The sequence below is a fragment of the Agrobacterium sp. NPDC090283 genome (assembly GCF_044769685.1).
In the GTDB taxonomy this organism is placed as follows: domain Bacteria; phylum Pseudomonadota; class Alphaproteobacteria; order Rhizobiales; family Rhizobiaceae; genus Agrobacterium.
Map to the genome: position 1 here is coordinate 1 of NZ_JBIVYG010000016.1, position 112,758 is coordinate 112,758.

Consider the following 112,758-nt stretch of genomic DNA (forward strand, 5'->3'; position numbering starts at 1 on the left):
CGATTGCTTTCGCGCATGGGCGAGACACTGTCGCCAGCCGTGACGGCGCCATCCGATCCGGCCCGTCAGCGGCTGGAAAGCCTGCACACGCGCCGGGATCAGCTCGTCGCCATGCGCCAGCAGGAAAGGTTGCGCCTTTATACAGCCGATCCCTCGGAGCGCGACAGCCTCAAGCGCCACCTTGACTGGCTCGATACCGAGATTGCGGCGATCGAAAAAGAGTGCCAGTCCCATGTCCGCACAAACGCGGCGCTGAACGGGCAAAGCGAAAGACTTCGCTCCATCCCCGGCATCGGCCAGGTCACGGCGTTCACGCTGATGGCGCATATGCCGGAACTGGGTGACAGTTCTCCTGCAAGTATGGCAGCCCTTGCAGGGCTTGCCCCCTTCAATGCCGATAGCGGCATCCATCGGGGCCAGCGCCATATTCGCGGCGGACGAAAGCGCGTGCGCGATGCCCTCTATATGGCAGCCCTGGTCGCCTATCGAATGCGGGCACCATTCGCGCGGCTGGTCCAGGCCATGCAGGCAAAGAACAAACCCTTCAAGGTCATGATCATCGCCATCGCCCGCAAACTGCTCGTCATCGCAAACGCCATTCTCAGGGACAAAACCACATTCAAAACATCCTGAGAATAATATCCACCAATACAGTTGCCAGCGCGATCAAGTCCTTGATCGTAGAAGAGTCCTTTCACGGCGCAGACGCGCCGTGGCTGGATGCCGGATCAAGTCCGGCATGACGGAAGAAGGGGCGCGCAACTCTCAATGCGGTCGAGTGTGCCGCTCCCTCGCTTTTTTCGCCTAGCCCCCAGCCTCTCAGGCCGCCGCTGCACCCTTCGCAACGAGTTCTTCGAACAGCGCCGGCGTCAACTCAGCGAAATCATCGATCACCACATCCGGCTCAAGTTTCACCATCGGCACATCCGTGTAACCGAAGGTCACACCGATCGACGGTACGGCGGCGTTCTTTGCGGCGAGAATGTCGTTGATGCTGTCGCCGACCATGATCGAGCGCCTGATATCGCCGCCGGCTTTTTCGATGGTGCCGAGAATATGGCGGGCATCCGGCTTGCGGAAGGCGAAGGTATCGCCGCAGGTAATGGCGGCGAAATATCGGGTCAGACCGAGTTTTTCGAGCAGCGGCACAGCCAGGATTTCGGTCTTGTTGGTGCAGACGGCAAGCGTGATGCCGGCTTCCGAGAGTGCATCCAGCGTGTTGATGATGCCGGGATAGGGGCGGCTTTCGCCGGGCATTTCGGCGCGGTAATGGGTGATGAAGCGCTCGTAGAGCGGCTCGATCTCGGCTTCCGGCAGTTCGGTCTCGCGAAGCGCAAAGGCCCGCTTGATCATCACCCGCGCGCCCTGGCCGACGAGATGGGTCAGGTCGTCATAGGTGACGGGCGCAAGACCGGCTACGGCAATGGTGTGGTTGAGGCTCGAAACCAGATCGGCGGAGGTATCGACCAGCGTGCCGTCGAGATCGAAAATGGCGAGCGGGGAGAGCGGGCGGGATGTCACGGGAACGGGCCTCTCGGGAATGCGTGTAACTGATGTATCGGTGCTTTCATTCGCGCCAAGCCTAGGCAAACGGGCCTGTCTTTGCAACCGCGTCACAACGTTCTGTTCGTTGGCTTGAAAAAGGCTTTCGTTTGGCTTTCGACCCGTGTAAACAGCACGGCGACGACAAAGCTACCGGAGTTTCAGGCACATGGATGCCCGCCAGATGAAGATCAAGGCCGCCGAGGCCGCATTGTCCCATGTGCAGGATGGGATGCGGCTTGGTATCGGCACGGGTTCTACGGCCGAGGAATTCGTCCGGCTTCTGGCCGAAAAGGTCGCCGCCGGTCTGAAAGTCGAGGGCGTGCCGACATCCGAGCGCACCGCGCGTCTTTGCGTCGAGCTTGGCGTGCCGCTGAAATCGCTGGATGAATTGCCGGAACTCGATCTGACCATTGACGGTGCGGATGAGGTCGATCATGGGCTGCGCCTCGTCAAGGGCGGCGGTGGCGCGCTTTTGCGCGAAAAGATCGTTGCGGCGGCGTCCGCCCGCATGATCGTGATCGCCGACCAGAGCAAGGTGGTGGAGACGCTGGGCGCTTTTCCGCTTCCCATCGAAATCAACCCGTTCGGCCAGGTGGCGACGCGTATCGCCATCGAAAAGCTGGCGTCGCGGTCCGGGCTTTCCGGCACGCTCACGCTGCGTTCTTCCGGCGACGGCGCCTTCATGACGGATGGCGGACACCTGATCCTCGACGCATCTTTTGGCCGTATTCCTGATGCAGAAGCGCTAGCACGCGATCTGCACACGATTCCCGGTGTCGTTGAGCACGGACTTTTCATAAATTTGGCATCGCTTGCCATTATCGCGGGTCCTGAAGGCGCCCGCGTGATGCAGGCAGTATAACAGGAGCGAGATTTTCATGGTCAAATTAGCGGGACTGGGCAAAGCTGCCGCTGCTTCGATCCTCATTTCCGGCATCGTGTTCGGTACTGCCGCACGCGCTCAGGAAATTTCCGAAGCGCATATCGCTGCCGCACGGCAGGCGATCACCTCTCTTGGCGTTACCGACCGTTTCGACGACATTCTGCCTGGACTGGCCGAGCGTCTGAAGGCCGAACTCATTCAGGCCTCGCCGAACGTTCAGGACGCGATCACCGAGACCGTTGACGCCAAGGCTCTCGAGCTTGCGCCGCGCCGTGCCGATCTGGAGCGCGAGGCAGCACTCACCTATGCGCGCGCCTTCACTGTCGAAGAGCTGAACGCCATTTCCACCTTCTACAGCAGCGAAGCCGGCAAGAAGCTCCTGAAGGACGGCCCGATCGCCACGCGCGAACTGATGAAGGCCGCCGACATCTGGGCCGCCGGCATTAACCGCGACCTCAACGCTTCCAGCATGACCGAGCTGCAGAAGGTTGCCGGCGCCGATCTGAAGCCGCTTCCGGCCGATCAGAACGCCACGGGCGGCGCTCCGGCGGCTCCCAAGCCCTGATTGAACAGGGAGAGCATCGGACCGGAACGTCTCATACGGTTTCCGGAAAATCCGATGCTCTGGCATAAAAAGCCCACCTTCAGAAATATTCAAAGCCCGGCCGAAAGACCGGGCTTTTCATTTGTGCGTCGCAGCACCTATATGTGGCGTGAATGCACCGCCGCCCGTCTTGAGGCCTGATGGCGGTTTTGATCAGGGGTTTTGACTATGACAGCTTATGACTACGATCTTTTCGTCATCGGTGGCGGTTCCGGCGGCGTGCGCAGCGGCCGCGTGGCGGCCTCGCTCGGCAAGCGCGTGGGGATTGCGGAAGAATACCGCTATGGCGGAACCTGCGTCATCCGCGGCTGCGTGCCGAAGAAGCTGTTCGTTTATGCCTCGCAATTCCCGGAGCATTTCGAGGATTCGGAAGGGTTTGGCTGGAGCGTCGGTGAACGCAGCTTCGACTGGAAGAAACTGATCGCAGCGAAGGACAAGGAAATCACCCGTCTGGAAGGGCTCTACCGCAAGGGGCTTGAGAACGCCAAGGCCGATATTTTCGACAGCCGGGCGGAACTGGTCGATGCCCATACCGTGAAGCTGACGAAAACCGGTGAGACCTTCACGGCCGAGCGTATCGTCATTGCCGTCGGCGGTACGCCGAACGAGCACAGGGCGCTGCCCGGCCACGAGCTGACGATCTCGTCCAACGAGGCCTTCAATCTGGAAGAACTGCCGAAATCGATCCTGATCGCCGGCGGCGGTTACATCGCCGTGGAATTCGCCAATATCTTCCATGGGCTCGGTGTGGAAACGACGCTGATCTATCGCGGCAAGGAAATCCTGTCGCGGTTCGATCAGGATATGCGCAAAGGCCTGCACGAGGCGATGGAGGCCAAGGGCATCAAGATCCTGCTCGGCGATGTCATCGAAGAAGTGACGAAGGGTGAGGGCGCGTTGCAGGCCCGTACCAAGAACCACGGCACGCTTGCCGTCGAGACGGTGATGCTGGCGCTTGGCCGCGATCCGAGCACGAAAGGTCTCGGTCTCGAAAACGCCGGTGTGAAGGTGGATGCGCGCGGCGCGATCATCGTTGACGATTATTCGCGCACGAACGTGCCTGGTATCTTCGCGCTGGGCGACGTCACCGACCGGGTACAGTTGACGCCGGTGGCGATCCACGAGGCGATGTGCTTCATCGAGACCGAATACAGGAACAACCCGACCAAACCGGATCACGAGCTGATCGCGACGGCGGTGTTTTCGCAGCCGGAAATCGGCACGGTCGGTCTTTCGGAAGAGGAAGCCGGCAAGAAATATCCGGAACTGGAAGTCTATCGCGCCCAGTTCCGGCCGATGAAGGCGACGCTTTCCGGCCGTCAGGAAAAGACGATCATGAAGCTGATCGTCAATGCTAGCGACCGCAAGGTTGTCGGCGTCCATATTCTCGGCCACGAGGCAGGCGAGATGGCGCAGCTTCTAGGCATCACGCTGAAGGCCGGCTGCACCAAGGATGATTTCGACCGCACCATGGCGGTTCATCCGACGGCCGCCGAAGAGCTGGTGACGATGTATTCGCCGAGCTACCGTGTGGTGAATGGCGAGCGTGTGTAACGCCGATAGAGGCGTGATATAATCGCTGTCCTATTTGCCCGCCGCCCTCTCGAAGCCGGTGTTTTTCGGATGGCGGCGGGTTGTTAAATCGTTTGAATTGACTTTTGTGCGTCTGGAGCGCTCAAAACCGGCAGAATGAGCCTGTTAGCTCCGGGATCGGCTATGCAAAGCCGATGCTTGGAGCTATAAGCCGCTCAATTTTTCGAGGCGGTCGCGCGGCAGTCGCGCGGGCGAGAAAAGGGTAAGAACATGGCACAGAATTGGACCCCCGGCAGCTGGCGGCAGAAACCGATCCAGCAGGTTCCCGAATATCCTGACGCGGCCGCCCTTGCGGCGACGGAAGCCACGCTTGCGACCTATCCGCCGCTGGTCTTTGCAGGTGAAGCCCGCCGCCTGAAAAAACAGCTCGCCAATGTGGCCGAAGGCAACGCCTTCCTGCTGCAGGGCGGCGATTGCGCCGAAAGCTTCCTCGAGCATGGCGCCGACAATATCCGCGACTTCTTCCGCGCCTTCCTGCAGATGGCCGTCGTGCTGACCTATGGCGCCCAGCTGCCTGTCGTAAAGGTGGGACGTATTGCCGGCCAGTTCGCCAAGCCGCGCTCTTCCAACGTGGAAGTGCAGGATGGCGTGTCGCTGCCGTCTTACCGCGGTGATATCATCAACGGTATCGAATTCAACGAGGCTTCGCGCATTCCGAGCCCGGAGCGCCAGCTCGACGCCTACCGTCAGTCGGCGGCGACGCTCAACCTGCTGCGCGCTTTCGCCATGGGTGGTTATGCCAACCTTGAAAACGTTCATCAGTGGATGCTCGGTTTCATCAAGGACAGCCCGCAGGCGGACCGCTACCGCAAGCTGGCCGACCGGATTTCCGAAACCATGGACTTCATGAAGGCGATCGGCATCAGCGCGGACAGCAATCCGAGCCTGCGCGAGACCGATTTCTTCACCAGCCATGAGGCGCTGCTGCTCGGTTACGAAGAGGCGCTGACCCGCGTCGATTCTACTTCCGGCGACTGGTACGCCACGTCCGGCCACATGATCTGGATCGGCGACCGTACGCGCCAGCTCGACCATGCGCATGTGGAATATTTCCGCGGCATCAAGAACCCGATCGGCCTGAAATGCGGTCCGTCGCTGACGCCTGACAATCTGATCGAGCTGATCGATGCGCTGAACCCGGCAAACGAGGCCGGCCGCCTGACGCTGATCTGCCGCTTCGGCCATGACAAGGTGGCTGACAGCCTGCCGAAGCTCATCCGTGCTGTCGAAAAGGAAGGCCGCAAGGTCGTCTGGTCCTGCGATCCGATGCACGGCAATACGATCACGCTCAACCACTACAAGACGCGCCCGTTCGAGCGCATCCTGTCGGAAGTCGAAAGCTTCTTCCAGATCCATCGCGCCGAAGGCACACATCCGGGCGGCATCCATATCGAGATGACCGGCAAGGACGTGACGGAATGCACCGGTGGCGCCCGCGCCGTGACGGCGGATTCGCTGTCCGACCGTTACCACACCCATTGCGATCCGCGCCTCAACGCCGATCAGGCACTGGAACTGGCGTTCCTGCTGTCCGAGCGCATGAAGAGCGGCCGCGATGAGAAGCGTCTGGCAATCGCCAACGCCTGATCTGGCGCAATAACAAAAAAGCCGCCGGGAGACCTTCCGGCGGCTTTTTCATGCGCAGTGCTAAATTATTGCACCAGCGCCGGCTGCTGGCAGCGGACATCGGTGACCCGCACATCGGCTTCGCCGATCTTGACGCCGAGAACCAGAAGCACGTTGTAGAGCAGCTGATCGACCGGAGCGGTGACCACCGCAAGCGTGTTGGCAAGCGCCGCCTGGATGCCCGCCAGACCTCCCAGATCGAGGTTGAGGAAGAGAAGCCGGATATCCAGATTGAGGTTCTTCAGCAGCGAGCTGACAAGAGTGGTGACGGTGTCCTTGGTCGAGACGCTCTTGATCTTGGCCTGGGTAATATCCGACTGGGTGAAGGTCAGCTTGGTCTTCGTCATGTTGGTGGCGTTGATGAGGGCGCTGCCATTGATGGCGAGCAGTGCTGAATCCACGATGGCCGCCTTGGTGACGCGTGGGTCCTTGCCGAAATTGGCGAAGGCCGTGGTATCGACATTGCCAAGGGCGATTTCGGCGACGCCGGGAACGACCTCGACATCCACCGTGCCCTGTCCGCCGCCCGTGCAGCGAATATCGGCAAGCCGCGCTTCGGCATGGGCGACTTCCACATAGAGCGGAATATTGACCTTGAGGCCGGCAATGGCCTGCAGCCCGTCCACCACGACATTGACCGCCAGCCGGGTCTGCGCGGTGCGCACGATGGTGCCCTGACCCCCGACGGCGAGCGACGGCGTTTCAACGGGCGGTTCGCCAATGGCAAGCGTTGCCTTGACCGAGGCGAGACCGAGGACATTGGCGTTGAGATTAAGCCCCAGCTGGTTGCCGCCATTGCCCGCCACGGCTGCGGCATTGATGAGGTCGAAGACGCCGGCGGTCACCTTGAGGTTTTCACCCGTGCCGATCAGCTTATCGGAGAAGGGGCCGAGATTGAGGATTTCCTCAAGCTTGAGGTTGACATTGCTCTTGTTGACGGTTTTTTGCAGCGTCTTCAGGATGTTGGCGACCGCCGGCTGCAGGCCGGTGGTTTTCGTCAGCACGTCGAGGAATTTGCCGTAGCTGATTTCCGTCTTCAATACGTCCTTATAGGTGCCGGCGGTGAGGTTGAGATCGATGGCCAGCGCCTCGACGATCTTCAGCGCATTGACATCGGCGGCGAGAAGCGCCTGGTAATCCATGAGCTTCAGCGACACCGTGGTGCCGAGCAGGCCGCCGAGCAGGCTGTTGAGAATTCCCTCATCGAGGCTCGCCAGCCGCGATCCCACCGAAAATGCGGCTATCTTCTGGGCGGAGGCCGTTCCGACCGCCGAGACCTTGGGCGGCTTGGTGAAGGCGGAAGCGAAGAATATCTGCCCCTGTTCGACGATGTTCACCTTGATCGCATTGGTGGGCAGGGCATTGTCGACGAAACGCTGGCCGACCGGCACGGTCGCATCCGGTTCGTAGTGACCCTTGATGACTTCGGCGTAACCCTTGCTGCTGGCGAATTCATTTAGGGGATCGAAAGGCTGCAACCCATTGGCGGTCAAGAGACCCTTGTCCGTCTTGACGCCGAGATCCATGCCATTGAGGGCAAAATATTGCTGGACCGCCTTTTCGGCGTCCGTGGCATTGGCTGCCGCCGAGATGGCCGCGAGATCTGCGGTCTGCTGCAATTGCCGTTTCTGCAATGTCAGGTAACCGTAGTCGACGCCGAGCGCCAATATGCCGATGAAGAGCGGTGCGGTGAGCCCGGCCGAAATGGCGATGTTGCCCGTTCTATCCTTGAGGAAGCGGGGAAGCAGGGAATGGATATCTCGCATGTCATGCTCCTCCGATCCGGATGGTGGAAAAACGCCGGATGACCGGCTCGGGCAGGGTGTAGCTGTAGAGGCTCCAGATCGGCAGGTTGCTGGCGTCGTATTCGACCTTCACCGTGAACTGGTTGGCATTGGCGGGATCGGTGGCGACATTGACGGTGAAGCGGCTCTTGTCCATGAAAGCGTAGCTGAGATCGCTTTTGGTGACGAAATCCCGGGCAAGCTGCTGACGTTCGGTCGTGTTCAGCCCGGCAACCGCCGTTCTCGCCGCATCGGCGGCGATCTGCTGCACCGAATAGGCCGCCATCAGATAGATGCCGTAGGCGATCATGGTCAAAAGGACGAGAAAGAAGATCGGTGCGACGATGGCGAACTCGACAGCGTTCGAGCCGGATCGATCGCGAAGGAAACGCACTGCACTACGCATAAAGCACCCCCGTTCCTTAAGGCATCAAGGTTCGATGCCTTGATTTATTATTTTCGGAAATGCTAATTTATAGGTGTTAATTTTTTGTTGATGCCGCTCTTATGGGTTGCAGCCCTTCTTAAACATTCGCGTCTGCTTCAGATCAGCCGAAGGCCCTTGAAGCTGGCGTGGCCGTCCTTGCCGATGATGATATGATCGTGGACGGTGATGCCGAGCGGCTTTGCCGTATCGATGATGGTTTTGGTCATCTCGATATCCGCACGCGAAGGGGTCGGGTCTCCACTTGGGTGATTGTGGATTAAAATCAAGGCTGTAGACGATAATTCCAGCGCGCGCCGCACGATTTCGCGCGGGTAGACCGGCGTGTGATCGACGGTTCCCTGACCCTGCACCTCGTCGGCGATGAGCACATTGCGTTTGTCGAGGAAGAGGATGCGGAACTGCTCGCGCGTCTCGTGCGCCATGGCGGCATGGCAATAGTCGATCACCGACGACCAGGAGCTCAAGACCTGCTTGTTGCGGATTTCGCTTTTCAGCATGCGCTGCGAAACGGAGGCGACGAGCTTCAGATCAAGCGCCACGGCCTCGCCCACGCCCTTCACTTCCTGCAACAGCGGCAAGGGTGCGCCGAGCACGCCGCCGAGCGTTCCGAACCTTGCAATGAGGGCCTTGGCAATGGGTTTGGTGTCGCGTCTCGGGATCAGCCGGAACAGCAGGAGTTCCAGCAATTCATAATCGGCAAGCGCTGCATCGCCGCCATCGCGGTACCGTGCCCGCAGCCTGTCCCGGTGGCCGTGATAGTGAGCGGCATCCGCTTCCTGTTCCGTCGCGGTTGCGGCGCGCGCGGCCTTCTTCGGTGCGCTTCGCGGTTCGGCGAAAAAACCACGTTCATCCGTCCCGTCGAACAGATCGCCTTCGCCCGCCTCAAAGCCGGACGTCATGGAAAGATCGGCGGGAGGCGGGGCAGGGCGTTTTGCCATAGGCGGTGTGGCCTTATGCGAGCGGCGGCAGGCCCGGACGATCGAAGCCGCCCGGCGACAGCGTGAAGATTTCGCAGCCGGTGGCGGTGACGCCGACGGCATGTTCATATTGGGCGGAGAGGGAACGGTCACGCGTCACCGCCGTCCAGCCGTCGGAAAGCACCTTCACATGCGGCTTGCCGAGGTTGATCATCGGCTCGATGGTGAAGATCATGCCCTCGCGGATTTCCGGGCCTTCGTCGGGGTGGCCGTAATGCAGGATGTTCGGCGTATCATGGAACAGGCGTCCGACGCCGTGGCCGCAGAAATCACGCACCACCGAGCAACGTTCCGCTTCCGCATAGGCCTGGATTGCCGCGCCGATCGCGCCGGTGCGTACGCCGGGCTTCACGGCCGCGATGCCGCGCAGCAGGCATTCATAGGTCACTTCCATCAGCCGCTCGGCGGCGCGCTTGATCTGGCCAACCGGATACATGCGGCTCGAATCGCCGTGCCAACCGTCCAGCACATAGGTCACGTCGATATTGACGATATCGCCTTCGCGCAGCGGCTTTTCATCCGGAATGCCGTGGCAGACCACATGGTTGATCGAGGTGCAGACGGATTTCGTGTAGCCGCGATAATTCAGTGTCGCCGGCAGCGCGCCATGGTCGGCGCCGAATTCGAAGACGAAACGGTCGATGGCGTCGGTCGTCACGCCCGGCTTGACGATCGCCGTCAGCTCATCGAGGCAACGCGCCGTCAGCTGGCACGCCTTGCGCATGCCATCGAAATCCTCGAGCGTATAAAGGCGGATGACGCCCGTGTTCTTGAGGGGGGCGGAGGCTGCGTCGATATAGGTGACCATCTTGATGCTTTCTGTGTCTTTACGTCCCTGTTCATAAAACAGCAGGACGCCATTCGTCCATCTTAACCGTCCCGCTGACCGAAATTTGTGCCGGCGAGACCGTGCATTTCACCGCATAGGCCTCCACACCGCGCGCCATCGCCCGTTGAAACGCCAGTGCATAGACGGGATCGAGATCGTCGCAGATGCGCATCCGTTCGCAATCGTCGCGCTGGATGAGATAGAGCATCACTGAACGGTAACCAGCTTCCGCAGCGTCACCCAGTTCCTCCAGGTGTTTGGCGCCGCGTTTGGTGGCGGTATCAGGAAATTCGGCAAGGCCCTTTTCGCGCATGAAATGCACGTTCTTGACTTCCACATAGGCATCGGGCCTGCCGGGTTGCGACAGCAGGAAATCGATGCGGGAATTGCGGCCATATTTCTGTTCGCGGCGGATTGTTGAATAGCCGGCAAGTTCCGGGATATGGCCGGTGAGGATCGCCTCTTCCGCCAGCCGGTTGGGCATGCCGGTATTGATGCCGACTACGGTGCCATCGGCCTCGACCATTTCCAGCATGTGGCGATATTTGCGGGTCGGGCTGTCATGTTCGGAGAGCCAGATGCGGGAGCCCGGTGTCGTCAGCCCGCGCATGGAGCCGGTATTGGGGCAGGAGCCGGTGATCGTCGTGCCGTCCTCCAGGACGGCATCGAAGAGGAAGCGTTTGTAGCGGGAAATGAGCGTGGCGGGCATAAGCGGGGGCGTGAAGAACATGGGGCCTTGAGGGTAAGCGTGTGTGTTTTGCGGGATCTGTTTTACACTCTCATCCCTGTGCTTGTCACAGGGAGCCAGCCAGCCCAAGTCCTTGGGCTGAAAGGGCACTTCTCGCCGCGCAGACGCGCGTCGGCTGGATTCCTGTGACGAGCACAGGAATGAGGGTGAGGGGAACGCCGGTGGAAGAGACTTTTCTGCCGCGCACTGGTCATCTTTTTCACCGATATCCTAGGAAAGGACGTATGTCCCCGGCGCATCGCCGAGCACGGGCCGCTTGCCATCTTTCGGCTTGCGCGCTTTCACCTTCTCGGCACTCTGGCTTTCGATCCAGTTCTGCCAGTGCACCCACCAGGAACCCTTATGGGCCGTGGCGGCGGCCTGCCAGGCCTCGAAGTCTCCGGTCGGTGACGGTCCTGTCCAATATTGGTATTTCTCTAGCTGCGGCGGATTGACGACGCCGGCGATGTGGCCGGACGCGCCAAGCACGAATTCCACCGGCCCGCCGAACAGGGCAGCCCCCGTAAAGACCGATTTCGCCGGTGCTATATGGTCATCGCGGGTGGCGAGATCATAGACGGGTATGGTGATATCGCCGAGATTGATGCGCTTGCCGGCAACGCGCATCAGCCCGCGGGCGAGATTATTCTCGAGATAACAATTGCGCAGATAGAAGGAATGGCTGGCGGCGGTCACCCGGGTCGAATCGGAATTCCAGTAAAGCAGGTCGAAGGGCAGGGGCTCGGCGCCGCGCAGATAATTATCGACCACATAGGGCCAGATGAGGTCGGAGGCGCGCAGCATGTTGAAGACGGTGGCCATGATCGAGCCATCGAGATAACCGACCGCCTGCATGTGCTTGTCCAGCGCCGCCAACTGGTCTTCATCGATGAAGACCTTGAGATCGCCGGCATGGATGAAATCGGTCTGGGCGGCGAGCAGCGTCGCGCTGCGGATACGTTCATTGCCTTGCTGCGCATGCAGCGCCAGCGCCGAGGATAACAGCGTGCCGCCGACGCAATAACCGATGGCGTTGATGTCCTTCTCGCCGGTTCGTTCCTCGATGGTATCGAGCGCGAAATCGATGCCTTCCCTGATATAATCGTCCCAGCCCTTGTCGGCGAGGCGCGCATCCGGGTTGATCCAGGAGACCATGAACACGCTGTGGCCCTGTTCCAGGCACCAGCCGACAAAGGATTTCTGCGGGTTGAGATCGAGAATGTAGAATTTGTTGATCCATGGCGGCACGATCAGCAGCGGCCGTTTGAAGACCTTGTCCGTCGTCGGGGCGTAATGGATGATTTCGCAGAGCGGGCTTTTCGCCACCACCTTGCCGGGTGTAACGGCGATATTCTGGCCGATGACGAATTTGCTGTAATCGGTCTGGCGCAGTTTCAGATGGCCATTGCCGGCCGCGACATCCTCCGCCAGCTGCGCCATGCCCTTGACGAGATTGGCGCCGCTGGAGGCGACCGTTTCGCGGAAGACCTGCGGGTTGGTGAAGACGAAATTGGCCGGCGAAAGCGCTTCCGTCACCTGCCGCATGTAAAACAGCGCCTTGGTGCGGGTGTGCTCGTCAAGCCCGTCTGCCTCCGTCACCATCCGGTCGGCGAAACCGACGGTGGTCTGGTAGGCTTTCAGGAGGAAATCGAAGAACGGGTTGGCCTGCCAGTCGGCATCGGCAAAACGCTTGCTTCTGCGTTGGGCGGGGCCGCTTTCGGCCGCATTTTCCGGGGACGAATCGGCATCGCCGGAAAATTGCGCCAGCGATTTTGCCCACAGGTCGTAATAGCTGGAGAGAAGATGGGTCTGCGCTTCCAGCGAGCGCTTCGGTTCGGCCATCCAGTATTCGGCGACATCGGAGAGCGTCTTGACGAGATCGGTCACCGGATCGGCGCTTGTCTGGGGGATTTCGCCGCGTTCGCGTGGCGCCAGCCATTCGGAGGCGGCCTTGCCGAGGTTTTCGAGTGCGCGGGCGATGTTGATCGCGAAGGTTTCCGGGTCGCGGATCAGGTAGGCCTCGGCGGAACTGGCGTCGAAGCCGGGCGTTTTGCCACCCTTTTTCGCCCCCCCGCCGTCAACACCTGCCATGCATGATCCTCCGCCAAATTTGTGTTTGCACATTCTGCATGAAAACGAATACAAGTTCCACCAGCAAGGGGAGGCGCGTAAAGCGCCGAACCGCGGTCGAATTCGATATCGGCAGATATCCTTACAGGCGGAACATGACGATGGGCAAGCAGATGGGCACATTCGGAAGATATGCGGAAAATGCCGCGAGAATCGCTGTGCTTTCGCTCTCCGGCGCCATGTTCGCCACCACGCTTGCGGCCTGCAAGGCCCCGGAGCCCATCGTCGCCCCCGCCCATATGCGCCGCCCGACGGCCGAAATCGTCGGTCCGCGCCCCGTCAGCGACACTGCGGTGAGCCAGAAGCGCGACACCGGCACCTATCCGACCTTCTCGCAGCCGCTGACGGCCGCCGGCACCCAGATGGGTGAGGATGAAGCCTCCAAGATGGAAACAAGCCTTTCGCGCCTTGGTGCGGCCCGGCGCAACGGCCAGATTTCGGAAGCCGAATACAAGCGCCGGGTGGCCGAGCTGCGGGCGCTTGCCGAAAACCAGAAGCCGGTTGCGACGCCCGCCGCCTCGCAATAAAACCTCGATCCGGTCGATGCGGCGATTGTCGGCGCATCAACTCGCTGAACGTCCATCACCAATTTGGCATTGATCCGAATGCGCAATCCCAAAGTGCTTCTGACGTCTGCAATCTTTCTGGGCTTATTGCCCGCCATCTTGCGCGCCTTGGAGATCATGCCGACTTTTCTTCTCGGCTTCTCTGTTTTTGCCCTGAATATCGTCGTCTGCCTGCTTGGCGCGACCTCGCAATATCGCCTGTGGTGGCTGCTCTATGCGGCCGCCTGCTTTGCCGTCTTCGTCCTGTTTGGCATGTCCAGCCCCGTCTCGCTCGTCGTGCGCATGCTGGTGGGCCTGACGAATGGATTCTCCGCGACGAGCTGTTCCTACTGGAGAATGGCGGGCGATATCCTAACCCCTTCTTTACCCTGCCTCTGAACCATCCGCTTACCCAAGATGTTAAGCGGATGGAGGCGTTTTGCCGCTTAGGATGAAGCCATAACAAACAGGCCGCTGAAACAGCGGGGCACGGGGTGAAATATCATGAAATGCATCGCCGCTTTGCTGGTTCTTGCCGGTTTTGCGCTTGCACCCGCTCAGGCGCGGGCGCCGCACATCAATTTCGGGGCATCCGCGCTTCAGGGGCGGTGACAGGGGAAATTGCGTCAGTCGTTCCCGGCGGCTTCGCTCAGAACGTCGAGATTGGGCACCGTGATATGGCGGTTGTTCTCGATACGGATAATGCCTTCCTTGCGCAGCTTTGTCATTTGCCGGCTAACGGTCTCGATGGTGAGACCGAGGAAATCGGCAATATCGGCGCGTGAAAGCGGCAGGTCGAAGCAGGATTTGTCCTCGTTTTCCGGGTCGATATGGGTGGCAATCATATAAAGGAAGCTGGCGACCTTTTCCTGCGCCGATTTGCGCCCCAGCGTCAGCATCCAGTCACGCGCCTCGTCCAGTTCCTTCAGGGACTGGCTGTGCAGCTTGCGCTCCATGTCGGGCACTTCGGAGACCATGCGGTCGACGACGCGGCGCGGGAAGAGACAGATTTCCACATCGGTCGCTGCTTCCGCCGTCATCTTGCTTTCCGCGAGGAAAGGACGACCGAGAAAATCCGGTGCGAATTGCAGGCCGACGATCTGCTGGCGGCCATCCGACATCATCTTCGACAGCTTCACCACGCCCTTGAGGATATTCCCATAGGACGTGACGAGTTCACCCTGGCCGAGAAGCTCGATGCCGGCTTCCATCTTCTTGCGGCTGGAGTGACGGTTGAGGTCGCAGAGCTGCTGCGGTGTCAGCGTGCTGCAAAGACCGCCGTGACGCGCCTCGCAGGAGCGGCAAACAACGGGCTCTTCCGAATTGTGGATGGTCTTCTGCAGCGTGTCCATAAGCCTTTTCCAGTGCTGGCTTTTCGGGACGATTGCGACCGTGGGTATCAAATACGGTCTCTTTAGAGGCTTGCGCCATGTAGCCGTCGTCCCCGCGTCTACTTTAGCAAGAACTTATGGCGCAATTTGATTGAAGTCAAAGTTGCAAACTGTCGCAGCGGTTACTGAAAGAGAGGAAATCGACATTTTCTTGATAAAAGGCAAATCCGGTGATGAATACCGAACTTCTTCGCAAATATTCGGGTGCAGTGCCGCGTTACACGAGCTATCCGACCGCGCCGCATTTCCACGAGGGAATCGATAACACGACCTATCGCGACTGGCTCGGCGCGCTTGGCCACAGGAACCGCATATCGCTTTACCTGCATATTCCCTATTGCGACCGCCTGTGCTGGTTCTGCGCCTGCCACACCAAGCACACGCTGAAATACGAGCCGATTGCCGTTTATCTGGAAGCACTTAAGCAGGAAATCGAAGCGGTGGGCCGCCTTGTTTCACCTGATGCCGTGGTGAGTGCCGTGCATTTCGGCGGCGGCTCTCCCACCATGCTGAAACCCGAGGACATGCGGAGCCTGATGGACTGTCTGCGGCGTCACTTCACCTTCGGACTTGCGCCCGAGATCAGTGTGGAGATGGACCCGAACGATCTGGATGACAGCCGTTACGATGCGCTTGCCGCCATCGGCATGTCGCGGGCGAGCCTTGGCGTTCAGGACTTTGATGACAAAGTGCAAAAAACCATCAACCGCATCCAGTCCTTCGAGCAGACGAAATCCGTGGTGGATGCGGTGCGGGCGAGGGGCGTGCATTCGGTCAATTGCGACATTCTTTACGGGTTGCCGTTCCAGACCTGCGAGACATTGGAGAAGACTGTCAACCAGATCGTTTCGCTCGATCCTGATCGCATCGCGCTTTTCGGTTATGCCCATGTTCCATGGATGAAGAAGCACCAGTCGCTCATTCCCGAGCACGCCCTGCCTGACATTGCCGAGCGCTACCGGCAGATGACGATGGCGGCAGAGATGCTGAAACAGGCGGGTTACAAGGCGATTGGCATCGATCATTTTGCAAAGCCGGCCGATACTTTGTGCCAGTCCGCCGACGCCGGTGCGCTGCGGCGAAATTTCCAGGGCTATACGACAGACACGGCCGATGCGCTGATCGGGCTTGGCGCATCCTCGATCGGCAGGCTGCCGCAGGGTTATGTGCAGAACATGGTGGCGACGGGGGAATATCAGCGCATCGTGGGCGAGGGCGGGCTTGCCGTCGTCAAGGGCATAGAACTGTCGGAAGAGGATCATCTGCGCTCGCATGTCATCGAAAGGCTGATGTGCGATTTCACGCTCGATCTTTCCGAGTTGCAGCATCGTTTCGGCAGGGTGAGCCATTCCGTCAGGGATCAGGCGCAGCATTTTGCCGCAAGCGACAGGGATGGCGTGGTGCGGCTGGACGCCGATATTTTCGCCGTCACGGAGGCGGGAAAGCCCTTCGTGCGTAATATCGCGGCAATCTTCGACACCTATCTGGGCAATGGACGCGGCCGTCATTCGGTTGCTGTTTAGGCAACAGTTTTGGGGCAAATTTCAAAGTTACGTCACGAAACCATTGGCTTTTTTGTGCGACTTGCCTATGTGGTGCGTCAGACAGGATAATTCATACGAACGACAATAAGGATTATGGGCGTGACAGCTACATTCGACAAGGTTGCCGACATTATCGCCGAAACCAGCGAAATCGACCGCGAAACCATTACGCCGGAGAGCCACACGATCGACGATCTGGGCATCGACAGCCTCGACTTTCTTGATATCGTTTTCGCGATCGACAAGGAATTCGGCATCAAGATTCCGCTCGAACAGTGGACGCAGGAAGTTAACGAAGGCAAGGTTTCCACCGAAGAATATTTCGTGTTGAAGAACCTTTGCGCCAAGATCGACGAATTGCGCGCAGCCAAGGGCTGATGTGACAATGCCCGCTTCAGGCGGGCATTTTCTTTTGATGCCGCCTGCGGGCAAACCATGACTAACCGACCAGAGACGGGCCGGACGAATGCTGCTTGAATATTTTCAGATGATCGACAAGGTCGAAGCCGTGGACATGACGGCGCGCACATTGAAGGCGCAGTCCGTCGTTCCCGACAAAAGCCCTGTATTCGAAGGCCATTTCCCCGGCATGCCGCTGGTTCCGGGTGTGCTCCTGATCGAGACCATGGCGCAGGCTTCCGGCATGCTGGTTCTGGCATTTTCCGATTTTGCCTCCATGCCGTTCCTGATGTCGGTGGATGGCGCCAAGATGCGCACCTTCGTGGAGCCGGGCGCCGTTCTCGACATCGAGGCCGTGCTGGAGCATGACGGTTCGGGCTTTGCCGTCACCAAGGCGAAGATCACCTCTGCCGGCAAGAAGGTCTGCGACGCGCAGCTGAAACTGCGCACCATGCCGTTCAGCGAAATCCCGCTCGGTCCCATCGTCAAGAAGCGGGCCGAGGAAGTCGGCCTGATGGCGGCCATTGCCGCGGATGCGCAGAAATAAGCGCTTCCGCCCGTTTCGAAAGAGGGCGTTTTTCCCGTCGGCCCGGTTTTGACGGATGAAAATCGTGGGCTCGCGACGGCGGATCGGGCCTTCACCATTGCCAATCCGCATCGCGCGCTTTATTCCGCAACGCATGACGTGGTTGTTCGCAACCGCTGTGGATAGCCGTGACCGTTTCGGCGGGGCCGGCTGCAAAGGATGACAGACGATGAAATCTGACAATGATGTGGTGATAACAGGGGTCGGCATCGTGACCTGTCACGGCGTTGGCAGCCAGGCGCATGTGGCGCTTCTTTCCGGAGCCGCCGTGCCGGAGCCGGTTGTCGAGACCGAAAAGTTCAAGCCCTATCCGGTCCATCCCATGCCGGAGATCGACTGGTCGGCCCAGATCGCCAAGCGCGGCGACCAGCGCCAGATGGAAAACTGGCAGCGCCTCGGCGTTTTCGCCGCCGGTCTCGCACTCGACGATGCCGGGCTGAAGGACAATGCCGAAGCCTGCGCCACCATGGACATGATCGTGGCGGCCGGCGGCGGTGAGCGCGACATCAATGTCGATACGCTGATCGTCGATGAAGCCCTGAAGCGCAATGACCGCGAAAAGCTGCTGAACGAGAAGCTGACGACGGAACTGCGCCCGACGCTGTTTCTCGCCCAGCTTTCCAACCTGATGGCCGGCAATATCTCCATCGTGCACAAGGTTACGGGTTCGTCGCGCACCTTCATGGGCGAAGAAGCGGCGGGCATTTCCGCCGTCGAAACCGCGTTCCACCGTATCCGTTCCGGCGAATCGAGCCATGCGCTGGTCGGCGGTGCCTTCTCGGCTGAGCGTCCCGACATGATCCTGCTGTTTGAAGCCATCGGCGCACATGCGCAGGGCGGCTGGCAGCCGCTGTGGTCGCGTGGCGACCAGGACGGCGGCGGCATGATTTCCGGTTCGCTCGGCGCATTTCTCGTGCTGGAATCGCGCAAGCATGCCAGCGCGCGCGGCGCGCGCATTTATGCCCGTATCGACGCCATTGAAGGTGATCGCGGCAGCCGCGATGACGGCAAGATGGAAAAGCGTATGAAGCGCCTGCTTGCGCCTGCAAAGGACAGTGCTGCGACCGTCGTGTTTTCCGGTGCCAGCGGTTATGACGATGTCACGGCCCGCGAGAAGGACATTCTCGAAAAGGCCCTGCCGAATGCCGCCATTCGTGGTTTCGGTGGTGTCACCGGCCATGGACTTGAAGCACAGTTTCCGCTCGGCCTCGCGCTCGCGGCGCTCACGCTTGAAAGCGGCGCCAAGGTTCCTACCTTCGATGCGGCTGCGGAAAAACCCATGGGCGAAGCGGCCACCGAAGCCGTCGTCACCACCGTCGGCCATGTGCGCGGCGAAGGTGTCGCCGTTCTGTCCCGCGACGTTTGAGGAGAAAGACCATGACTTCCAATTTCAGGGATCATCTCGGTCGTCCCATCGTCGCCGTCACCGGCATGGGCATCATCACGTCGCTCGGGCAGGGGCTTGCCGATAACTGGGCGGCGCTGACATCGGGCAAATCGGGCATTCACAAGATCACCCGCTTCCCGACCGAGGGGCTTTCGACCCGTATCAGCGGCACGGTGGATTTCATCGACATCCCGGTTCCGAATTCCGTCGAGCGTTCCTATGCTTTCGCCCGCGAAACCACCATCGAGGCGCTGGCGCAGGCCGGTATCTCCGGCGATTTCGACGGCCCGCTGTTTCTCGCAGCGCCGCCTATCGAGCCGGAATGGAGCGCCCGTTTCGAGCTTGCCGACCGGTCTCCGCCGGCCGCCCAGCCGGGTGACGCCTATGAACGGTTCCTGACGGCTTTCCGCCAGCGTCCCGACCCGGCGTTTCAGGAAGCTGCCCTGTTCGGCGCGATCTCCGAGCGTCTTTCCGACCGTTTCGGCACACGCGGCCTGCCGGTAACGCTTTCCACCGCCTGTGCATCCGGTGCAACCGCGATCCAGCTTGGCGTCGAAGCCATCCGCCAGGGGCGTACCGAGCGGGCGCTGACGGTTGCGACCGACGGTTCGGTCAGCGCCGAAGCGCTGATCCGCTTCTCGCTGCTGTCTGCGCTTTCGACCCAGAACGACCCGCCGGAAAAGGCCTCCAAGCCGTTCAGCAAGGACCGCGACGGTTTCGTGATCGCCGAAGGCGCTGCGACGCTGGTGCTGGAATCGCTCGAAGCGGCGGTCGCACGCGGCGCGAAGGTGCTCGGCATCATCAAGGGTGCGGGTGAAAAAGCCGACAGCTTCCACCGTACGCGGTCTTCGCCCGATGGCGGGCCGGCGATTGCGACGATCCGCGCGGCACTGGCCGATGCGGGCGTGGCCGAAAGCGATATCGGCTATATCAACGCCCACGGCACCTCGACACCGGAAAACGACAAGATGGAATATGGCTCGATGCTGGCCGTCTTCGGCGAAGGCCTGAAGGATATTCCGCTGTCGTCCAACAAGTCGATGATCGGTCATACCCTGACCGCAGCAGGCGCCGTGGAAGCGGTATTCTCGCTACAGACCATGCTGACCGGAACGCTGCCTCCGACGATCAACTACAATAATCCCGATCCGACCATCACGCTCGACGTGGTGCCGAATGTGAAGCGGGATGCTCAGGTGGGCGCGGTTCTCTCGAACTCCTTCGGGTTTGGCGGGCAGAATGCAAGCCTTGTCATGACGCGGGAACCGGCTTAACCGGTTTCGCCATAAACAGGAGCGTTTCCGAGGCAATTGCGGAAACGCTCTCGCTTCTTTGATTACGCATTCCGGCCGCAAAACGGTTACAGAGTTTTGCTGGAATAGCTTTTTAGATAACGCCCTCGGGCGAAGGACTGATACATGCGCGCTCTTCAACTCGTGGACGACCGGAAGCTCGAAAAAGTGGACCTGCCCGAACCGGATGCGCCGGCGCCGGGCGAGGTGACTCTGCGCGTCAAGGCGGTGGCGCTGAACCACATCGACGTATGGGGCTGGCGCGGCATGGCTTTCGCCAAGCGCAAGATGCCGCTCACCATTGGCGCCGAGGCTTCGGGCGTGGTCGAAGCCATCGGTCCGGGCGTTTCGAATGTGCTGCCGGGTCAGCTGGTTTCGGTCTATGGCGCGCGCACCTGCGGGCTGTGCAAGCCCTGTCGCGAAGGCCGCGACAATCTGTGCGAACATGTGCAGGGCGTGCACGGTTTCCACCTTGACGGTTTTGCGCAGGAAAAGATCAATATTCCCGCCCGCCAGCTCGTGCCGGCTCCGCATGGCATTGACGCCGTTGCTGCGGCTCTGGCGCCGGTGACCTTCGGCACCGTCGAGCACATGCTGTTCGACAATGCCAAGCTCGAGCCCGGTGAAACCATCCTCATCCATGCCGGCGGTTCCGGCATCGGCACGGCGGCGATCCAGCTTGCGAAGAAGATGGGCTGCACCGTCATCACCACAGTCGGTTCCGACGACAAGATCGAACGGGCAAAGGCGCTCGGGGCCGATCATGTCATCAACTACCGGACCGACCGTTTCGAAGGCGTCGTGCGCAAGCTGACGAAAAAGAAAGGTGTCGACGTTGTCTTCGAACATGTCGGCAAGGACACCTTCGTCGCCTCGATGTTCTCGCTGAAGCGCGGTGGCCGTCTTGTCACCTGCGGCTCCACCTCGGGCGTTTCCACCGAAATCAACCTGATGATGCTGTTCCAGCAGCAGCTGAAGCTGCTCGGCTCCTTCGGCTGCCGCATGGAAAACATGGCCAACGCCATGCAGAAGATGGCGCGTGGCATCGTTCATCCCGTCATCGACACCGAAGTCACCTTCGACGATATCGACCGGGCGCTGGAGCGCATGGAGACGCGCCAGGTGTTCGGCAAGATCGTTCTGCGGATGGACTGAGCATCTTGAAGCTGTTCCTGACACGGATTGTCCTGAAACTGGACCACTTCCGGCAGTGGCTGATCGCGACATTCGCCTTCGGCCTTCTCAATCTGCTGAAGCTTTTTCCTGCCGATGCGGGCATTCGCGCCGCCGACCGGCTGGCGCGCTTCGTGGGGCCGAAAACCGGCCGCCACAGGCTGATGCTCCATAATCTGGCGCGCGCCTTTCCGGAGAAATCCGAGGAGGAGCGGCTTGCGATCGCCATGGATAGCTGGGCCAATATGGGCCGGCTTGCGGCGGAATATGTGTTTCTCGACCGGCTGTTCGATTTCGATCCGGAAAAGAACGAACCGGGCCGCATCGAGGTCGAGGGTATTCCGACCTTTCTCGAACTGCGCGACAATCCGCGGCCCTTCATCGTCTTTACCGCCCATAGCGGCAATTTCGAGCTGTTGCCGGTCGCAAGTTCGGCCTTCGGTCTTGATGTCACGGTGCTGTTCCGGCCGCCGAACAATCCTTTCGTGGCCGACAAGGTGTTCAATTTCCGCAAGGAGCGCATGGGCAACCTCGTGCCCTCGCATGCCGGTTCCTCCTTCGCGCTGGCGCGGCAGCTGGAAAAGGGCGGCGGCGTCGGCGTGCTCGTCGACCAGAAGTTCGGCAAGGGTCTGACGACGAAGTTCTTCGGCCTTGAAGTTCGTACCAATCCGCTGCTTGCCAAGCTGGTGCGGCAGTTCAACTGCGATGTTTATCCCGCCCGTTGCGTGCGTCTTCCCGACAATCGCTACAGGCTGGAAATAGAGCCCAAGGTTGAAATTCCGCGCGATGAGAAGGGCAATGTCGACATTCAGGCGACGGCGCAGCTTCTGAACGACAAGGTGGAAAGCTGGGTGCGCGAATACCCCGGACAATGGCTGTGGTATCACGACCGCTGGGACGTGAAGCACCAGATTTGAGGTGACTGCCGTGCGGCCGGATTTTCCGCGATTTTCACGAAATTCGGCCGGGAAATTGTGCGTTTGGATGTTTTTCCATATTAGTGGAACCTCATTTTTCGTTCATGGATTATCGAAATTGAAAAATTAGCGGCTGCTGTGATATTTTGGACAACAATCCTCGCGGCGTTCCTGCGTTTCGTTACGTCATTTTTAAGCGCAAAGACGCTATAATCAGGGGGCAAAGGGTTAATCCGTTCGCATTGGGAACCGGGTTATGCCCGTTCAGGGAGAGTTGGGTTGAAAGATTTGATTGAGTTGTTCTGGCTGCGTTATACGGAACTGCAATCTGCCGTTGGTAAAAACGAAGCCGACAAGATCGCAGTGCTGGAGCGTGAACTGGAGCAGCTTCTCGAGCGGGTCGTCGGGCGCCAGACAGAAAACTCCGAGGATATTCGCGAACAGTTCCGTTTCGCCATCGACCTCCTGAACCACGAGGCGGAGGATCTCGGCTGCGTGCAGCGCAATTCCGAGCTTCTGAGAACCCTGGTCGACCGTTATGTCGGCATGCCGCCCAAGGCCAAGGTCATCGGTGACGAGGACGAGGACACACTGGAGTGGCATCACCGCCATCTGATCCTCGATGAAGACATGCTCAACGATCTGGATGAGCCGGTGGTCATCGTTTCTCCCGGCTACCGCGTGTCCTTTGCCAATGCGCTCGATGCTTTCCAGCGCAATGCGCCGGAAGGGCTTGTCGGCTGCCACATTGCCGAACTCGTCGGCGTCCACCGTTTCCAGAACGACCTCAGGGAAAAACTCGACAATTGCTTCAAGGGCGATACGTCGAAATATACCTATGCGGAAGATCAGAACGGTCGGACGATCGTGAAGTCGCTGGAAATGTCCCCCTGCTATTCCTCCGCCTACAAGCTCGTGGGTGCCATGGTGGTGATCCGGGAAATTGCCGATCGCAGACGCCGCGCCACGGCGTGACGGCAGGCGCTGATCTCTGACGACACTCTCCCGGCTTTGCGGTTTCCGGTTATTTCGGGAATATGGTTTCCCATATCGCGGCGATGGACCATGCGGATGATGCATCCGCAAGGAGCTTCGTCGCCATGGCGAGGCAGGAAAGCACCAGCAGCGGGCGGATGATCTTCGCGCCGTTCTTCATGGCGAAGCGGGAGCCGATCTGTGCGCCGATGAACTGGCCGACGCCCATGGCGAGGCCGAGCTTCCACAAGACCGCACCACCTATCGCAAACACAACGAAACCGCCGAAGTTCGAGCCGAGGTTCAGAAGCTTGGTATGGGCGGTTGCCTTCAACATGCCGAAACCGGCAAGCGCCACGAAGGCAAGCATGTAGAAGGAACCCGCGCCGGGGCCGAAAACGCCGTCGTAGAAGCCCACCAGCGGCGCGACGGTGAAGCCGAACACGAAGGGTGTGATGCGGCGATGGCTGTCGATATCGCTGAGCTGCGGCTTGAAGGCGAAATAGAGCGCAATCGCGATCAGCAGGAACGGCATGATGGTGCGCAGGAGGTCGGACGGCACGAAGGCGGCGGTGACCGCGCCGAGCCCGCCGCCGAGCATGGCCATGACGGCCATGGGCATTTGTTCCCTCAGATTGACATGGCCGCGCCGGGCATAGGCGATGGTGGCGGAGGCCGAGCCGAACTGCGATTGCAGCTTGTTGGTGCCAAGCGTATCGAGCGGCGCGATACCCATGATCAGCATCGCCGGAATGGTGATGAGACCGCCGCCGCCGGCGATGGAATCGATAAAGCCGGCAAAGATGGCGACGCAGAAGAGAACGATAAATACGTTAAGGGCGATGTCTTGCACTTGATATGTCCGGGCAGGCGGAAGGAGAGGGCTTCTTCTTTCACCGAAAGGGTGACCGCGCAATCTCTTTCTGTGCGTTCGGCTGCGGGCAGGGGATTGCGGTGTGGCCGCTTATCGCTATGTTTCCGTGGCGCGTCGCCGGAAGGACGGTTGACGCCTGAGACATATGGATGAGGGCATTATGCATAAAGTGATATTCGATACGGATCCCGGTGTAGACGACGCCATGGCGCTTCTGTTCCTGCACCGTCACCCCGATATCGATCTGATCGGCGTCACCACGGTTTTCGGCAACGCCCCCATCGATATCACCACCCGCAATGCGCTCTTCCTCAAGCGGGAATGGCAGATGACCGCACCGGTCGCGAGAGGCGCCGGCGTGACCTTCGATCCCGCCCGCAAGGAAGGCCACTGGCCGACCTTCATCCACGGCGAAAACGGTCTCGGCGATATCGATATCCCTGAGACCATCGATCTGCCGCTCGATCCGCGCCCGGCGCATCGCTTCATCATCGAGACGGTAAAGGCCAATCCCGGCGAGGTGACGTTGATCGCCGTTGGCCGCATGACCAATCTGGCGCTGGCGCTGCGCGAAGAGCCGGATTTCGCCGCGCTGGTGAAGGAGGTCATCGTCATGGGCGGTGCCTTCGACATGAACGGCAACGTGTCGCCGGCGGCCGAGGCCAATATTCATGGCGATCCGGAAGCGGCCGATCTCGTCTTCACCGCGCCCTGGCGTGTGGTTGTCGTCGGTCTCGACGTGACGACAAAAACGGTGATGACCAGCGCCTTCATGGCAGAGATGGCAGAGGCCGGCGGCAAGCCGGTCCAGCTGCTGTCCGACCTGTCGCAGTTCTACATTGATTTTTACAAGACCCGCACCGGCGACGGCATGGTGGTGCATGATAGCTGCGCCTGCGTTTATCTCGTCGCGCCGGAACTGTTTACCACCCGCAGCGGCCCGGTGCGTGTCGTCTGCGGCGGGCTTGCCGACGGCCAGACCATCCAGAAGCCTGACGGACGCGCCTTTCCGCCGGGTGATTGGGACGGGCATCCGAGCCAGCTCATCTGCACGGATATCGAGCCGGAGCGCGTGCTTTCGGTCATCCGCGCGGCAATTGTGAAGGGCGAGCGCGGCTGAACGAAAGGAATGGCCGTTCTTGAGCATGGCTTGCCTTGCATTTTCCAAGAATCTGGCGTTATGCAAGTTCCTTGATCCTATTGCGCGATCCGCCTTGCCAAAGGGGCCGAAAAGGCTGTTCCGAAGCGCAGGCGGATGATCGCGATGGCGTGTGGGCCGAGAAAAGCCTTGTAGGTTTTCCCGTGCTTTGCGCTACAATGAATAACGCCTGCCGGGTCGGTTCGTGTCGGCGGCGTTTAACAACAAAAAACGAACCTTCGTTATGGGCCGGCAGAACCGGTCCATTCCCATGAGGAAAGAGATGGAAGAGTTTCACAAGGTCCGGCGTCTGCCGCAATACGTCTTCGAACAGGTCAACCGTTTGAAAGCGAGCGCGCGAGCGGCCGGGGCCGATATCATCGATCTCGGCATGGGCAATCCCGACCTTCCGACCCCGAAGGCCATCGTCGACAAGCTCTGCGAGGTCGTTCAGGATCCGCGCACCCATCGTTATTCCTCGTCCAAGGGCATTCCCGGCCTTCGCCGTGCGCAGGCAGCCTATTATGCCCGTCGTTTCGGCGTGAAGCTGAACCCCGATACCCAGGTCGTCGCCACGCTCGGTTCCAAGGAAGGCTTCGCCAATATGGCGCAGGCCATCACGGCACCGGGTGACGTGATCCTGTGTCCGAACCCCACCTATCCGATCCATGCCTTCGGCTTCCTGATGGCGGGCGGCGTTATCCGCTCGATGAATGTCGAGCCGGATGAGAGCTTCTTCGGGCCCTTGGAGCGTGCGGTGCGCCACTCCATTCCCAAACCGCTGGCGCTGATCATCAACTACCCGTCGAACCCGACGGCGCATGTCGCCTCGCTCGATTTCTACAAGGACGTGATCGCGTTCGCGAAGAAGCACGAGATCATCGTGCTTTCCGACCTTGCCTATTCGGAAATCTATTTCGACGAAAACAACCCGCCGCCTTCGGTTCTCGAAGTTCCCGGCGCAATCGACGTTGCGGTGGAGTTCACCTCCATGTCGAAGACTTTCTCCATGCCCGGCTGGCGCATGGGCTTTGCCGTCGGCAACGAGCGGCTGATCGCGGCGCTGACGCGTGTGAAGTCTTATCTCGATTATGGCGCCTTCACGCCGATCCAGGTTGCGGCGACCCATGCGCTGAACGGCGACGGTTCCGACATCGCGGAAGTGCGCAATGTCTATCGCCGCCGCCGCGATGTGATGGTCGACACCTTCGGCAAGGCCGGTTTCGAGGTTCCGCCGCCGGCGGCGACGATGTTCGCCTGGGCGAAGATCCCGGAAAAGTTCCGCCATCTCGGCAGCCTGGAATTCTCCAAGCTTCTGGTCGAGAAGGCCGATATCGCCGTTGCTCCCGGCATCGGCTTTGGCGAGATGGGCGATGATTACGTCCGTCTCGCGCTCGTGGAAAACGAGCATCGAATTCGTCAGGCAGCGCGCAATCTGAAGCGTTTCCTGTCGAGCGCAGACGAAACGATGCACAATGTCGTTTCGCTTAACGCCCACAGATAAGGGCAACCGAAGGCGGCCGGGCCTCGGCCGCCACCATCACCAGCAAATCAGGAACATACCCATGGCAGATTCATTGAGAATCGGCATAGCGGGGCTCGGCACTGTCGGCGCTTCGCTCGTGCGCATCCTCCAGCAGAGAAGCAACGAACTTGCGATTACCTGCGGACGCGCGATTGAGATTATTGCGGTGAGCGCGCGCGACCGTTCGCGCGACCGCGGCATCGATCTCAAGGGTATTACCTGGTTCGATACGCCGGAGCAGCTGGCGAGCGAAGCCGATATCGACGTGTTCGTCGAACTGGTCGGTGGCGCTTCGGGGCAGGCGGAAAATGCGGTGCGGGCAGCGCTGGCACGTGGTCTCCACGTGGTGACGGCCAACAAGGCGCTGCTTGCCAAGCACGGTGTTGAACTGGCGACCATTGCCGAAGACAAGGGTGCGCTTCTCAACTTCGAGGCGGCGGTGGCCGGCGGTATCCCCGTCATCAAGGCGCTGCGTGAGTCTCTCACCGGCAACCATGTGTCGCGCATCTACGGCATCATGAACGGCACCTGCAACTACATCCTCACCAAGATGGAGAAGGAAGGGCTGTCCTTCGAGGCCTGTCTGAAGGAAGCGCAGCGGCTGGGTTATGCCGAAGCCGATCCGGCTTTCGATATCGAGGGCAACGACACCGCCCACAAGCTCGCCATTCTGACGACGCTTGCCTTCGGCAACAAGATTTCGGCCGACGACATCTATCTGGAAGGCATCACCAATATTTCCAGCGAGGACATTCAGGCGGCCGCCGAACTCGGTTACCGCATCAAGCTTCTCGGCGTGGCGCAGGTGACCGAATCCGGCATCGAGCAGCGCGTTCATCCGACCATGGTGCCGCTCGATTCCGTTATCGCCCAGGTGGATGGCGTCACCAATGCGGTGGCGATCGAATCCGACATTCTCGGCGAATTGCTGATGGTCGGCCCGGGTGCGGGCGGCAACGCCACGGCATCCGCTGTGCTGGGCGATATCGCCGATATCGCCAAGAGCCGTCCGGGCGCCCAGCAGGTGCCGGTTCTCGGCCGTCCGGCAAAATCGCTGACGGAATACCGCCGCGCCAAGATGAAGAGCCATGAGGGCGGTTATTTCATCCGCCTGACGGTGAAGGACCAGGCCGGCGTCTTCGCCTCCATCGCCACCCGCATGGCTGACAATAACATCTCGCTGGAATCCATCGTGCAGCGCCAGCGCGTGCATGTGGAAGGCGCGCCGCAGACCATCATCCTCGTCACCCATGCGACGATGGAAGATGCGATCCGCAAGGCCGTCAAGGCGATCAAGAACGAGAAATATCTCGTCAGCGAGCCGCAGGTCATCCGCATCGAGCGCACCTGAGACGCTTCTTTATCTTGATATTATCGAGGGCCGCGCTTCCGGATGGAGGCGCGGTTTTTCGTTGTATGACTGCCTTCATCATGCCGGTGGTCTCACGCCCATAAAATTTGGGGGGGACGGCGTCAGAACCGCTGGAAAACAAGGCGATTCGGCACTATGGTTAATCCTGTTCACCAAGCGAGGGAGGCGTGGCCGTGACATCGATCATCCTGTTCAAGGACAATAAGCGCGCAGGCGTTCTGGCAGCCCATCACCGGGCGCGGCCGCACACTGCCAATGACAATATTCGCAGCATGGAATTCGATATCGGGGAGCATGAGCGCAACTGGTGCTCGCTTGCCGTTTTCTCGCTGCTGCTGCTCGTTGGAGCCGTCTCGATCGTCAGCCCGTTCTTTTCGATTTTTTCGGTGTGAACCCGCGAATGCGCGTTTTTGCTTGAAAAACGCGCCACCGCCATTTAGCCCGTTCTAATCATTAAGGCGCGGATAGGCGCGCAGGACAGGACGAAGGGGCAGGATGGCAATGATGGAGCCGGCCGATACCGTGGCCCGCGCATTTTTAAGCGTGGAGCGGTCGGCGACAGAACAGCGCTGGGTGTCGCGGCTGGATCAGGCCGGTCAGAACCGCGCGCTGGCGATGTCCCAGATCCATGCCATTCCCGAACTGATCGCACGCGTGCTTGCCGGGCGTGGGGTAGGCGTCGATGACGCACTGGCGTTCCTCGATCCGACCATCCGTTCCCTGATGCCCGATCCGCATATGCTGACCGATTGCGAGAAGGCCGCCGGGCGGCTGGTGCGTGCCATCGAGACCGGCGAGAAGGTGGCGATATTCGGCGATTACGATGTCGACGGCGCCGCCTCTTCCGCGTTGATGTATCGCTTTCTTGCGCATTTCGGGCTGACACCTGAGATTTATATTCCCGACCGCATTTTCGAAGGCTACGGGCCGAACCCGGCGGCGATGCAGCAGCTTGCCGCCAATGGCGCGACGCTGATCGTGACGGTCGACTGCGGCTCCACCAGCCATGAGTCGCTCAAGGCTGCGAAAGACGCCGGAACGGATGTGGTGGTGATCGATCACCATCAGGTCGGCACGGAGTTGCCGCCGGCCGTGGCGCTGGTCAATCCCAACCGGGAGGACGATCTTTCGGGGCAGGGGCATCTCTGCGCCGCCGGTGTGGTGTTCCTGGTGCTGGTGGCCACGTTGCGGCTGTTAAAGGACAGACGCAACCGGCAGGCCTTCACGCTCGATCTGCTGTCGCTTCTCGATATCGTCGCGCTTGCGACAGTCTGCGATGTGGTGCCGCTAAAGGGGCTGAACCGCGCTTATGTGGTGAAGGGGCTGATCGCTGCGCGCCATATGAACAATGCCGGGCTGGCGGCACTGTTTAAAAAGGCCGGACTGGGCGGGCCTGTGACCCCCTATCATTTCGGCTTCCTGATCGGGCCGCGCATCAATGCCGGCGGCCGCATCGGCGATGCTGCGCTTGGCAGCCGTTTGTTGACCCTCGATGATTCCTCGCAGGCCGAGGTGATTGCCGAGCGGCTGGATGAGCTTAATCGCGAGCGGCAGGCGATGGAAGCGGCCATGCTGGCGGAGGCCGAGGCCGAGGCGCTGTTCGAATATGGCGACGGCTCGGGTGCAGGCGTCATCGTCACCGCGCGCGAGAACTGGCATCCGGGTATTGTCGGATTGCTTGCCTCGCGCCTGAAGGATCGATTCCGTCGTCCGGCTTTCGCCATTGCTTTCGATCCCTCCGGCAAGGGTACCGGCTCCGGCCGCTCGATCAACGGTTTCGATATGGGCCGCATGGTGCGCGCCGCCGTGGAGGCGGGATTGCTGGTCAAGGGGGGCGGTCACGCCATGGCGGCTGGCCTGACGGTCGAGCGCGCCAATCTGGGCAGGCTTCGGACTTTCTTCGAGGAGGCGGCGGCCAGGACGGTGAACGAGCTGGTGGAAAGCAGCGTGCTGAAAATCGACGGTGCCATCGGCGCCTCGGGTGCGACATTGCAGCTTGTCGACCAGCTGGAGCAGGCCGGTCCTTATGGTTCGGGTCATTCACAGCCGATCTTTGCCGTGCCGGCGCATCGCCTGCGCGATGTGCGGCTTGTGGGCACAGCGCACGTCAAGATCACGCTGGAGGCCATGGATGGCTCCCGGCTGGACGGTATCGCCTTTCGTGCTGCTGAAGCTCCTCTGGGGCAGATGCTGCTGAATGCGCGCGGCAGGAACATTCACGTTGCAGGCACCGTTGGCGCCGATCTCTGGCAGGGCCAGAGGCGCGTGCAGTTGCGCGTTCTGGACGCGGCTTTCGCACCCTGAGCGAGCTGCAAACGATCCTTGGTTTTACGGAAGCAACGTTTTGTACGGACAGATCAGACGGGTATCGGCATCTTTACGCGATGCGTGAAGATCTGCGTGCAGGCTGTTGATTTTTAGGGAGAAGCAAGTGGCACGCCCTAGGGGAGTCGAACCCCTCTTTTCAGAATGAAAATCTGACGTCCTAACCGATAGACGAAGGGCGCGTGCGCTTGTGGTGTGGCGCCCTTATAGTCAGGCTCCGGTTGGTCCGCAAGCGGAAAAATTGATTTTTTCCGCTTCGTGACGAGTTTTTTTATGGAAGCCGAAAGGGCTGTGGAAAACTGTGGTGGAACCGGCCAAGACCTTGAAATATCGCCCCAATCGCTGCGGGCGATAATGCCCTCATACCGCGTGAAAGGTCAGTAAGGCGGATTTCCGACCCTTAGCTGGCATCAAGCTGCGGTCCGGGACGAATGGACGCTGTGGTCGGGGTGAGGGGAAAGGCAAGCCGGTTGATCTGCCGGGTGGCATTTCATCCGGCTTGCCTTCCATCGGGGGACGCCATTCTAACGTGCCGACCGGGAATCGGTTCCGCGGCAGTGGAGACGCGCGAAAAATTCACGACGATGATCGGATGATGGAGATATTTTAAAGGGGGAACACGAAGGCAAGTGGCACGCCCTAGGGGAGTCGAACCCCTCTTTTCAGAATGAAAATCTGACGTCCTAACCGATAGACGAAGGGCGCGTGCGCTTGTGGTGTGGCGCCCTTATAGTCAGGCTCCGGTTGGTCCGCAAGCGGAAAAATGCATGATTTGACAAAAAAATGACATGGGCGGCCACAAGCCCTGAAAAACAAGGATTTCTGTTTCGTAACAAATGGTTAAATGGTTGGGGCGGTGCGGTTTTGAGGCCTTTCGCTTGGGGCGCAGGCTGTGAAACGACGACTCAGAGCGGCTTTGGCTGAATTGGAACCGAACAGCCAGAGAATGAAGAGGGAGGACACGTTTGCCGTCATCCTCGCCCTTGAGGCACTGCTGTCCGGTTTAAATTTCTGGGTACTTTATATGGCATGGAAATTGACGGTGAACGTTGCGCATTTTTCTCAACGTCATCCTTGGGCTTGTCCCAAGGATCTAAACACGTCAACAAAATCAAGACGTTGCGGATCCTCGGGACAAGCCCGAGGATGACGTCAGAGTGTTTGGCGAGGTTTGCCCTTCATCGAAAGAACGCCCATACTTCATTCGTGTCCAAAAGGAAAGTGACGTCTGACCTTCATTAAAAATCAATGTTATAGGCGGCGCGTGAAAATTTAAATCAGACAGCAGTGCCTCAAGGGCGAGGATGACGGTGGGCGTCGCGCACTGTTCCTGCAACAAAAAAAAACGGGGCCGAAACGGCCCCGTTGGATGATGCGTTGATGGTAAAAGGTCTCAGTGCAGAATCTGGCTGAGGAACAGTCGGGTGCGCTCGTGCTGCGGATTGTCGAAGAATTCGGCGGGCGAATTCTGTTCGACGATCTGGCCCTGGTCCATGAAGATGACGCGGTTGGCGACCTGGCGGGCGAAGCCCATTTCGTGGGTCACGCACAGCATGGTCATGCCGTCTTCGGCGAGGCTGACCATGGTGTCGAGCACTTCTTTCACCATTTCCGGATCGAGCGCCGAGGTCGGCTCGTCGAACAGCATGATCTTCGGCTTCATGCACAGCGAGCGGGCAATCGCCACACGCTGCTGCTGGCCGCCGGAGAGCTGGCCGGGATATTTATGGGCCTGCTCGGGGATCTTGACGCGCTTCAGATAGTGCATCGCCACTTCTTCGGCTTCCTTCTTGGGCATCTTGCGAACCCAGATCGGCGCCAGCGTGCAGTTTTCGAGGATGGTCAGATGCGGGAAGAGGTTGAAGTGCTGGAACACCATGCCAACCTCGCGGCGCACCTCGTCGATCTTCTTGAGATCGTTGGTGAGCTCGATGCCATCGACATTGATCGTACCCGACTGATGTTCTTCCAGCCGGTTGATGCAGCGGATCATGGTCGACTTGCCCGACCCCGAAGGACCGGCGATGACGATGCGCTCGCCTTTCATGACTTTCAGATTGATGTCGCGCAGCACGTGGAAGTCGCCATACCACTTGTTCATGCCGATGAGTTCGATTGCCACGTCCGTTGTCGAGACGGCCAGTTTTTTTGCTTGGGTTTCTGCCATTTGAGCGTCCCTTATCGTTTATGCCCGGTGTCGAGGTGCCGTTCCATGAACAGCGAATAACGCGACATGCCGAAGCAGAATATCCAGAATACGAAACCAGCGAAAATATAGCCAGTCATGGCGGTGACGGGTGTCGCCCAGTTCGCATCCGATTGGTTGAGTGTGACAATGCCGAGCAGATCGAACATGCCGATGATCGAGACCAGCGACGTGTCCTTGAACAGCCCGATGAAGGTGTTGACGATGCCCGGAATGACGAGCTTCAGCGCCTGCGGCAGCACGATCAGCCTCGTCTTCTGCCAGTAGTTCAGGCCGAGCGAATCCGCCCCTTCATATTGTCCCTTCGGAATGGCCTGCAGACCGCCGCGGATCACCTCCGCCATATAGGCCGAGGAGAACAGCGACACGCCGACCAGTGCGCGCAGGAACTTGTCGAAGGTCCAGCCTTCGGGCAGGAACAGCGGCAGCATGATGCTGGCGAAGAACAGGACGGTGATCAGCGGAATGCCTCTGATAACCTCAATGAAGAGCACGCAGAGCATCTTGATGACCGGCAGGTTCGACCGCCGGCCGAGTGCCAGAAGAATGCCGAAGGGCAGCGACACCGTGATCCCGAAGAACGACAGGATGAGCGTCACCATCAGGCCGCCCCAGAGCTGCGTTTCCACCTTCGGCAGGCCGAAGACGCCGCCGATGAGCAGGAAAAACGCAATGAAGGGCAGGATGATGAAAAGCGCCAGCGCATTCAGTCGCTTGAACGGCGCTTTTGGAATCAGCATCGGTATCAGCAGGATGGCGAACGTCACCATCACGAGGATGGGACGCCAGCGTTCGTCGATCGGGTAACGGCCGAAGACGAATTGTCCGAGCTTGGCCGAGACGAACGCCCAGCATGCCCCGGACTGACCGTCCGGAAGCGCACCGCCCTGTGAAGCGGTCAGGCAGGCGATGCGATCGCTGCCGGTCCATACCGCGTCGATGAACAGCCACTTGACGATCGGCGGCACCAGATAGGCGAGCAGGGCAAGGGCGAGAACCGTAAGGACAGTGTCCTTCGGCGTGGCGAAGAGTTTGGTGCGCAGCCAGTGACCGAAGCCGACGGCGCTCGAGGGCGCGGGTTTGGCGTCCTCGATGGTCTGTCGCACAAAAGCGTGATTGCTGATCGTCATCGTTATCGCTCCACCAGGGCCATTTTCGCGTTGAACCAGTTCATGACCACGGCCGTGAGAATGGACAGCGAGAGATAGATGACCAGCCAGATTGCAACGACTTCGACCGCCTGTCCCGTCTGGTTCAGGATCGTGCCGCCGACGGAGACGATGTCGGCGAAACCGACAGCGACCGCAAGCGAGGAGTTCTTGGTGAGGTTGAGATACTGGCTTGTCAGCGGCGGGATGATGATGCGCATCGCCTGCGGAACGACGATCAGGCGCGTCGTGGTGCTGGAGCGAAGCCCGAGCGCATCCGCAGCCTCCGTCTGGCCCTTCGCCACGGCCTTGATGCCGCCGCGAACGATCTCGGCGATGAAGGAGGCGGTGTAGAAGGAAAGCGCCAGAAACAGCGACATGAATTCAGGTGCGACGACCGCGCCGCCCGAGAGATTGAAGCGCCCGGCAATCGGGTAGTCGAATGTCAGCGGCGCCCCGAGCGCCAGAAATGTCGCCAGCGGCAGGCCGATGACGAGAAGCGCGACCGTTATTCCGGTGCGGAACTGCTGGCCGGTTTTTTCCTGTCTGGCTTTCGCCCAGCGGTAAACGAAGACGCTGAGAATGATGGCGACGAGGAAGGCCAGCGGTATCAGCCAGGTGCCTTCTCCCCAAAGCGGCTTGGGAAAGAAGAAGCCGCGATTGTTGAGGTAGCTTCCGAGCGGCAGCTCCAGCGAGTCGCGCGCCTGCGGCAGAACCGAGATGACGCCCTTGTACCAGAAGAAGATGACGAGCAGCGGCGGGATGTTGCGGAAGATTTCCACATAGGCCTGCGCGAGTTTCGAAATCAGCCAGTTGTTGGACAGCCGGGCGATGCCGACGATGAAACCGATGATCGAGGCGGCGATGATGCCGAAGAATGCGACCTGGATCGTATTGAGAATGCCAACGAGCAATGCCCGGCCATAGGTTGCGTCGCTGGTATAAGCGATCAGCGACTGGCCGATGTCGAAACCGGCTCTTCCGTTGAGGAAGCCGAAACCGGATGAAATGTTTGCCCGTTGAAGATTGGTGATCGTATTCGTCACGATGATCCAGACGAAAGCGGCCAGGATGACGACTGTCAGAACCTGATAGAAAATTCCGCGTATACGTGGATCGTAGATAAGTGACGACGCGCTTTGCGCGCGCGATCGTTGCGAACTGACCGCGTTGCCTGCCATAGGCACCTTTCCCTTTTATGTGCTCTTTGCGAGCTTATTTATATAATTTGAAGCGGAGGCCGGGCGTTGCCCAGCCTCCTTATGATCCAGCCGTGATGGGGCCGATCAACGGACCGGCGGTGCGTATTGCAGGCCGCCCTTGGTCCACAGCGCGTTCTGGCCGCGCTCGATCTTCAGCGGCGAGCCAGCGCCGACGTTGCGGTCGAAGACTTCGCCGTAGTTACCCACCAGCTTGATGATGTTGTAGGCCCAGTCGTTGGTCACGCCGAGATCGGTGCCGATCTTGGTGCCTTCTTCGGTGCCGAGCAGACGCTTTACGTCCGGGTTGGCGCTGGTCTTCTGTTCGTCGACGTTCTTGGAGGTGATGCCAAGTTCTTCGGCGTTGACCATCGCATAGTGAACCCAGGTCACGATGTCGAACCACTGGTCGTCACCCTGGCGAACGGCCGGGCCGAGCGGCTCCTTGGAGATGACTTCCGGCAGAACGACGTTTTCGTCCGGGTTCTTCAGCTTCAGACGGATTGCGTAGAGGCCGGACTGGTCGGTGGTGTAAACGTCGCAACGGCCCGAATCGTAAGCGGAGGTTGCGTCGGATTCCTTTTCGAAGACGACCGGGTTGTACTGCAGATTGTTGGTCTTGAAGTAGTCGGCCAGGTTGAGCTCGGTGGTCGTGCCGGTCTGAACGCAGACGGCGGCGCCGGAGAGTTCGAGAGCGGACTTCACGTTGAGGCTCTTCTTGGCGATGAAGCCCTGGCCGTCATAATAGTTGACGGTGCGGAAGTTGAAGCCAAGCGACGTGTCGCGGCTGATCGTCCAGGTGGTGTTACGGGTCAGAACATCGACTTCGCCGGACTGCAGGGCCGGAAAGCGGTCCTTGCTCGAAAGGGCGACGAACTTGGCTTTCGACGGATCACCGAAAACCGCGGTGGCAATACCACGGCAATAGTCCACGTCGATGCCGGACCATTCGCCCTTGTCATCGGGATTGGAAAATCCCGGAATGCCAGCGCTGACGCCGCAGGTAACGAAACCTTTCGACTTGACGTCCTGAAGCGTTGCAGCCGAAGCGACCGAGGCTCCTCCCAAAACTGCTGCGCCGATGGCGGCTGACAGAATTGCCTTTTTCATTTTTCCCAACCTTTGTTTGTTATCGTCACTTGGAAGAGGACCGGCATGTTTGTTTTGCCCCAGCTCCCCCTTCAGCGAAATCTTTTTCGATCCGCTTTTTCTATCACAATCGCAATTGGCAGCGGGGTCAAGACGTGCGGGCAATAATTGTGCCTATAAAACGGAATTTTCCAAATTTTGGTCGGGAAGTGTGCAAAGGGTGAAAATATAAGCATATTTTTGCTGAATTCTGCATTTGCACAATATTTGTATACTTGTTGTATTCTGTTTGATCATGGATCAATCGACGCGATTTGCAAAGCGCGGCGGGACTTGACCTGACGTTTCGCTCTTAGCATTGTCGCACGCGTCAATGTTCCTTCGAAAGCTGATCTGAAATGACCAAGACAAATGACCTGCTTTCCGCCGCAGGTGTGAATACGCGCCTGGCCCATGGCGGCAACGATCCCGCGGACTGTTTCGGTTTCGTCAACCCGCCCATCGTGCGCGGCTCGACCGTACTTTTTCCCGATGCGGAGACGCTTTCGACCGAAAACCAGAAATACACCTACGGCACCCATGGCACGCCGACGACGGATGCGCTGTGCAATCTCGTCAATGAGCTGGAAGGTTCTTTCGGAACCATTCTCGTGCCCTCCGGGCTTGCGGCGATCACCGTTCCATTTCTTGCTTATCTTAGCGCGGGCGATCACGCCCTGGTGGTTGATTCCGTCTATTTCCCGACCCGCCGCTTCTGCAATGCGATGCTGAAGAAGCTGGGCGTCGAGATCGAATATTACGATCCGTCCATCGGCGAGGGTATCGAGGCGCTCATCCGGCCGAACACCAGGCTGGTGCATCTGGAAGCGCCGGGTTCCAACACTTTCGAGATTCAGGATGTGCGGCTGATTACGGAGATCGCTCACCGGCACGATTGTGTGGTGACGATGGACAATACCTGGGCGACGCCGCTTTATTTCAGGCCGCTCGATTTCGGCGTCGACATTTCCATTCACGCCGCCACCAAATATCCATCCGGTCATTCCGACGTGTTGATGGGCTTCGTTTCGGCCAATGAAAAGCACTGGAAGGCGCTTTATCAGGCCAATGCCAATCTCGGCATCTGCGTCACCTCCGACGATGCCTATCAGATCCTGCGTGGCATGCGCACCATGGGAATAAGGCTGGCGCACCATCAGAAAAGCGTGCTCGACATCGCCACATGGCTGGAGGGCCGGAACGATGTGGTTCGCGTGCTGCATCCGGCCTTGCCGAGCTTTGCCGGGCACGAACTCTGGAAGCGCGATTTCAAGGGCGCGAGCGGTGTCTTCTCCTTCGTGCTGAAGGCGGAAGAAGGCAAATACAAGCAGGCGGCTGCCGCCTTCCTGAATGCGCTGACCTTCTTCGGGCTCGGCTATTCCTGGGGCGGATATGAATCGCTTGCCGTTTCGGTCTCGCTTGTCGACAGGACCATCGCCAAGGGCCCGTCTGAAGGGCCGGTCATCCGCCTGCAGATCGGGCTCGAGGATGTCGCCGATCTCAAGAAGGACCTCGAGGCCGGATTTGCGGCAGCGGCCGGGGTCTGACCAAGCCCTCAGCCTCAGCCTCAGCCTCAGCCCTTCGCGCGGTAGCCGTAGAGCCAGTCGAAGTCCTTCAGGAAGGCTTCCGTGGGACGGGTGGAAAACACGAGATCCCGGGCAATGCGGACCGGGCCTCTGGCATGATAGGCAAAACGATTGAGAGAGGCCCGCTTGCGGGCCTTTTCTATGCGCGGCAGGCGCAACGCCTCGAAGGTGGCGAGCGCCTGCGGCACGGGCAGGGGCTTTTCGCTGTCGCTGCCTGCCATCGTTCCCGCAAGTTCAAACGCATCCTCTATCGCCATGGCCGCGCCCTGGGCGGCGAAGGGCATCATTGCATGCGCCGCATCGCCGATCAGCACCGTGTCGCGGCCATTGTGCCAGCGGCCGGGGCCGGGGCCGGCCTGATAGAGCGGCCAGAAGGTTGGATTTTCAGACGAATCGAGCAACCGGACGATGTCAGGGTTGAAGCCGCGAAACTGTTCCAGCAGCATGGCCTTCTGCCGCCCGCTCGATTCCGCCCGCCAGGTTGCGCCGGGGTCAGCACCGAGCGCAATGGCGACGATGTTGAAGCCGCCGACTTCCTTGAGCGGATAGGCGACGATATGGCCGCCCGAGCCGAGATAGGCGGTGACGGCGCGTTTGTTGACGGCGGATGGCACAGCGTCCGCGGCGACCGTGAAGCGCCAGGCGACATTGCCGGAGAAGGTGGCTGTGGGCGCCGAAGGCACGGCGAAACGGGCCGCCGACCAGACGCCATCCGCGCCGACGATCAGATCGTGATCGCGGAAGGTGGTTGCGGCAATCACATCCACTGTGGCGTTTTCGATGCGTTTGCCGAGATGCAGCCGGCAGAGCGGATTGCTTGTCACCGCCTGGAGAAGCGCGTTTTGCAGCGTCGAGCGGTGCAGCACGCCATAGGGTGCGCCCCAGCGTGTGCGGGCAACGGCGCCCATCGGCAGGGAAAGCAGCGTCGCCAGCGATTTTCCGGAGGCGAGGTCGACGCTGACCGGTTCAGTCCAGCGCGCCTCGATATCAGGCAGGGCCCCGAGCGTGGCCAGAATGCGGGCGGCATTGGGGGAAAGCTGCAGGCCGGCGCCGACTTCCGCCAGCTCGCCGGCCTGTTCGATGATGTCACAGTCGATCCCGTGCCGGGCAAAGGAAAGGGCAGCGGTGAGACCGGCGATGCCGGCACCGACAATGGCTACGGATTTGATGGGCATTGGTGCGCCCCGATCAGGAAAAGTGGAAGGTCAGGCGGCCTTCACGTGGAAGACGCAGCCCGGAGGATTGGTCTGCTCGGCCTTCAGCGACGGATTGTAGCGGAAAAGGGTGGAGCAGTAGGAACAGACCTTCTCGTTGTCGTCGCCCATATCGATGAAGATATGCGGATGATCGTAAGGCACGGAAGCGCCGGTGCACATGAATTCCTTGACGCCGATCTCGATCATGCGGTGTCCGCCATCGTTCTGGAAGTGGGGAATGGAATGCCCGGCCATGTTCGTCTCCAAATGCAATATCGTTATCGAGCCGCGATCCGTCGTCGCGTGCCGGCTCGTCGTTGCGGATATGTAGCCTCAAACGCATTGCATCTCCATAAAAATCGTCAGCAAAACATGTTCAATCTTGCGCTTTCCTGCCATATGGTCCGGCAAAAAGGATGTCCTTGATGAATCTCAACACGCCGCAATTTTCCGATTTTTCCCATGATGGCCTTCGCCTTGCCTATTTCGACGAGGGTGATCCGGCGGGCGATCCGGTCTTGCTGATCCACGGCTTTGCCTCCAGCGCCAATGTGAACTGGGTGCATCCCGGCTGGGTAAAGACACTGGGCGAGGCGGGCTACCGGGTGATCGCCATCGACAATCGCGGCCATGGCGCAAGCGACAAGCCGCATGATCCGGAAGCCTATTATCCTCCCGTCATGGCCGGGGATGCGGTGGCGCTGCTCAATCATCTCGGCATAGCTGAAGCCCATGTGATGGGATATTCCATGGGTGCGCGCATTTCCGCCTTTCTGGCCATGGCCCATCCGGAGCGTGTGCGTTCGCTGGTGTTCGGCGGGCTCGGTATCGGCATGGTGGAAGGTGTCGGCGACTGGGACCCGATTGCCGAGGCGCTTCTCGCCCCTTCGCTCGATGTCGTCACCCATGAGCGCGGCCGCATGTTCCGCGCCTTTGCCGACCAGACGAAAAGCGACCGGCTGGCGCTTGCCGCCTGTATCGAGACGTCCCGGGTTCTCGTCACGCGAAAACAGGCGGAAAAGATCGATGCGCCGACGCTGATTGCGGTCGGAACGAAGGATGATATCGCCGGGTCGGGTGAAGCGCTTGCCGCGATCATGCCGCATGCGCGGGCCATCGACATTCCCGGCCGCGACCACATGCTGGCCGTTGGCGACCGGGTGTTCAAGGCGGCGGTGCTGGAATTTTACCGCTCGCTTTGATCTCAACCATTTCCAGCAAAAGCGGAGCCCGGTTTTCTCTCCGGAAATGCGACAAGGCTCAGGACGGCAAGAAACGGTTTTTCATGCTGCATGAAAAAAAACTGAAGCATTGTCGTCTTTAAAGTCGTCATTCGAATCCCATTTCTAATGCACGTCTTTTTCTGTATAAAGAACGACCACTGCAAACGAGGAGACCATTCATGGTCGCACGTACCGAGGCCCGTCAGCCTGAACAGCTGGCGATCGTCGATCCCATCTGGGGTAGCCTGCTCAATGAAGCCCGTAGTGCGGCGGCACAGGATCCGCTGCTTTCGGCCTTCCTTTATTCGACGATCCTCAATCACCGGTCCCTCGAAGACTGTGTGATCTACCGTATCTGTGAACTCCTCGATCATCCCGACATGCAGGCCGTGCTTCTGCGCCAGACCTTCCAGGACATGCTGGATGACTGGCCGGAATGGGGAAGCGTGCTGCGCGTCGACATTCAGGCCGTTTACGACCGCGACCCCGCCTGCACGCGCTTCATGGAGCCGCTGCTCTATTTCAAGGGGTTTCAGGCGATCCAGACCCACAGGCTCGCTCACTGGCTGCTGCAGAAGGGCCGCAAGGATTTTGCATTTTATCTGCAAAGCCGTTCCTCGAGCATCTTCCAGACCGATATCAATCCGGCCGCGCGCATCGGCAAGGGCATCTTCCTTGACCATGCGACCGGGCTTGTGGTCGGCGAGACGGCTGTCATCGGCGACAACGTTTCCATTCTCCACGGGGTGACGCTTGGCGGCACCGGCAAGGAGGGGTCGGACCGTCACCCGAAGATCGCCAATGGCGTGATGATCGGCGCGGGTGCAAAAATCCTCGGCAATATCGAGATCGGCAGCTGCTCGCGCATTGCCGCCGGTTCCGTGGTGCTGAAGCCGGTTCCGCCGAAGACAACGGTTGCCGGCGTGCCGGCGCGTGTGGTGGGAGAAGCAGGGTGTTCCGAACCCTCGCGCCTGATGGACCAGCTCATCGGAGCCGATATCTGACCGGGCCGTTTGTGCTCAGACGGGTTCGGCATTTTCACGGTCGTCCGTGTGGAAGACACGGATGACTTGCCGCTTTCACTTTACTTTGGCCTTTGTCCCATGCCAAAAGCGGGCCAACGCGAACCGCACAGGAGAATAGTGGTGAAAGCCGACGAAATCAAAAAACTCGACGCCTATTTCAAGCGCACCTTCAACGAGAAGATGATCGTCAAGGCGCGCCCGCGCAAGGATGATTCCGCCGAAGTGTATCTGGGCGAAGAGTTTCTCGGCGTCGTCTACATCGATGACGAGGACGGCGACCGTTCCTACAACTTCTCCATGGCAATCCTCGACGTCGATCTCTGATCGTCACCATCCGGTGACGGATGGAGTTTTGCATTAAAGCACTCGCCCGTGGCGGTTACGCCGCGGGCGATTTGTTTTGTCGCGGGGTGATCTGCATCATCAGCCGCTCCCGCGGTCGCAATGTCACCCGCATCAGCGGTTCCGCGGATGCCGTGTTTCTGTTTTCGAGGTGGATCGTCTGCAGGATGACGGCAAGGATCGCCACGGCCTCCATCATGGCAAAAGCATTGCCGATGCAAACGCGCGGTCCGGCGCCGAAGGGCATATAGGCATAGCGATGGCGTGCCTTCACCTTTTCAGCTTCGAAGCGGGACGGGTCGAAGCGGTCGGGCTCATCCCACAGGGCCGTGTGGCGGTGCAAGGCGTAGATCGGCACATAGAGAACGGTTCCGGCCGCAATATCGTGTTCGCCAAGCCTGAAGTCCTGCAGCGCGGTGCGGGTGATGACGGGGGCAGGCGGGTAAAGCCGCATCGCCTCCGAAAACACCTGCCTGATATAGCCAAGGCTGGCGATATGTTCCGCCGCAACCGGCTTGCCGGCGGTGACGGTCTCGATTTCCTCGATGATCTTTCGTTCCACGTCCCGGTTTTGCGAGAGAAGGTGAAATGTCCAGGCAAGGCCGAGCGCGGTCGTTTCATGGCCGGCGGTGATGAAGGTCAGCAGATTGTCGATGATATCAGTGTCGTTCATCATCCGGCCGGTTTCCGGGTCTTTCGCTTCCAGAAGCATGGAGACGAGATCGGCTCTGTCGACCGGGTTTTTCCTTCGCCCGGCTATCACCGTCGCAAGGCTGGCGCGCAGATAATCCACCGAGGCCCGGGCCTTGCGCCGGCCCGGATGCGGCAGCCATTCCGGGGCGCCCAGCATGGCGAGCGCGAAGGTCCATCCGGTCGGCTTGAGATAGTCGGTAATGCTTTGCTCCACGCGGCCGATATCGATGCCATAGCCGCCGGACATCATGGTTTCGACGATGATGTCAAAGGTGGTGCGCATCATTTCATGGCCGATATCGATGTCGGCGACGGGTGAAGACAGCCAGCGCCTTTGCGTGCGCTGTGCCGTCTCGATCATGACCGGCAGCAATTCCAGCAGCTTTTCATGGCGGAAGGCGGCGGCGACGGATTGTCTTTGCCATTTCCAATGATCGCCATCGGCGGTGAGAAGGCCCTGGCCGAGAGCGGGACCAAGCGCCCGGCGCACATCCTCACCTTTTCCAAGCAAGGGGGCATTCTTCACCAGAGCCTCGTGGATCAGCACGGGATCGGCAAGATGGACGCGCATGATGCCGCCAAGGCGGTTGAAGACCGCCGGCTCGCTGAATATCTCCGGCGGCAACGCCTTCAACGGATTACGGATCAGCGAGAATGCGAGGCGGGCCGTGGCGAGCTTGGATAGGGATTGCGGTCCGCTCGTATCGATGGACGGGGTGCGAAGGCCGGTTTCGGTCATCTGCTGGTCCTTTATGCCCGTTGAACAATGACAAGCTGCTGTTAAGGTGTGTACCTTATTTTGGATAATTTAAGGTGTGCACCTTAAATTTCAATAGCGGATACGGTTTCAATAATGAGCGACGATACGAAACGATTGGCGCGATCACGGTCTTCCACGCGCGACAGGATAGTGGACGCCGCTCTCGATCTCTTCAACGGGCGGGGGCCAGACCGTGTGACGACTGCGGAAATCGCCGAAGCGGTGACGATCAACGAGGGCAATCTCTATTACCATTTCCGTACCAAGGAAGTGCTGGTTCTTGCTCTTTTTGCGCGTTTCGAGGCCGATGCACTGGCTCTGGTCGCGACTATCGATGGGGCGGACGAGGGGGCTGCGGAGACCTATGCCGGCTTTCTGCGACAATGGTTCTCACTGGTCTGGAATTACCGTTTTCTGTTTCGTGATCTGGTGGGCCTGATGGCGCTCGCGCCGGGGCTGGTGGAGCCGGTCAGGACGATAAGCGCGGCAATGCGGCTTGCCGTCGGCGATATCGTCGGGCGAATGCAGAAGGCGGGGCTCATCTCCATTCCAGAAGGCGAGCGTGACGCGGTTTTGACCAATCTCTGGATCGTCGCGACCTATTGGGCCGCCTATCTCAATCTGCAGGAAGGCGTCAGCGAATTCGGACCGCAACAATTGCAGTGGGGCTTGCGGCAGGTTTCCAGCCTGTTCAGGCCTTATCTTTCTGCGGAAGCGATCGCTGCACTCGATGCGCTCGCCGAGAGTGAAGCCTGATATCTCATGCCGGAGACATGAATGCTACATAAAACGCCCGCGACGATCTTGCCGCGGGCGCGTTCGTGTCTTGCGGGAATTGCCGGTTGTCAGGCGGCCTTCAGCAGATCGCCATGCGGATCGAGGACGAACTTGGTTGCCGCACCCTGATCGAAGCTTTCATAGCCCTCTACGGCATCGTCAAGCGCGATGATCTTGGCGTTGACGATATCGGCAATCGGCAGGCGGTCGTGCAGGATCGCCTGCATCAGCTGGCGGTTGTATTTCAGCACCGGTGTCTGGCCGGTGTGGAAGGATTGCGCCTTGGCCCAGCCAAGACCGAAACGCAGCGACAGGCTGCCCTGTTTTGCCGCAGCATCGACAGCGCCCGGATCTTCGGTGACATAAAGGCCGGGAATGCCGATGGAGCCGGCGGCGCGGGTGATTTCCATCATCTGGTTGAGAACGATGGCCGGCTGTTCGCCGCCCGCATGGCCGCGCGCTTCAAAGCCGACGGCGTCGATGGCGCTGTCCACCTCGTTGGTGCCGACGATCTGCGCGATCATGTCGCCCAGCCGGTCGCCCTTGGACAGATCGACGGGTTCGAAACCGACTTTGGCCGCATGGGCAAGACGATCCTTGTTGAAATCGCCGATCATGACGACGGCAGCGCCCAGAATGCGGGCGGAGGCGGCAGCGGCAAGACCGACCGGGCCGGCGCCCGCGACATAGACCGTGGAGCCGACGCCGACGCCCGCCTTGACGGCGCCATGGAAGCCGGTCGGCAGAATGTCGGATAGCATGGTGAGGTCGCGGATCTTCGACATCGCCTTGTCGCGGTCGGGGAATTTCAGAAGGTTGAAGTCGGCATAGGGGATGGTGACATAACGGGCCTGTCCGCCGATCCAGCCGCCCATGTCGACATAACCGTAAGCGCCGCCGGCGCGTGACGGGTTCACCGTCAGGCAGACGCCGGTATCCTGCGACTTGCAGCAGCGGCAACGGCCGCAGGCCACGTTGAACGGCACGGAGACGATATCGCCGATGTCCAGCATCTCGACGTCGACGCCTTTTTCGATGACTTCGCCGGTGATTTCATGGCCGAGAACAAGACCCGGCATCGCCGTGGTGCGGCCACGCACCATATGCTGGTCGGAGCCGCAGATATTCGTGGAAATCACCTTGAGAATGACGCCGTGCTCGATGCGGCGGCCATCCGGGGCCTCAAGCTTGGGGTCGTCGATGTCGCGGACTTCGACCTGACCCGGCCGCATGTAAACGACGCCTCTGTTCCTGCTCATATCCATCTCCTCCATGGGTTGAACACCGCACCTGTCCGCTCCTCCGCAGACAGGTGACTCCATGGGTGCAGCAAACCATGTGAGGGGAGATGTGGCGTTCGGGAATACGACACGCGGTGTGGTCGTAACGACACCGCGGGTCGCCCGATGTCACGGTGGCGTTATCTGTCGAGCGGTTTTCTCAGACGGCCGGCGGCGTCCTGAATATATTGCCACGCGACGCGGCCCGAGCGGCCGCCGCGCGTGGTCGCCCATTCCAGCGCTTCGCGGTGCAGGGTCTCGCGGTCCAGCCCCAGATCGAAATGGGCGGCATAGCTGTCGATCATCGTCAGATAATCTTCCTGACCACATTTGTGGAAGCCGAGCCACAGTCCGAAACGATCCGAAAGCGAGACTTTTTCCTCAACCGCTTCCGAAGGGTTGATGGCGGTGGACTGCTCGTTTTCCATCATGTGGCGTGGCAGAAGATGGCGGCGGTTGGAGGTCGCATAAAAGAGGACGTTGTCCGGCCGGCCCTCGATGCCGCCGTCAAGCGCCGCCTTCAGCGATTTATAGGCGGTGTCGTCATGGTCGAAGGAGAGGTCGTCGCAGAAGACGATGACGCGGTGGCCTGATGCCTTCAATATGTCGAGCAAGGCGGGCAGGGTGTGGATGTCCTCGCGGTGCACTTCCACCAGTTTCAGGGAAACGCCGCTTGCGGCGCGCACATCTTCGTGAACGGCCTTGACCAGCGAGGATTTGCCCATGCCGCGCGCACCCCACAGAAGCACGTTATTGGCGGCAAAACCTTCCGCGAAACGCAGCGTGTTCTCGTGGAGAATGTCGCGGACATGGTCGACGCCACGGATCAGCTTCAGTGCGATGCGGTTGGGGCGGGCAACCGGCTGGATAAACGAGTTGGCTGGCACCCAGACGAAACAATCGGCCGCATTCCAGTCGTTTACGGCGGGCGCCGGACCGGCCAGACGTTCCACGGCAATGGTGAGCCGGCGCAGTTCTGAAAGAAGCAGGGAGGCCGTTTCTTCTCGAATCATGGTGTTTCTTCCGCTTGTCTGGTGTTCAAAACTCTGTTTTGCGCCCGGCCTAGCATGGTGTTTCAGGCCCATAAAGGTTAAGAGGTCCGGAATCGGTACGGCAAGGGCCCTGCATCTGTTGCAATCCCGGCGTTCCCCACTATATTCCGGCGGCTTGAAAGCTGGGGCGGCATCCAAGGTCGTGCCGTAATTCTGAGGAGTTTTATATGTTCATTAGTCAAGCTTTTGCCCAGGACGCAGCGGGCGGCGCATCGGCCTTCGGTTCCGGCCTTGAAATGCTTTTCCTGTTTGCTCCGCTCATGGTGGTCTGGTACTTTTTCCTTATCCGCCCGCAGCGCGCGCAGATGAAGAAGCGCCAGGAGACGCTGACCAACATTCGCCGTGGCGATCAGGTCGTTCTTGGCGGCGGCATCGTCGGCAAGGTGACCAAGGTCATCGATGACAATGAACTCGAAGTCGAAATCGCCGAAGGCGTGAAAATCCGTGCCGCCCGTGCCTACATTGCCGAAGTGCGTGTGAAGGGCGAAGTGGTCAAGACGGAAGCCGCTTCCTGATCCTGCCGGATTACCGAATGCCCGATTGCGAATTTTGACGGGTTGCGCGGCTGGCGCGACCCCAACCCTGACCGAGATCGAAATGCTTCATTTTTCCCGTTGGAAAACAGTCTTCATCTGGCTGCTTGTGCTGGCAAGCGTCTTCATCGCCTCTCCCAACCTGTTTACGGACAAACAGCTGGAGGGCATGCCTGCCTGGTACAAGGACAACAAGGTAACGCTCGGTCTCGACCTTCAGGGCGGTTCGCACATCATGCTCAAGATCGAGCGTTCCGACATCGTCAAGGAACGGCTTGAAACAATCGTGGGTGATGTGCGCACGCAGCTTCGCGACGCCAACATCCGCTATTCGGGGCTCACCGGCAACGGCCAGCAGATTCAGGTCCGCATCAGCGATCCCGCTCAGGTGGAAGCAGCCAAGACCGCACTTCGCGATCTGACGCAGCCGGTGTCCGCCGGCACGCTGGTCGGCGGCTCCATCACCGAAGTGACGATGAATGACGGCGGCGACAATCTGCTCAGGCTCAACCTGACGGATGAAGGCATCGATTACCGCCTGTCGTCCGCCGTTTCGCAGTCCATTGAAGTCGTGCGCCGCCGTGTTGACGAAGTCGGCACCACCGAGCCGCTCATCCAGCGTCAGGGTTCGGACCGCATCATCGTGCAGGTGCCGGGTCTTCAGGATCCACAGCGCCTGAAATCGCTTTTGAACCAGACGGCAAAGCTCTCCTTCCGCATGGTCGACACCACCATGCCGGTGCAGGAGGCGATGAACGGCCGTCCGCCCGCGACGTCGGAAGTTCTCTATTCGCAGGACGATCCGCCGGTTCCCTATCTGGTGGAACGCCGCGCGCTCGTTTCCGGCGACAATCTCGTCGACGCACAGGCAAGCTTCAACCAGCAGACCAACGAACCCGTCGTCACCTTCCGCTTCGACAGCCGCGGCGCGCAGCGCTTCGCGCAGGCGACGCAGCAGAATGTCGGCAAGCCCTTCGCCATCGTGCTCGACAACCAGGTCATCTCCGCGCCTGTCATCCGTGAGCCGATCATCGGCGGTTCGGGGCAGATTTCCGGTAATTTCTCGGTGCAGGGCGCAAACGACCTAGCGGTCCTGCTGCGCGCCGGTGCATTGCCGGCCACGCTGACCGTGGTTGAAGAACGCACCGTCGGCCCGAGCCTCGGTAACGACTCCATCACCGCCGGCCTGACGGCAAGCGCCATCGGCGCCGTCGGCGTCCTCATCTTCATGTTTGTCTTTTATGGCTTCTTCGGCCTGCTGGCGAATATCGCCCTTGTGGTCAACGTCGTCATGCTGCTGGCCGTTCTCAGTGTGATCGGATCGACGCTGACATTGCCCGGTATTGCCGGTATCGTGCTGACAATCGGCATGGCGGTGGATTCCAACGTTCTGATCTATGAGCGCATACGCGAGGAGGTGAAGAGCGGCAAACCGCTGATCCAGTCCCTGGATAACGGCTTCACCCGTGCCTTTGCGACCATCATCGACGCGAACCTGACGACGCTGATCGTGGCGAGCGTGCTGTTCTACATGGGCACCGGCCCGGTCAAGGGCTTCGCCGTCACGCTGGCTGTCGGTATCATCACCACCGTCTTCACCGCCTATACGCTGACAGCGTGGATGTTCGGCTATTGGGTTCGCCGCAGCCGTCCGAAACACCTGCCGAAGGGTGTCCGCACCGCCATGTTCGATGGTCGCGACATTCCCTTCATGCGTTATCGCCGCGTGGTGTTCATGATCACCGGCGCGATCATGCTCGCCTGTATCGGCGGTTTCATCGGCAAGGGCCTGAACCTCGGCATCGACTTCCAGGGCGGCTCGGTCATCGAAGTGCGCGCCAAGCAGGGCGAGGCCGATCTCGCCGATATTCGCGATCGCCTGAACCAGCTCAATCTCGGTGAAATCCAGGCGCAGAACTTCGGTACGCCGCAGGATGTTCTCATCCGTATCCAGGCGCAGGACGGCGGCGAAAATGCCGAGCAGTCCGCCATCACCATGGTGCGCGGCGAGCTTGAGGACAAATACGACTTCCGCCGTGTGGAAGTTGTCGGTCCGGCGGTTTCGGGTGACCTGACCTATACCTCCACGATCGGCATCCTGCTCGCCATGACCGCGATCATGGTCTACATCTGGGTTCGCTTCGAGTGGCAGTTCGCGCTCGGTGCGGTCATCTCCATGGTGCATGACGTGGTCTTTACCATCGGCCTCTTCGTCTTCCTGGGGCTTGAATTCAACCTCACCAGTATCGCGGCGATCCTGACGATCATCGGTTATTCGCTGAACGATACGGTGGTCATCTATGACCGTATCCGCGAAAACCTCAGGCGTTATAAAAAGATGCCGCTGTCGATGATTATCGACGTGTCGCTGAACCAGACCCTGTCGCGTACGATCCTTACCGGTCTGACCGTGCTTCTGGCGCTGCTTGCGCTCTACCTCTTCGGTGGCGAGGTTATCCGCTCCTTCACCTTTGCGATGCTGTTCGGTGTCGGTATCGGCGTGTTCTCGTCGCTCTACATCGCCGCACCGGTGCTGATCGCCTTCAAGCTGCGTCCAGACAGCAAGGATGCGGAAGATGAGAAGGACGACAAGAAAGAAAACAATACCGGCGCCATTGGCGGCAAGCCTGCCGTCTGATGGCCGGCGGGATCGAAATACGCCCGGCCCATTTTCCTGGCCGGGCGCCCATCGATGCCTATGGCAATGGCGGGTTCCGTTTTGCCGACATGTCGCATCGCGGTTCGCTTCTGCTCCTGCCTTCGGGCATTTACGGGTGGGAGCCTGTCGATGCGAAGGAACTGACCGTCGGACATTTCGAAAAGGTTCTGGCGGAAGCGCAGGATATCGAAGTGCTGCTGATCGGGACGGGCGACGGCATGCGGGTCCTGCCGAAGGAATTGCGCGCCGCCTTCAAGGAGGCGGGTATTTCGGTCGACCCGATGGGCACGGGTGCCGCCGTGCGCACCTATAATATCATGCTGTCGGAATCGCGTGCCGTGGCCGCGGCGCTGATTGCCGTTGAAGGCTGACAGGACGTTTCGCGCGGGGAACCATGGCACCCACAGAAAATCTCGACGTCTGCCTCGCGACGCTGCGCGATACCGATCGCGACCGCTATCTCGCCTGTCTTCTGTCGCCTGCCGAAAAGCGTAATGCCCTTGCGGCGCTATATGCCTTCAATGCCGAAATCGCACGCATCCGCGATTCCGTGCGCGAGGCGCTGCCCGGCGAGGTGCGCATGCAATGGTGGCGCGATCTTCTTGACGGCAATCCGCACGGCGACAGCCAGTCCCACCCGGTCGCTGCCGCGCTTTTGACGACGGTCGAGCACTATCGCCTGCCGCGGCCGGTGCTGGCCAATATGATCGAGGCGCGCATCTTCGATCTCTATGACGACCTGTTCGAGGATCGCAATGCGCTGGAAGGCTATGCCGGAGAGACCGCATCCGCATTGATCCAGCTCGCAAGTCTCGTGCTTTCCGCCGAGGACGCAGCGTCCAGCGCGGAGGCGGCAGGTCACGCGGGCGTGGCGCAGGCGATGGCCGGCATGTTGCTGCTCATGCCGCTGCACCGGCGTCGCGGGCAGGTCTATATTCCCGCCGACATGCTGGCTGCGGCCGGGCTCGATCGCGAGACCTTTCTTGAAGGGCAGGACAGGCAGCGCATCGGCATCGCCATCGAGATTTTTGCGGCCCATGCGCTGGATCATATCGAGAAGGCAAGACGCGCGAAGATTTCGAAAAATCTCTTTGCTGCCTATCTTCCCGTCGCCCTGTCCGGCCCGGTCATCGCTGCCGCCAGAAAGGCGGGGAGCGGCGTATTCGACGGCGACCTGCAGCTGTCGCAGCTTCGCCGGCAATGGCTGCTGGCAAAGGCTTCCTTCCTCAAGCGTTTCTGATTGCGGGCGTGGCGTAGCGCGGCGAAACGATGTCGATCCCGCAGAGCCACACTTCACACAAGCCTCGGTCTATATGAACCTGAGCCGGGTTCGCATCGTTTCGATTCGCGAATCGTGATGTTTCGATGCTGAGGGAGCGTCCCGGATGAGTATTGCGATCTGGATTATCGTTTTCGTGCTGCTTTCGGTCTTCGCTGTTTATGCCTGGCGCATGTCGCGGGCGACGGATGAGGATAACAGTCATGATGTGGGGCAGGCGATCATGGATTTCGCCCGCGCCTTTCCCAACGAGGCGATCAGAAGTCTGCATATGACGGCGGATGGCGGCGCGGCCTTCGTGCGGCTGCATGACAATAAGGCCGGCTTCATGCGCAATATGGGGTCGCATTATGTGTGCGTGATGATCGATCCCGAGCGCATCCGGGTCGAGAGTCTGGAAAGCGGTGACGGTTTCGTCGTCACCTTTTTCGACATGCCGAAATATAGCGGCTCATACCGGTTCAAATCGGCCGGAGAGGCGGCCGAGGTTTCTCTCTGGCTGCTCGGCAGTCTGGTGGAGGCGCAGGAGCATCACGACGAAGGGCCGCTGCCCCCGGATAGCTGAGCGACGCCTGGTCTTAGCCGTCACTGTCCGTCAAGCGGCGGGTTCGCACCGGTGTGCTGGCGTTCGCGCCAGATGATGAACAGGCCCGATGCGACGATGATGAGAATGCCGAGCCATTTCGACGGCGTTGGGAAATCGGAAAACAGCGCATAACCTAGGATCGTCGCCGAGATGATCTCGAAATACTGGAAAGGCGCCAGCAGAGAGAGCGGTGCCAGCCGGAAGGCCCTGACGATCAGCAGATGCATGTAGCCGGATATCGATCCCAGCAGGATCAGCAGGGTGAGGGCAAAGCCGGATTGCGGCAGCGAGACGGCAAAATCCTTATCGCCCAGCGCATCGCCGGCGAAAAGTGCGGCCCCCATGAATACGGTCCCCGCAATGCCGGACATGGTCTGCATGACCAGCGGACTGTCGGCATCGCCGATGGCGCGGTTCAGGAACAGGTAGAGCGTATAAAGAAAGGCGCAGGCGACCGGCAGAAGCGATGTCCAGCCGAAGATTTCGAAACTGGGCTGAATGACGATCAGCGCGCCGCCGAAGCCGACCGCGATCGCCGTCCAGCGCTTCCAGCCGACCCTGTCGCCGAGGAAGAGGGCCGACATCATCGTCAGCATGAAAGGCTCGACGAAATAGATCGCGAAGACGTCCGCAAGAGGCATGTATTTGACGGCAGCGAAGAACATCAGGCTGGCCGAGGCGTGCAACACGCCGCGCAGGCAGTTCATCCATGGCCGTTTGGCGCTGAACAGCGCCCTGGGTGACACCACCAGCAGCAGCGGCAGGGTGCAGAGCACCTGGAAAAAGAATCGATAGAACGTCACCTGCGCCGGCGACATGCCGCCGCTGACCGCCATGTATTTGGCGATCGCATCCATGACCGGCAGCACCAGCATGCAACCCGCCATGATGGTCATGCCCTTGGCGATATCGTTGAAACCGGTCTGGCTGGTCGTGGATCGGGGAGTCATGGGTGAGGCTGCGCTTTCGACCAAAGGTCCAATAAGAGAGGGGACGCCCCAAAAGGTCGCCCCCTTTCGGGATCAGGCGGCCTTCTGGCGCGGCAGGCTCTTCATATCAATGACGAAGCGATAACGCACATCGCTTTTTATCATGCGTTCATAAGCGTCGTTGATCTGATCGATGTCGATCATTTCGATTTCGGCGGCGATGCCTTTTTCGGCGCAGAAATCCAGCATTTCCTGCGTCTCGGGAATGCCGCCGATCATCGAGCCGGCAAAGGTCTTGCGGCCGGGGATGAGGCTGAAGGCCAGCACCGAGAGCGGCTTTTCCGGCGCACCCACCTGTACCAGCGCGCCGTCACGTTTCAGCAGCGCCAGATAGGCGTTGATGTCGTGATCCGCAGCCACGGCATCGATGATGAGATCGAGGCTGGCGGTGGCCTTCTTCATCTGCTCGGCGTCGCGGGAAACGATCACCTCGTGGGCGCCGAGTTTCTTCGCATCTTCCGCCTTGCCGGGCGAGGTGGTGATCATCACCACGGTTGCGCCCATGGCATTGGCGAGCTTGACGGCCATATGGCCAAGGCCGCCGAGACCGACGACGCCGACGCGCTTGCCGGGCCCGGCATTCCAGTGGCGCAGCGGCGAATAGGTGGTGATGCCAGCGCAGAGCAGGGGGGCGGCGGCAGCCGGATCGAGGCCTTCGGGAATGGTGAGGACGTAACGGTCGTCCACCACCACATGGGCGGAGTAACCGCCAAGCGTATGCGCACCGCCGCCCATGGCCTTGTCGGGCGAATTATAGGTGCCGGTCATGCCGTTTTCGCAATATTGCTCCAGCCCCTCGGCGCAGCTTGCGCATTCCCGGCAGCTATCGACGATACAGCCGACGCCGACGCGGTCGCCCGCCTTGAACCGGGTGACCTGAGAACCCACCCGTCCGACGCGGCCGATGATTTCGTGGCCGGGAACGCAGGGGTAGAGGGAGCCCGGCCATTCGCTGCGGGCGGTGTGGATATCGGAGTGGCAGACGCCACAGAATTCGATCTCGATTTCGACATCGCGCGGGCCGGGGTCGCGACGCTTGATCGTCGCGAGCTTCATCGGCGAAGAGCCGTCATCGCAGGCATAGGCGGACGTTGTGAACATGATCGTTCCTCCTCTTGTGGTGATCGATGCTGGAAACACCGGCCTGCGGCAAAGGTTGCGGTGGGATCAGCCGCTCGCGCCGGTTTCGGGCACTGCGTCGCCAAACACCTCCTCAAAGGCCTCGCGCAGCAGAACGTCGACATCGCCGATCATAACCGGCAATCCAAGATCGACAAGGCTGGTGACGCCATAGGCGCTGATGCCGCAGGGAACGATGCCGGTAAAATGCGAAAGGTCTGGATCGACATTGATCGACAGGCCGTGGAAGCTCACCCATTTGCGCAAACGGATGCCGAGTGCGGCGATCTTGTCCTCGGCCATGCCGCCATCGGGAAGCAGCGGCTTTTCCGGCCGCCGGACCCAGACGCCGACGCGGTCCTCACGCCGCTCGCCACGCACATTCATCTTGTCGAGCGTGCGGATGATGACATCCTCCAGCGCTGCCACATAGGCGCGGACATCCTGCCGGCGGCGTTTCAGGTCGAGCATGACATAGACGACCCGTTGGCCCGGGCCATGATAGGTGTATTCGCCGCCGCGACCCGTGGCGAAGACGGGAAAACGATCCGGCTCGATAAGGTCGGCGGCATCGGCGCTGGTGCCGGCGGTATAGAGCGGCGGATGTTCCAGAAGCCACACGAGTTCGTCGGCCTCACCGCTGGCAATGGCGGCGACTTCGCGCTCCATGTCCTCAATCGCCTGCTCATAGGGGACGAGACCTTCCGAGATTCGCCAGCGAACGGGCGGCGAACCGGCGGCGGGGAACATATTTGTCTCGATATCGGTGCGTGTGAGCATGAAAAAGTCCTTTCCACAGCCTTCTCGCAAAATGGCGAGACGGCCGCAACCCCAGCATTTCCGGGCTTCCTGCATATAGGATGGTGCAGTGCGATTTTTAATTTCAAAAAACTGTCACGACGCTCTTGTGCACCGAAAATCCTTTTGCTACATGCACCCCCGTCGGCGCAAGTCGACGCCTACCACGATGCGGTCGTGGCGGAATTGGTAGACGCGCAGCGTTGAGGTCGCTGTGGGGCAACCCGTGGAAGTTCGAGTCTTCTCGACCGCACCAAAGAAACCCGCTTCGGCGGGTTTTTTCTTTTTTAGCCAGTCGTTTAGCTTGCTCTGTGTTTTTCTGTCCCGGCTTCGTTCGACCGTCTTGGATGTAGCCTGGGCCACGTCGATCTGCTTTATCCCGCAGCCAGAGCGCCACAAATTGAGGGCGGCAAATTATCGATCTGCCGCCGTTCGGATCAATGGGCGAGGTGGACTAGCGTCGGTTGCGCTGCCCGTCACCGACACGGTAGGGGTCACCATCCATGACCTGATCCATTCGCCACTCGTTTCCACGATAGGGACTATGCCACGTCTGGCACCCGGCCAGAAAGACGGTTGCGGTCAGCAATCCGAAAGTGAGGGCGGCTCGCACCATGTTGAACTCCTTCGATATGTCATCACAAGCCATGTAGGCGCAGGCAGGCGATTTTGCGATGCCTCTTCGGAATTTATCGTCCGTTTCGGAACCCCATCTCGATTCGGTCATCAAGAAATTTCGGTGGATATCGATGCACGCTGCAGTAGCCGTGTCGTTCCCCCTACAAAAACGAGGGGTGGAATATTAGAGGTCTGATGTTAGCTTTTGTCAGGAAAATATGTCTGGGGGTTTTCGTGCTGGGGGACAAAACTGATTCAGACAATGCGCTTGGCTATTACATGTGGAGCATTTCCGACAACAGGCTGATCATGGATGCGATCACTGCGGAATGTCATGGGTTTTCGGAGCCGGTTGCGTCACGCGGGGTGACGATCGAGGCGATTCTCGAAAGAATCGATGTCGAGATGCGCGATCAGGTGGCGCAGGCCATTTTTGAGAGCATTACCACCGGCGTGTTTTTCGACCAGCGTTACAAGGTCAATCTGCCGGATGGGTCGGACCGGTGGATCGTGGCGAAGGGCAGGGCGATTTTTGATGCCGACAATACGCCGTTTCTGGGCATTGGCAGCGTTCGGGATATCACCCTGAAAAAAACCTATCAGTTCGAACCTCGGCAATAGCGAGCGGGCGGGTGAAAGCCGCGCATAAAAGAGGCGGCTTTCGCCGCCTTTTTTCGTCTGCACTGTGCGGGGACATCAGAAGACGGCAAGATATTTCAGCAGTGAAATAATGCCGATGATGATGACGATCACCTGCGCGATCTGTTTCGCACCGCCGCCGACCGGCAGTCGCGCGATAAGCCACAAGACGAGCACAATCACCAGGAAGGTGATCAGAATGCTGACGAGCGTAGATGTAACCATATGTCCCAGCTCCCTTTTCAATCAATACTCAACGGTCGTTCACCGTTGCGTGAGTAAAAGCGCGAGGCTAATTTTGGTTCCATCGGGTGAAATCGCGGTGTGAGGTCGGGCATGAATCAGTTCAGGATTAAGAAGCGGCCGACGGGGGCTGTCGTCACGCTTGGCCGTCTCGGGCATCCCGATGTCGTCACCGCCACCGGAGGCGCCCTGACGGTGGTGACGGCGGCCTCGGAGCCGGGTTTCAATCCGCTCGATCTTCTTTATTCGTCGCTGGCGGCCTGCCTGGCGCTTAGCGCCCGGATTGCGGCGAGCCGCATGGGCGTGCTCGACCGGTTCGAAAAGGTTACGGTGCACGTCTCAGGCGAAAAGGCTGAGGAGGAGCCGTCGCGGATCGTTCGTTTCGATGTCCGGATCGAGATAAAGGGGGATTTCGATGAGGCCACGCGCAGCGCCATCGCCCATATGGCGGAAGATATCTGTACCGTCAGCAATACGCTGAAGGGCGATGCGGAATTTGCGCTGTCGATATCAGGCTGACCATCAGGACTTTCGGGATTTTTCCCATTTTTTTACCAGCCGGTCGCGCTTGAGCTTCGAGAGACGCTTCAGCCAGAAAATGCCGTCCAGCTGGTCGATCTCGTGCTGGATGCAGATGGCGTGAAATCCCTCGGCGGTCTGCCGGTGTTCGCCGCCGTATATGTCCTGAAATCTCACCTCGATCCCGGAAGGCCGCTCCACCTCTTCGGTAAAGCCCGGCATCGAGACGCTGCCCTCCATATGCCGCATGGTCTGTGCGGATTGGCTGACGATCTCAGGATTGACGTAGGTGAGGATGGTTCCCGGTGTCAGCTCAAGCACGAAGACACGTTGTCTTATGCCGATATGGGCGGCGGTGATGCCGACGCCGGGCGCGGCGCGCATCGTGTCGACCAGATTGCTCACCAGCTCCTGCAATTGCCCGTCGAAAGCCGTGACCGGCGCGCAGATTTCGGAGAGGCCGGGATGAGGGTAGGGCAGGATCGGCCTGATTGCCAAGGAATGCTCCGTTCGTTTCAAATCCGCAGGGACGCCGCCGCAAGGGCCTGTCCTTCTTCGGTTGCCTCCAGAAAGCTGCGCTGGGTGCGGGCATCGCGTTTTACCACCCGCACGAAACGCGGCGACAGGGCAGTGATTTCGCGCAGAATGAGGGCGTGTGCAAGCCCCAGCCGGTTGGCGATGCTGCGGCTGTCAGCGGCGATGTTCAGATGAACCGAAAGAAGGATAGCCGCGCCCGTGGCGGTCAACGCCCCTGAGGAGCTTTCCTGAACCCGATCCACCGCCGCCATGAACGCCGCAGCGGATTGCTCCTCTTCCATCAGGAGGCATCCGGGCGCAGGCGAACGGAGACGAGCACCGATTTCGATGTCGGCGTGAAGCTGCCTTCGCCATAGCTCGACAGCGGCACCAGCACGTTCAGTTCCGGATAATAACCGCCGACGCTGCCCTGCGGGATATTATAGGGCACCAGCCGAAAATTCTTTGCGATGCGTTCCACGCCGTCGCCATATTCGCCGATGACATCGACGCGTTGGCGGGAATGGGCGCCGAGCGCTTCCATGTCTTTCGGGTTCATGAAGATGACGTGGCGCTCGCCATAGACGCCGCGATAGCGGTCATCCATGCCGTAGATCGTGGTGTTGTACTGATCATGGCTGCGGAAGGTCTGCAATACGAACAGGTCATCGCGCGTGAGCGCCTCCTGGTGTTCGGTCTGCTCGGGCAGCGGACCGCTATAGAAGGTGGCCTTTTTCGCCGGCGTGTTCCATTCCCGTTCGGCCGCCGCATTGCGCAGATGAAAACCGCGTGGCACGCGGACGCGTTCGTTGAAATTTTCGAAACCGGGAATGACCCGCTCGATCATGTCGCGGATGAGGTCGTAATCATCGGCAAGCGCCTTCCAGTCGACATGCGCATTGCCAAGCGTCGCTTCGGCGATGCCGGCGACGATGGCGATTTCCGAGCGAAGCTCATCGGACGCTGGCGGATTGATGCCGCCGGAACCGTGCACCATGCTCATGGAATCTTCCACCGTAACGATCTGCGACCGGCCGGCCGAATTGCGGTCGATTTCCGTTCGGCCGAGGCAGGGCAGCACGAATGAGGTTTCGCCCGGCACCAGATGCGAATGGTTGAGCTTGGTGGCGATGTTGACGGTCAGCTTCTGCTTTTCGAAGGCCTTGACGATCAGCGGGCTGTCGGGCGTCGCGCGCATGAAATTGCCGCCGAGCGCGATGAAGGTCTCCGCCTTGCCGTCCAGCATGGCGGCGACGGCTTCGACGGTATTGTGGCCGGGCTTGCGCGGCATGGGGACGCCGAGTTCCTTTTCCAGCGCGTCGAGAAGTGCGGGCGGGGCTTTTTCGTCGATACCGACGGTGCGGTCGCCCTGCACGTTGGAATGGCCGCGCACCGGGCAGAGGCCGGCGCCGGGACGGCCGATATTGCCGCGCAGCAGCATGAAATTGGTGATTTCGCGAACGATGATGACCGAATGCCTGTGCTGGGTGACACCCATGGCCCAGGTGGCGATGACCGAACCGGCATTCATGTAGATCCGGGCGGCTTCTTCGATCTCCGCGCGGGTGAGGCCGGACTGGTCGAGAATGCTTTCCCAGCTCGTCGCGTCGACGGCGGCGCGGTAGGCCTCGAACTCCGCCGCATGTTCGGCGATGAAGTCGTAATCGATGATGGCGGGTTCACCCGCCGCCCTTGCTGCATCGTCGGCGGCGAAGACCGCCTTGCTCATGCCGCGCACGGCCGCCATGTCGCCGCCCTGGCGCGGCTGGTAATAATTGGTGGCGATGCGGGTGCTGCCGCCGGTAATCATCTCCATCTTGTCCTGCGGGTCGGCAAAGCGCTCCAGACCTTTTTCGCGGATGGGGTTGAAGACGGCGATGCGGGCGCCGCGAAGGGCGGCGCGGCGCAGGTCGCCCAGCATGCGGGGATGGTTGGTGCCGGGATTTTGCCCGATGACAAAAATGGCGTCCGTCTGCTCGAAATCCTCAAGCAGCACGGTGCCCTTGCCGACGCCGATCGAAGCCTTCAGGCCGACGCCGCTCGCTTCATGGCACATGTTGGAACAGTCGGGGAAATTATTGGTGCCGTAGAGCCTCACCATCAACTGATAGAGGAAGGCCGCCTCGTTGGAGGCGCGGCCGGAAGTATAGAACTCCGCCCGATCAGGACTGTCGAGGCTCTTGAGGATACGGCCGATTTCGGCGAAGGCATCGTCCCAGGAGACGGGCAGATATTTGTCGCTCGCCCGGTCATAACGCATGGGATGGGTGAGGCGGCCCTGTTTCTCCAGATCGTAGTCGGACCAGCCGCGCAGTTCCGAGACGGTGCGGCTGGCGAAGAAATCCGGCGGCACCCGCGCCTCCGTCGCTTCCCATGACACCGCCTTGACGCCGTTTTCGCAAAACTCGAAAGAGGAACCGTGTTCCGGGTCGCCCCAGGCGCAGCCCGGGCAGTCGAATCCATCCGGCTGGTTGGTCTTCAAAAGCGTGCGGGCGCCGGAAATCGGTGCGCCGGATTCGAGAAGGCGTTTGCCGACGCTTTTGAGTGCGCCCCAGCCGCCTGCGGCGGTCGATGCCTTGCCAATGAAGTCCGTCTTGCTCATGGTCCTGATTCCCGGAATCTGTCTTCTCGTGCCCGCCTGTCGGCGTTTGCCGTTTGTCAAATGCCTATCCAGAAGCGCCGTTACACGCTGCCTGTCAATGTCTTAATTGTGCATTGCGGCGAAACCTTTGTTCGCCCGTTCGACATTTGAAACGGGAACGGCGTAAAGGGGGTGGGCGTTGTCGCAAAACAAGCTGCAAAGCTTGGCTAAACATGCCTATAGCCGCTGGCCGAGGTGAAGCCTTGCGAACAGGAAGAGGAATGTTGAATGGATTTTTCGCCGCAGCCGGAGAGCTTGTTTATTTGCCGCTATCCGGTTGTTGACAATAAACCTTTTAACGCCATTCTGCCTGCGCATCCGTGCACTGCGGCATTTGAATACAAGGGGACGCCAGATGACAGACCGTGACGACGATCCTGTCGCGCCCGAGGACATGAAGCCAACGGAAGCGCCCTCCGATATTTATGCAGAAGACGGGTCCGTCCGCTCGGATTTTCTGACGATGGTGGGTGCGGCGATCGCTGACCGCGATCTGCTTTTCCTGCGCAAGAATGTGGCGCGGCTGCACGAATCCGAACTCGGCGACCTGCTGGAATCCATCCTGCCTGAACAGCGCCATGCGCTGGTGCGCCTTCTCGGTTCCGATTTCGACATGACGGCGCTGACCGAGGTGGATGAGGGCATCCGCCTCGATATCGTCGACCAGATGTCGAATGAGCAGATTGCCGCCGGTATCGGCGAGCTGGATTCCGACGACGCCGTCTATATTCTCGAGGACCTCGACGACGAGGACCGCGAGGATATTCTTTCGCAATTGCCGTTCACCGAACGTGTGCGGCTGATGCGGGCTCTGGATTATCCGGAAAGTTCGGCCGGCCGGCGTATGCAGACGGAATTCGTCGCGGTGCCGCCGTTCTGGACCGTGGGGCAGACCATCGATTATCTGCGTGAGGAGGAGGAGTTGCCTGACTCCTTCACGCAGATATTCGTCATCGATCCCACCTTCAAGCTGGTCGGTGCGCTCGATCTCGACAAGGTGCTGCGCGCCAAGCGTCAGGTGAAGATCGAAACGATCATGCACGAGACCAACCATTCCATTCCGGCCGAGATGGACCAGGAAGAGGCCGCGCAGCTTTTCGAGCAATATGACCTTCTCTCCGCGGCCGTGGTCGACGACAACGGCCGGCTGGTGGGCGTACTGACCATCGATGACGTCGTCGACGTCATTCAGGAAGAGGCCGAAGAGGATCTGCTGCGCCTTGGGGGCGTGGGTGACGAAGAACTGTCGGACTCAATCGCCAGCACGTCCCGTTCACGCGTGCCCTGGCTTGCGGTCAATCTCATCACCGCCTTTCTCTCCGCCTCCGTCATCAGCCTGTTCGATGCGACGATCCAGCAGATTGTCGCGCTGGCGATCCTGATGCCGGCGGTGGCCGGCATGGGCGGCAATGCCGGATCGCAGACCATGACCGTGTCGGTGCGCGCGCTCGCCACCAAAAGTCTCGACATTCACAATGCCGCCCGCATCATCCGGCGTGAGGCGGGCGTGGGTATCCTGAACGGCATGCTGTTCGGTTGCGCCATCGGCATCGTCGCCGGTCTCTGGTTTCAGGATATCCATATCGGCGGCATCATCGCCACGGCCATGTGTCTGAACATGCTGGCGGCGGCGCTGGCGGGCATTCTCATTCCGCTGGTGCTCGACAAGTTCGGAGCGGACCCGGCGGTCTCCTCGGCGGTCTTCGTCACGGCGGTCACCGATATTGTCGGCTTTTTCGCCTTTCTCGGGATCGCGACCTGGTGGTACGGTATTTCCGGATAGGAATTGGGCAAAAATTGACTTTTACGTGAAGGTCAAATAATATCATCCGACTATGAATCGGATAGGCCCTTGGACAAGTATTATAGCATAACCGAACTGACACGCGAATTCGGTGTTTCCACCCGTACCTTGAGATTTTACGAGGACGAGGGGCTGATTCACCCTGAGCGTCGCGGGCGCACACGGCTTTTCAGGGCTGCGGACCGCCGCCTCATTCAGGAAATCCTGCGTGGCCGTCGTATCGGTTTCACGATTTCCGAAATTCGCGAAATCATTCACGTCTACAAGGAACCGCCGGGCGAATCGGGGCAATTGGTGCTTCTGATGAAGAAGGTCGATGAAAAGCGCGCCGAGCTTCGGCAAAAACGCAAGGACATCGAAGAGACGCTGGCGGAACTCGACAATGTCGAAGAAGCCTGTCTGACCCGACTTGCCGAAATCGGCGTGGGGACTTGAAAGCAGCTCGTGCTGCTTGGTTCTTCAGTGATTTAACGCCGAAAACAGGCCTCAAGCCTTCTATTTTTACCGCATTCCTTTGAGGGACGATCGCCAGAGTGTGATTGGCCACGTTGGAGCGAGTACGCGCCGCCTGTCGCCTTCTCCCCGCCGGGGAGAAGGTCGCGGCAGCGGGATGAGGGGGCTAGCTATCCGAAATACGGTGAGGGTGCCCCCCTCATCCGACCCTTCGGGCCACCTTCTCCCCCTCGGGGAGAAGAAACAAGCGGCAAACCCTGACGTCTCTCTACTGCGCCTCAACCGTGCACTGCTGCGCCACCTCGCTGACCTTCGTCTGCTGATCGGCGCTGAGCTTGCCCTCCATCATCGTATCGAACAGGTTTTCCGCCTGCAGCTTTTCCAGCGTGCAGCCGCAGAAACGCTGGCACAGTTCCAGCCCGTTCGCCTGCTCGACGCAGCTTTTTTCGCAGCTCGATTTGTAAAGCTCGACCTGATCGACCGGCGGAGGCGGGGCGAGGAGCGACAGGGTGTAAACGAGGCCAATCAGCACCGGCTGGTGGATGAGGTAAAAGGCAAGGCTGTGACGCCCGGCGCTGGCGATGATATTGCGGGGTGAGCTTGGACTGCGAAAACGGTCGAGCCAGCCGCGCGGCGTAACGAATTGCGAGACCGCAAGTCCGGCGAGGAAGGGCGCAAGCCAGGGCAGCAGCGGCACATAATCGTTCGAGCGGGGCGGCAGGGTGGAAAACCCGATCCAGGCCAGCCATTTTGGGTTGAACAGTTCGGATTGGATATATTGCGGCAGGATGAAAGCGATCACCGCAAAAAGCAGCGTCAGGGGTGCGGGCGCACGCAGGAACAGCAGCCCGACAAGGCTTGCAGCGGCGATATTGTGCAATATGCCGAAGAAGATGAAACTATCAGGAAAGGCGAAATAGGTGGCGACGGTGATGAGCAGGGCAGACCCCGCCACCATCGCAAAACGCTTGCCGAAAGACGGCCAGTTCAGACCCTTGCCATGGGCCAGAAACAGGCTGAAGCCGGCAAGAAACAGGAACGAGCTGGCGATGCCGCGCGCATAGAGCTTCCAGAGACCCGTGGTTGCCGTGCCGGGTTCGAGATAGCCGAAATATTCCAGATTCCATGTGAAATGGTAGGACGCCATGGCGAGGAGGGCTATCCCTCTGAGCGTATCCAGCCCGCCGATGCGGCCTTTGCGGCGGTTTTCATTTGCGGCTGCGTCTGTGTCCATGTTTTCCGCTTTTCAGCTTTTCGAGGGGCCGGCATTCACTTGGATTCGCTTGAAATGAGGTGTGGGCTTGGCCCTTTAAGTGCGGCTATTTCAAGGCCGGTTTTCTTCCATGATGGCGCGGCGGGCCTCTGAAAAGAACTGGCGGCGCAACAGCGCCACGATGATGATGACGGTGCTGGCGATGAAGACATAGGGGCTGATGAACCAGCCGAGATAACCGATGGACAGGAAGATCGTCCGCAGGCCGTCATTGAAGTTCTTAGCAGCGATGATGTTCATCTTTATGACGTTTTCGGCCGCGCGCTCCGCCGCTTCGCGATCCGCACCGACATCGTGGACCATGGGGATGGCGCCGAACAGGATGGTGCAATAGTTGAACAGGCGATAGGACCAGCCGAATTTGAAGAAGGAATAACCGAACAGGCAGGTCAACCCGATGACCTTCAGTTCGAAGGCGGTGCGCCCGGCATAATGCACGAAGGGCATGTCGCGAAACACCGATTCGACCTGTTCGGTGGCGCCCAGAAGGGCGAAACAGCCGCCAATGGCGAAGATGGAAGTGGAGGCGAAAAAGGCCGTGCCGTTTTGCAGGCCGGCCATGATCTGCGTATCGATCATCTTCAGGTCGCGCTTCAGCGAATTCATGATCCAGTCGCGACGACGCTCGGCCATGGCCTGATTGAGGCTGGCGCGCGAAAACAACCGCGATCCCGTCGTGACGTGCGTATAGACAGCCCATAGCAGGATGAAAACGACGATCGAGATATAGTCCATGACGGTCATCACGGGCGGGCCACCTTGCTGTTTGCGAATCTTGGAAAGCATATTGATTTGAAGGCCATGGCAAGGCAATGGCGGCGGCTGCCCTCAGCCGATATTCTCCTTTGGAGTTGCGCTTTCATCATTCTGTTTTTCGCTAACTTTCCGGTAACCAAGTCGCTTTATCAATCCTGTCGCGGACGAAAGGTCTGCCGGTTCCGGGTTCAGGTTTTGCGTACCGGTTCCGCCTGATTTTTCGCCGACGGTAACGGCCGATTGACAGACTGGCCGTTCGCACCTAGCCTTTCATCAGGACCGGTGTTGCCGGTATCCGGAGTTGCCACGGCTGATATGTCCCGCATCCTGCAGGCAGGTTTTGTCTCTCCGGCCCGGTATCAGCGGCAGTCCGGCATGAGCAACCGGGGGACGCCTTTTTCTACGAATCGTTCCCTTCATGTCCGCCTGTCTCTGGCTTGCGATATCGAAAAGATGCCGGTCCGCTTCATTCTCTTCTTTCAGGTTTCCGATGACAGATAAAAACCGCTCCGTTTTCATTCTTGGCGGTGCGCGCTCCGGCAAGTCGCGTTTTGCGGAGGAGCTTGCGGGAAAAGCCGGCGGACGCCTGCATTATCTCGCAACGGGCCGGGCATGGGATGACGAGATGCGGGACCGTATCAGCCATCATCAGGAACGACGCGGGGGAGAGTGGACCACCCATGAAGCGCCGGTCGATATTGCCGCCGTGCTGCAGCGGCTCGACGGCCCTGACAACGTCATCCTCATCGACTGCCTGACATTATGGCTCACCAATCTGATGATGGAGAATGCCGATATGGAGACCGCCTTCGCGGGTTTGGAGGCGGCAATCGCATCGACGCGTGCAAAGATGATCCTCGTCTCGAACGAGGTCGGTCTCGGCATCGTGCCGGAAAACCGCATGGCGCGCGAATTCCGCGATCACGCCGGCCGACTGCACCAGCGCATCGCGGCCATTGCCGGCGAGGTCTATTTCGTCGCCGCCGGTCTGCCGCTGAAGATGAAGGGCTGAAACGGGAGCCTGCCGGCTGAGCGAGCCTGAAACGTTCGCGGCGGCCTGTTGCCACGCTATGGTCTGAGATTGTCGGTCATTTCCGATGGCGGTTCCTCGGGCGGTTGTGGACCCGACTTTGGTTTTCCGGGAGAGGTGCCGCTCATCGTCGCGAATTCTATCCCGTTCTTCTCAAAGGCATCCTTCAGCATTGAATAGGCTTTTCGGCGGATGATCGATTGTTGGCCGTTTGGTTTCACCATCATGCCGAAACCGAGCGTCATGCCGTATTCTCCGAACTGTTCGACACCCTTGAGCTTGACCGTCTCGATGAGCATCGGCCCGAATTCCGGATCATCCTTCAGTGCCTTGCCGATCTCGCGGGTAATCGATTTCACTTTGGCGAGGTCGGTGTCGAAGGCAACGGTCACGAGAAACTTGTCGATCGACCAGTCGCGGCTCATGTTTTCGACAGCGCCGAGCGATCCGAAGGGCACGGTATAGATCGGCCCGCGATGGTGACGCAGTTTCACCGAGCGAATGCTGAAGGACTCCACGGTTCCCTTGTATGAACCGCTCTGAATATATTCACCCACCCGGAAAGCGTCGTCGATCATGTAGAACACGCCGCTGATGATGTCCTTCACCAGCGTCTGCGAACCGAAACCGATGGCGATCCCGAAAATCCCGGCGGAGGCGAGCAGGGGGCCTATGTTGACCCCAAGTTCGGACAGAACCGTCATGACGCTGACGGCGCCGATCAGGATTCCCAGCATGTTGCGCAGGATCGGCAGGATTGTCTGCAATCGGTCGTCCGAGGCGGGCACGCCATGCTCGCTTGTCGCTGGTGCATTCATCTCCAGCCGCCGCGCAATCACGGTCTTGATCGCCACCCAGAAGATATCCGCAAAGAGCAGGACCAGAATACCATGCAAGAGGCCTGTAAACATCGCGCTCACGGTTGATCCGCCCGGAAGCGCGCCCGGATGGTTCCTGATGAGGAACAGGAGCCATATGACGGCGGCGCCCAGCACCAGCAGCCGGACACTGCGTTGCGCCAGAACCGGGCGGAAATCCGTCTCGGAATAACCGCCCATTGCTGTCGCGGTTTTTCGCGCCGCTATTCCCAGCGTGCCGACAGCACCGGGAAGAACCAGCGCAAAAAATCCCAACCAGAAAAATACGCCGGCACCCGCGATCCAGACGGCAAACAGAATGAACAGGTAAAAGGTGAAGGCCACATCCAGCGACCGCCGGCGTTCGGTATTCGCGTCCGCCTGCGGCTGACGCCAGATAAAATAGACGCCAAGGGCAAAGAGTGCCGCGATCATCGCATAGGAGATCAGTTTGACCGCGGCAGCCGTCACCCCGAGGCTGACAAGCATGCGCAGCACGGCCCAGCACATCATCGCAACAGCCAGAAGATCGAAAGAGCGCGTGAGCCAGAATTGGCGGCGTGAATTCAGACCGTCACTGATGACGCGTTTCAACAGGTCGATGACCGCTTTCACGAGCGGAAGGCCGATGCTGACCGCGAGCCAGGGAAGCAGAACCGCGCTCAAGAGCGGCGGCCATGGGATGGTGAAGAACATGATCGCCGCCGAAAGGCCATATCCCACCACCGGCAGCAGGCGTCTCGAGGCGGTCGCCAGGGCAAATTCGGCGACATTGCCGGGCAGGGCACGCGCGGTGCGGGCGGCGGTTATCCGGTAGGTCGCGATCCCGGCCGCGATGCCCACTCCGAAAAGCAGCGCGACATGGGCGAGGAAACGGAGAAGGCCATAAGCCTCGATTTCGTTGACGAGCGTTGTTCCCGCCTTAGACAATTCCCCGGGAATAGCCGGGGCATCACCGGCGAGCCGTGCCAGATGTTCGCGCCGCTTGCTTGCCCATTGGTCGAGTACGCTCATGTTGCCGTCATCAGGGGCGGCCACGTCAGACGTATCGGACAGCCGTTGCGCCAGCAGGCTGCGAACATCGTCCTGCCCCATGAGGTTGAGGAGCTCATCGACTTTCTGTTCCGTGGTCAGATTTGCTGGATTTGCGGGCGTCGAGGTCTGGGCGAAGACGGCGGAGCAAGAAAACAGGCACAGGGCCAGCCAGAGAGCCAGCAGGCGGGCGCAGAACCTCAAAAGGCAACGTAAAACATTCATTCCTCGACCCCACACCAGCCTGGAAGATGCCGCGCCTCCCGTGATTTCGCCAGTTTCATCGCTTCGGCCAGCGCTTCGTCAAAGGAGTCGCTGAGGAGATCACGATCGATTCGACGTCTTAGAAAATCGGCCCAGCCGAATTCGGAGAAGGGAATAACGACTTTCGCGTAACCGCCAGCCATGCGCAGGGCTCCGGCGAGCGATCTGAAGGGATCATCCTCGAGATCGTGTATGTTTTTCGGGATGTCGCCGGTTTGCCGCCGCAGACCCTGGGCGTCGAAAGGATAGATCATGTTGCGATGGTCCATCACTGACCAGAACTCATCCTTGCCAAGGTGGGAAAACTTGGCGACCACGCTTGTCAGCACATGTTCCACGCCCTCCTTGGAGAGAGCGAGAACGAGGTGATGGTGGTCGATGAGATAAATCCTGTCCTTGGGACCGGCCACGACCGGAACGATGTGGCTCCCCAGGAACCCGTCTCCGTCTTTTTTCCTGGTTTCACGCCACTCCTTTCTTTTCAGCTCCACCTCGCGGAAGCCGACGGCGATCTGCGTCGGTCGTAGCTTGTCGATGGCGATACGAGACAGACGTGGCTCATAAATGTGGGTCATTTCTTCTCCTTGAGATCGTCCATCGCGGCAACGGCATCGTCAACGCTGTAGTTTGCCCGACGCAAAAGATCGTCTCCGCCACCGGCGGCGACAACATCGCGCACCGCATCGTGCATTCGCGCATAGCGAATTCCGATATTGCGCCCGCGCAGGCTGGCGTCGAATTCCAGCAGGACATCGAGAGCCGTCGTATCGAGTTCGAATGTTTCTTCGAGGCTGATGATGACGGCCTTTGTGTCTGGTCTCGCGAGGATGCGGCGGGTGATCTCCGCGAATGTCGGCTCGGCATTTCCAAAAAACAGCGGCTGTGCCGGGCGCAGGAGGAGCATGCCGGCAGGCGTTGCGGCATCGGGATGCCGCTTCACGTCAACGAAGTCGTGGGTCGCCCCGAGGCGGCCGAGCATCACGATGCGCGGGGACGAAAGCCGCTGCAGGAACACGGCGAAAGACAGCGCGATTGCCGCCAGCATCCCGTTCAGCACGCCGAGGAAAAGCACGCCGGCGGTTGCCGCCAGGGCAAGCACGAGGTCCTGTCGCAGCCGCCACAGCCTGAAAAACGGAGATGGATCCAGTGCATGAAGCAAGGCCACGATGATGATGGCGGAAAGGGCGGCATGCGGGATATAGGCAAACCAGTCGGCCGCCGCAAAAGTGAAGCCGGCGAGTCCGATTGCCGCGATTGCCGAGGCCATTCTCGTGCGCGGATTGGCCGCTTCGCTTGCGGCACCGGCGGAAAACCCAGCTCCGACAGGCATTCCCTGCAGTGCCGCACTCGCGACATTCGCAATACCAAGCGTTTTCAGTTCACGATTGGCATCCACATTTTCCCCGTGGCGCAATGACAGGCCGCGTATCGTTCCCCAGGATTCGGCAAACAGGATCAGCACCAGAGGCGGGGCGAAACGCGCCACATGCGCCAGTTCGTCTAGGGAGATCGCGGTGAAATTTCCCCAGATACCGGACAGATCGATTGTGCCGACAACATCGACACCGCGTTGCTGCAAATCGAACAGGACCGAGATGGGGATTGCCAGCGCAATGATGATGAGGCTTCCCGGAAGCTGCGGATACCGTCTTGCGAAAAGCAGCAGGACAAGGGCGCCGATGCCGATCGACAGGCTGAAACCGTTCCATTCGCCGGGATGGGTCAGGATCTGCCAGATCGCCTCGAATGTGCCGGCCCCCGCTTCCGGCACACCGAAGATCGCGGGAAACTGTTTGAGCGAAATGAGAATTGCCAGTCCGAAGGCGAAGCCGCGCAGCACGGGCCTCGAAATGACGCTCGACAGGGCGCCCAGCCGCAACGTGCCGGCGGCAAGGAACAGCAGCCCGACAAGAAACACCGCGACCGCGACCAGCAGCATTTTCTGCCCGGGCTGAGGCACGAGCGCGGTCAGCATGGCCGCAAGGATCGCGGCGGATGACGAGGTGGGCGAGATGATGGCGAAACGGCTCTGGCCAAGAAGGGCATAAACAAGACAGCCTGCCATGGCGGCGTATAATGCATGCTGGGGCGGAACACCGGCGATGCCGGAATAAGCGATCGCCTCCGGTAACATCAGCCCGGCGACGGAAAGCCCTGCGAGAATATCCCGCCCCTTGTTACCCATGCCGCACCGTGATCCTCACCAGAGTTCTCGCGCCAAACACGACAATATCAGGATTAGCGTGAAGTCTCGATGGAAATCCAGTGGCTTGGCAGTGGGGATCGATGGATTTCAAACATGACCGAAACCGCCGCGACAAGGCCCGGTGTTTTGTTCTTCCGCAATTCCTTTCACGAAGCCCAACCCTGTTTTACCGGGGCTGCGACAGCTTTGCTTTCTTGATCTGGATCAAGGTGGCGTTGCTCTGCCGGTGGCAATGCTCCAACCGACGCAAAGGCGCGTTTCCGCTCTCCCAGGCGCACAACCTGCCTTTCGTCGGTCGGCTTGCACGTTGGGGGAAACCAACAATGAATTACACGTTAGAAACCGCGATCGTGGCCCTTGGGGCCTTTCTCGCGTTGCTCGGGGCAGCCTTTGCCCATGACAGTCTTTTCGCCGCCCATATGTGGGTGCTGTTCTTTACACTGCTGGTCAGCACGGTGCTTCTGTTGCGCCGTGTCTCCTTCGCGCCTGTCGATCCGGCCGCGCTCGCCCGCCGCAAGTCGGAATATTTCGACGAGGTGGTGAAATACGGCGTCATCGCCACCGTGTTCTGGGGTGTCGTCGGTTTTCTGGTCGGGGTCGTGGTGGCGCTTCAGCTTGCCTTTCCCGATCTCAACATCGCACCTTATTTCAATTTCGGCCGCATGCGGCCGCTGCACACATCGGCGGTGATCTTCGCTTTCGGCGGAAATGCGCTGATCGCCACGTCCTTTTATGTGGTGCAGAGAACCTGTCGGGCGCGCCTGTTCGGCGGCAATCTCGGCTGGTTCGTCTTCTGGGGCTACAACCTCTTCATCATCATGGCCGCCACCGGTTACCTGCTCGGCATCACCCAGGGCCGCGAATATGCGGAGCCGGAATGGTATGTCGATATCTGGCTGACCATCGTCTGGGTCGCCTATCTCGTGACCTTCCTCGGCACGATCTTCATGCGCAAGGAGCCACATATTTATGTGGCGAACTGGTTCTATCTCGGCTTCATCGTCACCATCGCCATGTTGCACATCGTCAATAATCTGGCGGTGCCCGTGTCGTTTCTGGGCGTCAAGAGCTATTCGGCGTTCTCCGGCGTGCAGGATGCGCTGACGCAATGGTGGTACGGCCATAACGCCGTCGGCTTTTTCCTGACCGCCGGCTTCCTCGGTATGATGTATTATTTCATTCCGAAGCAGGTGAACCGCCCGGTCTATTCCTACCGCCTGTCGATCATCCACTTCTGGGCGCTGATCTTCATGTATATCTGGGCCGGTCCGCACCATCTGCACTATACCGCGCTGCCCGACTGGGCGCAGACGCTCGGCATGGTGTTCTCGGTGATGCTGTGGATGCCCTCGTGGGGCGGCATGATCAACGGCCTGATGACGCTTTCGGGCGCATGGGACAAGATCCGCACCGATCCCGTCGTGCGCATGATGGTGATGGCGGTGGCCTTCTACGGCATGGCGACTTTTGAAGGTCCGATGATGTCGATCAAGGCCGTCAACTCGCTCAGCCACTATACCGACTGGACCATCGGCCACGTTCATTCCGGCGCGCTTGGCTGGAACGGCATGATCACCTTCGGCGCGATCTATTACCTGACGCCGAAACTGTGGGGCAGGGACCGTCTCTACAGCCTGCAACTGGTCAACTGGCACTTCTGGCTCGCAACGCTCGGCATCGTCGTTTACGCCGCCGTCATGTGGGTGGCCGGCATCCAGCAGGCTCTGATGTGGCGCGAATATGATAGCCAGGGCTTCCTCGTCTATTCCTTCGCGGAATCGGTCGCAGCACTGTTCCCCTATTACGTGATGCGTGCACTGGGCGGGCTGATGTTCCTCAGCGGCGCGCTGATCATGGCCTACAACGTCACGATGACCATCCTCGGTCATCAACGCGAGGAGGGCGCCCGCAAGGACGCGGCTCCTTCGCTGCAGCCTGCTGAATAAGGAGAGGCCGATGTCCATACTTGACAAACACGGCGTCATCGAACGCAACGCCACGCTGCTTCTGGTCGGCTCGCTGCTGGTCGTCTCCATCGGCGGTATCGTGGAAATCGCACCGCTCTTTTATCTCGAAAACACCATCGAGAAGGTGGAGGGCATGCGACCCTACACGCCGCTGGAACTGGCCGGGCGCAACATCTACATCCGCGAGGGGTGTTATGTCTGCCACAGCCAGATGATCCGTCCATTCCGCGACGAGGTGGAGCGTTACGGACATTACAGCCTTGCGGCGGAATCCATGTATGACCATCCGTTCCAGTGGGGTTCCAAGCGCACGGGGCCGGACCTCGCGCGCGTCGGCGATCGTTATTCGAACGAATGGCACGTGCAGCATCTGGCCGATCCGCGCTCCGTGGTGCCGGAATCGATCATGCCATCATACGCCTTCCTCAAGACGACACCGCTGAAGATCACCGATATCTCGATGGAGCTTAAGGCCAACCGCGCCGTCGGTGTGCCCTATAGCGACGAGATGATCGAGAAGTCCGCAGCCGATCTGGCCGCCCAGGCGGACCCGAATGCGGATTCGTCGGAACTTCTGGCGCGTTACCCGAAGGCGAAGGTCGGCGATTTCGACGGCGATCCGGCCAAGCTTACCGAAATGGATGCTCTGGTCGCCTATCTGCAGATGCTCGGCACGCTGGTCGATTTCTCGACCTATGACGATGCCGCCGGATACCGGTGAGGAGGCGAAACGATGGAAACCTATACGGCCATGCGCCACTTCGCCGACAGCTGGGGCCTGCTTGCCATGACCCTGTTCTTCGCCGGCGTCGTCGTTTTCACCCTTCGCCCCGGCTCCAGACAAGCCGCGGACGATGCCGCCAGCATTCCGCTCAAGGAGGACTAGGATATGTCCGAAAAACACATTGATGACATCAGCGGCGTCGAAACCACCGGCCACGAATGGGACGGTATCCGCGAGCTGAACAATCCCATGCCGCGCTGGTGGGTCTGGACCTTTTATTTCACGATCCTCTGGGCCATCGGTTATACCATCGCCTATCCGGCTTACCCGCTGATATCGGGCGCAACAAAAGGGCTGCTCGGCTGGAGCAGCCGCGGCGAAATCGCCACCGAAATCGCCGATGCGAAACAGGCGCAGAGCGTTTATGTCGACAGGATCGCCAATTCCTCGCTTGCCGAAATCCAGGCGGACCCGACCCTGATGCAGTTCGCCCTTTCCGGCGGTGCAGCCGCTTTCAAGGTCAATTGCATTCAGTGTCACGGTTCGGGCGCGGAAGGCGGGCAGGGTTATCCCAACCTCAATGACGATGACTGGATGTGGGGCGGCAGTGCCGACGATATCTACACGACGGTGAAGCACGGCATCCGTTTTGCCGATGATCCTGATACGCGCGCTTCGGAAATGCCGGCCTTCGGCGACATCCTCCAGTCGAACGAAATCCGCGAGGTCGCGGCCTATGTCGTCAGCCTTACCGGCACGCCTTCCAACCCGGCGCTGGTGGAACCCGGCAAGCAGCTCTTTGCCGACAATTGCGCCTCGTGCCACGGGGAAGACGCCAAGGGTAATCGCGAATTCGGCGCGCCCAATCTGGCCGATGCGATCTGGCTGAAGTCGCATGGGGAGGAAGGCATCGTCTCGCAGATCCGTTCGCCCAAGCACGGCGTCATGCCCGCCTGGGGTGAGCGTCTCGGTGACACGACCGTCAAGCAGCTGGCGATCTTCGTGCATTCGCTTGGTGGGGGCGAGTAAGCTTTCCGGCAGAAAAGGAAAGGGCCGCGTGATGCGGCCCTCACGGTGATGACGCGTCCCTCCCAGATTCGACGTTATCCTCGGGCTTGACCCGAGGATCCATGGTGCCACCAGCGGTGGATCCTCGGGTCAAGCCCGAGGATGACGGGGGAGAGATTCAGGAGACGGGCCGCGATGCGGCCTTTTTTATTTGTCCGACCAAACGGCCAGTTCGTATCCATCCGGATCGGTGAAATGGAAACGTCGGCCGCCGGGAAAGCCGAAGATCGCAACGCTGATCTGTCCGCCGGCGGCTTCGACACGCCGCTGCACATCCTCGATATCGGCGGCGTAGAGAATGACGAGCGGTCCGCCCCTGGCCGAAACCGGCGCGGTGGTGGTGAAACCGCCGGTCAGCCGGCCATCGGAAAATTCGCAATATTGCGGACCGTAATCCTTGAAGGTCCAGCCGAATGCGCCGCCGTAAAATTCCTTGCTGCGTTCGATGTCGGCGACGTTGAATTCGACATAGTCGATGCGCCGGTCATTGGCATTTTCTGTCATCATTTACTCCATCAATCCGCTTCAAGCAGGGATTTCAGCGTTTCGAGATCGGCCGTGATCGCGCTCGCGTCCTGCTCGAACTCCTCGTCCGTCATGCCGTCAAGCCGAAGCAGCGTGAAGCTCACTTCCGCGCCGCTGCCATTCGGCGTTACCCGAAGCGCGTTATAGACCTTCAGGCCGTCCGGCAATGTGACGACGTGATCTATGACGCCGAATTCGTTGGCGGGCGCAAAATTCACCCGCACCTCGCCAAGCGGCCCGCCATCGGCAATCCAGTCGTTGCCATCCGGCTTCAGCCCGCCGCCCAGACCTGCCGCCCAGCGCGGCATGTTCTGCGGGTCGGAGGCGAAACCATAGACCTGTGCCCACGGCTTTTCGACTGACAGGTGAATGATTCTCGACTGCATGACAGGCATCTCGTCCTCCCTCTGCGGCGCGGTCCCTCCCTGCGCCACTTTGTCGTCACTTGATGTAAGTCAAGGATGTTTCCCTGCTGAGATGGGAGAAAGCAAGGAGATAAAAATGGACTCCTATCATGAACATCTATCGCGCCGGACAGGATCGCCTGCAACAGCCCGTCGAAAGGCTGGAGGCGGAAGCCGTCAATTCCGCAAAAACGCGCAAACCGCTTTACGAAGCGCGCAAGAAGATTTTTCCGAAGCGCGCCGAAGGCAGGTTCCGGCGGTTCAAATGGCTGGTGATGCTGGTCACGCTCGGCATTTATTATCTGACGCCGTTCCTGCGCTGGGACCGCGGTCCCTATGCGCCGGATCAGGCGGTGCTGATCGATATCGCCAACCGGCGCTTTTATTTCTTCTTCATCGAAATCTGGCCGCAGGAGTTCTTTTTTGTTGCCGGCCTGCTGGTCATGGCGGGGCTGGGGCTGTTTCTCGTCACATCAGCCGTCGGGCGTGCATGGTGCGGTTACACCTGTCCGCAGACCGTCTGGGTCGACCTGTTTCTGGTGGTCGAACGGGCGATCGAGGGCGACAGGAACGCCCGCATGAAACTGGACGCGGCGCCCTTCACATTTGGCAAATTGCGCAAGCGGGTGCTGAAACATGCGATCTGGCTGGTGATTGGCGTTCTGACCGGCGGCGCCTGGATTTTCTATTTCGCCGATGCGCCGACGCTGGCGATGCAGTTCATGACCGGGCAGGCGCCGATGATTGCCTACTCGACCGTCGCCACGCTGACCGCTACCACCTATGTCTTCGGCGGGCTGATGCGGGAACAGGTGTGCACCTACATGTGTCCCTGGCCGCGCATCCAGGCGGCGATGCTGGATGAGAATTCGCTTGTCGTCACCTATAATGACTGGCGCGGCGAACCGCGCTCGCGGCACGCCAAGAAGGCTGCGGCAGCTGGGGAGAGCATCGGCGACTGTGTCGATTGCAATGCCTGTGTCGCGGTCTGTCCCATGGGCATCGACATCAGGGACGGGCAGCAGCTGGAATGCATCACCTGCGCGCTCTGCATCGATGCCTGTGACGGGGTGATGGACAAGATCGGCAAGCCGCGCGGGCTGATCGCCTATGCGACGCTGTCCGAATATCAGTCCAACATGGCGCTGGCGACCGGCAATGGCGAATACGCCATCCGCCCCACCAATGTGCGTGAGGAGGACGGCAGTTTCAGCAAGCGTGTCCGCCACTTCAACTGGCGCATCATCTTCCGGCCGCGCACGCTGCTTTATACCGCCATCTGGGCTGCTGTCGGCATCGGCATGCTGTTTGCGCTGGTGACGCGCGAGCGGCTGGCGCTCAATGTCCTGCACGACCGTAATCCGCAATATGTGCTGGAATCGAACGGGTCGATCCGTAACGGCTATACCGTGCGCATTCTCAACATGGTGCCGCAGCCGCGCGTGATGAGCCTGACGATAGAAGGCCTTCCGAATGCGGTGATGAAGATAAACGGCATGCCGGATACGGCCGCGCGCGCCTTCGAGGTGACGGTGGAGCCGGATGAGGCGACGACGCTGAAGGTCTTCGTCACCCTGCCGGGCAAGGATATCGCGCGGGCGGCGGAGAATTTCGAATTCATCGTCAGTGATACGGCCGGCCATGAAACGGCCCGCTACGATGCGGTCTTCAATGCTCCGGGAGTGAAAAAATGACAGTCAACAATCGCCAGACATCCGGCTTCGTTTTCACCGGCTGGCACATGCTCGGCGTCATGGTGCTGTTCTTCGGCACCATCATCACCGTCAACATGATCATGGCCTGGAATGCGGTCCACAGCTGGAGCGGGCTCGTCGTGCCCAACACCTATGTTGCCAGCCAGCAGTTCAATGCCAAGGCGGAAGCCGCCAAGGCACGGGCTGCAACCGGCATCAAGGGCAGGCTCGTGGTGGATGAGAAGACCGTGCGTTACGAGGTTTTCCATCCCGATAAAGGTCCGATCGATACGGATACGGTGACGGCGCATTTTCGTCGGCCTGTGGGTGAAAGCCAGAATTTCGACATGGAACTGGCCCCGGCCACCACCGGCGTCTTTACCGGCGCACATGACATGCTGCCGGGGCAATGGATCGTCGAGGTCACCGCCGTCAAGGACGGCCGGATCATCGTGCATGAGGGCACGCGGATTGCCGTTATCAGGGGACGTCAATGAGCTGCTGTGCACCGGGAACGGAAGGCTCGCTTCAACTCGGCGAGCCGGTCAATCCACCATCGTCGGAGGAATTGCTGCTGGCGAGCCGCGATCTGGGGCAGGGGCTGCGTCAGACCGATCTCAGCGTGCCGGATGTTTATTGCGGCGCCTGCATCACAACCATCGAGACTGCGCTTAACCGTTTGCCACAGGTGGAACGCGCGCGGGTGAACCTGTCATCCAAACGTGTGGCGGTTGTCTGGAGGGAAGAGGTCAATGGCGTCAGGACCGATCCCGCCGAGATTGCCCGTGCAATTCTGTCGACGGGATACCGCACTCATCTTTTCGCCAGCGGGCAGGATGCTTCCGACGCGTTGCGCTCGCAGCTGATCAGGGCGGTGGCGCTGTGCGGTTTTGCTTCAGCCAATATCATGCTTCTGTCCGTCTCCGTCTGGTCGGGGGCGGATGCGGCGACGCGCGACATGTTCCACTGGATTTCGGCGATGATCGCCGCGCCGGCGCTGATCTATGGCGGGCGTTTCTTCTATCAATCTGCCTGGAACGCGCTGAAACACGGCCGCACCAACATGGATGTGCCGATCGCGCTTGCCATCACGCTCTCTTATGCCGTTTCGCTGTGGGAAACGATCCATCACGGTGAACATGCCTGGTTCGACGCGACCGTATCGCTGCTGTTCTTCCTGCTGATCGGCCGCACGCTGGACCATATCATGCGCGACAAGGCGCGCTCGGCCATTGCCGGACTGGCCCGGCTGTCACCGCGCGGCGCGACCGTTATCGGGGAGGATGGAACGCGGGAATATCGCCAGCTTGCCGATGTTCAACCCGGAATGTCGATTGCGATTGCGGCAGGTGATCGTGTGGCGGTGGATGCCGTGGTCGTCTCCGGCAGCAGCGATCTCGACATGTCCATCGTCAATGGTGAAAGCGCGCCGCGTCGCGTTGCGGCAGGCGACAGCCTGCAGGCCGGCACGCTCAACCTCACCGGTTCGCTCACCGCTCGGGTGACCGCCTCGGCCAGGGACTCCTTCCTGTCGGAAGTGATCGGGTTGATGGAGGCGGCCGAAGGCGGGCGGGCGCGTTACCGCCGTATCGCCGACCGCGCCGCAAGCTATTATTCACCCGTGGTGCATCTTCTCGCGCTGGTTACATTCCTCGGCTGGGGCATTTTTGGCGGGGACTGGAAACAGGCGATGCTGATTGCCATTGCGGTTCTCATCATTACCTGCCCCTGTGCGCTGGGCCTTGCCGTTCCCGTCGTGCAGGTGGTGGCCGCTGGACGGCTCTTCCGGCACGGCATCATGGTCAAGGAAGGCTCGGCCATGGAGCGGCTGGCCGAAATCGACACCGTGCTGTTCGACAAGACCGGCACGCTGACCGTTGGTAAACCGAGACTGGTCGAGACAGGTGATGTGAAGCCGGCCACCATGGCAATTGCGGCGGGACTTGCCGCCCATTCGCGTCATCCTCTCTCGAAAGCCCTGCATGCCGCTTATAGCGGTGCCTTGCCGGCCTATGAGGTGGTGCGGGAAATTCCAGGCTCGGGTGTCGAGGCCGAGACGGAAGCCGGCATCTACCGGCTCGGTAATCGCCGTTTCGCCTGCCCGGATGAGGCACAGACCGACAATGGCGATGCGCGGTCGGAAGTGGTGCTGTCGCTCGATGGCCATCAACTGGCGAGCTTCGGTTTCGAGGATAATCCGCGCGCGGGTGCGGTTGCGGCTTTGCGTAGCCTGTCTGCGCGGGGCCTTGTGCAGGAAATCGTTTCGGGTGACCGGGCCGCCGCCGTCAGCGCCATGGCGCAGCGATTGGGGATCGGCAACTGGCGTGCGGACCTGTCGCCGAAGGACAAGGCGGCGCGCTGCGCCGAACTTGCCAGCGAGGGTCGCAGGGTGCTGATGGTGGGAGACGGTATCAACGATGCGCCGGCGCTCGCTGCTGCCCATGTTTCCATGGCGCCCGCCACCGCCGCCGATATTGGCCGTCAGGCCGCGGATTTCGTGTTCATGCAGGAGGATCTCGATGCCGTGCCTTTTGCGATCGAGACATCGCAGCGGGCCGGAAGGCTTATCCGGCAGAATTTCGCGCTTGCCATCGGCTATAATATCATCGCCGTGCCGATTGCGATTGCCGGTTATGCGACGCCGATGATCGCGGCCATTGCGATGTCGACATCTTCACTGATCGTCGTTGCCAATGCCTTGCGCCTCGCCGGTGCGGCGGAAACCACTCGTCCCCGGAGCGACGTAAAAACAGGATTTGCGGGCGAGGGGGCGCAACTGGCATGAACATGTTGATCTATCTCATTCCCGTCGCGCTGTTTCTGGGCGCGCTCGGGCTTTTCGCCTTCCTCTGGTCGGTTCGATCAGGGCAATATGACGATATGGACGGGGCTGCCTGGCGGGTAATCGATGATGGTGACGACCGGCCACGGCCCTCTTGAAGGGGACGCAAAAGATCAGTTTTGAACTGGCCTTGACCTGTCGCAAATATGCAAAGCTGACTTGCGTCATCAAAATTTAATCGTTTCAGTCCCGGCTAGCCTTGCCGTTTGTCCATTACAGTGCCACAACACGACCACCTAAAAGCAAGATGGAGGCACATCCGTGGAACAGGCAGAAATCGGTTTGATCGGTCTCGGCGTCATGGGCTCGAACCTGGCGTTGAACATCGCGGAAAAGGGCAACAAGATTGCCGTATTCAACCGAACCCCGGAAGTTACACGAAAATTCTACGCCGATGCGGGCGAACTGCAGGGCCAGATCATTCCCTGCGAAACCATCGAGGAATTCGTCGCTGCAATTCGTCCTCCGCGCCCGATCATCATCATGATCAAGGCCGGCGATCCGGTTGACCAGCAGATGGAAATCCTGAAGCCCCATCTCGCCAATGGCGACATCATGATCGACGCCGGCAATGCCAATTTCCGCGATACGATCCGCCGTTTCGACAATCTGAAGGATAGCGGCCTGACCTTTATCGGCATGGGCGTCTCCGGCGGTGAAGAAGGCGCACGTCATGGACCGTCGATCATGGTCGGCGGCACGGAAGACAGCTGGAAGCGTGTCGAGAAGGTGCTGACCTCCATTTCCGCCAAGTATAATGACGATCCGTGCGTGGCATGGCTCGGCAATGACGGCGCCGGCCATTTCGTCAAGACCATCCATAACGGCATCGAATATGCCGACATGCAGATGATCGCCGAAATCTACGGCATCCTGCGTGATGGCCTTGGCATGAGCGCCGTCGAAATCGCCGATGTCTTCGCCGAATGGAACAAGGGCCGCCTGAATTCCTACCTGATCGAAATCACCGAGAAGGTTCTGCGCGCCGCCGATCCGATCACCGGAAAGCCGATGGTCGATCTGATCCTCGACAAGGCCGGCCAGAAGGGCACCGGCAAGTGGTCGGTCATCGAGGCCCAGAACATGGGCGTCGCCGCAACCGCCATCGAGGCGGCCGTGGCTGCCCGTATCCTGTCGTCGCAGAAGGACGAGCGCGAAGCTGCCGAGAAGATTTTTGGCCTGCCGACCCTCGCAGCGGCACCGGCTGACAGAAAAGCCTTCATCGCCGATCTGGAAAGCGCGCTTCTGGCCGCCAAGGTCGGTGCTTATGCGCAGGGCTTCGCCATCATGTCGGCTGCTTCGAAGGAGTTCAACTGGAACCTGCCGATGCCGACGATCGCCCGCATCTGGCGCGCCGGCTGCATCATCCGTTCGGAATTCCTCGATGAGATCACCTCGGCCTTCACCAAGGATCCGCATGTGGCCAACCTCATCGTGACGCCTGCCTTCGCCGCCATCGTCAAGGATACCGATGCGCCGCTGCGCCGCGTGGTTTCCTACGCCGTGCTCTCCGGCCTGCCTGTTTCGGCGCTGGCTTCGGCACTCGGCTATTTCGACGCCTATCGCCGCGGCCGCGGCAGCGCCAACCTCATTCAGGCGCAGCGCGACTTCTTCGGCGCGCATGGTTTCGAACGCACCGACGGTGTCGACAAGCCGCACGGCCCATGGGGCAGCGGCGCCGACATTTTCTGATCGGCTGAAGTGATAAAAACAAAAGGCCCGCGCAAGCGGGCCTTTTTCATTTCGGTTGCTGCTTCAACTCAGCGGGCAGCGGCGAGGCCGACGATGAGGCCGCTGACAGCGTTGATCAGCAGGAACTGGTTGTCGACGCGCACCCAGCGCTGGTCGCGGCGCGGTTCTGCAAGGTGGTAACGGCGGTAGTCACGGCGGTCCACCATGTTGCGGCGCTCACGGGCCGAGAGGCGCTGGCCGCGATCCCAGCGGTGCTTCTTGACGATGACTTTCTTGGTGGTGACCTGACGCTCGACGGTGACGCCGCGATGGCGATCGTCGTGGCGGCTCTGGGCCTGTGCCATCGGAGCTGCAAGAACGGTGGCTGCCAGAAGAATGGTGACGAACTTTTTCATGGAAGTTTCCTCTCGGGTTTCGATGAGGAGAACTTACGAATAAACGAATGAACGGAAACTGAATTTAAAATTACATTTATGTAATGGTTGTTAATGCTTAGGGGCGGGAGTTAATCTTTTGTTTTGAGTTTCTTGGCGCAAGTTTCGGAGCGTGCAGGCCGCCCGGCGTAACCGGGCGACCCTTTCTGTATCAGACCCGTTCGGCGGATTTTGCCCAGAGGTTGATATCCGCATCCCTGGCGTAACGATCGATTTCCGCCAGCTCCTCGGTGGAGAACTCGGCATTGTCGAGCGCCTTCACGCAGTCTTCAACCTGTTCGACACGGCTTGCGCCGATCAGCGCCGAGGTGATGCGACCGCCGCGCAGAACCCAGGCAATCGCCATTTGCGCCAGCGTCTGGCCGCGGCGTTCGGCAATGCTGTTGAGGGAGCGGATGTTTTCAACATTGCGCTCGTTGAGGAAGGCGGGGTTCAGCGACTTGCTCTGTGATGCACGGCTGCCCTGCGGCACGCCGCCGAGATATTTCGTTGTCAGCATGCCCTGCGCCAGCGGTGAGAAGACGATGGAGCCGATGCCCAGTTCTTCCAGCGTATCGACGAGACCGTCTTCCTCGATCCAGCGGTTGATCATCGAATAGCTCGGCTGATGGATGATGCAAGGCGTGCCGAGGTCCTTGAGGATGGCGGCGGCCTCGCGGGTGCGCTTCGAATTGTAGGAGGAAATGCCGACGTAAAGCGCCTTGCCCGAGCGCACGATCTGGTCCAGCGCGCCGCAGGTTTCCTCAAGCGGCGTGTTGGGGTCGAAACGGTGGGAGTAGAATATGTCGACGTAGTCCAGCCCCATGCGCTTCAGGCTCTGGTCGCAGGAAGAGATCAGATATTTGCGGCTGCCCCATTCACCATAGGGGCCGGGCCACATGTTGTAACCGGCCTTGGAGGAGATGATCATCTCGTCGCGATAGCCGGCAAAATCCGTTTTGAGGATTTCACCGAAGGCGGTTTCGGCGCTGCCGGGCGGCGGGCCGTAATTGTTGGCCAGATCGAAATGGGTGATGCCGAGATCGAAGGCACGGCGGCAAATGGCCTGTTTCGTCTGGTGCGGCGTGTCGTTGCCGAAATTGTGCCAGAGTCCCAGCGAGATTGCCGGCAGTTTCAGGCCGGTCTTGCCGCAATGATTGTATTTCATGGACGCGTATCGGTTTTCGGCCGGTTGCCAAACCATGGGTCTTCCTCCACTTGCTGATGACTGGCTGCCGGAGAACCCGGCAACCCTTTGAACCGATGAAAACAGGTGCGGGCGCACCTGTCATTCCCCAGAGGGATGGTTATGCCTTTCTCCGCATGGTTTCAATGCCGGGATTGGGCCGGGATTGGGCCGGGATTGGGCGAGGACTGGCAGGTATGAAGATCGAAGACGCGGAAATGCGGCTGCCCGCCACCCGTCTTCGGGGTGAAGATGATGCGACGCGTTTCGCCGGCGGAAAGATCGAAGAGGTTGTCGGAATATCGTCCCGGCTGGTCCGCCTCCAGCATGACAAAGAGCGCAAGACCGGTTGCCGTGATGTCGATTTCGAACTGGCCGTTTTTCAACGTGTTTGTCGTGAAGCTCAGGCCGGCGGGCTGAAGCTCCAGTGCTTTATAGGTGTCGCGCACATGGTGGCCTTCGCCGGTCATGCCGTTCGAGGCGATGAAGTTCCACGCGAGGATGGCGCCATCCGGCAGGCCGTCCATGTCGATATCGGTCAAGGTCGCGGCCTTGTCCGTTGCGCATGCGCCATTGGCGGATTTCAGCGGTACACGATTGCCGTCCATGGTCAGCGCGATGATATTCATGTCGATCTCGACATCTTCCGCCGTGTCGTTGACCATGGAGAAGCTCACCCGGCGTCCATCCTCCGAAGGGATGGCCGAGACCGTGACCGGCTGGAAAAAGCGGCGAGCAGCATAATGCAGCGCCTTCCAGCCGCCGCCATAATCGAGGCTGGACCATGAGGCGACCGGCCAGGTGTCGTTCAGTTGCCAGTACAGCGTGCCCATGCAATGGGGTTTCAGCGAGCGCCAATAATCCACCGCCGTGCGGATCGCCAGCGCCTGCTGGACCTGGCTCAGATAAACGAAATTCTCGAAATCCCTGGGGAAGCGGAAATAGCGGAACATGGTGCCGGCAATCCGCTCATTGCCGCCGACATTCTTCTGGTGCAGCTCGATGACCGGGGAGGCGATGTTCATGTCCTTTTCTTCCGCATAGGTGCGGATGACGGGCATGGACGTGTAGGACTGGAAACCGAATTCGGAGCAGAAACGCGGTTTCACCGAGCGATAATTATCGAATGACTTGTTCTCGTGCCAGACCGACCAGTAGTGCATGTCGCCGGAACCATCTGCGTGCCATGCATCGCCGTAATCGAGGTAACCCGACGCGGGACTCGATGGCCACCAGAGCGCTTCGGGGGCGGCTTTTTTCAGGGCTCTTTCGATGGTGCGGTTCAGACGATCATAGGCGACGAGATAGCGGTCGCGATTGTTGCGGGATTCATCGAACCAGGTCAGCGCGCCCACCAGCTCGTTATCGCCGCACCAAAGCGCGATGGAGGGGTGGGAGGAGAGGCGTTTCACCTGATAATCGACCTCGTGTTCGACATTGTCGAGAAAGTCCTCGCTGCAGGGATAGAGATTGCAGGCGAACATGAAATCCTGCCAGACCAGCAGGCCGAGACGGTCGCAGAGATCGTAGAACCAGTCTTCCTCATAGAACCCGCCGCCCCAGACACGGATCATGTTCATATTGGCCTCAACCGCGGAGCAGAGAAGATCTTCAGTCTTTTCCCGGCTGGTGAGCGAATAAAGCGCGTCGGCAGGAATCCAGTTGGCGCCGCGGCAGAAAATCTCCCGGCCATTGATGCGGAAGGCGAAGCGGCTGCCGGCCTCATCCGTGTCGGTCAGAAGCTCGATGGTTCTGAAGCCGATCTGGCGGGTGACGGTCTCATCGGGCAGTTCCACCGTGAGGTTGTAGAGCGTTTGCTCGCCACTGCCGGCCGGCCACCAGAGGTCCGGATTTTCCAAGAAGAAGACGTGGCGCACCACCGTTTCGCCTGCACCGACACCGCAATCGAGTCTCAGCCTTTCATCGTTGAGAGAGAGATAGACCGGCAGACTTGCGGGGCCTTCGGCAAACAGCGTGATGGCCACATGCAGCTCGACGCCGCCTTCGACATGGTGCTGCGAGGTGACGACATGTTCGATGCGGGCGGTATCGAGCCGCTTCAGCAGGATTTTGCCGTAAAGGCCAAGCGGAGCAATCGCGATGTTCCAGTCCCAGCCGAAATGGCATTGCGGCTTGCGCAGCATGTTGCCATTGGCGATGGGCGAATTGCCCGGGTGATAGGGAATGTAAAATGGCTGCCGCGCCTGCCGTTCCGCGCCGGCCGCGATGTTGGAATGGAAATGAATGCGGATGGTGTTTTCACCCGGCCGAACCGCCCGGGAGATATCGGGGCGGTAACGGCGGAAGCAATTGTCGGCGCTCAACACGGGAATGTCGTTGACGAAAACGATGGCAACGGTATCGAGATAATCGATATCGAGATACCAGCTGGCATCGGCTTCATCGAGAATAAATGTGCGCTCGATGATCCAGTCCCGCTGCGCCACCCATTGCACCGCCTTTTCATTGGCGCCGTGATAGGGATCGGGAATGATGCCCGCATTTTTGAGCGCGGTGTGAATATCACCCGGTACGGAAAGCTGGGTGGCATGGTCTCCTTCCACCGAGGTCAGGCGCCAGGGCCCGGCAAGATCAATGACGGATTCGGGCGAGGAAGAAGAAATCATGATCGGACCCTGCATGGTATGAATTCAAAGAAGACTGGCCGGCATTATGCTGCAGGCTTGTGTCAGAATCTGGGGAGAATGGATGCCCGCAAAGCCGCAGCCACACGTTTGCGATACGTTTATCCGGCTTTGCGATTTCCTCCCTCCGGCAACGTTACCGTAAAACAATCGTGCCGTCATTCCTTTGAGTGACAACCGGCAGCATGAAAAATGGGGCGCATCCCGGCATCGGGACAAAGGAGCAATTTCGTATCGATTTAAATAGATTTTCTGTTTATATATTAGACTATTATGGATATTTTTTAATCTTGATAGCGAGGATTTTTGTCATGGGATATTCGGAAATTCTGAGCAGGAAGAAGCAGCAGGCGCTCGGGAAATATTTTCCGGACCTATATCGTTTTCGCTGAATTGGCGGATGATCGGATAGGGTGGACCTCCGAGCGCAGACCTTTGCCTTTGCAACAGAGCAAAAGCTATCTATGATTATCGTTCGGTAAAGCGTGGCGAAATGACATGAACGATACTGGCAAATCCGGCAGGGACGACATACCCGCGATCACGGGCGAGCGCCCCACCTTGAAGACCATCGCCTATATGACGGGTCTTGGCATCACCACCGTCTCGCGTGCGTTGAAGGATGCGCCTGACATCGGCGCCGAGACCAAGGAGCGCGTGCGGCTGATCGCCCGGGAGATCGGCTACCAGCCGAACCGCGCCGGCGTGAGACTGCGCACGGGCAAGACCAATGTCATCGCCCTTGTGCTGAGTGTGGATGAAGAATTGATGGGTTTCACCAGCCAGATGGTGTTCGGCATTACCGAGGTTCTTTCCACGACACAATATCATCTGGTCGTAACGCCACACATCCATGCCAAGGATTCCATGGTGCCGATCCGCTATATTCTCGATACCGGTTCGGCGGACGGGGTGATTATTTCCAAGATCGAGCCGAACGATCCGCGCGTCCGTTTCATGACCGAGCGCAACATGCCCTTTGTCACCCACGGGCGCTCGGATATGGGCATCGAACATGCCTTTCATGATTTCGACAATGAGGCCTATGCCTATGAGGCAGTCGAGCGGCTGGCGCAATGCGGACGCAAAAGGATCGCCGTCATCGTGCCGCCATCGCGATTTTCATTCCACGATCACGCCCGCAAGGGGTTCAACCGGGGAATCAGGGATTTCGGTCTCACCGAATTTCCGCTGGATGCCATCACCATCGAAACGCCGCTCGAAAAAATCCGCGATTTCGGTCAGCGGCTGATGCAATCGGACGACCGCCCGGATGGCATTGTTTCGATCAGCGGCAGCAGCACCATCGCGCTGGTGGCGGGTTTTGAGGCTGCCGGTGTGAGGATCGGCGAGGATATCGATATCGTATCGAAACAGTCCGCGGAGTTCCTGAACTGGATCAAACCGCAGATCCACACTGTCAATGAAGATATCAAGCTGGCGGGCAGGGAGCTTGCAAAGGCCCTTCTGGCGCGCATCAACGGCGCGCCGCCGGAAACCCTGCAAAGCATCAGCAGCCCGGTCTGGTCTTCCATGGCGCCGAAGCCATAGATTGGCGCTTCCTAATTGCTGCCGCGCACCTACACCTTGTTGCAGCTCGCCCGGATTTTTCCTGATATCGAACTTTAATTAGTCACCATAACCATATGGGATAAAACAATATTTATTATGTGAGTCGCAAGCTTTCGGTGCAGTGCAGGAATGACTGACCCGGGCGTTAGCGACAGCAATCCGCATCAGGACAGGCAGTCCTTCAGCGAACCTGCAATGCCGCGCATCAGTTTGAAATAGAGATCGGGGCCGGGTTCCAGCGTCGCCGCTTCCGGATCGAGCGTCGCCGATTTCGCGGCGGTGCCTTCGGTGATGACCGAAATCAGCTTCGGCTCGAATTGCGGTTCAGCGAAAACGCAGGTTGCGCCGAGCTGGCGGACCTTGTCCTGCATCTGCTTGACACGATCCGCGCCGGGCAGGGTTTCGGGGCTGACGGTGATCGATCCCGCGGTCTTCACGCCGTAACGGTGCTCGAAATATTGATAGGCATCGTGGAAGACGATGAAGGGCTTGTCCTTCACCGGCTTCACCGTTTCCTGGAGTTCAGCATCGAGCGCATCGAGATCGTCGATCAGCTTTTTGGTATTGGCCTGATAGGTCGCGGCATTGCCGGCATCGGCCGCAATCAGCGCGGTTTCGATCGCCTGCGCCATGGCCTTGGCATTGGCGGGATCGAGCCAGAGATGGGTGTCGTATGCGCCGTGGTCATGATCCTCGTGGCCTTCCGTGTGGTCGTGTCCATGATCGTGCGCGCCTTCCTCTGCTTCGTGACCGTCATGCGCATCATGGCCTTCATCGCCGTCGTCATGCGCTTCAAAGGGGCCGCCTTCGCGGAAGGGCAGCTTCTCCAGACCCTTGGCATCTTCCAGCTCGACGACTGTTGCCTTGCTGGCCAGTGCCTCCAGCGGCTTTTCCAGAAATGCTTCCAGTCCCGGCCCGACCCAGAAGACCACATCCGCCTTTTCCAGCCTGCGGGCATTGGACGGTCTGAGATTATAGGTATGCGGCGAGGCCGCGCCGTCAACGATGAGCTGCGGTTCGCCGACACCCCGCATAATGGCTGCAACGAGAGAATGGACGGGCTTGATCGAGACCACGACATCGGGCGCGGCGGTGGCGCCTGAAGCGGCGGCCGCTATTGCCACCGACGCCATGAGCGGGATCAGGATCGATTTCATGAATGCACTCCACTTGAACAAGTATAGTTATGTTATTACATTTATTGCGTAACTCTATAACGTATGCGATAGCGGTAGGCAACATCGCCGAACGGACAATCCCATGCTTCATTCCGCCCGTAAGGGTAACGATACACTGGTTTCCCTTGCCAATGCCGGCGTGCAGCGCAACGGCCGCTGGCTGGTGCGCGGCGTGGAGTTTTCCGTCAGCAGGGGCGAAATCGTCACGCTGATCGGCCCGAATGGATCAGGCAAATCCACCAGCGCAAAAATGGCGATCGGCGTGGTGAAGCCGAGCGAAGGCGATGTCTCGCGCAAGGTCGGTCTGAAAGTTGGTTATGTGCCGCAAAAGCTTTCGGTGGACTGGACCATGCCGCTTTCGGTGCGGCGGCTGATGACGCTGACCGGGCCGTTGCCTGCGCGCGAAATCGACGCGGCACTCAATGCGACGGGCATCGCACATCTTGCCAATGCCGAGGTGCAACATCTTTCCGGCGGCGAGTTCCAGCGCGCGCTTCTGGCCCGCGCCATTGCCCGCAAGCCCGATCTGCTGGTTCTCGACGAACCCGTTCAGGGTGTTGATTTTTCCGGCGAGATCGCGCTCTACGATCTGATAAAAAATATCAGGAATTCAAACGATTGCGGTATTCTGTTAATCTCGCATGACCTGCATGTGGTGATGGCGGAAACCGATACGGTGATCTGCCTGAACGGCCATGTCTGCTGCCGTGGCACACCGCAGGCGGTGAGCCAGAGTCCGGAATATATGCGGCTGTTCGGCGGCACGGCGGCCAAGGCGCTGGCGGTCTATAGTCACCATCACGACCACACCCATCTGCCCGATGGCCGGGTGCAGCATGCGGATGGAACGGTGACGGACCATTGCCACCCCGAGGACGGGCACCATCACGGGCATGATCATCATCATGACCATGGACACCATCACGATGACCATGGCGAATGCGGCTGCGGCCATGACCACGGAGATCAGGCGCCCCAAGACCAGCGGCAGGGAGAACGCCATGTTTGACGATTTCTTCGTTCGCGCCATGGTCGCCGGCATCGGTGTCGCGCTCACCGCCGGTCCTCTCGGCTGTTTCGTCGTCTGGCGGCGTATGGCCTATTTCGGTGATACGATGGCGCATTCGGCGCTGCTCGGCGTGGCGCTGTCTTTGCTGTTGCAGCTCAACCTCATTGTCAGTGTTTTTCTGGTGGCGTCGGCCGTTTCCATCCTGCTGATTTTCCTGCAGCGGCGGCAGGCGCTTTCCTCCGATGCGCTGCTCGGCATCCTGTCCCATTCGGCACTGGCGATCGGCCTTGTCATCGTCGCCTTCATGAGCTGGGTGCGCATCGATCTCGTCTCGTTTCTGTTCGGCGATATTCTTGCCGTCACCCGCAGCGATATCGCGCTGATCTGGGGCGGTGGGCTGGTGGTCATCGTTTCCATGGTTTTCCTGTGGCGGTCGCTGCTCGCTTCCACCGTCAATACCGAACTGGCGGAAGCCGAGGGGCTGAACCCGGAACGGGCAAAGCTCATCTTCACGCTGCTGATGGCGCTGGTGATTGCCATTGCCATGAAGGTGGTCGGCATCATGCTCATCACCTCGCTGCTCATCATACCGGCCGCGACCGCACGGCGTTTTTCCAGCACGCCGGAGGTGATGGCGGTTGTGGCTTCGCTGATCGGTGCGGTTGCCGTTATCGGCGGCCTGTTCGGCTCACTGACCTATGATACGCCGTCCGGCCCTTCCATCGTGGTTGCCGCGGTGATCCTGTTCGTTATAAGCCTGTTGCCGGCGCCGGGTTTTTCCCGCTCCGCGGATGAAGGAGGCAAATCATGAATGCGCAGACCCAGCCGAACCTCACCAAGAACCAGTCGCTGGTCATGAATGCTCTCTCAAATGCGCATCAGCCGCTCAGCGCCTATATGATCCTCGACAAGCTGCGCGACGACGGTTTCCGCGCACCGCTGCAGGTTTACCGGGCGTTGGAAAAGCTGGTGGAATTCGGTCTCGTGCACCGGCTGGAAAGCCTCAACGCCTTCGTTGCCTGCACGCATACGCAGGCCGAATGCTGCTCGCACCACCATGGAACCGTTGCCTTTGCTATCTGCGAATCCTGCGGGCAGGTGACAGAGTTTCATGACCACGAGATCGATCACCGTCTGGAGCGCTGGGTGAAGGACAGCAAGTTCAAGGCGGAAAAGACCACCATTGAAATCCGCGGCCTCTGCGCGGCCTGCGCGGCATAAAGCCAATTGTAAGGGGCGGGCGTCGTTGCCCGCCATCCTCCATTATTCGATGATCGCCAGATCCGTCGAAAAACGCTTCCAGTTCTCGATGTATTTTTCCGCCGAACGGCGAATGCCCGTCACGGTGTCTTCATCCAGCGTGCGGATAGCCCGCGCCGGCGAGCCGACAATCAGCGAGTTATCCGGAAACTCCTTGCCCTCCGTCACCAGCGCGTTGGCGCCGACGAGGCAATTGCGGCCGATCTTCGCGCCGTTCAAAATCGTTGCGCCCATGCCGATAAGCGAATTGTCGCCGATGCTGCAGCCATGCACGATGGCGTGATGACCGATGGTGCACATTTCGCCGATGGTGGCAGCAAAACCTGGATCGCTGTGCACCATCACGCCTTCCTGAATATTGGTGCCGCGGCCAATGCTGATCGGCTCGTTATCGCCGCGCAGCGTCGCACCGAACCAGATGCCGACATCTTCGCCAAGTGTGACCGAACCGATGACATTGGCATCGGGCGCAACCCAGTAACGATCCGGGGCAGGGGTTTGCGGTACCCGGTCGGCGAGGCGGTAAAGCGGCATGGCGGTATCCTCCCTTTGCGTTTCCTGCCGATCAGGCGATTTTTACCGAGAGCGTGCCGACACCATCGACACCACACTCTATCCTGTCACCGCGCACGATCGGACCGACGCCGGCCGGCGTGCCGGTCATGATCACGTCGCCGGCGGCAAGGGTGAACAGCTTGGAAAGCTCGGCAATCACTTCCGGCACCTTCCAGATCATCTGGGCGAGATCGCCGGTCTGCTTGCGTTCGCCGTTGACATCGAGCCAGATCGCGCCGGTTGCGGGATGGCCGATCTTATCGGCGGGAACGATGGCCGAGACCGGTGCGGAATGTTCGAACGCCTTGGCGCCCTCCCAGGAGCGACCCATTTTCTTCAGCCCGTCCTGCAGGTCGCGGCGGGTCATGTCGATGCCGACGGCATAACCCCAGACGTGGTTCAGTGCCTCTGACGCTGGAATATCCGCGCCGCCGCTCTTCAGGACCACGACACATTCGACTTCATAATGCACGTTGGAGGACAGCGGCGGGTAGGGGAAATCATTACCCGCTGGCAGAAGATTGTCCGGGTTCTTCTGGAAATAGAAGGGCGGTTCGCGCGAGGGGTCGTGGCCCATTTCGATGGCGTGATCGGCGTAATTGCGGCCGACGCAATAGACCCGCCGCACGGGGAACAGTTCATCCGTGCCCTCGACGGGCAGCAGGACGGGTTTCGGAGCGGGGATGACGGTGGCGGCCATGGGGATTTCCTGTCGTGTCTTGAAGCTGCAAGTCTTGTCCCGCGATTCCGGGGCGATTTCCAGTTCAAAATGACCTTGCCCGCAAAACTGGCTTTTTGCCGCCCTTTGCTGTAGAAGCCGGCGCAAAGAGGTTTATCCATGTACAGACAAGCGCTTGCCAGCGGCGAAAAAATCTTCGCCGTGGCCCCGATGATCGATTGGACTGATACCCGCTGTAGGTTCCTGCATCGGCAACTGTCGAAGCGCGCTTTGCTGTTCACCGAAATGATCGTTGCCGACGCCATCATTCATGGTCAGCGTGACAGGCTGCTCGGTTACCACCCGCAGGAACATCCCGTGGCCTTGCAGCTCGGCGGATCGGATCCGGCCAAGCTTGCCGAGGCGGTGCGGATTGCCGGTGATTACGGTTATGACGAGATCAACCTCAATGTCGGCTGCCCTTCGGACCGGGTGCAATCCGGCACCTTCGGCGCCTGCCTGATGCGCGAGCCTGAAGTGGTGGCGGAATGTGTTTCGGCCATGAAAGCGGTTGCGGCTGTGCCGGTCACGGTCAAATGCCGCATCGGCGTTGATGACCAGGAGCCCGAAACAGTGTTGCCGGATTTTCTCGCGCGGGTCGTGGCCGCCGGTGCGGATGCGGTCTGGGTCCATGCGCGCAAAGCATGGCTGCAGGGGCTGTCGCCGAAGGAAAACCGCGAGGTACCGCCGCTCGATTATAATCTCGTCTATCGCATGAAGCGGGAAAATCCTGACGTCTTCGTCGGCATCAATGGCGGCATCGCCGATCTCGATCAGGCAAGCGAGCACCTGAAACATATGGACGGCGTGATGCTCGGCCGGGCCGCCTATCACAACACCTCGATCCTTGCCGATGTCGATCACCGCATCCACGGCGAGGAAGCCCGCCACTATGACTGGATGGCGCTACGGGACGCGATGATGGCTTACGCCGCCGACTATATCGCCGCAGGCGGACGTCTCAATCACGTCACCCGCCATATGGTCGGCCTGTTTCAGGGCATGCCGGGCGCGCGCCGTTTCCGGCAAATCCTTTCCAGCGACGCCACCCGGCCGGGTGCGGGGCCGGAGGTGATCGAGGCAGCTTTCGCCGCCATCGATTTCAACCCCACAAAAGAACTGGCGGGCTGAGAGGGCTCAGACCGCTTTTTGCAGTTCCTGCGCACCCACGGGCGCATTGACCTTGCCGCCGGTGATGAAGAAGGCGAAGACGTCGCGCGGGGTCTTTTCGACCTTCCGCTCGGGTGCGATCAGCGGCAGATCGTCGGGCACGCCGCCCGCCGCATAGGTCTTGACCCGTTTGGCCCAGTCGCTGATCCCGGTCTTTGGATAACAGGTCTTGATATCGTCCTCGCCCTTCTGCAGGCGGCAATAGACGAAATCGGCAGTGACATCCGGCAGCATCGGATAATCGTGATGATCGGCGCAGACGACCGCGACCTTGTGTTTGGCGAGGAGATCGATGAATTCCGGCACCTGGAATGTCTCGTTGCGCACCTCGACCACATGCCGCAGGGAGATGCCGTCCTGTTTTTCCGGCAGCAGCGCCAGAAAGGCGCCGAAATCATCCGCATCGAATTTCTTGGTGGGCGCAAACTGCCAGAGAATCGGGCCGAGATGGGACCCGAGTTCCGTGAGCCCCTGAGTCAGGAACTTCGTCATGGATTCACCGGCCTCGGCCAGAACCCTGCGATTGGTGACGAAGCGGCTCGCCTTCAGCGAGAAGATGAAATCCTCGGGCACTTCTGAGGCCCATTTGGCGAAGGTTTCCGGCTTCTGGCTGCTGTAATAGGTGCCGTTCACCTCGATTGCCGTCAATTGCCGGCTGGCATGTTCGAGCTGACGTTTCTTCGGCAGCTTTTCCGGATAAAACGTGCCTTCCCATGGCTCGAAGGTCCAGCCGCCGATGCCGGTGCGGATCGTTCCTGATGTCGACATATGCTGTTCCTCCCAATTCTGCGCCGTCTTCCGATACGTCGCGCTATCATCATTCTTTAGCGCGCAGCAACGGTCGGCATGTTTTTTGCTCATGGATCCTCGCCTCAAGGGCGAGGATGACGGGGAAGGCTCGGGCCTTTCGGCAACCCCTAGAATTACTCCGCAGCCTCGCGTTTCCCGGCCGGCCGGCGGTCGAGAAGTTCCTTCAGGAAGTGGCCGGTATAGGAGCGCTCGACCTTGACGATGTCTTCCGGCGTGCCGGTCGCCACCACTTCACCACCGCCCGTGCCGCCTTCGGGGCCGATATCGATGATCCAGTCGGCCGTCTTGATGACTTCGAGATTGTGTTCGATCACCACGACGGAATTGCCCTGTTCCACCAGCGCATGCAGCATTTCCAGCAGCTTGTTGACGTCATGGAAATGCAGGCCCGTCGTCGGCTCGTCGAGGATGTAGAGCGTGCGGCCCGTCGAGCGTTTCGACAGTTCCTTGGCGAGCTTGACGCGCTGCGCCTCGCCGCCGGAAAGCGTATTGGCCTGCTGGCCGACCTTGATGTAACCGAGGCCGACATCGAACAGCGATTGAAGCTTGTCGCGCACCGCCGGCACTGCGGCGAAGAATTCTACGCCTTCCTCGACCGTCATATCCAGCACGTCGGCGATGGATTTGCCCTTGAAGGTGACATCCAGCGTCTCGCGATTGTAGCGCTTGCCGTGGCAGACATCGCAGGTGACGTAAACGTCGGGCAGGAAGTGCATCTCGATCTTGATGACGCCGTCGCCCTGGCAGGCCTCGCAGCGGCCGCCCTTGACGTTGAAGGAGAAACGGCCCGGCGCATAACCGCGTGCTTTCGCTTCTGGCAGGCCGGCGAACCAGTCACGGATCGGCGTGAAGGCGCCGGTATAGGTGGCGGGGTTGGAGCGCGGCGTGCGGCCGATGGGCGACTGGTCGATATCGATCACTTTGTCGATGAATTCGAAACCGTCGATGCGATCATGTTCGGCCGGGATTTCGCGTGCGCCCATCACCCGGCGCGCCGCCGATTTATAGAGCGTCTCGATCAGGAAGGTGGACTTGCCGCCGCCGGATACGCCGGTCACCGCGGTGAAAACGCCGAGCGGCACGGCCGCCGTGACATTCTGGAGATTGTTACCGCGGGCGCCAAAAACCTTGATCTCGCGACCCTTTTTCGGCTTGCGGCGTTCGGCCGGCACGGCAACACCGAGTTCGCCGGAGAGGTATTTGCCGGTGAGCGATTTCGGATTGGCCATCACGTCCTGCGGCGTGCCTTCCGCGATCACCTCACCACCGTGAATGCCGGCGGCCGGGCCGATATCGACCACATAATCCGCCGTTAGAATGGCGTCCTCGTCATGTTCGACAACGATGACAGTATTGCCGATATCGCGCAGGTGTTTCAGCGTTTCGAGCAGGCGCGCATTGTCACGCTGGTGCAGGCCGATAGAAGGCTCATCCAGAACGTAGAGAACGCCTGTCAGACCCGAGCCGATCTGTGAGGCCAGACGGATACGCTGGCTTTCGCCGCCGGACAGCGTGCCGGAATTGCGCGACAGGCTGAGATAATCCAGTCCGACGTCGTTGAGGAATCGCAGGCGCTCGCGGATTTCCTTGAGAATGCGGACCGCAATCTCGTTCTGCTTGGCGTTGAGATTTTCCGGCAGCACCTCGAACCAGTCGCGTGCCTTGCGGATCGACATTTCGGTGACTTCACCGATATGCAGCTTGTTGATCTTGACGGCGAGGGCTTCCGGCTTCAGGCGATAACCGGCGCAGGCCGGGCAGGGGGCTGCCGACATGTAACGCTCGATTTCCTCGCGCGCCCAGGCGCTGTCCGTCTCTTTCCAGCGGCGCTCCAGATTGGGCACGATGCCTTCGAAATTCTTCACCGTCTTGTAGGAGCGGGCACCGTCCTGATAGTTGAATTCGATCTTGTCGTCGGTGCCCTGAAGGATGGCGTGCTGCGCTTCCTTCGAAAGGTCCGTCCATTTGCTCGACAGCTTGAAACCGAAGGCCTTGCCGAGCGCTTCCAGCGTCTGGTTGTAATAGGGCGAGGAAGACTTCGCCCAGGGGGCGATGGCGCCGTCGCGCAATGTGCGGGCCGGCTCGGGTACGATCAGGTTTTCATCCACCTTCTGCTGCGAACCGAGGCCATCGCAGCTTGGGCAGGCGCCGAAGGGATTGTTGAAGGAGAATAGCCGCGGCTCGATTTCCGGGATGGTGAAGCCGGAAACCGGGCAGGCGAATTTTTCCGAAAACAGCACACGTTCATGGGTCTCGTTGAGAGACTTGTTGGCCGAGCCGCCGGCAGCGGTTTCCTCGGGCGGCAGAGGCTTGTCGGCGAATTCGGCGATTGCCAGCCCGTCGGCGAGCTTGAGGCAGGTTTCCAGACTGTCGGCAAGACGCGCTGACATATCCGGGCGGACAACGGCACGGTCGACCACCACGTCGATATCGTGTTTGTATTTTTTGTCGAGGGCGGGAACGTCGGCGATTTCGTAGAACTGGCCATCCACCTTGACGCGCTGGAAGCCCTTCTTCATCAGCTCGGCCAGTTCCTTCTTGTACTCGCCTTTACGGCCGCGCACGATCGGCGCGAGGATGTAAAGACGCGTGCCCTCTTCAAAGGCAAGGATGCGGTCGACCATCTGGCTGACCGTCTGGCTTTCGATCGGCAGGCCGGTCGCAGGCGAATAGGGCACACCGACACGCGCGAAGAGAAGGCGCATATAGTCGTAAATTTCGGTCACCGTGCCAACCGTGGAACGAGGGTTGCGCGAGGTGGTCTTCTGCTCGATGGAGATTGCCGGCGAAAGGCCGTCGATCTGGTCGACATCCGGCTTCTGCATCATTTCCAGGAATTGGCGTGCGTAGGCCGAAAGGCTTTCGACATAACGGCGCTGGCCTTCCGCATAGATCGTATCGAAGGCAAGCGACGACTTGCCCGAGCCGGAAAGCCCGGTCATGACGATCAGCTTGTTGCGCGGCAGATCCAGATCGATGCCCTTGAGATTATGCTCGCGGGCGCCACGGATGGAAATCGTCTTCAGTTCACTCATGACAAGGCTCGGACAAAAATAACACACTTGATGGCAGCGCGTCCTTATGTAGTGACGCAGCCGGAGGTGTCGAGGTCTATTTCCTATCGGTCGCAGCTTTTCGGAATGCTTGACTCGAAATCTGCGATTTAATAGAACAAAAAAGGAACGAATTGCAAGCGGGAATGTCTGCTCCCGCAGCTTAAGATTATTCTTTGTGGATAGTTCCCTGGCTGCGGTGCCCTTTGCGGGCGGCGGCGGTTATTGTGTGGCGAATTTTTTGAAATGCAATTGCCGGTCATGAAGGCTGGCGGACAGGATGACGAGATGGCTGGTAGCGTAAACAAGGTAATTCTGATCGGAAATGTGGGCGCCGATCCCGAAATTCGCCGGACGCAGGATGGCCGCCCCATCGCCAACCTGCGCATCGCCACTTCCGAGACCTGGCGGGACCGCAACAGCGGCGAACGCCGTGAGAAGACTGAATGGCATACCGTCGTGGTTTTCAACGAGGGCCTGTGCAAGGTCGTCGAGCAATATGTCAAGAAGGGCGCCAAGCTCTATATTGAAGGCCAGCTGCAGACGCGCAAATGGCAGGACCAGACGGGCAACGACCGCTACTCCACGGAAATCGTGCTGCAGGGCTTCAACTCCACGCTGACGATGCTCGATGGTCGCGGCGAAGGTGGCGGCGGCCGCAGCGGTGGCGGTGATTTCAGCGGCGGTAATGACTATGGCAGCGGCGGCGGCTCGGGTTATGGCGGCGGTTACGACCAGCAGTCTTCGTCACGCGGCAGCTCTTCGCGGGGCGGCGGCCAGCCTTCCGGCGGCTTCTCCAACGATATGGACGACGATATCCCGTTCTGAAGCGGATTTTGTCGAAACGATCACAAGTCAGAATTTTTGTGGTTTTTTCGATGTGTTGATATCATCATCGGGCTGACAGGAGATTTAAGACATGGCGAACATGACCTTTTCCTTGCCAGACCCGATGAAAGACTGGATCGAAAGCCGTATCCAGAAGGGCGAATACGCCAGCGCCAGCGACTATGTGCGGGATCTCGTGCGACGTGACTGGGCCCGGCGAGGGCAGGATTTAAGCATTGACGAGCTTCGCCAGATCGTTGCGGATTCCCGCGCCAGTGGCGTCGGGTCTCGCAGCATGGATGAATTGTTCGCGGAAGCTGAACGTGTAGCGGCAGCGCAGGGTGTCTTGCGTGAATGATTATCGGTTGAGCAAGCAGGCCGAAAACGAAATTCTCGACATCTTTCTCTATGGTATTGAACAGTTCGGATTGAGCCAGGCACGCCTTTACAAGGACGAGATGGAAGCTGTTTCCAGTTGCTCGGCAATAATCCACGGATGGGACGTGCGGCCACGACAGTGGGAGAGGGCATACGCCGACACGAGTATGGAAGCCATGTCATTTTTTATGAAATTGACGGTTCCGGCGTTCTCATTCTTACCGTTGTACATGGTCGGAGCATCCGCCGCCTGAAGCTTTGACGGCTTCCAACCTCAGCTGCGTTCATTAGCTGGGAGGAGCGGCTCAGGCCGCGACCTTGTCCGCCAGCATCGCGACCATGACGTCGGATTGCGACACGATGCCCACCATCTTGCCCCTGGCGTCGATCACCGGCAGGTAATGCAGCCCTTCCTCCGCAAAGCGGATGATGGCTTCCTCGATCGAGGTTTCCGGACGTACGGTTCTGACCGGTGAAGTCATGATGTCCTTGACGGTATCGTTGGGGGCGCTTGCGCCTGATAGAATGAGGCGCAGCCGCTGCAGGAAACCGATCGAGGGACGGCCGTTTCTCCAGCTTGCCTTTTCCAGAAAATCCGTCTGGGTGACGATGCCGACGATCTCCGCTTTATCGTTGGTGACCGGCAATGCCTTGAAATGGTGACTGTGCATCAGCGCGTGGGCGTGGCGCAGACTGTCATCGGGGGCGACGCCGACCACATCCCGCGACATGACGCTGGCGCAATCGAGATGCAGTGCCCGGCGGCGCCAGGAGCGCAGTTCGGTCTTGCGCAGGATGGTTTCGAGTTCGTCCCTGTCAATATCGAGGACCTGGTCATACTCCTTCAGCACCTCGTCGAGGTCGGTGGAGGAAAAGCCGATTTTCTGGATGGGGGTCGGATCCGTGGTGCCATGGGCGGCCTTTCCAAGCTTCAGGCCATGTGGATAGGCGCGACCGGTGGCATTGTTATAGGCGAGTGCCAGCGCAAGAAGGATCAGCGAGTTTCCGGCGACCGGCCAGAGCAGGAAACCGTATCCGAGGCTATGCACCGCGGGGCCGCCGAGGACGGCGGTCAGCGCCACCGCACCGCTTGGCGGATGCAGGCAGCGCAGCGCCATCATGGCGGCGATGGCGAGGCTGATGGCGAGCGCGCTGGCAAGGAATGGATCCGGAACCAGCAGCGCGACCGTTACGCCCACGAAAGCCGATACGAGATTGCCGCAGAGGATCGACCAGGGCTGCGCCAGCGGGCTCGAGGGCACGGCAAACAGAAGCACGGCCGAAGCGCCCATCGGCGCGATCATGGCGGGCAGGGTGGGGTCGAAACGCAGAGCGAGACTGCCCAGAAGGCCGGTCAACAGAATGCCGACGAAAGCGCCGGTCGCGGAGCGCAGCCTTTCCCTGTTGCTGACGGGTGCGGCATCCGGGATGAGGCGGCGCAGCGTGGAACGCATGGAGATAACTTTCGAATCCGAAAAAACATGCGTCTTTTAGCCGAAGCGGCGGTCGGATTTAAAGGGAGGATTTTCCGGCATTTTAGCGGTTGGCGGGAATTTATTGCGCTGGAATCGCCAAGGGCTGGCTTTTCAGAAAGCGAAGGCCGATTTTATGCCATCGACCACGAATTGCACGGAAAGCGCGGCAAGCAGCACGCCGAGAAGCCGGGTCAGGATCGCGCGGCCGGTATTACCGAGAAAACGGTCCATCCGCTCCGAGACGATCAGTGCGGCATAAACGAGGGCCATGGCGAAAGCGAGGATCAGGATGAGCACCACCATCTCGACGGTGGTCTTCATCGAGCCGGCGAGAAGCACGGTGGCGGAAATGGCGCCCGGCCCGGCGATCAATGGCAGGGCGAGTGGAAAGACCGCCAGATTGTGCAGATGATCCTTGGTGATGGCGATCTCGGAGGTCTTTTCCTTGCGCTCCTGGCGTTTCTCGAAAATCATCTCGAAGGAAATCCAGAACAGCAGCAGACCGCCGGCGATGCGGAAAGCGCCGAGCGAAATGCCGAGCAGGTTGAGGATGGCGAGGCCGAAGAGCGCGAAGACGGCGAGAATGCCGAAGGCGATGATGGAACCGCGCAACGCCACCTGGCTGCGCTGGTCGCGCGTCATGCCGGCTGTCAGCGCAAGGAAGACGGGGGCGAGACCCGGCGGATCGAGCGTGACCAGAAGTGTGGTAAGCGCATTGATGAGCGTTTCGCTGCTGGCCATTCTTTCCCCGCTTATTGCCTTTTTGCGGATGAGCCTACGCAAGTCGCGGCTGCTTTGAAAGGGAGCGGGCCCGCTTTTGCCGGGCTAAAGCGTGAAAAGCGGCGTTCGTCTTGCAAATGACGCAAAAGCCTGTTCAAAACTCGCCGGGAAATTGGCTTAACGTGGCTGTTTCCGCTATAAAAATCCATCCGATTCTTAACATAGAATGTGATCCGTTTTGACTGACCAGAGCCCCCCCGGCGGCGGAAAACTTCCGCCAGGCATTGAACCGATTTCCATCATGGAGGAAATGCAGCGGTCGTATCTCGATTACGCCATGAGCGTTATCGTGTCCCGCGCGCTTCCCGATGTGCGAGACGGCCTGAAGCCGGTTCATCGCCGTATTCTTTACGGCATGTCCGAACTCGGCATCGACTGGAACAAGAAATACGTCAAATGCGCCCGCGTCACCGGTGACGTGATGGGTAAATTCCATCCGCACGGCAACATGGCGATCTACGACGCGCTGGCGCGTATGGCGCAGGACTGGTCGCTGCGCCTGCCGCTGATCGACGGGCAGGGCAATTTCGGCTCCATCGACGGCGACCCGCCGGCGGCTGAACGTTACACCGAGTGCCGCCTGGAAAAGGCCGCGCATTCGCTGCTCGACGATCTCGACAAGGAAACGGTCGATTTCCGCGACAACTATGACGGCACCTTGCAGGAGCCGGTCGTCGTTCCGGCGAAGTTCCCGAACCTTCTGGTCAACGGGGCAGGCGGCATCGCGGTGGGCATGGCCACCAATATTCCGCCGCACAATCTCTCCGAAGTCATCGACGGCTGTATCGCGCTGATTGAAAATCCGGCGATCGAGCTGCCTGAGATGATGCAGATCATTCCCGGACCGGATTTCCCGACCGGCGCGCTGATCATGGGCCGTTCGGGCATCCGCTCGGCCTATGAGACCGGCCGTGGATCGGTCATCATGCGCGGTGTCGCCACCATCGAGCCGATGCGCGGCGACCGCGAGCAGATCATCATCACCGAAGTTCCCTATCAGGTGAACAAGGCGACGATGATCGAGAAAATGGCCGAACTGGTCAAGGAAAAGCGCATCGAGGGCATTTCCGATCTGCGCGACGAGTCCGACCGCCAGGGTTACCGCGTCGTCATCGAACTGAAGCGCGATGCCAATGCCGAAGTCATCCTGAACCAGCTTTATCGCTACACGCCGTTGCAGACCTCCTTCGGCTGCAACATGGTGGCGCTAAACGGCGGCAAGCCGGAACAGATGACGCTGCTGGACATGCTGCGCGCGTTCGTTTCTTTCCGTGAGGATGTCGTCAGCCGCCGCACCAAGTATCTGCTGCGCAAGGCGCGCGAGCGTGCGCATGTGTTGGTCGGTCTGGCGATTTCGGTCGCCAATATCGACGAGGTCATCCGCGTCATCCGTCATGCTCCCGATCCGGCTTCGGCCCGTGAGGAGTTGATGACACGCCGCTGGCCGGCGCAGGATGTGGAAAGCCTGATCCGTCTGATCGACGATCCGCGCCATCGCATCAACGAAGACGGCACCTATAATCTCTCCGAAGAGCAGGCACGCGCCATTCTCGAATTGCGCCTTGCCCGCCTCACCGCGCTTGGTCGCGATGAAATCGGCGACGAGCTGAACAAGATCGGCGCTGAGATCAGCGAGTATCTTGAAATCCTGTCCTCGCGTCTGCGCATCCAGCAGATCGTCAAGGATGAGCTTGTCTCGATCCGCGACGAGTTCGGCACGCCGCGCCGGTCGCAGATCGTCGAGGGCGGCCCCGATATGGACGATGAAGACCTCATCGCCCGCGAAGACATGGTCGTCACCGTTTCGCATCTCGGTTACATCAAGCGCGTGCCGCTGACCACCTACCGGGCGCAGCGTCGCGGCGGCAAGGGCCGTTCCGGCATGGCGACGCGCGACGAGGATTTCGTCAACCGTCTCTTCGTCGCCAATACCCATACGCCGGTGCTGTTCTTCTCCTCGCGTGGCATCGTCTACAAGGAAAAGGTCTGGCGCCTGCCGATCGGCACGCCGCAGTCCAAGGGCAAGGCCCTCATCAACATGCTGCCGCTGGAACCCGGCGAGCGAATCACCACCATCATGCCGTTGCCCGAGGATGAAACGACCTGGGAAACGCTTGACGTGATGTTCTCGACGACGCGCGGCACGGTTCGCCGCAACAAGCTCGGCGATTTCGTGCAGGTCAACCGCAATGGCAAGATCGCCATGAAGCTGGACGAGGAGGGCGATGAAATCCTCTCCGTCGAAACCTGTACGGACCGCGACGACGTGCTGCTGACGACCGCGCTCGGCCAGTGCATCCGCTTCCCCGTGGACGATGTGCGCGTCTTTGCCGGCCGCAACTCCGTCGGCGTCCGCGGCATCAACATGGCCGAAGGCGACCGCATCATCTCCATGACCATTGTGGGCCATGTGGAGGCTGAACCCTGGGAGCGTGCGGCCTATCTGAAGCGCTCGGCTACCGAGCGGCGTGCCGCAGGGGTCGATGAGGACGATATCGCGCTCGTCGGTGAGGAAGTGACGGAAGAGGGCGAACTCAGCGAAGAGCGCTATCAGGAACTGAAGGCACGCGAAGAATTCGTGCTGACGGTTTCCGTGAAGGGCTTCGGCAAGCGTTCCTCTTCTTACGATTTCCGCACCTCGGGTCGCGGCGGCAAGGGCATCCGCGCCACCGACACCTCTAAGACCAACGAGATCGGCGAACTCGTCGCTGCCTTCCCTGTGGAAGAGGGCGACCAGATCATGCTGGTTTCCGATGGCGGTCAGCTCATCCGCGTGCCTGTCAACGGCATCCGCATCGCCAGCCGCGCCACCAAGGGTGTGACGATCTTCTCTACCGCCAAGGATGAGAAGGTGGTTTCCGTGGAACGGATCAACGAGCCGGAAGGCGACGACGAAGCAGAAAACGGCAATGGCGAAGATGCCGCCGACGATCTGCCGGATACGCCGGAGGCACCGGAGAACGAGGCGTAAGCCGCCTCGTTATCTTGGGTCACCAGTCAAGAAAAACCCCGCGGCGCTCAGGCTCCGCGGGGTTTTTGTTTGTATCGTATCGATCGCGTTTGATTTTCAGCGGATCCGGATATGGACCGGGGCGCGACCCGAGCGGCTCGCGACATGCAGGTGGATGTTTGCTTCCGGCTGATTGGAGCGCCAGGCGCGGGCGCCATGTGACAGAAGCAGCGCCACGAGATCGCGCGTCTTTGCCTTGGAACGGTTGAGACCGAGATCGGCGATACGCATCGCCGCCTCGTGAATGGGATGCAGAACCGAAAGGCTGCCATGCCCGTTGCCAGACGCAATGTCCGAATAATTCTCGTTGACTGCCATCTTGGAAAGCCTCGCTACTCATTACACAATTCGAGGAAACAGGCGATGTTTCGACAATGAATCACCGCCTGCGGAAACGTCAGTTACTGGAGTGAGGCCCAGCAGCTGACGCCTTTCTTTTTCAAAGCATTGCATGCATTCACCGCGGCGTTCTGGCCATCGAAACCGCCAAAACGGGCGCGGTAGATCTGGGAGCCGTCCTTGCTGAAGGCGACCGTGAAGGGTTTTGCGGAGCGCAGTGCCGCACCGCCCTTTTCCTGCGCGTTCTGCAACAGGCCGCGCGCGGAGTTCTCATCCGGAGATGCACCGATCTGGATCACCCAGCCGCCCTGCGGAGCTTCGGACCTGGCCGAAACCGAAGGGGCGGAGACGACAGGCGCCGTGGTGGAAGCGGTGACGATATTGTCCACCTTGGTCGAGTTGGTGATCAACTTGCGGTCCGGTGCAACGGGCGCCTGATTGATGGGATCCTTGCCCTTCTGCCAGGTGGCGGCTTCCATGGCCTTGACGGCCGCATTGGAAGAGGAGCCTGCAAAGGCGGTGACCGGCGCTTCTTCATAGCGGGTTTGCGGCACCGGACCGGAGTTGGGCAGGCCGGCTGCGGTTGCTGCAACTGCCACGGAAGGAACAGCAGCAGCCACGGCGACGGGCTCTTCGACCGGCGCCGAGCGCGTCTGTGCGATCAGGTTGCTGTTGCCGCCACGCGATGCCTGCGGCAGGTAGGTTGCGACAAGCTTGCGCATGGTGGCGTCACGGGCAGCGCTGGAGCGGCCGCCGAGAACGACGGCGACGATGGAGCGACCGTCAAGTTGCGCCGATGTGGCAAGGTTGCTGCCGGCTGCGCGGGTATAACCGGTCTTGATGCCATCCACACCCTTCACTGTTCCGACGAGGCGGTTATGGTTGCCGATAACCTGCTTGCCGAAATTGAAGGTGCGGGTGGAGAAATAGCCGTAATATTGCGGGAAATGCTGGCGAAGCGCGACGCCGAGACGGGCCTGGTCGCGCGCCGTCGTCATCTGCGCCGTGTTGGGCAGGCCGTTGGCGTTGCGATAGGTCGTGCGGGTCATGCCGAGCGCGCGGGCCTTGGCGGTCATCATTCTGGCGAAACGGTCTTCCGAGCCGCCGAGATATTCGCCGAGCGCGGTTGCCATGTCGTTTGCGGACCGGGTGACGAGCGCAAGGATCGCCTGTTCCACCGTGATGCTGCCGCCGGCGCGCACGCCGAGCTTGGACGGCGGCTCCTTGGCGGCGTTGGCTGACACCGGCACCTTGGAATCGAGCGAGATACGTCCAGTATTGAGCGCCTCGAATGTCAGATAAAGCGTCATCATCTTCGTCAGCGAAGCCGGATAACGCAGGCCGTCCGGATCCTCGCCATAGAGGACCTTGCCGGTCTTGGCATCGATGACGATGCCCGCATATTTCGGATCGGCCTTTGCGGTTTGAACGGATGTTGCGGTTATGAACGCCGCAGCAAGGGTTAACGCAATAAACCTCACGAAAGACGTCGCACCCGCTTTGCGCGAATGTGCCCCAGATAGACTTTTCAACACTGCTGAACTCTTCAATCGCATATTTCTGTTCCGCTCGGACACGCCCCGCCCGATGCTCCGGGAAGAAACTTTATCGGGATGGCGTTACCAAGTGGTTTATGAAAGGTATCTACCTTCCATAAAATGCGACTTTTCGCACGCAATCTGTGTCGTGCCGTTTCACGGATTTCCGTCTTTTACGAGGCGGCGCTCGATATAGTTTTTCACATCGGCGTCCAGCTTTTGCCATTGCGGCAGCAGGGCGGAGGAGAAACGGTAGAACAGGCTGAGATCCTGTCCGGCGTGGATATCCCTCTGACAATCGCTGTCGGTCGCCGCCTGCGGCGTTTGCGGCAGGAGGCAGCGCACCGCATAGGCGTTTTCGCCATCGCGCTCGCCGGTCAATATGACTTCCTTGCCATAGCCGGAATCGGCCCGCAGACGGTGTAGCAGCAGGCCGTGCTTCAGCGGCACGGGCTCTCCTTCCGTCAGCCTCGAATAGATCGGCCCGAAGCGACCGGACATGTCTTCGGACATGGTGCTTTGCGAGAGCTGGATGAAAATCAGCCCCGCCGCCTGCGCGGGATCGTCGAAGACGGCGCGATTCGTCTCCTCGTAACCCTTGAGATCAGGCCAGCTCAGGTAGAGGTCGACGCGCTCACGCTCGCCGCTGAAGCGCTCGGAAGGTGTCCGCAGGGTGTTTTTCGCGAGCTTCAGCTTGTCGTTGCCGATGGCGATCTCGACCTCCTCGGTCGCCGTCGTATGGCCCGCCTGGAGAATCCGCTCGCCGTACCATTTGATGCCGACATTGAGAGCAGCGAGAAAGAGGAGAAGAATTCCGGCGATGAGGGCTGCCCGGAGCATGAGTGACGATGAAAGCAGGGGTTTCCGGTCGTTCATGGGCTTCCATATTCGTTCGGGCCGCCGGATGGTTTCCGGACGGGAAATAGCCGTGCAAAGCTTTAACCTGAGGCGTTCGGCATTGAAATGATGTTTTGCCGCTGCTACCTGATACCGACCAAGCAAAGGACGGCATATGGCAGCGCGCGACAGATATTCCCGGAAGCTCGAATGTTCCAAATGTGGTCATCAGGGTTTTGCCGAGGCATCGGAATCGGATGACAAGAGCCGCCGGGACGTCGATTTTCGCATCGATGACATGCCGCGAGGATTTCGCGCGGAGCGCGTCTCGGGCGATCCGACGGATTTCATGATCCGCTGCGCCCAGTGCGGCAATATATTCCGTTTTCTGCAGAAAACCGCCTATGCGCCGGGAGGCGAACCGCGCGTAAAGGCCTGAACGGAAGGTGCCGGCATGACTTTACCGCAACAACCTGATAGAGCGCCGCAAAGACGCAAGCCGATCTGGCCGTGGATCGTGCTGCTGGTGCTGACGCTCTCAGCCATCTATTCCTATAACCGCGCCAATGAGATCATCGCGGAATTGTCAGACACCTTGCCGCCGGCGCTGCTGAACCTGTTCGAGGATATTCTCCGGGGTGACGGCCGGCACGACAATGGCGGGCCCGGCATCGGTGTCTGAGGCGAGGGGAGTTTGGAAAGCGGCTGGCCTTTTGGCCGCGCTTCGTCTTCCGTGACCACAAAAAGAAAAAAGCCCCGCAAATAGGCGGGGCAGGTTGATCGCTCGGGGAAAGTTGGGCAATGCCCGGGAGCGATGGCTTGATATAAGTGACAATAATGCTGACGCGATAGGCCACTTCTGTCCCAAACAGTACGCTTATGCATAAATTTCGCTCAATCCGCAGATTTTTGAACGATGAGTTCGGTAAATCTGTAAGACAACTTGACAGACTTTCGCTTTATTCTTTGCATTGCCTCGAATTGCACATATTCGCCTTTAACATAACGTGACATGAGCAGACGCATGGATAAATCGGGAATCCTCTTCGTGGCGCTTTTGCTGGTGCTTGTCGCAATCGTTTTAAGCCTGACGTTGTTCGATACGGCTCAGCAGGTGCCCTCTATACCTTCAGGTGATGGATCCCTGCTGCCACCGGCAACGACCCCGGGGCAATGATCTGCCAACCGAAGAAGAAGGGTGACGCCGCTCGCCCGGGCGGGATTGACGGCCTTTTTCAAACCGCTATAAAGCCTCACCACCGATGGATGGGTGTCCGAGTGGTTTAAGGAACCGGTCTTGAAAACCGGCGTGCGTGAGAGCGTACCGTGGGTTCGAATCCCACCCCATCTGCCATCAAACGCAAAAATCATTTGAACAAAACTGCGACGAGGGATGCTTCAATCGCGTTGCGCGGCGTTGGAATGGGTTGAATTCGGTGCGAATGAGAAACCCGCCTTGCGGCGGGTTCCATGCTGCTGATCCAATCAGATTTCCGGGCAGCCCCGTTCGTTCGCAAATGTGATGCGATCCGGCCCTCGGCGCGTGAAGCCTTCGACCACGACACGACCCGGAGTGACGCGCACGACCTCAGGATCGCGCAGGCCTGCCTCACGGGCGGCGGCGCGGGCTTCGCGTTCGCTGCAGCCGCGCATGCGGGGCGGGCCGCGACGGTCTACGTCCCGGTCACGATCCCGATCGCGGATGACGGGGCGAACGCCGTCGGGGCCGATTCTGAGCTCCATATCCTGTGCGCCAGCGGGGATCGGTGCGGCGAAGGATACCAGGGCGATGCCGATCGCCAGACCTGTGATTTTCATAAGCTTGATCATATTTCCTCCCTCAGCCGAAACCGGCGGAAAGCTCGTTTGTTTGCGGGGAGAGAACGCGGTCGCCGTCCGTTTGTTCCTTTAAGGGGTGGCCGGAAAGGGAAGGTGAGGCAGGTAAATCCGGTCCGGCAGCCGGGCTCAAAAGATAGAAATCATTAACCACGTTCGTTACAATTTTATCGAATTTGCAGAAGTCGTTCGCATTTTCGCCACGTTATGCACAAGATTAAGCGACTGTTAGGTGCTTCGATGGCAGGGGCAAATAATCGAGGCAAGTGAGGGTGCGGTTCTCCGAGCCAATAGCAGCGTGGGGCAGACGATTTGAATTCTACGGTCAAGAAACTCGGCGTCAACGCCAGGTCGGGCGTGAAGTGGCTTGCAATTTCCGTGCTTTGCGCCGCGACCGCATCGTGTTCCACGACGTCCGAGACCAAGCCTAAGCCCAAGCGCAGCAAGGAATATTTTTCCGAATCCGAATATGGCGTCAAAGCCAGCCCGCGCGTGGCCGATGGCAAAAGCATTCCCAAGGGCGGCGGGCGCGAGCTGATCGGAAATGCCTATACCGTCAAGGGCCGCCGTTATTTCCCGAAGGAAGAGCCGGGTTACAACAAGACCGGTCTTGCTTCCTGGTACGGTTCCGCCTTCCATGGCCGCCTTACCGCCAATGGCGAAGTCTACGACAAAGAACATCTTTCTGCCGCACATCCGACATTTCCCCTGCCGAGCTATGCACGCATTACCAATATGGAAAATGGTGCGTCGGTTCTGGTGCGCGTCAACGATCGCGGACCGTTCCATGAAGGCCGCCTGATCGACGTTTCCAGCAAGACGGCCGATCTTCTCGATATGAAGGCGACAGGCACGGCCAATGTGCGGGTGCAATATGCCGGCCGCGCACCGCTCGATGGCCACGACATGCCTTATCTGATGGCATCTTATATTCCGAAGGGTTCGCGTTCGCCGGGTGTAGCGCCGGAAGGGCAGATCGCCACGGGCGTGATGGTGGCTTCGGCGTCTCCGAATTTCGTTCCGGCTCCCGCGTCCAATCCGAATTATGGCGGTTCCGCCCAGACGGCGCTCGTCGGCTCCAAGAAGAATGCGGCGCTTCAGGCCATGCCGCTGGTCAACGGGCCGGCGCCGGCTTTCGAACAATTCGCGATCCTGCCGGAAATCGGTCCTATCCTGGCGGAGCGTCCGGAAGGCAACTTCATGCGTGAGCCGGCAGCACCCGGCGGCAATTATCTGCGCGTGCCGACGCCGTCTTCCAAATTTGCAGCGGCCTATTCCGAAGAATCGGCTACGGTTTCCAGGACCGCGAGCGCCTTTGACAGCGTGCTCGTCGACCGTGGTGCGCTCAACGAGCAATCGATACTCGCCCATGTGAAGCGTCAGCAGGCAAAGTCGCGCTGACGGATTGAAGGATACGGCCGGCCTCTCGCCTTTATCGCGGGCAGCCGGTTACGGCAGGCAGGACTGGGCGGTTTCATGCGCAAGGCCATTCATCGCTCCTATTGTTCGGTCGTTACAGCGGCAGCGCTTGCGTTTTTTTGCGCAGGCCCGGCGCAATCACAGACAGCCCCCTTCATCGCAAAGGCCGAGCAGGCCTATATGATCGATGCCGAAACAGGCACGGTGCTTCTTTCGCAAAATGAAAATCAGCCTTTTCCGCCCGCGTCGCTCGCCAAGCTGATGACGGTGGAGGTGGTGCTGGATGCGCTTTCCAAGGGGCAGGTGACGGGCGAGACGGCCTATCCCGTTTCGGAATATGCCTGGCGCACGGGCGGCGCGCCGTCGCGCACATCGACCATGTTCGCGGCGCTGAAATCCTCCGTCAGCATCAACGATCTTCTGACCGGTATCGTCGTGCAGAACGCCAATGACGGCTGCATCATCGTTGCCGAAGGCATGGCGGGTTCGGATGCCGCCTTCGCCAAGCGCATGACGGTGCGGGCGGGCGAACTCGGCATGAGCCACAGCACCTTCACCAATTCGACGGGGCTTCCCGATCCCGGTAACCAGACGACCGCGAGTGACATGGTGCGTCTTGCGCAACATCTGCGTGACACCTATCCCGAGCGTTACGAGCTTTTCACCAAGCCGGATTTCGAATGGAACCGGATTTTCCAGCGCAACAAGAATACGCTCCTGATGCCGGGCAGCGGCATCGATGGTCTAGGACTGGGTTTTGCCGAAGGCAGCGGTTTTGCCGCCGTCGTTTCGGCAGAGCGGGAAGGCCGCCGGGTCTATCTGGCGCTTGCCGGCATCGTGGACGACAAGACGCGGCAGGAAGAAGCCCGGCGGGTGGTGGACTGGGGCCTGACGGCCTTTGAAAAACGCCATCTCTTCAGCAAGGACGAAGCGGTCGGGTCGGTCAGCGTCTATGGCGGCGATGTCTCGCATATCGATCTTTCGCCGAAGGAAGATGTCAGCGTGCTGGTGCCGGTCAATAATCCGGATCGTATTTCCGGCCGCATCGTCTATCGCTGGCCGCTGAATGCGCCGCTGGATGTCGGTGCAAATGCCGGAACGCTCAAGATTTTTTCGGGCGAGCGCCTTTTGCGGGAAGTGCCGCTCTATACGAAGGTGGCGGTGGGCAAGGGGTCGCTTAGCCAGAATGCGGCAGGCGCGCTGAAGGAACTGCTGCTGTTCTGGCTCTGAAAGCCTGCCCCGCGCACCGCCCTGTTCCTATGCTTTTGTTCAGGCACCGGTTTTTCTGAAAAGCGCTTCACACATTTCGCTTCGATGCTGTAAACAGGCATTTCGAATTTCAGGAAACCCGTGCAGGACGTGACATTGGCCGAAAAGACCGGATTGTTCATCAGCTTCGAAGGCGGCGAAGGCGCCGGCAAGTCGACGCAGATTCGCACCCTTGCCGAGGCGCTTCGTGGCCGTGGTTTCGAGGTGGTCGTGACGCGCGAGCCGGGTGGCTCGCCGGGTGCTGAGGCCGTTCGGCATGTTCTCCTCTCGGGTGCGGCGGAATCCTTCGGCGTGCGTATGGAGGCGATCCTGTTTGCGGCGGCGCGCAACGACCATGTCGAGGAGGTCATTCGCCCGGCGCTTGCGCGTGGTGAGATCGTGCTTTGTGACCGGTTTCTCGATTCGTCCCGTGTCTATCAGGGAACGACCGGCAATCTGGAGCCGGAATTCATTGAGACGCTGCAAAGAATCGCCATCGATGGCGTCGTGCCGGAGCTGACGCTGATCTTCGATATCGCCGCCGAGAAGGGGCTCGCCCGCGCCAGAAAGCGTGCGGATGAGGGTGCTGCGCCCGACCGGTTCGAGAAAGAGGAAATCGAGACCCACGAGAAGCGGCGTGAGGCCTATCTGGATATTGCGCTCGCCGAGCCCCGTCGTTGTCGCATCGTCAACGCCGACCAGCCGGAAGGAAAAGTGGCGGAGGATGTCATGTCCTTCGTTGAGCCCTTGCTCGAACAGCTGGGAACTGCGGCGGGCAGGGCACATGAGTGAGGTTCAGGGCGTTCTCGACGGCGCGATCGCGCCGCAGCAGAACACGAAGCTTTTAGGTCATGAAGAGGCGGAAGCCTTCCTCGCGCAATCCTATCGCTCCGGCAAGGGGCATCATGCCATTCTGATAGAGGGGCCGGAGGGGATCGGCAAGGCAACGCTTGCCTTCCGTTTCGCCAATCATGTGCTGAGCCATCCCGATCCCGCATCCGCGCCGGATTTTTTCGCCGATCCCGATCCGCAATCGCTGGTCAGCCGGCAGATCACCGCCGGCGCCTCGCATAATCTCCTGCATCTGACCCGTCCGGTGGATGAAAAGACCGGTCGCGTGAAATCCGCCATCACGGTGGATGAGGTGCGGCGGGCAGGGCACTTCTTTTCGCAGACATCGGGCACCGGCAACTGGCGTATCGTCATCATCGACCCCGCCGACGATCTCAATCGCAATGCTGCCAATGCCATCCTGAAAATACTGGAGGAGCCGCCGAAACGGGCGATGTTCCTCGTCCTGTCACATGCGCCGGGAAAATTGCTGCCGACCATCCGCTCGCGCTGCATGCCGCTCAGGCTCCTGCCGCTTTCCGATGCGGCCATGGTGCAGGCACTCGATCATCTCGGCATCAACCCATCCGGCGAAAAGCGCGACGCCCTGCTTGCCGCCTCGAAGGGCAGTGTGGCGCAGGCTTTGAAGCTGATGAATTACGGCGGCTCCGACATTGTCGAGGCCTTTGCGGAAGTCATGGCGGCTGAAGGGCCCGGCGTGCGCAAGCAGATGCACAAGCTTGCCGAGGTTCTGGCGCAGAAGGATGGCGACATCGTTCTCGGCTTCTTCATGGAACATGTGACGGAAGAGTTGATGGCGCGGGCGCGGGCGGCGGCGATGGCGGGCGATATCGCTGCGGCGGAAAAACACGCACGGCTTTCCTCGACACTTTCGGAACGTATCACCGTGGCGCAGGCCTATAATCTCGACAAGAAGCAGATGGTGCTTTCCATTCTTGAGGATATTCGCGGTGTTTGACGGAGAGGGATCGTACGGAACACACTCCCATTGCCAAGGTCACCGTGCTGCTCCGTCATCCTCGGGCTTGACCCGAGGATCCACAACCCGTTGAAATCAATGGATCCTCGGGTCAAGCCCGAGGATGACGGAGGTTAGGAGACCATCAATCTCAGTGTACGAAAATCGTACTCTTTCGCTTTCGCTGCTGCGAACAATGGTTTAAGAGCGGTCTATCCAAAAAACAGCCTGTAAAGTCGATAGACCGTCATGACAGACAAGACACCATTCTACATCACCACCGCGATCTCCTATCCCAACGGCAAGCCGCATATCGGCCATGCCTATGAGTTGATTGCGACGGACGCCATGGCACGCTTTCAGCGCCTGGACGGAATGGATGTTTTCTTCCTGACCGGCACCGACGAACACGGCCAGAAGATGCAGCAGACGGCGCGGGCGGAAGGCATTTCGCCGGAAGAACTGGCTGAGCGCAATTCCGACCAGTTCCGCGCGATGGGCAAGCTGCTCAACGCTTCGAACGACGATTTCATCCGCACCACGGAAGAGCGTCACCACGAGACGTCGCGCAATATCTGGAACCTGATGGCCGATAGCGGCGACATCTACAAGGACAGCTATGCAGGCTGGTATTCCGTGCGTGACGAGGCCTATTACGCCGAGGACGAAACGGAAGTGCGCCCTGACGGCGTTCGTTACGGGCCGCAGGGCACGCCGGTCGAGTGGGTGGAGGAGGAAAGTTACTTCTTCAAGCTTTCCGAATATCAGGACAAGCTGCTGAAGCTCTATGAGGAGAACCCGGAGTTCATCGGCCCGGCAGAACGCCGTAACGAAATCATCTCCTTCGTGAAATCCGGCCTGAAGGACCTGTCGATTTCCCGCACTACCTTCGACTGGGGCATCAAGGTTCCAAACGATCCGAAACATGTCATGTATGTCTGGGTCGATGCCTTGACCAACTACATCACCGCCACGGGTTACATCGAAGACAGGAACGGCCCGCGCGCGAAGTACTGGCCTGCCGACGTGCATATCATCGGCAAGGACATCATCCGTTTCCATGCCGTCTACTGGCCGGCCTTCCTGATGAGCGCCAAGCTGCCGTTGCCCAAGCGGGTCTATGCGCATGGCTTCCTGCTCAACAAGGGCGAGAAGATGTCGAAGTCGCTCGGCAATGTCGTCGATCCGGCCAATCTGGTGAACCATTTCGGTCTCGATCAGGTGCGTTACTTCTTCCTGCGCGAAGTCTCCTTCGGCCAGGATGGCAGCTATAGCGAAGAGGGCATCGCCACCCGCATCAATGCCGATCTTGCCAATGGCATCGGCAATCTCGCCAGCCGTTCGCTGTCGATGATCGTCAAGAATTGCGACGGCCAGATCCCGACACCCGGTGAGTTCAACGAAGAAGACAAGGCGATGCTTGGCTCCGCCGATGGGTTGCTGGCGCTCTGCCGTGAAGAAATGGGCAAGCAGCTCATCCACCGCGCGCTTGCGGCGATCATTGCCGTCGTTTCGGAAACCGACCGTTATTTCGCCTCGCAGGAGCCGTGGGCGCTGAAGAAGACCGATCCCGAGCGCATGGGCACCGTGCTTTACGTCACGGCCGAAGTGGTGCGCCAGATCGGTATCCTCCTGCAGCCCTTCATGCCGGAATCCTGCGAAAAGCTGCTCGATCTCGTCGCGGCACCTGCCGACAAACGTGATTTCGCGGCTTTGGGCGAGGCGGGCCGTCTGGTTCCGGGCACGCCGCTGGAAGC

At 59.8% G+C, this 112,758-nt stretch carries 107 protein-coding genes and 4 tRNA genes (1 of these 111 only partly in view); 62 read left to right on the plus strand and 49 right to left on the minus strand.

Annotation, left to right across the window (positions count from 1 at the left end; genetic code table 11):
- On the plus strand, positions 1-633 hold a 633-nt coding region (locus ACIQUH_RS20540; RefSeq protein ID WP_400818339.1), incomplete at its 5' end, for an IS110 family transposase.
- A 186-nt stretch (positions 634-819) separates the two neighbouring features.
- On the opposite strand, the gene ACIQUH_RS20545 is transcribed toward ACIQUH_RS20540, so the two are convergent.
- The gene (locus tag ACIQUH_RS20545; RefSeq protein WP_400818341.1) at positions 820-1,521 is read right to left on the minus strand and encodes a phosphoglycolate phosphatase; all 702 of its coding nucleotides are present in this window, start codon (positions 1,519-1,521) and stop codon (positions 820-822) included.
- 190 nt (positions 1,522-1,711) lie between these two features.
- Between ACIQUH_RS20545 and rpiA the strand changes: the two genes are divergently transcribed.
- From rpiA to ACIQUH_RS20565, 4 genes are all read left to right on the plus strand, one after another.
- The gene (gene rpiA / locus ACIQUH_RS20550; RefSeq protein ID WP_400818343.1) at positions 1,712-2,407 is read left to right on the plus strand and encodes a ribose-5-phosphate isomerase RpiA; all 696 of its coding nucleotides are present in this window, start codon (positions 1,712-1,714) and stop codon (positions 2,405-2,407) included.
- A gap of 16 nt (positions 2,408-2,423) precedes the next feature.
- On the plus strand, positions 2,424-2,993 hold the full coding sequence (locus ACIQUH_RS20555; protein WP_137003579.1) for a DUF2059 domain-containing protein: 570 nt from the start codon (positions 2,424-2,426) through the stop codon (positions 2,991-2,993).
- 207 nt (positions 2,994-3,200) lie between these two features.
- Positions 3,201-4,586, plus strand: coding sequence for a glutathione-disulfide reductase (gene gor / locus ACIQUH_RS20560; RefSeq protein WP_400818347.1), 1,386 nt, complete (start codon positions 3,201-3,203; stop codon positions 4,584-4,586).
- Between the two features lie 249 nt (positions 4,587-4,835).
- Positions 4,836-6,212 carry a class II 3-deoxy-7-phosphoheptulonate synthase gene (locus ACIQUH_RS20565; protein WP_400818350.1) on the plus strand — a complete coding sequence of 459 codons (1,377 nt, stop codon included), beginning with the start codon at positions 4,836-4,838 and terminating at the stop codon, positions 6,210-6,212.
- 65 nt (positions 6,213-6,277) lie between these two features.
- Here the strand turns inward: ACIQUH_RS20565 and ACIQUH_RS20570 are convergent, their stop codons facing one another.
- The 6 genes from ACIQUH_RS20570 to ACIQUH_RS20595 form a co-directional block, all read right to left on the minus strand.
- Entirely contained in the window at positions 6,278-8,017 is a 1,740-nt protein-coding gene (locus ACIQUH_RS20570; RefSeq protein ID WP_400818353.1) for a TadG family pilus assembly protein, read from the minus strand.
- 1 nt (position 8,018) lies between these two features.
- Complete coding sequence (locus tag ACIQUH_RS20575) at positions 8,019-8,441, minus strand: TadE/TadG family type IV pilus assembly protein (protein WP_400818356.1); 423 nt, start codon at positions 8,439-8,441, stop codon at positions 8,019-8,021.
- 137 nt (positions 8,442-8,578) lie between these two features.
- Entirely contained in the window at positions 8,579-9,421 is an 843-nt protein-coding gene (gene radC, locus ACIQUH_RS20580; RefSeq protein ID WP_400818359.1) for a DNA repair protein RadC, read from the minus strand.
- A gap of 13 nt (positions 9,422-9,434) precedes the next feature.
- Positions 9,435-10,268 (minus strand): type I methionyl aminopeptidase, encoded by an 834-nt coding sequence (gene map / locus ACIQUH_RS20585; protein ID WP_400818362.1) that lies wholly within the window; start codon positions 10,266-10,268, stop codon positions 9,435-9,437.
- Positions 10,269-10,299: 31 nt separating this feature from the next.
- Positions 10,300-11,019, minus strand: coding sequence for a DNA/RNA nuclease SfsA (gene sfsA, locus ACIQUH_RS20590; protein ID WP_400818365.1), 720 nt, complete (start codon positions 11,017-11,019; stop codon positions 10,300-10,302).
- A 228-nt stretch (positions 11,020-11,247) separates the two neighbouring features.
- Entirely contained in the window at positions 11,248-13,107 is a 1,860-nt protein-coding gene (locus tag ACIQUH_RS20595) for a PHA/PHB synthase family protein (RefSeq protein WP_400818368.1), read from the minus strand.
- A 38-nt stretch (positions 13,108-13,145) separates the two neighbouring features.
- Between ACIQUH_RS20595 and ACIQUH_RS20600 the strand changes: the two genes are divergently transcribed.
- Entirely contained in the window at positions 13,146-13,673 is a 528-nt protein-coding gene (locus tag ACIQUH_RS20600) for a hypothetical protein (RefSeq protein ID WP_400818371.1), read from the plus strand.
- A 156-nt stretch (positions 13,674-13,829) separates the two neighbouring features.
- Positions 13,830-14,090, plus strand: a complete 261-nt coding sequence (locus ACIQUH_RS20605) for a hypothetical protein (protein ID WP_400818373.1) — start codon at positions 13,830-13,832, stop codon at positions 14,088-14,090.
- Positions 14,091-14,317: 227 nt separating this feature from the next.
- Here ACIQUH_RS20605 and fnrN read toward each other — a convergent pair whose 3' ends face one another.
- Positions 14,318-15,043: a transcriptional regulator FnrN gene (fnrN, locus tag ACIQUH_RS20610; protein ID WP_400818376.1), complete on the minus strand. Its 726-nt coding sequence runs from the start codon at positions 15,041-15,043 to the stop codon at positions 14,318-14,320.
- Positions 15,044-15,255: 212 nt separating this feature from the next.
- On the opposite strand from fnrN, the gene hemN reads away from it, so the two are divergent.
- The 8 genes from hemN (at position 15,256) to ACIQUH_RS20650 (ending at position 23,355) form a co-directional block, all read left to right on the plus strand.
- Positions 15,256-16,605: an oxygen-independent coproporphyrinogen III oxidase gene (gene hemN / locus ACIQUH_RS20615; protein ID WP_400818378.1), complete on the plus strand. Its 1,350-nt coding sequence runs from the start codon at positions 15,256-15,258 to the stop codon at positions 16,603-16,605.
- 114 nt (positions 16,606-16,719) lie between these two features.
- Positions 16,720-17,004, plus strand: coding sequence for an acyl carrier protein (locus ACIQUH_RS20620; protein ID WP_003495848.1), 285 nt, complete (start codon positions 16,720-16,722; stop codon positions 17,002-17,004).
- Between the two features lie 88 nt (positions 17,005-17,092).
- A complete protein-coding gene (locus ACIQUH_RS20625; protein WP_400818381.1) occupies positions 17,093-17,572 on the plus strand; it encodes a 3-hydroxyacyl-ACP dehydratase FabZ family protein in 480 nt (159 codons plus the stop codon).
- Between the two features lie 208 nt (positions 17,573-17,780).
- A complete protein-coding gene (locus tag ACIQUH_RS20630; RefSeq protein ID WP_400818383.1) occupies positions 17,781-18,977 on the plus strand; it encodes a beta-ketoacyl-ACP synthase in 1,197 nt (398 codons plus the stop codon).
- Positions 18,978-18,988: 11 nt separating this feature from the next.
- Entirely contained in the window at positions 18,989-20,272 is a 1,284-nt protein-coding gene (locus ACIQUH_RS20635; protein ID WP_065115765.1) for a beta-ketoacyl-ACP synthase, read from the plus strand.
- Positions 20,273-20,416: 144 nt separating this feature from the next.
- Positions 20,417-21,445 (plus strand): zinc-binding dehydrogenase, encoded by a 1,029-nt coding sequence (locus ACIQUH_RS20640; protein WP_080790688.1) that lies wholly within the window; start codon positions 20,417-20,419, stop codon positions 21,443-21,445.
- Between the two features lie 5 nt (positions 21,446-21,450).
- Complete coding sequence (locus tag ACIQUH_RS20645; RefSeq protein ID WP_400818385.1) at positions 21,451-22,380, plus strand: lipid A biosynthesis lauroyl acyltransferase; 930 nt, start codon at positions 21,451-21,453, stop codon at positions 22,378-22,380.
- 279 nt (positions 22,381-22,659) lie between these two features.
- Entirely contained in the window at positions 22,660-23,355 is a 696-nt protein-coding gene (locus ACIQUH_RS20650) for a hypothetical protein (RefSeq protein ID WP_020810296.1), read from the plus strand.
- A gap of 49 nt (positions 23,356-23,404) precedes the next feature.
- Here ACIQUH_RS20650 and ACIQUH_RS20655 read toward each other — a convergent pair whose 3' ends face one another.
- Positions 23,405-24,208: a TSUP family transporter gene (locus ACIQUH_RS20655; RefSeq protein WP_400818389.1), complete on the minus strand. Its 804-nt coding sequence runs from the start codon at positions 24,206-24,208 to the stop codon at positions 23,405-23,407.
- Positions 24,209-24,389: 181 nt separating this feature from the next.
- On the opposite strand from ACIQUH_RS20655, the gene ACIQUH_RS20660 reads away from it, so the two are divergent.
- The 5 genes from ACIQUH_RS20660 (at position 24,390) to recJ (ending at position 30,568) form a co-directional block, all read left to right on the plus strand.
- Positions 24,390-25,349 (plus strand): nucleoside hydrolase, encoded by a 960-nt coding sequence (locus ACIQUH_RS20660; protein WP_059758720.1) that lies wholly within the window; start codon positions 24,390-24,392, stop codon positions 25,347-25,349.
- 301 nt (positions 25,350-25,650) lie between these two features.
- Positions 25,651-26,871 carry an LL-diaminopimelate aminotransferase gene (locus ACIQUH_RS20665; protein ID WP_035223305.1) on the plus strand — a complete coding sequence of 407 codons (1,221 nt, stop codon included), beginning with the start codon at positions 25,651-25,653 and terminating at the stop codon, positions 26,869-26,871.
- 61 nt (positions 26,872-26,932) lie between these two features.
- Entirely contained in the window at positions 26,933-28,243 is a 1,311-nt protein-coding gene (locus ACIQUH_RS20670; protein ID WP_400818392.1) for a homoserine dehydrogenase, read from the plus strand.
- Between the two features lie 188 nt (positions 28,244-28,431).
- Complete coding sequence (locus ACIQUH_RS20675) at positions 28,432-28,656, plus strand: hypothetical protein (protein ID WP_400818395.1); 225 nt, start codon at positions 28,432-28,434, stop codon at positions 28,654-28,656.
- 103 nt (positions 28,657-28,759) lie between these two features.
- The gene (recJ, locus tag ACIQUH_RS20680) at positions 28,760-30,568 is read left to right on the plus strand and encodes a single-stranded-DNA-specific exonuclease RecJ (RefSeq protein WP_400818398.1); all 1,809 of its coding nucleotides are present in this window, start codon (positions 28,760-28,762) and stop codon (positions 30,566-30,568) included.
- Between the two features lie 128 nt (positions 30,569-30,696).
- On the opposite strand, the gene ACIQUH_RS20685 is transcribed toward recJ, so the two are convergent.
- From ACIQUH_RS20685 to ACIQUH_RS20710, 6 genes are all read right to left on the minus strand, one after another.
- Positions 30,697-30,771 (minus strand) — tRNA-Glu (locus tag ACIQUH_RS20685).
- 448 nt (positions 30,772-31,219) lie between these two features.
- Positions 31,220-31,294 (minus strand) — tRNA-Glu (locus ACIQUH_RS20690).
- Between the two features lie 688 nt (positions 31,295-31,982).
- Positions 31,983-32,756 carry an amino acid ABC transporter ATP-binding protein gene (locus tag ACIQUH_RS20695; RefSeq protein WP_400818401.1) on the minus strand — a complete coding sequence of 258 codons (774 nt, stop codon included), beginning with the start codon at positions 32,754-32,756 and terminating at the stop codon, positions 31,983-31,985.
- An 11-nt stretch (positions 32,757-32,767) separates the two neighbouring features.
- The gene (locus ACIQUH_RS20700) at positions 32,768-33,925 is read right to left on the minus strand and encodes an amino acid ABC transporter permease (RefSeq protein ID WP_400818404.1); all 1,158 of its coding nucleotides are present in this window, start codon (positions 33,923-33,925) and stop codon (positions 32,768-32,770) included.
- Between the two features lie 2 nt (positions 33,926-33,927).
- Entirely contained in the window at positions 33,928-35,124 is a 1,197-nt protein-coding gene (locus ACIQUH_RS20705) for an amino acid ABC transporter permease (protein WP_400818406.1), read from the minus strand.
- Positions 35,125-35,229: 105 nt separating this feature from the next.
- The gene (locus tag ACIQUH_RS20710; protein ID WP_400818409.1) at positions 35,230-36,252 is read right to left on the minus strand and encodes an amino acid ABC transporter substrate-binding protein; all 1,023 of its coding nucleotides are present in this window, start codon (positions 36,250-36,252) and stop codon (positions 35,230-35,232) included.
- A 377-nt stretch (positions 36,253-36,629) separates the two neighbouring features.
- Here ACIQUH_RS20710 and ACIQUH_RS20715 point away from each other — a divergent pair, with 377 nt between their 5' ends.
- Positions 36,630-37,817, plus strand: coding sequence for a cystathionine beta-lyase (locus tag ACIQUH_RS20715; RefSeq protein WP_400818411.1), 1,188 nt, complete (start codon positions 36,630-36,632; stop codon positions 37,815-37,817).
- Between the two features lie 26 nt (positions 37,818-37,843).
- Here the strand turns inward: ACIQUH_RS20715 and ACIQUH_RS20720 are convergent, their stop codons facing one another.
- Both ACIQUH_RS20720 and ACIQUH_RS20725 read right to left on the minus strand, forming a co-directional pair.
- On the minus strand, positions 37,844-39,031 hold the full coding sequence (locus ACIQUH_RS20720; RefSeq protein WP_400818414.1) for an FAD-dependent monooxygenase: 1,188 nt from the start codon (positions 39,029-39,031) through the stop codon (positions 37,844-37,846).
- 30 nt (positions 39,032-39,061) lie between these two features.
- On the minus strand, positions 39,062-39,307 hold the full coding sequence (locus tag ACIQUH_RS20725; RefSeq protein WP_400818417.1) for a zinc-finger domain-containing protein: 246 nt from the start codon (positions 39,305-39,307) through the stop codon (positions 39,062-39,064).
- A gap of 170 nt (positions 39,308-39,477) precedes the next feature.
- Between ACIQUH_RS20725 and ACIQUH_RS20730 the strand changes: the two genes are divergently transcribed.
- From ACIQUH_RS20730 to ACIQUH_RS20740, 3 genes are all read left to right on the plus strand, one after another.
- Complete coding sequence (locus ACIQUH_RS20730; protein ID WP_400818419.1) at positions 39,478-40,254, plus strand: alpha/beta fold hydrolase; 777 nt, start codon at positions 39,478-39,480, stop codon at positions 40,252-40,254.
- Positions 40,255-40,454: 200 nt separating this feature from the next.
- Positions 40,455-41,279, plus strand: coding sequence for a serine O-acetyltransferase (cysE, locus tag ACIQUH_RS20735; protein WP_400818422.1), 825 nt, complete (start codon positions 40,455-40,457; stop codon positions 41,277-41,279).
- Positions 41,280-41,420: 141 nt separating this feature from the next.
- Positions 41,421-41,624 (plus strand): DUF3126 family protein, encoded by a 204-nt coding sequence (locus ACIQUH_RS20740; protein WP_003502851.1) that lies wholly within the window; start codon positions 41,421-41,423, stop codon positions 41,622-41,624.
- A 55-nt stretch (positions 41,625-41,679) separates the two neighbouring features.
- Here the strand turns inward: ACIQUH_RS20740 and ACIQUH_RS20745 are convergent, their stop codons facing one another.
- On the minus strand, positions 41,680-43,074 hold the full coding sequence (locus ACIQUH_RS20745) for a cytochrome P450 (protein WP_400818426.1): 1,395 nt from the start codon (positions 43,072-43,074) through the stop codon (positions 41,680-41,682).
- Between the two features lie 114 nt (positions 43,075-43,188).
- Between ACIQUH_RS20745 and ACIQUH_RS20750 the strand changes: the two genes are divergently transcribed.
- Positions 43,189-43,851 (plus strand): TetR/AcrR family transcriptional regulator, encoded by a 663-nt coding sequence (locus ACIQUH_RS20750; RefSeq protein ID WP_400818428.1) that lies wholly within the window; start codon positions 43,189-43,191, stop codon positions 43,849-43,851.
- Between the two features lie 89 nt (positions 43,852-43,940).
- Here the strand turns inward: ACIQUH_RS20750 and fdhA are convergent, their stop codons facing one another.
- On the minus strand, positions 43,941-45,131 hold the full coding sequence (gene fdhA, locus ACIQUH_RS20755; RefSeq protein ID WP_400818430.1) for a formaldehyde dehydrogenase, glutathione-independent: 1,191 nt from the start codon (positions 45,129-45,131) through the stop codon (positions 43,941-43,943).
- A gap of 161 nt (positions 45,132-45,292) precedes the next feature.
- Positions 45,293-46,165 carry an ATP-binding protein gene (locus tag ACIQUH_RS20760; RefSeq protein ID WP_400818433.1) on the minus strand — a complete coding sequence of 291 codons (873 nt, stop codon included), beginning with the start codon at positions 46,163-46,165 and terminating at the stop codon, positions 45,293-45,295.
- 206 nt (positions 46,166-46,371) lie between these two features.
- On the opposite strand from ACIQUH_RS20760, the gene yajC reads away from it, so the two are divergent.
- The 5 genes from yajC to ACIQUH_RS20785 all read left to right on the plus strand — a co-directional run bounded on the left by yajC (position 46,372) and on the right by ACIQUH_RS20785 (position 51,240).
- A complete protein-coding gene (gene yajC, locus ACIQUH_RS20765; protein WP_003524964.1) occupies positions 46,372-46,719 on the plus strand; it encodes a preprotein translocase subunit YajC in 348 nt (115 codons plus the stop codon).
- Positions 46,720-46,801: 82 nt separating this feature from the next.
- Complete coding sequence (secDF, locus tag ACIQUH_RS20770) at positions 46,802-49,375, plus strand: protein translocase subunit SecDF (protein ID WP_400818436.1); 2,574 nt, start codon at positions 46,802-46,804, stop codon at positions 49,373-49,375.
- On the plus strand, positions 49,375-49,767 hold the full coding sequence (locus tag ACIQUH_RS20775) for an Mth938-like domain-containing protein (RefSeq protein ID WP_400818439.1): 393 nt from the start codon (positions 49,375-49,377) through the stop codon (positions 49,765-49,767). Before secDF ends, ACIQUH_RS20775 begins: the two co-directional genes overlap by 1 nt.
- A gap of 23 nt (positions 49,768-49,790) precedes the next feature.
- Complete coding sequence (locus ACIQUH_RS20780; protein ID WP_400818442.1) at positions 49,791-50,636, plus strand: phytoene/squalene synthase family protein; 846 nt, start codon at positions 49,791-49,793, stop codon at positions 50,634-50,636.
- A 145-nt stretch (positions 50,637-50,781) separates the two neighbouring features.
- The gene (locus tag ACIQUH_RS20785) at positions 50,782-51,240 is read left to right on the plus strand and encodes a hypothetical protein (protein ID WP_400818445.1); all 459 of its coding nucleotides are present in this window, start codon (positions 50,782-50,784) and stop codon (positions 51,238-51,240) included.
- Positions 51,241-51,260: 20 nt separating this feature from the next.
- Here the strand turns inward: ACIQUH_RS20785 and ACIQUH_RS20790 are convergent, their stop codons facing one another.
- The 3 genes from ACIQUH_RS20790 to lipB all read right to left on the minus strand — a co-directional run bounded on the left by ACIQUH_RS20790 (position 51,261) and on the right by lipB (position 54,149).
- Positions 51,261-52,211: a DMT family transporter gene (locus tag ACIQUH_RS20790; protein WP_400818448.1), complete on the minus strand. Its 951-nt coding sequence runs from the start codon at positions 52,209-52,211 to the stop codon at positions 51,261-51,263.
- A 72-nt stretch (positions 52,212-52,283) separates the two neighbouring features.
- A complete protein-coding gene (locus tag ACIQUH_RS20795; protein ID WP_400818451.1) occupies positions 52,284-53,351 on the minus strand; it encodes an NAD(P)-dependent alcohol dehydrogenase in 1,068 nt (355 codons plus the stop codon).
- A gap of 66 nt (positions 53,352-53,417) precedes the next feature.
- The gene (gene lipB / locus ACIQUH_RS20800) at positions 53,418-54,149 is read right to left on the minus strand and encodes a lipoyl(octanoyl) transferase LipB (protein ID WP_400818454.1); all 732 of its coding nucleotides are present in this window, start codon (positions 54,147-54,149) and stop codon (positions 53,418-53,420) included.
- Between the two features lie 189 nt (positions 54,150-54,338).
- On the opposite strand from lipB, the gene ACIQUH_RS20805 reads away from it, so the two are divergent.
- Positions 54,339-54,423 (plus strand) — tRNA-Leu (locus tag ACIQUH_RS20805).
- A 198-nt stretch (positions 54,424-54,621) separates the two neighbouring features.
- Here ACIQUH_RS20805 and ACIQUH_RS20810 read toward each other — a convergent pair.
- Entirely contained in the window at positions 54,622-54,783 is a 162-nt protein-coding gene (locus ACIQUH_RS20810) for a hypothetical protein (RefSeq protein WP_078053104.1), read from the minus strand.
- A gap of 197 nt (positions 54,784-54,980) precedes the next feature.
- Here ACIQUH_RS20810 and ACIQUH_RS20815 point away from each other — a divergent pair, with 197 nt between their 5' ends.
- The gene (locus ACIQUH_RS20815) at positions 54,981-55,406 is read left to right on the plus strand and encodes a PAS domain-containing protein (protein ID WP_400818459.1); all 426 of its coding nucleotides are present in this window, start codon (positions 54,981-54,983) and stop codon (positions 55,404-55,406) included.
- Positions 55,407-55,481: 75 nt separating this feature from the next.
- Here the strand turns inward: ACIQUH_RS20815 and ACIQUH_RS20820 are convergent, their stop codons facing one another.
- Positions 55,482-55,649 (minus strand): Thivi_2564 family membrane protein, encoded by a 168-nt coding sequence (locus ACIQUH_RS20820; protein WP_003502827.1) that lies wholly within the window; start codon positions 55,647-55,649, stop codon positions 55,482-55,484.
- Positions 55,650-55,760: 111 nt separating this feature from the next.
- Here ACIQUH_RS20820 and ACIQUH_RS20825 point away from each other — a divergent pair, with 111 nt between their 5' ends.
- Positions 55,761-56,186, plus strand: coding sequence for an OsmC family protein (locus ACIQUH_RS20825; RefSeq protein WP_400818461.1), 426 nt, complete (start codon positions 55,761-55,763; stop codon positions 56,184-56,186).
- A gap of 3 nt (positions 56,187-56,189) precedes the next feature.
- Here ACIQUH_RS20825 and ACIQUH_RS20830 read toward each other — a convergent pair whose 3' ends face one another.
- Genes ACIQUH_RS20830 through ACIQUH_RS20840 form a run of 3 tightly spaced genes read right to left on the minus strand, consistent with a single transcriptional unit; the run spans position 56,190 to position 59,304 of the window.
- On the minus strand, positions 56,190-56,684 hold the full coding sequence (locus ACIQUH_RS20830) for a peptide deformylase (protein WP_400818464.1): 495 nt from the start codon (positions 56,682-56,684) through the stop codon (positions 56,190-56,192).
- Between the two features lie 17 nt (positions 56,685-56,701).
- Positions 56,702-57,004, minus strand: coding sequence for a hypothetical protein (locus ACIQUH_RS20835; protein WP_400818466.1), 303 nt, complete (start codon positions 57,002-57,004; stop codon positions 56,702-56,704).
- The gene (locus ACIQUH_RS20840) at positions 57,004-59,304 is read right to left on the minus strand and encodes an FdhF/YdeP family oxidoreductase (protein ID WP_400818469.1); all 2,301 of its coding nucleotides are present in this window, start codon (positions 59,302-59,304) and stop codon (positions 57,004-57,006) included. The genes ACIQUH_RS20835 and ACIQUH_RS20840 overlap by 1 nt, the downstream gene beginning before the upstream one ends.
- Before the next feature lie 394 nt (positions 59,305-59,698).
- Between ACIQUH_RS20840 and mgtE the strand changes: the two genes are divergently transcribed.
- Both mgtE and ACIQUH_RS20850 read left to right on the plus strand, forming a co-directional pair.
- Positions 59,699-61,126, plus strand: a complete 1,428-nt coding sequence (gene mgtE / locus ACIQUH_RS20845; protein WP_400818472.1) for a magnesium transporter — start codon at positions 59,699-59,701, stop codon at positions 61,124-61,126.
- Positions 61,127-61,195: 69 nt separating this feature from the next.
- Positions 61,196-61,582 carry a MerR family DNA-binding transcriptional regulator gene (locus tag ACIQUH_RS20850; RefSeq protein ID WP_003524989.1) on the plus strand — a complete coding sequence of 129 codons (387 nt, stop codon included), beginning with the start codon at positions 61,196-61,198 and terminating at the stop codon, positions 61,580-61,582.
- A 286-nt stretch (positions 61,583-61,868) separates the two neighbouring features.
- Here the strand turns inward: ACIQUH_RS20850 and ACIQUH_RS20855 are convergent, their stop codons facing one another.
- Both ACIQUH_RS20855 and ACIQUH_RS20860 read right to left on the minus strand, forming a co-directional pair.
- Positions 61,869-62,834: a heparan-alpha-glucosaminide N-acetyltransferase gene (locus tag ACIQUH_RS20855; protein WP_400818476.1), complete on the minus strand. Its 966-nt coding sequence runs from the start codon at positions 62,832-62,834 to the stop codon at positions 61,869-61,871.
- A gap of 90 nt (positions 62,835-62,924) precedes the next feature.
- Positions 62,925-63,617 carry a DUF599 domain-containing protein gene (locus tag ACIQUH_RS20860; RefSeq protein ID WP_400818640.1) on the minus strand — a complete coding sequence of 231 codons (693 nt, stop codon included), beginning with the start codon at positions 63,615-63,617 and terminating at the stop codon, positions 62,925-62,927.
- A gap of 502 nt (positions 63,618-64,119) precedes the next feature.
- Here ACIQUH_RS20860 and cobU point away from each other — a divergent pair.
- Complete coding sequence (cobU, locus tag ACIQUH_RS20865; protein ID WP_400818478.1) at positions 64,120-64,641, plus strand: bifunctional adenosylcobinamide kinase/adenosylcobinamide-phosphate guanylyltransferase; 522 nt, start codon at positions 64,120-64,122, stop codon at positions 64,639-64,641.
- A gap of 56 nt (positions 64,642-64,697) precedes the next feature.
- Here the strand turns inward: cobU and ACIQUH_RS20870 are convergent, their stop codons facing one another.
- From ACIQUH_RS20870 to ACIQUH_RS20880, 3 genes are read right to left on the minus strand one after another with little or no spacing between them, the layout of a single operon-like run.
- Entirely contained in the window at positions 64,698-66,773 is a 2,076-nt protein-coding gene (locus ACIQUH_RS20870) for a mechanosensitive ion channel family protein (RefSeq protein ID WP_400818481.1), read from the minus strand.
- Entirely contained in the window at positions 66,770-67,387 is a 618-nt protein-coding gene (locus ACIQUH_RS20875) for a ParB-like protein (protein WP_400818484.1), read from the minus strand. The genes ACIQUH_RS20870 and ACIQUH_RS20875 overlap by 4 nt, the downstream gene beginning before the upstream one ends.
- Positions 67,384-68,997 (minus strand): SulP family inorganic anion transporter, encoded by a 1,614-nt coding sequence (locus ACIQUH_RS20880; protein ID WP_400818486.1) that lies wholly within the window; start codon positions 68,995-68,997, stop codon positions 67,384-67,386. Before ACIQUH_RS20880 ends, ACIQUH_RS20875 begins: the two co-directional genes overlap by 4 nt.
- Positions 68,998-69,341: 344 nt before the next feature.
- Here ACIQUH_RS20880 and ccoN point away from each other — a divergent pair, with 344 nt between their 5' ends.
- From ccoN to ccoP, 4 genes are read left to right on the plus strand one after another with little or no spacing between them, the layout of a single operon-like run.
- A complete protein-coding gene (gene ccoN / locus ACIQUH_RS20885) occupies positions 69,342-70,964 on the plus strand; it encodes a cytochrome-c oxidase, cbb3-type subunit I (protein WP_052818410.1) in 1,623 nt (540 codons plus the stop codon).
- A gap of 10 nt (positions 70,965-70,974) precedes the next feature.
- The gene (gene ccoO / locus ACIQUH_RS20890) at positions 70,975-71,706 is read left to right on the plus strand and encodes a cytochrome-c oxidase, cbb3-type subunit II (RefSeq protein ID WP_003495954.1); all 732 of its coding nucleotides are present in this window, start codon (positions 70,975-70,977) and stop codon (positions 71,704-71,706) included.
- Positions 71,707-71,718: 12 nt separating this feature from the next.
- Positions 71,719-71,871: a CcoQ/FixQ family Cbb3-type cytochrome c oxidase assembly chaperone gene (locus tag ACIQUH_RS20895; protein WP_003525003.1), complete on the plus strand. Its 153-nt coding sequence runs from the start codon at positions 71,719-71,721 to the stop codon at positions 71,869-71,871.
- A gap of 3 nt (positions 71,872-71,874) precedes the next feature.
- Complete coding sequence (ccoP, locus tag ACIQUH_RS20900) at positions 71,875-72,738, plus strand: cytochrome-c oxidase, cbb3-type subunit III (protein ID WP_400818491.1); 864 nt, start codon at positions 71,875-71,877, stop codon at positions 72,736-72,738.
- 186 nt (positions 72,739-72,924) lie between these two features.
- Here ccoP and ACIQUH_RS20905 read toward each other — a convergent pair whose 3' ends face one another.
- Both ACIQUH_RS20905 and ACIQUH_RS20910 read right to left on the minus strand, forming a co-directional pair.
- Positions 72,925-73,281, minus strand: a complete 357-nt coding sequence (locus ACIQUH_RS20905) for a VOC family protein (protein WP_400818494.1) — start codon at positions 73,279-73,281, stop codon at positions 72,925-72,927.
- Between the two features lie 11 nt (positions 73,282-73,292).
- Positions 73,293-73,697 (minus strand): SRPBCC family protein, encoded by a 405-nt coding sequence (locus tag ACIQUH_RS20910; RefSeq protein ID WP_137003544.1) that lies wholly within the window; start codon positions 73,695-73,697, stop codon positions 73,293-73,295.
- Positions 73,698-73,816: 119 nt separating this feature from the next.
- Here ACIQUH_RS20910 and ccoG point away from each other — a divergent pair, with 119 nt between their 5' ends.
- The 5 genes from ccoG (at position 73,817) to gndA (ending at position 79,934) form a co-directional block, all read left to right on the plus strand.
- Positions 73,817-75,400 carry a cytochrome c oxidase accessory protein CcoG gene (gene ccoG, locus ACIQUH_RS20915; protein WP_400818497.1) on the plus strand — a complete coding sequence of 528 codons (1,584 nt, stop codon included), beginning with the start codon at positions 73,817-73,819 and terminating at the stop codon, positions 75,398-75,400.
- On the plus strand, positions 75,397-75,897 hold the full coding sequence (locus ACIQUH_RS20920; RefSeq protein ID WP_400818499.1) for a FixH family protein: 501 nt from the start codon (positions 75,397-75,399) through the stop codon (positions 75,895-75,897). The genes ccoG and ACIQUH_RS20920 overlap by 4 nt, the downstream gene beginning before the upstream one ends.
- The gene (locus ACIQUH_RS20925; RefSeq protein WP_400818501.1) at positions 75,894-78,185 is read left to right on the plus strand and encodes a cation-translocating P-type ATPase; all 2,292 of its coding nucleotides are present in this window, start codon (positions 75,894-75,896) and stop codon (positions 78,183-78,185) included. Before ACIQUH_RS20920 ends, ACIQUH_RS20925 begins: the two co-directional genes overlap by 4 nt.
- Positions 78,182-78,340 carry a cbb3-type cytochrome oxidase assembly protein CcoS gene (gene ccoS, locus ACIQUH_RS20930; protein WP_035223387.1) on the plus strand — a complete coding sequence of 53 codons (159 nt, stop codon included), beginning with the start codon at positions 78,182-78,184 and terminating at the stop codon, positions 78,338-78,340. Before ACIQUH_RS20925 ends, ccoS begins: the two co-directional genes overlap by 4 nt.
- 163 nt (positions 78,341-78,503) lie before the next feature.
- Positions 78,504-79,934, plus strand: coding sequence for an NADP-dependent phosphogluconate dehydrogenase (gene gndA / locus ACIQUH_RS20935; protein WP_137003540.1), 1,431 nt, complete (start codon positions 78,504-78,506; stop codon positions 79,932-79,934).
- Positions 79,935-80,002: 68 nt separating this feature from the next.
- Here gndA and ACIQUH_RS20940 read toward each other — a convergent pair whose 3' ends face one another.
- The 3 genes from ACIQUH_RS20940 to ACIQUH_RS20950 form a co-directional block, all read right to left on the minus strand.
- Positions 80,003-80,329: an RcnB family protein gene (locus ACIQUH_RS20940; protein WP_003525025.1), complete on the minus strand. Its 327-nt coding sequence runs from the start codon at positions 80,327-80,329 to the stop codon at positions 80,003-80,005.
- Between the two features lie 190 nt (positions 80,330-80,519).
- Entirely contained in the window at positions 80,520-81,551 is a 1,032-nt protein-coding gene (mgrA, locus tag ACIQUH_RS20945) for an L-glyceraldehyde 3-phosphate reductase (protein WP_400818505.1), read from the minus strand.
- 125 nt (positions 81,552-81,676) lie between these two features.
- Complete coding sequence (locus ACIQUH_RS20950; protein WP_400818507.1) at positions 81,677-84,175, minus strand: glycosyl hydrolase 2 galactose-binding domain-containing protein; 2,499 nt, start codon at positions 84,173-84,175, stop codon at positions 81,677-81,679.
- Positions 84,176-84,676: 501 nt separating this feature from the next.
- Between ACIQUH_RS20950 and ACIQUH_RS20955 the strand changes: the two genes are divergently transcribed.
- Positions 84,677-85,729: a LacI family transcriptional regulator gene (locus tag ACIQUH_RS20955; protein WP_400818510.1), complete on the plus strand. Its 1,053-nt coding sequence runs from the start codon at positions 84,677-84,679 to the stop codon at positions 85,727-85,729.
- 185 nt (positions 85,730-85,914) lie between these two features.
- Here ACIQUH_RS20955 and znuA read toward each other — a convergent pair whose 3' ends face one another.
- Complete coding sequence (gene znuA, locus ACIQUH_RS20960; protein WP_400818512.1) at positions 85,915-86,907, minus strand: zinc ABC transporter substrate-binding protein ZnuA; 993 nt, start codon at positions 86,905-86,907, stop codon at positions 85,915-85,917.
- 103 nt (positions 86,908-87,010) lie between these two features.
- On the opposite strand from znuA, the gene znuC reads away from it, so the two are divergent.
- From znuC to zur, 3 genes are read left to right on the plus strand one after another with little or no spacing between them, the layout of a single operon-like run.
- On the plus strand, positions 87,011-87,937 hold the full coding sequence (znuC, locus tag ACIQUH_RS20965) for a zinc ABC transporter ATP-binding protein ZnuC (RefSeq protein WP_400818515.1): 927 nt from the start codon (positions 87,011-87,013) through the stop codon (positions 87,935-87,937).
- The gene (gene znuB / locus ACIQUH_RS20970) at positions 87,930-88,748 is read left to right on the plus strand and encodes a zinc ABC transporter permease subunit ZnuB (protein WP_400818518.1); all 819 of its coding nucleotides are present in this window, start codon (positions 87,930-87,932) and stop codon (positions 88,746-88,748) included. The genes znuC and znuB overlap by 8 nt, the downstream gene beginning before the upstream one ends.
- Positions 88,745-89,158, plus strand: coding sequence for a zinc uptake transcriptional repressor Zur (gene zur / locus ACIQUH_RS20975; RefSeq protein WP_269341334.1), 414 nt, complete (start codon positions 88,745-88,747; stop codon positions 89,156-89,158). Before znuB ends, zur begins: the two co-directional genes overlap by 4 nt.
- 42 nt (positions 89,159-89,200) lie before the next feature.
- Here zur and ACIQUH_RS20980 read toward each other — a convergent pair whose 3' ends face one another.
- Positions 89,201-89,731 carry a gamma carbonic anhydrase family protein gene (locus ACIQUH_RS20980; protein ID WP_400818522.1) on the minus strand — a complete coding sequence of 177 codons (531 nt, stop codon included), beginning with the start codon at positions 89,729-89,731 and terminating at the stop codon, positions 89,201-89,203.
- A gap of 31 nt (positions 89,732-89,762) precedes the next feature.
- Positions 89,763-90,452: a fumarylacetoacetate hydrolase family protein gene (locus ACIQUH_RS20985; protein ID WP_400818524.1), complete on the minus strand. Its 690-nt coding sequence runs from the start codon at positions 90,450-90,452 to the stop codon at positions 89,763-89,765.
- A 138-nt stretch (positions 90,453-90,590) separates the two neighbouring features.
- Between ACIQUH_RS20985 and dusA the strand changes: the two genes are divergently transcribed.
- Positions 90,591-91,601, plus strand: coding sequence for a tRNA dihydrouridine(20/20a) synthase DusA (gene dusA, locus ACIQUH_RS20990; protein ID WP_400818526.1), 1,011 nt, complete (start codon positions 90,591-90,593; stop codon positions 91,599-91,601).
- Between the two features lie 6 nt (positions 91,602-91,607).
- Here the strand turns inward: dusA and ACIQUH_RS20995 are convergent, their stop codons facing one another.
- Positions 91,608-92,408 carry a DUF72 domain-containing protein gene (locus ACIQUH_RS20995; protein ID WP_400818529.1) on the minus strand — a complete coding sequence of 267 codons (801 nt, stop codon included), beginning with the start codon at positions 92,406-92,408 and terminating at the stop codon, positions 91,608-91,610.
- 155 nt (positions 92,409-92,563) lie between these two features.
- Complete coding sequence (gene uvrA / locus ACIQUH_RS21000) at positions 92,564-95,485, minus strand: excinuclease ABC subunit UvrA (protein ID WP_400818532.1); 2,922 nt, start codon at positions 95,483-95,485, stop codon at positions 92,564-92,566.
- A 264-nt stretch (positions 95,486-95,749) separates the two neighbouring features.
- Between uvrA and ACIQUH_RS21005 the strand changes: the two genes are divergently transcribed.
- The 3 genes from ACIQUH_RS21005 to ACIQUH_RS21015 all read left to right on the plus strand — a co-directional run bounded on the left by ACIQUH_RS21005 (position 95,750) and on the right by ACIQUH_RS21015 (position 96,971).
- On the plus strand, positions 95,750-96,331 hold the full coding sequence (locus ACIQUH_RS21005) for a single-stranded DNA-binding protein (protein ID WP_400818535.1): 582 nt from the start codon (positions 95,750-95,752) through the stop codon (positions 96,329-96,331).
- A 91-nt stretch (positions 96,332-96,422) separates the two neighbouring features.
- Positions 96,423-96,689, plus strand: coding sequence for a type II toxin-antitoxin system ParD family antitoxin (locus ACIQUH_RS21010; RefSeq protein WP_400818537.1), 267 nt, complete (start codon positions 96,423-96,425; stop codon positions 96,687-96,689).
- 138 nt (positions 96,690-96,827) lie between these two features.
- Positions 96,828-96,971: a type II toxin-antitoxin system RelE/ParE family toxin gene (locus ACIQUH_RS21015; protein WP_400818643.1), complete on the plus strand. Its 144-nt coding sequence runs from the start codon at positions 96,828-96,830 to the stop codon at positions 96,969-96,971.
- A 43-nt stretch (positions 96,972-97,014) separates the two neighbouring features.
- Here the strand turns inward: ACIQUH_RS21015 and ACIQUH_RS21020 are convergent, their stop codons facing one another.
- Positions 97,015-98,163: an HPP family protein gene (locus ACIQUH_RS21020; protein ID WP_400818539.1), complete on the minus strand. Its 1,149-nt coding sequence runs from the start codon at positions 98,161-98,163 to the stop codon at positions 97,015-97,017.
- A gap of 132 nt (positions 98,164-98,295) precedes the next feature.
- Positions 98,296-98,925, minus strand: a complete 630-nt coding sequence (locus tag ACIQUH_RS21025) for a MarC family protein (RefSeq protein WP_174024834.1) — start codon at positions 98,923-98,925, stop codon at positions 98,296-98,298.
- A 217-nt stretch (positions 98,926-99,142) separates the two neighbouring features.
- On the opposite strand from ACIQUH_RS21025, the gene gyrA reads away from it, so the two are divergent.
- The gene (gene gyrA / locus ACIQUH_RS21030) at positions 99,143-101,935 is read left to right on the plus strand and encodes a DNA gyrase subunit A (protein WP_400818541.1); all 2,793 of its coding nucleotides are present in this window, start codon (positions 99,143-99,145) and stop codon (positions 101,933-101,935) included.
- A gap of 96 nt (positions 101,936-102,031) precedes the next feature.
- Here the strand turns inward: gyrA and ACIQUH_RS21035 are convergent, their stop codons facing one another.
- The 3 genes from ACIQUH_RS21035 to ACIQUH_RS21045 all read right to left on the minus strand — a co-directional run bounded on the left by ACIQUH_RS21035 (position 102,032) and on the right by ACIQUH_RS21045 (position 104,727).
- On the minus strand, positions 102,032-102,292 hold the full coding sequence (locus tag ACIQUH_RS21035; RefSeq protein WP_003502750.1) for a hypothetical protein: 261 nt from the start codon (positions 102,290-102,292) through the stop codon (positions 102,032-102,034).
- Between the two features lie 83 nt (positions 102,293-102,375).
- A complete protein-coding gene (locus ACIQUH_RS21040) occupies positions 102,376-103,869 on the minus strand; it encodes an SPOR domain-containing protein (protein ID WP_400818545.1) in 1,494 nt (497 codons plus the stop codon).
- Between the two features lie 138 nt (positions 103,870-104,007).
- Complete coding sequence (locus ACIQUH_RS21045) at positions 104,008-104,727, minus strand: hypothetical protein (RefSeq protein ID WP_400818547.1); 720 nt, start codon at positions 104,725-104,727, stop codon at positions 104,008-104,010.
- Positions 104,728-104,863: 136 nt separating this feature from the next.
- Here ACIQUH_RS21045 and ACIQUH_RS21050 point away from each other — a divergent pair, with 136 nt between their 5' ends.
- From ACIQUH_RS21050 to ACIQUH_RS21060, 3 genes are all read left to right on the plus strand, one after another.
- Positions 104,864-105,127 (plus strand): hypothetical protein, encoded by a 264-nt coding sequence (locus tag ACIQUH_RS21050; protein ID WP_400818550.1) that lies wholly within the window; start codon positions 104,864-104,866, stop codon positions 105,125-105,127.
- Positions 105,128-105,142: 15 nt separating this feature from the next.
- Positions 105,143-105,370: a hypothetical protein gene (locus ACIQUH_RS21055; RefSeq protein ID WP_400818552.1), complete on the plus strand. Its 228-nt coding sequence runs from the start codon at positions 105,143-105,145 to the stop codon at positions 105,368-105,370.
- A gap of 582 nt (positions 105,371-105,952) precedes the next feature.
- Positions 105,953-106,042, plus strand: a tRNA-Ser gene (locus ACIQUH_RS21060).
- A gap of 131 nt (positions 106,043-106,173) precedes the next feature.
- Here the strand turns inward: ACIQUH_RS21060 and ACIQUH_RS21065 are convergent.
- A complete protein-coding gene (locus tag ACIQUH_RS21065) occupies positions 106,174-106,518 on the minus strand; it encodes a hypothetical protein (RefSeq protein WP_400818555.1) in 345 nt (114 codons plus the stop codon).
- A gap of 318 nt (positions 106,519-106,836) precedes the next feature.
- Between ACIQUH_RS21065 and ACIQUH_RS21070 the strand changes: the two genes are divergently transcribed.
- From ACIQUH_RS21070 to metG, 5 genes are all read left to right on the plus strand, one after another.
- Entirely contained in the window at positions 106,837-107,925 is a 1,089-nt protein-coding gene (locus ACIQUH_RS21070; protein WP_400818557.1) for a septal ring lytic transglycosylase RlpA family protein, read from the plus strand.
- A 75-nt stretch (positions 107,926-108,000) separates the two neighbouring features.
- Complete coding sequence (locus ACIQUH_RS21075; RefSeq protein ID WP_400818559.1) at positions 108,001-109,173, plus strand: D-alanyl-D-alanine carboxypeptidase family protein; 1,173 nt, start codon at positions 108,001-108,003, stop codon at positions 109,171-109,173.
- A gap of 135 nt (positions 109,174-109,308) precedes the next feature.
- Complete coding sequence (gene tmk, locus ACIQUH_RS21080) at positions 109,309-109,983, plus strand: dTMP kinase (RefSeq protein WP_400818561.1); 675 nt, start codon at positions 109,309-109,311, stop codon at positions 109,981-109,983.
- Entirely contained in the window at positions 109,976-111,001 is a 1,026-nt protein-coding gene (locus ACIQUH_RS21085; protein WP_400818564.1) for a DNA polymerase III subunit delta', read from the plus strand. Before tmk ends, ACIQUH_RS21085 begins: the two co-directional genes overlap by 8 nt.
- Positions 111,002-111,250: 249 nt before the next feature.
- Positions 111,251-112,758, plus strand: partial view of a methionine--tRNA ligase gene (metG, locus tag ACIQUH_RS21090; protein WP_400818567.1) — the 5' portion only. 43 nt of this gene lie beyond the right edge of the window; only the first 1,508 of its 1,551 coding nucleotides appear in the window; the start codon lies at positions 111,251-111,253; its stop codon lies off the right edge, out of view.

Bases quoted from the DNA above. Each gene is read 5' to 3' on its own strand.
- rpiA (WP_400818343.1), top strand. From the start codon at position 1,712: ATGGATGCCCGCCAGATGAAGATCAAGGCCGCCGAGGCCGCATTGTCC.
- ACIQUH_RS20555 (WP_137003579.1), top strand. From the start codon at position 2,424: ATGGTCAAATTAGCGGGACTGGGCAAAGCTGCCGCTGCTTCGATCCTC.
- gor (WP_400818347.1), top strand. From the start codon at position 3,201: ATGACAGCTTATGACTACGATCTTTTCGTCATCGGTGGCGGTTCCGGC.
- ACIQUH_RS20565 (WP_400818350.1), top strand. From the start codon at position 4,836: ATGGCACAGAATTGGACCCCCGGCAGCTGGCGGCAGAAACCGATCCAG.
- ACIQUH_RS20570 (WP_400818353.1), bottom strand. From the start codon at position 8,017: ATGCGAGATATCCATTCCCTGCTTCCCCGCTTCCTCAAGGATAGAACG.
- ACIQUH_RS20575 (WP_400818356.1), bottom strand. From the start codon at position 8,441: ATGCGTAGTGCAGTGCGTTTCCTTCGCGATCGATCCGGCTCGAACGCT.
- radC (WP_400818359.1), bottom strand. From the start codon at position 9,421: ATGGCAAAACGCCCTGCCCCGCCTCCCGCCGATCTTTCCATGACGTCC.
- map (WP_400818362.1), bottom strand. From the start codon at position 10,268: ATGGTCACCTATATCGACGCAGCCTCCGCCCCCCTCAAGAACACGGGC.
- sfsA (WP_400818365.1), bottom strand. From the start codon at position 11,019: ATGTTCTTCACGCCCCCGCTTATGCCCGCCACGCTCATTTCCCGCTAC.
- ACIQUH_RS20595 (WP_400818368.1), bottom strand. From the start codon at position 13,107: ATGGCAGGTGTTGACGGCGGGGGGGCGAAAAAGGGTGGCAAAACGCCC.
- ACIQUH_RS20600 (WP_400818371.1), top strand. From the start codon at position 13,146: ATGAAAACGAATACAAGTTCCACCAGCAAGGGGAGGCGCGTAAAGCGC.
- ACIQUH_RS20605 (WP_400818373.1), top strand. From the start codon at position 13,830: ATGCCGACTTTTCTTCTCGGCTTCTCTGTTTTTGCCCTGAATATCGTC.
- fnrN (WP_400818376.1), bottom strand. From the start codon at position 15,043: ATGGACACGCTGCAGAAGACCATCCACAATTCGGAAGAGCCCGTTGTT.
- hemN (WP_400818378.1), top strand. From the start codon at position 15,256: ATGAATACCGAACTTCTTCGCAAATATTCGGGTGCAGTGCCGCGTTAC.
- ACIQUH_RS20620 (WP_003495848.1), top strand. From the start codon at position 16,720: ATGGGCGTGACAGCTACATTCGACAAGGTTGCCGACATTATCGCCGAA.
- ACIQUH_RS20625 (WP_400818381.1), top strand. From the start codon at position 17,093: ATGCTGCTTGAATATTTTCAGATGATCGACAAGGTCGAAGCCGTGGAC.
- ACIQUH_RS20630 (WP_400818383.1), top strand. From the start codon at position 17,781: ATGAAATCTGACAATGATGTGGTGATAACAGGGGTCGGCATCGTGACC.
- ACIQUH_RS20635 (WP_065115765.1), top strand. From the start codon at position 18,989: ATGACTTCCAATTTCAGGGATCATCTCGGTCGTCCCATCGTCGCCGTC.
- ACIQUH_RS20640 (WP_080790688.1), top strand. From the start codon at position 20,417: ATGCGCGCTCTTCAACTCGTGGACGACCGGAAGCTCGAAAAAGTGGAC.
- ACIQUH_RS20660 (WP_059758720.1), top strand. From the start codon at position 24,390: ATGCATAAAGTGATATTCGATACGGATCCCGGTGTAGACGACGCCATG.
- ACIQUH_RS20665 (WP_035223305.1), top strand. From the start codon at position 25,651: ATGGAAGAGTTTCACAAGGTCCGGCGTCTGCCGCAATACGTCTTCGAA.
- ACIQUH_RS20670 (WP_400818392.1), top strand. From the start codon at position 26,933: ATGGCAGATTCATTGAGAATCGGCATAGCGGGGCTCGGCACTGTCGGC.
- recJ (WP_400818398.1), top strand. From the start codon at position 28,760: ATGGCAATGATGGAGCCGGCCGATACCGTGGCCCGCGCATTTTTAAGC.
- ACIQUH_RS20695 (WP_400818401.1), bottom strand. From the start codon at position 32,756: ATGGCAGAAACCCAAGCAAAAAAACTGGCCGTCTCGACAACGGACGTG.
- ACIQUH_RS20700 (WP_400818404.1), bottom strand. From the start codon at position 33,925: ATGACGATCAGCAATCACGCTTTTGTGCGACAGACCATCGAGGACGCC.
- ACIQUH_RS20705 (WP_400818406.1), bottom strand. From the start codon at position 35,124: ATGGCAGGCAACGCGGTCAGTTCGCAACGATCGCGCGCGCAAAGCGCG.
- ACIQUH_RS20710 (WP_400818409.1), bottom strand. From the start codon at position 36,252: ATGAAAAAGGCAATTCTGTCAGCCGCCATCGGCGCAGCAGTTTTGGGA.
- ACIQUH_RS20715 (WP_400818411.1), top strand. From the start codon at position 36,630: ATGACCAAGACAAATGACCTGCTTTCCGCCGCAGGTGTGAATACGCGC.
- ACIQUH_RS20720 (WP_400818414.1), bottom strand. From the start codon at position 39,031: ATGCCCATCAAATCCGTAGCCATTGTCGGTGCCGGCATCGCCGGTCTC.
- ACIQUH_RS20725 (WP_400818417.1), bottom strand. From the start codon at position 39,307: ATGGCCGGGCATTCCATTCCCCACTTCCAGAACGATGGCGGACACCGC.
- ACIQUH_RS20730 (WP_400818419.1), top strand. From the start codon at position 39,478: ATGAATCTCAACACGCCGCAATTTTCCGATTTTTCCCATGATGGCCTT.
- cysE (WP_400818422.1), top strand. From the start codon at position 40,455: ATGGTCGCACGTACCGAGGCCCGTCAGCCTGAACAGCTGGCGATCGTC.
- ACIQUH_RS20745 (WP_400818426.1), bottom strand. From the start codon at position 43,074: ATGACCGAAACCGGCCTTCGCACCCCGTCCATCGATACGAGCGGACCG.
- ACIQUH_RS20750 (WP_400818428.1), top strand. From the start codon at position 43,189: ATGAGCGACGATACGAAACGATTGGCGCGATCACGGTCTTCCACGCGC.
- fdhA (WP_400818430.1), bottom strand. From the start codon at position 45,131: ATGAGCAGGAACAGAGGCGTCGTTTACATGCGGCCGGGTCAGGTCGAA.
- ACIQUH_RS20760 (WP_400818433.1), bottom strand. From the start codon at position 46,165: ATGATTCGAGAAGAAACGGCCTCCCTGCTTCTTTCAGAACTGCGCCGG.
- yajC (WP_003524964.1), top strand. From the start codon at position 46,372: ATGTTCATTAGTCAAGCTTTTGCCCAGGACGCAGCGGGCGGCGCATCG.
- secDF (WP_400818436.1), top strand. From the start codon at position 46,802: ATGCTTCATTTTTCCCGTTGGAAAACAGTCTTCATCTGGCTGCTTGTG.
- ACIQUH_RS20775 (WP_400818439.1), top strand. From the start codon at position 49,375: ATGGCCGGCGGGATCGAAATACGCCCGGCCCATTTTCCTGGCCGGGCG.
- ACIQUH_RS20780 (WP_400818442.1), top strand. From the start codon at position 49,791: ATGGCACCCACAGAAAATCTCGACGTCTGCCTCGCGACGCTGCGCGAT.
- ACIQUH_RS20785 (WP_400818445.1), top strand. From the start codon at position 50,782: ATGAGTATTGCGATCTGGATTATCGTTTTCGTGCTGCTTTCGGTCTTC.
- ACIQUH_RS20790 (WP_400818448.1), bottom strand. From the start codon at position 52,211: ATGACTCCCCGATCCACGACCAGCCAGACCGGTTTCAACGATATCGCC.
- ACIQUH_RS20795 (WP_400818451.1), bottom strand. From the start codon at position 53,351: ATGTTCACAACGTCCGCCTATGCCTGCGATGACGGCTCTTCGCCGATG.
- lipB (WP_400818454.1), bottom strand. From the start codon at position 54,149: ATGCTCACACGCACCGATATCGAGACAAATATGTTCCCCGCCGCCGGT.
- ACIQUH_RS20810 (WP_078053104.1), bottom strand. From the start codon at position 54,783: ATGGTGCGAGCCGCCCTCACTTTCGGATTGCTGACCGCAACCGTCTTT.
- ACIQUH_RS20815 (WP_400818459.1), top strand. From the start codon at position 54,981: ATGTTAGCTTTTGTCAGGAAAATATGTCTGGGGGTTTTCGTGCTGGGG.
- ACIQUH_RS20820 (WP_003502827.1), bottom strand. From the start codon at position 55,649: ATGGTTACATCTACGCTCGTCAGCATTCTGATCACCTTCCTGGTGATT.
- ACIQUH_RS20825 (WP_400818461.1), top strand. From the start codon at position 55,761: ATGAATCAGTTCAGGATTAAGAAGCGGCCGACGGGGGCTGTCGTCACG.
- ACIQUH_RS20835 (WP_400818466.1), bottom strand. From the start codon at position 57,004: ATGGAAGAGGAGCAATCCGCTGCGGCGTTCATGGCGGCGGTGGATCGG.
- ACIQUH_RS20840 (WP_400818469.1), bottom strand. From the start codon at position 59,304: ATGAGCAAGACGGACTTCATTGGCAAGGCATCGACCGCCGCAGGCGGC.
- mgtE (WP_400818472.1), top strand. From the start codon at position 59,699: ATGACAGACCGTGACGACGATCCTGTCGCGCCCGAGGACATGAAGCCA.
- ACIQUH_RS20855 (WP_400818476.1), bottom strand. From the start codon at position 62,834: ATGGACACAGACGCAGCCGCAAATGAAAACCGCCGCAAAGGCCGCATC.
- ACIQUH_RS20860 (WP_400818640.1), bottom strand. From the start codon at position 63,617: ATGACCGTCATGGACTATATCTCGATCGTCGTTTTCATCCTGCTATGG.
- cobU (WP_400818478.1), top strand. From the start codon at position 64,120: ATGACAGATAAAAACCGCTCCGTTTTCATTCTTGGCGGTGCGCGCTCC.
- ACIQUH_RS20870 (WP_400818481.1), bottom strand. From the start codon at position 66,773: ATGAATGTTTTACGTTGCCTTTTGAGGTTCTGCGCCCGCCTGCTGGCT.
- ACIQUH_RS20875 (WP_400818484.1), bottom strand. From the start codon at position 67,387: ATGACCCACATTTATGAGCCACGTCTGTCTCGTATCGCCATCGACAAG.
- ACIQUH_RS20880 (WP_400818486.1), bottom strand. From the start codon at position 68,997: ATGGGTAACAAGGGGCGGGATATTCTCGCAGGGCTTTCCGTCGCCGGG.
- ccoN (WP_052818410.1), top strand. From the start codon at position 69,342: ATGAATTACACGTTAGAAACCGCGATCGTGGCCCTTGGGGCCTTTCTC.
- ccoO (WP_003495954.1), top strand. From the start codon at position 70,975: ATGTCCATACTTGACAAACACGGCGTCATCGAACGCAACGCCACGCTG.
- ACIQUH_RS20895 (WP_003525003.1), top strand. From the start codon at position 71,719: ATGGAAACCTATACGGCCATGCGCCACTTCGCCGACAGCTGGGGCCTG.
- ccoP (WP_400818491.1), top strand. From the start codon at position 71,875: ATGTCCGAAAAACACATTGATGACATCAGCGGCGTCGAAACCACCGGC.
- ACIQUH_RS20905 (WP_400818494.1), bottom strand. From the start codon at position 73,281: ATGACAGAAAATGCCAATGACCGGCGCATCGACTATGTCGAATTCAAC.
- ACIQUH_RS20910 (WP_137003544.1), bottom strand. From the start codon at position 73,697: ATGCCTGTCATGCAGTCGAGAATCATTCACCTGTCAGTCGAAAAGCCG.
- ccoG (WP_400818497.1), top strand. From the start codon at position 73,817: ATGAACATCTATCGCGCCGGACAGGATCGCCTGCAACAGCCCGTCGAA.
- ACIQUH_RS20920 (WP_400818499.1), top strand. From the start codon at position 75,397: ATGACAGTCAACAATCGCCAGACATCCGGCTTCGTTTTCACCGGCTGG.
- ACIQUH_RS20925 (WP_400818501.1), top strand. From the start codon at position 75,894: ATGAGCTGCTGTGCACCGGGAACGGAAGGCTCGCTTCAACTCGGCGAG.
- ccoS (WP_035223387.1), top strand. From the start codon at position 78,182: ATGAACATGTTGATCTATCTCATTCCCGTCGCGCTGTTTCTGGGCGCG.
- ACIQUH_RS20940 (WP_003525025.1), bottom strand. From the start codon at position 80,329: ATGAAAAAGTTCGTCACCATTCTTCTGGCAGCCACCGTTCTTGCAGCT.
- mgrA (WP_400818505.1), bottom strand. From the start codon at position 81,551: ATGGTTTGGCAACCGGCCGAAAACCGATACGCGTCCATGAAATACAAT.
- ACIQUH_RS20950 (WP_400818507.1), bottom strand. From the start codon at position 84,175: ATGCAGGGTCCGATCATGATTTCTTCTTCCTCGCCCGAATCCGTCATT.
- ACIQUH_RS20955 (WP_400818510.1), top strand. From the start codon at position 84,677: ATGAACGATACTGGCAAATCCGGCAGGGACGACATACCCGCGATCACG.
- znuA (WP_400818512.1), bottom strand. From the start codon at position 86,907: ATGAAATCGATCCTGATCCCGCTCATGGCGTCGGTGGCAATAGCGGCC.
- znuC (WP_400818515.1), top strand. From the start codon at position 87,011: ATGCTTCATTCCGCCCGTAAGGGTAACGATACACTGGTTTCCCTTGCC.
- znuB (WP_400818518.1), top strand. From the start codon at position 87,930: ATGTTTGACGATTTCTTCGTTCGCGCCATGGTCGCCGGCATCGGTGTC.
- zur (WP_269341334.1), top strand. From the start codon at position 88,745: ATGAATGCGCAGACCCAGCCGAACCTCACCAAGAACCAGTCGCTGGTC.
- ACIQUH_RS20980 (WP_400818522.1), bottom strand. From the start codon at position 89,731: ATGCCGCTTTACCGCCTCGCCGACCGGGTACCGCAAACCCCTGCCCCG.
- ACIQUH_RS20985 (WP_400818524.1), bottom strand. From the start codon at position 90,452: ATGGCCGCCACCGTCATCCCCGCTCCGAAACCCGTCCTGCTGCCCGTC.
- dusA (WP_400818526.1), top strand. From the start codon at position 90,591: ATGTACAGACAAGCGCTTGCCAGCGGCGAAAAAATCTTCGCCGTGGCC.
- ACIQUH_RS20995 (WP_400818529.1), bottom strand. From the start codon at position 92,408: ATGTCGACATCAGGAACGATCCGCACCGGCATCGGCGGCTGGACCTTC.
- uvrA (WP_400818532.1), bottom strand. From the start codon at position 95,485: ATGAGTGAACTGAAGACGATTTCCATCCGTGGCGCCCGCGAGCATAAT.
- ACIQUH_RS21005 (WP_400818535.1), top strand. From the start codon at position 95,750: ATGCAATTGCCGGTCATGAAGGCTGGCGGACAGGATGACGAGATGGCT.
- ACIQUH_RS21010 (WP_400818537.1), top strand. From the start codon at position 96,423: ATGGCGAACATGACCTTTTCCTTGCCAGACCCGATGAAAGACTGGATC.
- ACIQUH_RS21015 (WP_400818643.1), top strand. From the start codon at position 96,828: ATGGGACGTGCGGCCACGACAGTGGGAGAGGGCATACGCCGACACGAG.
- ACIQUH_RS21020 (WP_400818539.1), bottom strand. From the start codon at position 98,163: ATGCGTTCCACGCTGCGCCGCCTCATCCCGGATGCCGCACCCGTCAGC.
- ACIQUH_RS21025 (WP_174024834.1), bottom strand. From the start codon at position 98,925: ATGGCCAGCAGCGAAACGCTCATCAATGCGCTTACCACACTTCTGGTC.
- ACIQUH_RS21035 (WP_003502750.1), bottom strand. From the start codon at position 102,292: ATGGCAGTCAACGAGAATTATTCGGACATTGCGTCTGGCAACGGGCAT.
- ACIQUH_RS21040 (WP_400818545.1), bottom strand. From the start codon at position 103,869: ATGCGATTGAAGAGTTCAGCAGTGTTGAAAAGTCTATCTGGGGCACAT.
- ACIQUH_RS21045 (WP_400818547.1), bottom strand. From the start codon at position 104,727: ATGAACGACCGGAAACCCCTGCTTTCATCGTCACTCATGCTCCGGGCA.
- ACIQUH_RS21050 (WP_400818550.1), top strand. From the start codon at position 104,864: ATGGCAGCGCGCGACAGATATTCCCGGAAGCTCGAATGTTCCAAATGT.
- ACIQUH_RS21055 (WP_400818552.1), top strand. From the start codon at position 105,143: ATGACTTTACCGCAACAACCTGATAGAGCGCCGCAAAGACGCAAGCCG.
- ACIQUH_RS21065 (WP_400818555.1), bottom strand. From the start codon at position 106,518: ATGATCAAGCTTATGAAAATCACAGGTCTGGCGATCGGCATCGCCCTG.
- ACIQUH_RS21075 (WP_400818559.1), top strand. From the start codon at position 108,001: ATGCGCAAGGCCATTCATCGCTCCTATTGTTCGGTCGTTACAGCGGCA.
- ACIQUH_RS21085 (WP_400818564.1), top strand. From the start codon at position 109,976: ATGAGTGAGGTTCAGGGCGTTCTCGACGGCGCGATCGCGCCGCAGCAG.